105 protein-coding genes and 3 pseudogenes (2 of these 108 cut by a window edge) are annotated in these 113,501 nt (G+C 63.4%); 54 read left to right on the top strand and 54 right to left on the bottom strand.

The window, feature by feature from the left end:
• The 3 genes and pseudogenes from AC6I6U_RS01500 to AC6I6U_RS01490 all read left to right on the top strand — a co-directional run.
• Nucleotides 1-172 carry the final stretch of a DUF3999 domain-containing protein gene (locus tag AC6I6U_RS01500; RefSeq protein ID WP_497880324.1) on the top strand. 1,193 nt of this gene lie to the left of the window's left edge, so 172 of the gene's 1,365 nt are visible here — the last part of the coding sequence; its start codon lies off the left edge, out of view; the stop codon is at nt 170-172.
• A 294-nt stretch (nt 173-466) separates the two neighbouring features.
• Nucleotides 467-1,477, top strand: coding sequence for a class 1 fructose-bisphosphatase (locus AC6I6U_RS01495; RefSeq protein WP_497880323.1), 1,011 nt, complete (start codon nt 467-469; stop codon nt 1,475-1,477).
• 4 nt (nt 1,478-1,481) lie between these two features.
• A pseudogene (locus AC6I6U_RS01490) lies at nt 1,482-2,085 on the top strand (DUF924 family protein).
• Between the two features lie 139 nt (nt 2,086-2,224).
• Here AC6I6U_RS01490 and AC6I6U_RS01485 read toward each other — a convergent pair.
• Nucleotides 2,225-2,989, bottom strand: coding sequence for a methyl-accepting chemotaxis protein (locus AC6I6U_RS01485; protein WP_497882964.1), 765 nt, complete (start codon nt 2,987-2,989; stop codon nt 2,225-2,227).
• 93 nt (nt 2,990-3,082) lie between these two features.
• Nucleotides 3,083-4,117, bottom strand: a pseudogene (locus tag AC6I6U_RS01480) (HAMP domain-containing protein); the annotation flags it as partial.
• 272 nt (nt 4,118-4,389) lie between these two features.
• Between AC6I6U_RS01480 and AC6I6U_RS01475 the strand changes: the two are divergent.
• Both AC6I6U_RS01475 and AC6I6U_RS01470 read left to right on the top strand, forming a co-directional pair.
• Nucleotides 4,390-4,644 (top strand): hypothetical protein, encoded by a 255-nt coding sequence (locus AC6I6U_RS01475; protein WP_017903223.1) that lies wholly within the window; start codon nt 4,390-4,392, stop codon nt 4,642-4,644.
• Nucleotides 4,645-4,674: 30 nt separating this feature from the next.
• Nucleotides 4,675-5,232 carry a lipocalin family protein gene (locus AC6I6U_RS01470; protein ID WP_497880322.1) on the top strand — a complete coding sequence of 186 codons (558 nt, stop codon included), beginning with the start codon at nt 4,675-4,677 and terminating at the stop codon, nt 5,230-5,232.
• 68 nt (nt 5,233-5,300) lie between these two features.
• Here the strand turns inward: AC6I6U_RS01470 and AC6I6U_RS01465 are convergent, their stop codons facing one another.
• Entirely contained in the window at nt 5,301-6,665 is a 1,365-nt protein-coding gene (locus AC6I6U_RS01465) for a formimidoylglutamate deiminase (protein WP_497880321.1), read from the bottom strand.
• Between the two features lie 192 nt (nt 6,666-6,857).
• Between AC6I6U_RS01465 and hutC the strand changes: the two genes are divergently transcribed.
• From hutC to hutG, 12 genes are all read left to right on the top strand, one after another.
• Nucleotides 6,858-7,568: a histidine utilization transcriptional repressor HutC gene (gene hutC, locus AC6I6U_RS01460; protein ID WP_497882963.1), complete on the top strand. Its 711-nt coding sequence runs from the start codon at nt 6,858-6,860 to the stop codon at nt 7,566-7,568.
• Nucleotides 7,565-8,143 carry a HutD/Ves family protein gene (locus AC6I6U_RS01455; RefSeq protein ID WP_497880320.1) on the top strand — a complete coding sequence of 193 codons (579 nt, stop codon included), beginning with the start codon at nt 7,565-7,567 and terminating at the stop codon, nt 8,141-8,143. The genes hutC and AC6I6U_RS01455 overlap by 4 nt, the downstream gene beginning before the upstream one ends.
• Before the next feature lie 446 nt (nt 8,144-8,589).
• Nucleotides 8,590-10,290, top strand: a complete 1,701-nt coding sequence (gene hutU, locus AC6I6U_RS01450) for a urocanate hydratase (RefSeq protein ID WP_497880319.1) — start codon at nt 8,590-8,592, stop codon at nt 10,288-10,290.
• Nucleotides 10,291-10,383: 93 nt separating this feature from the next.
• Nucleotides 10,384-11,856 carry a purine-cytosine permease family protein gene (locus tag AC6I6U_RS01445; RefSeq protein WP_497880318.1) on the top strand — a complete coding sequence of 491 codons (1,473 nt, stop codon included), beginning with the start codon at nt 10,384-10,386 and terminating at the stop codon, nt 11,854-11,856.
• A 102-nt stretch (nt 11,857-11,958) separates the two neighbouring features.
• The gene (locus AC6I6U_RS01440) at nt 11,959-12,927 is read left to right on the top strand and encodes an ABC transporter substrate-binding protein (RefSeq protein ID WP_497880317.1); all 969 of its coding nucleotides are present in this window, start codon (nt 11,959-11,961) and stop codon (nt 12,925-12,927) included.
• Between the two features lie 66 nt (nt 12,928-12,993).
• Nucleotides 12,994-13,845, top strand: a complete 852-nt coding sequence (locus tag AC6I6U_RS01435; RefSeq protein ID WP_497880316.1) for an ABC transporter permease — start codon at nt 12,994-12,996, stop codon at nt 13,843-13,845.
• A complete protein-coding gene (locus AC6I6U_RS01430; protein WP_497880315.1) occupies nt 13,842-14,672 on the top strand; it encodes a quaternary amine ABC transporter ATP-binding protein in 831 nt (276 codons plus the stop codon). Before AC6I6U_RS01435 ends, AC6I6U_RS01430 begins: the two co-directional genes overlap by 4 nt.
• Before the next feature lie 178 nt (nt 14,673-14,850).
• Nucleotides 14,851-16,374: an HAL/PAL/TAL family ammonia-lyase gene (locus AC6I6U_RS01425; protein WP_497880314.1), complete on the top strand. Its 1,524-nt coding sequence runs from the start codon at nt 14,851-14,853 to the stop codon at nt 16,372-16,374.
• Nucleotides 16,375-16,486: 112 nt separating this feature from the next.
• On the top strand, nt 16,487-18,025 hold the full coding sequence (hutH, locus tag AC6I6U_RS01420; protein ID WP_497880313.1) for a histidine ammonia-lyase: 1,539 nt from the start codon (nt 16,487-16,489) through the stop codon (nt 18,023-18,025).
• Between the two features lie 350 nt (nt 18,026-18,375).
• Entirely contained in the window at nt 18,376-19,785 is a 1,410-nt protein-coding gene (locus AC6I6U_RS01415; RefSeq protein WP_497880312.1) for an amino acid permease, read from the top strand.
• A gap of 16 nt (nt 19,786-19,801) precedes the next feature.
• Complete coding sequence (gene hutI, locus AC6I6U_RS01410; protein WP_497880311.1) at nt 19,802-21,007, top strand: imidazolonepropionase; 1,206 nt, start codon at nt 19,802-19,804, stop codon at nt 21,005-21,007.
• Between the two features lie 10 nt (nt 21,008-21,017).
• Nucleotides 21,018-21,821 (top strand): N-formylglutamate deformylase, encoded by an 804-nt coding sequence (gene hutG / locus AC6I6U_RS01405; RefSeq protein WP_497880310.1) that lies wholly within the window; start codon nt 21,018-21,020, stop codon nt 21,819-21,821.
• A gap of 11 nt (nt 21,822-21,832) precedes the next feature.
• Here the strand turns inward: hutG and AC6I6U_RS01400 are convergent, their stop codons facing one another.
• Entirely contained in the window at nt 21,833-22,753 is a 921-nt protein-coding gene (locus tag AC6I6U_RS01400) for a CgnE/CgnB domain-containing protein (RefSeq protein ID WP_497880309.1), read from the bottom strand.
• A 252-nt stretch (nt 22,754-23,005) separates the two neighbouring features.
• Between AC6I6U_RS01400 and pip the strand changes: the two genes are divergently transcribed.
• The 5 genes from pip to AC6I6U_RS01375 all read left to right on the top strand — a co-directional run bounded on the left by pip (nt 23,006) and on the right by AC6I6U_RS01375 (nt 30,051).
• A complete protein-coding gene (gene pip, locus AC6I6U_RS01395) occupies nt 23,006-23,977 on the top strand; it encodes a prolyl aminopeptidase (RefSeq protein WP_497880308.1) in 972 nt (323 codons plus the stop codon).
• Nucleotides 23,974-24,411 (top strand): D-aminoacyl-tRNA deacylase, encoded by a 438-nt coding sequence (gene dtd, locus AC6I6U_RS01390; protein WP_497880307.1) that lies wholly within the window; start codon nt 23,974-23,976, stop codon nt 24,409-24,411. The genes pip and dtd overlap by 4 nt, the downstream gene beginning before the upstream one ends.
• Before the next feature lie 266 nt (nt 24,412-24,677).
• Nucleotides 24,678-26,477: a glucan biosynthesis protein G gene (locus AC6I6U_RS01385; protein WP_497880306.1), complete on the top strand. Its 1,800-nt coding sequence runs from the start codon at nt 24,678-24,680 to the stop codon at nt 26,475-26,477.
• A complete protein-coding gene (gene mdoH, locus AC6I6U_RS01380) occupies nt 26,470-29,040 on the top strand; it encodes a glucans biosynthesis glucosyltransferase MdoH (protein ID WP_497880305.1) in 2,571 nt (856 codons plus the stop codon). Before AC6I6U_RS01385 ends, mdoH begins: the two co-directional genes overlap by 8 nt.
• A gap of 213 nt (nt 29,041-29,253) precedes the next feature.
• Nucleotides 29,254-30,051 (top strand): transporter substrate-binding domain-containing protein, encoded by a 798-nt coding sequence (locus AC6I6U_RS01375; RefSeq protein WP_497880304.1) that lies wholly within the window; start codon nt 29,254-29,256, stop codon nt 30,049-30,051.
• Between the two features lie 6 nt (nt 30,052-30,057).
• Here AC6I6U_RS01375 and AC6I6U_RS01370 read toward each other — a convergent pair whose 3' ends face one another.
• From AC6I6U_RS01370 to ubiE, 12 genes and pseudogenes are all read right to left on the bottom strand, one after another.
• Nucleotides 30,058-31,614 carry a methyl-accepting chemotaxis protein gene (locus tag AC6I6U_RS01370; protein WP_497880303.1) on the bottom strand — a complete coding sequence of 519 codons (1,557 nt, stop codon included), beginning with the start codon at nt 31,612-31,614 and terminating at the stop codon, nt 30,058-30,060.
• 184 nt (nt 31,615-31,798) lie between these two features.
• Complete coding sequence (locus AC6I6U_RS01365; protein WP_497882962.1) at nt 31,799-32,503, bottom strand: methyl-accepting chemotaxis protein; 705 nt, start codon at nt 32,501-32,503, stop codon at nt 31,799-31,801.
• Nucleotides 32,504-32,704: 201 nt separating this feature from the next.
• A pseudogene (locus tag AC6I6U_RS01360) lies at nt 32,705-33,628 on the bottom strand (methyl-accepting chemotaxis protein); the annotation flags it as partial.
• A 257-nt stretch (nt 33,629-33,885) separates the two neighbouring features.
• Nucleotides 33,886-34,593 carry a 16S rRNA (uracil(1498)-N(3))-methyltransferase gene (locus AC6I6U_RS01355; RefSeq protein ID WP_497880302.1) on the bottom strand — a complete coding sequence of 236 codons (708 nt, stop codon included), beginning with the start codon at nt 34,591-34,593 and terminating at the stop codon, nt 33,886-33,888.
• Nucleotides 34,590-35,381 carry a twin-arginine translocase subunit TatC gene (gene tatC, locus AC6I6U_RS01350; RefSeq protein ID WP_497880301.1) on the bottom strand — a complete coding sequence of 264 codons (792 nt, stop codon included), beginning with the start codon at nt 35,379-35,381 and terminating at the stop codon, nt 34,590-34,592. The genes AC6I6U_RS01355 and tatC overlap by 4 nt, the downstream gene beginning before the upstream one ends.
• A complete protein-coding gene (gene tatB, locus AC6I6U_RS01345) occupies nt 35,378-35,860 on the bottom strand; it encodes a Sec-independent protein translocase protein TatB (RefSeq protein WP_497880300.1) in 483 nt (160 codons plus the stop codon). Before tatB ends, tatC begins: the two co-directional genes overlap by 4 nt.
• A 10-nt stretch (nt 35,861-35,870) precedes the next feature.
• A complete protein-coding gene (locus AC6I6U_RS01340; RefSeq protein WP_497880299.1) occupies nt 35,871-36,155 on the bottom strand; it encodes a twin-arginine translocase TatA/TatE family subunit in 285 nt (94 codons plus the stop codon).
• A 25-nt stretch (nt 36,156-36,180) separates the two neighbouring features.
• Complete coding sequence (locus AC6I6U_RS01335) at nt 36,181-36,513, bottom strand: phosphoribosyl-ATP diphosphatase (protein WP_497880298.1); 333 nt, start codon at nt 36,511-36,513, stop codon at nt 36,181-36,183.
• 2 nt (nt 36,514-36,515) lie between these two features.
• Nucleotides 36,516-36,908, bottom strand: a complete 393-nt coding sequence (gene hisI / locus AC6I6U_RS01330; RefSeq protein ID WP_054060519.1) for a phosphoribosyl-AMP cyclohydrolase — start codon at nt 36,906-36,908, stop codon at nt 36,516-36,518.
• 80 nt (nt 36,909-36,988) lie between these two features.
• Complete coding sequence (gene ubiB / locus AC6I6U_RS01325) at nt 36,989-38,593, bottom strand: ubiquinone biosynthesis regulatory protein kinase UbiB (RefSeq protein ID WP_497880297.1); 1,605 nt, start codon at nt 38,591-38,593, stop codon at nt 36,989-36,991.
• Nucleotides 38,590-39,207, bottom strand: a complete 618-nt coding sequence (locus tag AC6I6U_RS01320) for a ubiquinone biosynthesis accessory factor UbiJ (RefSeq protein WP_497880296.1) — start codon at nt 39,205-39,207, stop codon at nt 38,590-38,592. The genes ubiB and AC6I6U_RS01320 overlap by 4 nt, the downstream gene beginning before the upstream one ends.
• Entirely contained in the window at nt 39,207-39,977 is a 771-nt protein-coding gene (gene ubiE, locus AC6I6U_RS01315) for a bifunctional demethylmenaquinone methyltransferase/2-methoxy-6-polyprenyl-1,4-benzoquinol methylase UbiE (protein WP_497880295.1), read from the bottom strand. Before ubiE ends, AC6I6U_RS01320 begins: the two co-directional genes overlap by 1 nt.
• Before the next feature lie 157 nt (nt 39,978-40,134).
• On the opposite strand from ubiE, the gene AC6I6U_RS01310 reads away from it, so the two are divergent.
• From AC6I6U_RS01310 to AC6I6U_RS01300, 3 genes are all read left to right on the top strand, one after another.
• Nucleotides 40,135-40,410 (top strand): polyhydroxyalkanoic acid system family protein, encoded by a 276-nt coding sequence (locus AC6I6U_RS01310; RefSeq protein WP_497880294.1) that lies wholly within the window; start codon nt 40,135-40,137, stop codon nt 40,408-40,410.
• Nucleotides 40,411-40,566: 156 nt separating this feature from the next.
• Nucleotides 40,567-40,989 (top strand): phasin family protein, encoded by a 423-nt coding sequence (locus tag AC6I6U_RS01305; RefSeq protein ID WP_497880293.1) that lies wholly within the window; start codon nt 40,567-40,569, stop codon nt 40,987-40,989.
• A 10-nt stretch (nt 40,990-40,999) separates the two neighbouring features.
• A complete protein-coding gene (locus tag AC6I6U_RS01300) occupies nt 41,000-41,923 on the top strand; it encodes a phasin family protein (RefSeq protein WP_497880292.1) in 924 nt (307 codons plus the stop codon).
• Nucleotides 41,924-42,169: 246 nt separating this feature from the next.
• On the opposite strand, the gene AC6I6U_RS01295 is transcribed toward AC6I6U_RS01300, so the two are convergent.
• From AC6I6U_RS01295 to AC6I6U_RS01250, 10 genes are all read right to left on the bottom strand, one after another.
• Nucleotides 42,170-42,790 carry a TetR/AcrR family transcriptional regulator gene (locus AC6I6U_RS01295; protein WP_497880291.1) on the bottom strand — a complete coding sequence of 207 codons (621 nt, stop codon included), beginning with the start codon at nt 42,788-42,790 and terminating at the stop codon, nt 42,170-42,172.
• 53 nt (nt 42,791-42,843) lie between these two features.
• The gene (phaC, locus tag AC6I6U_RS01290) at nt 42,844-44,526 is read right to left on the bottom strand and encodes a class II poly(R)-hydroxyalkanoic acid synthase (RefSeq protein ID WP_497880290.1); all 1,683 of its coding nucleotides are present in this window, start codon (nt 44,524-44,526) and stop codon (nt 42,844-42,846) included.
• Between the two features lie 129 nt (nt 44,527-44,655).
• The gene (phaZ, locus tag AC6I6U_RS01285; protein WP_497880289.1) at nt 44,656-45,513 is read right to left on the bottom strand and encodes a poly(3-hydroxyalkanoate) depolymerase; all 858 of its coding nucleotides are present in this window, start codon (nt 45,511-45,513) and stop codon (nt 44,656-44,658) included.
• Nucleotides 45,514-45,604: 91 nt separating this feature from the next.
• Complete coding sequence (phaC, locus tag AC6I6U_RS01280; RefSeq protein ID WP_497880288.1) at nt 45,605-47,284, bottom strand: class II poly(R)-hydroxyalkanoic acid synthase; 1,680 nt, start codon at nt 47,282-47,284, stop codon at nt 45,605-45,607.
• A 242-nt stretch (nt 47,285-47,526) separates the two neighbouring features.
• Entirely contained in the window at nt 47,527-47,907 is a 381-nt protein-coding gene (locus AC6I6U_RS01275; protein ID WP_497880287.1) for a gamma-butyrobetaine hydroxylase family protein, read from the bottom strand.
• Nucleotides 47,908-48,046: 139 nt separating this feature from the next.
• Entirely contained in the window at nt 48,047-49,384 is a 1,338-nt protein-coding gene (gene hslU, locus AC6I6U_RS01270; RefSeq protein ID WP_497880286.1) for an ATP-dependent protease ATPase subunit HslU, read from the bottom strand.
• A 54-nt stretch (nt 49,385-49,438) separates the two neighbouring features.
• Nucleotides 49,439-49,969, bottom strand: a complete 531-nt coding sequence (hslV, locus tag AC6I6U_RS01265; RefSeq protein ID WP_017901757.1) for an ATP-dependent protease subunit HslV — start codon at nt 49,967-49,969, stop codon at nt 49,439-49,441.
• 241 nt (nt 49,970-50,210) lie between these two features.
• The gene (locus AC6I6U_RS01260) at nt 50,211-50,921 is read right to left on the bottom strand and encodes an SPOR domain-containing protein (protein ID WP_497880285.1); all 711 of its coding nucleotides are present in this window, start codon (nt 50,919-50,921) and stop codon (nt 50,211-50,213) included.
• A gap of 1 nt (nt 50,922) precedes the next feature.
• Nucleotides 50,923-52,659, bottom strand: coding sequence for an arginine--tRNA ligase (gene argS, locus AC6I6U_RS01255; RefSeq protein ID WP_497880284.1), 1,737 nt, complete (start codon nt 52,657-52,659; stop codon nt 50,923-50,925).
• A 239-nt stretch (nt 52,660-52,898) separates the two neighbouring features.
• Nucleotides 52,899-55,118, bottom strand: a complete 2,220-nt coding sequence (locus tag AC6I6U_RS01250) for a primosomal protein N' (RefSeq protein WP_497880283.1) — start codon at nt 55,116-55,118, stop codon at nt 52,899-52,901.
• A gap of 165 nt (nt 55,119-55,283) precedes the next feature.
• Here AC6I6U_RS01250 and rpmE point away from each other — a divergent pair, with 165 nt between their 5' ends.
• Entirely contained in the window at nt 55,284-55,502 is a 219-nt protein-coding gene (rpmE, locus tag AC6I6U_RS01245; protein WP_075117472.1) for a 50S ribosomal protein L31, read from the top strand.
• Between the two features lie 360 nt (nt 55,503-55,862).
• Nucleotides 55,863-57,131, top strand: a complete 1,269-nt coding sequence (locus AC6I6U_RS01240; RefSeq protein WP_497880282.1) for a malic enzyme-like NAD(P)-binding protein — start codon at nt 55,863-55,865, stop codon at nt 57,129-57,131.
• Nucleotides 57,132-57,388: 257 nt separating this feature from the next.
• Here the strand turns inward: AC6I6U_RS01240 and AC6I6U_RS01235 are convergent, their stop codons facing one another.
• Nucleotides 57,389-59,821 (bottom strand): penicillin-binding protein 1A, encoded by a 2,433-nt coding sequence (locus AC6I6U_RS01235; protein WP_497882961.1) that lies wholly within the window; start codon nt 59,819-59,821, stop codon nt 57,389-57,391.
• 206 nt (nt 59,822-60,027) lie between these two features.
• On the opposite strand from AC6I6U_RS01235, the gene AC6I6U_RS01230 reads away from it, so the two are divergent.
• From AC6I6U_RS01230 to gspM, 23 genes are all read left to right on the top strand, one after another.
• On the top strand, nt 60,028-61,092 hold the full coding sequence (locus AC6I6U_RS01230; protein ID WP_497880281.1) for a pilus assembly protein PilM: 1,065 nt from the start codon (nt 60,028-60,030) through the stop codon (nt 61,090-61,092).
• Nucleotides 61,092-61,658 (top strand): PilN domain-containing protein, encoded by a 567-nt coding sequence (locus AC6I6U_RS01225; RefSeq protein WP_497880280.1) that lies wholly within the window; start codon nt 61,092-61,094, stop codon nt 61,656-61,658. The genes AC6I6U_RS01230 and AC6I6U_RS01225 overlap by 1 nt, the downstream gene beginning before the upstream one ends.
• Complete coding sequence (gene pilO / locus AC6I6U_RS01220; protein ID WP_497880279.1) at nt 61,655-62,278, top strand: type 4a pilus biogenesis protein PilO; 624 nt, start codon at nt 61,655-61,657, stop codon at nt 62,276-62,278. Before AC6I6U_RS01225 ends, pilO begins: the two co-directional genes overlap by 4 nt.
• Complete coding sequence (gene pilP / locus AC6I6U_RS01215) at nt 62,275-62,802, top strand: type 4a pilus biogenesis lipoprotein PilP (RefSeq protein ID WP_497880278.1); 528 nt, start codon at nt 62,275-62,277, stop codon at nt 62,800-62,802. Before pilO ends, pilP begins: the two co-directional genes overlap by 4 nt.
• Nucleotides 62,803-62,813: 11 nt before the next feature.
• On the top strand, nt 62,814-64,889 hold the full coding sequence (locus tag AC6I6U_RS01210; RefSeq protein ID WP_497880277.1) for a type IV pilus secretin PilQ: 2,076 nt from the start codon (nt 62,814-62,816) through the stop codon (nt 64,887-64,889).
• A gap of 4 nt (nt 64,890-64,893) precedes the next feature.
• Nucleotides 64,894-65,412, top strand: coding sequence for a shikimate kinase AroK (aroK, locus tag AC6I6U_RS01205; RefSeq protein WP_026145113.1), 519 nt, complete (start codon nt 64,894-64,896; stop codon nt 65,410-65,412).
• A gap of 149 nt (nt 65,413-65,561) precedes the next feature.
• Nucleotides 65,562-66,662 carry a 3-dehydroquinate synthase gene (gene aroB / locus AC6I6U_RS01200; RefSeq protein ID WP_497880276.1) on the top strand — a complete coding sequence of 367 codons (1,101 nt, stop codon included), beginning with the start codon at nt 65,562-65,564 and terminating at the stop codon, nt 66,660-66,662.
• A 10-nt stretch (nt 66,663-66,672) separates the two neighbouring features.
• The gene (locus AC6I6U_RS01195) at nt 66,673-68,265 is read left to right on the top strand and encodes an AAA family ATPase (RefSeq protein ID WP_497880275.1); all 1,593 of its coding nucleotides are present in this window, start codon (nt 66,673-66,675) and stop codon (nt 68,263-68,265) included.
• A gap of 347 nt (nt 68,266-68,612) precedes the next feature.
• Complete coding sequence (gltB, locus tag AC6I6U_RS01190; protein ID WP_497880274.1) at nt 68,613-73,061, top strand: glutamate synthase large subunit; 4,449 nt, start codon at nt 68,613-68,615, stop codon at nt 73,059-73,061.
• A 31-nt stretch (nt 73,062-73,092) separates the two neighbouring features.
• Complete coding sequence (locus AC6I6U_RS01185; protein ID WP_497880273.1) at nt 73,093-74,511, top strand: FAD-dependent oxidoreductase; 1,419 nt, start codon at nt 73,093-73,095, stop codon at nt 74,509-74,511.
• A 108-nt stretch (nt 74,512-74,619) separates the two neighbouring features.
• Nucleotides 74,620-75,687 carry a uroporphyrinogen decarboxylase gene (hemE, locus tag AC6I6U_RS01180; protein WP_497880272.1) on the top strand — a complete coding sequence of 356 codons (1,068 nt, stop codon included), beginning with the start codon at nt 74,620-74,622 and terminating at the stop codon, nt 75,685-75,687.
• Between the two features lie 531 nt (nt 75,688-76,218).
• A complete protein-coding gene (gbpA, locus tag AC6I6U_RS01175) occupies nt 76,219-77,664 on the top strand; it encodes an N-acetylglucosamine-binding protein GbpA (RefSeq protein WP_497880271.1) in 1,446 nt (481 codons plus the stop codon).
• Between the two features lie 312 nt (nt 77,665-77,976).
• A complete protein-coding gene (locus AC6I6U_RS01170) occupies nt 77,977-78,495 on the top strand; it encodes a type II secretion system protein N (protein WP_497880270.1) in 519 nt (172 codons plus the stop codon).
• Nucleotides 78,492-80,399 carry a type II secretion system secretin GspD gene (gspD, locus tag AC6I6U_RS01165; protein WP_497880269.1) on the top strand — a complete coding sequence of 636 codons (1,908 nt, stop codon included), beginning with the start codon at nt 78,492-78,494 and terminating at the stop codon, nt 80,397-80,399. The genes AC6I6U_RS01170 and gspD overlap by 4 nt, the downstream gene beginning before the upstream one ends.
• A complete protein-coding gene (gene gspE, locus AC6I6U_RS01160) occupies nt 80,396-81,859 on the top strand; it encodes a type II secretion system ATPase GspE (protein ID WP_497880268.1) in 1,464 nt (487 codons plus the stop codon). Before gspD ends, gspE begins: the two co-directional genes overlap by 4 nt.
• 2 nt (nt 81,860-81,861) lie before the next feature.
• The gene (gene gspF, locus AC6I6U_RS01155; protein ID WP_497880267.1) at nt 81,862-83,073 is read left to right on the top strand and encodes a type II secretion system inner membrane protein GspF; all 1,212 of its coding nucleotides are present in this window, start codon (nt 81,862-81,864) and stop codon (nt 83,071-83,073) included.
• 3 nt (nt 83,074-83,076) lie between these two features.
• A complete protein-coding gene (gene gspG / locus AC6I6U_RS01150; protein WP_497880266.1) occupies nt 83,077-83,517 on the top strand; it encodes a type II secretion system major pseudopilin GspG in 441 nt (146 codons plus the stop codon).
• Between the two features lie 3 nt (nt 83,518-83,520).
• The gene (gspH, locus tag AC6I6U_RS01145; RefSeq protein ID WP_497880265.1) at nt 83,521-83,991 is read left to right on the top strand and encodes a type II secretion system minor pseudopilin GspH; all 471 of its coding nucleotides are present in this window, start codon (nt 83,521-83,523) and stop codon (nt 83,989-83,991) included.
• The gene (gspI, locus tag AC6I6U_RS01140; RefSeq protein WP_497880264.1) at nt 83,981-84,361 is read left to right on the top strand and encodes a type II secretion system minor pseudopilin GspI; all 381 of its coding nucleotides are present in this window, start codon (nt 83,981-83,983) and stop codon (nt 84,359-84,361) included. The genes gspH and gspI overlap by 11 nt, the downstream gene beginning before the upstream one ends.
• Complete coding sequence (gene gspJ, locus AC6I6U_RS01135; protein ID WP_497880263.1) at nt 84,354-84,899, top strand: type II secretion system minor pseudopilin GspJ; 546 nt, start codon at nt 84,354-84,356, stop codon at nt 84,897-84,899. Before gspI ends, gspJ begins: the two co-directional genes overlap by 8 nt.
• Nucleotides 84,899-85,756, top strand: coding sequence for a type II secretion system protein GspK (locus AC6I6U_RS01130; RefSeq protein ID WP_497882960.1), 858 nt, complete (start codon nt 84,899-84,901; stop codon nt 85,754-85,756). Before gspJ ends, AC6I6U_RS01130 begins: the two co-directional genes overlap by 1 nt.
• Nucleotides 85,753-86,850, top strand: a complete 1,098-nt coding sequence (gspL, locus tag AC6I6U_RS01125; protein WP_497880262.1) for a type II secretion system protein GspL — start codon at nt 85,753-85,755, stop codon at nt 86,848-86,850. Before AC6I6U_RS01130 ends, gspL begins: the two co-directional genes overlap by 4 nt.
• Nucleotides 86,847-87,314, top strand: coding sequence for a type II secretion system protein GspM (gene gspM / locus AC6I6U_RS01120; protein ID WP_497880261.1), 468 nt, complete (start codon nt 86,847-86,849; stop codon nt 87,312-87,314). The genes gspL and gspM overlap by 4 nt, the downstream gene beginning before the upstream one ends.
• On the opposite strand, the gene AC6I6U_RS01115 is transcribed toward gspM, so the two are convergent.
• The 3 genes from AC6I6U_RS01115 to AC6I6U_RS01105 all read right to left on the bottom strand — a co-directional run bounded on the left by AC6I6U_RS01115 (nt 87,311) and on the right by AC6I6U_RS01105 (nt 90,549).
• Complete coding sequence (locus tag AC6I6U_RS01115) at nt 87,311-87,955, bottom strand: retron system putative HNH endonuclease (RefSeq protein WP_497880260.1); 645 nt, start codon at nt 87,953-87,955, stop codon at nt 87,311-87,313. The two genes, gspM and AC6I6U_RS01115, sit on opposite strands and share 4 nt — an antisense overlap.
• Nucleotides 87,952-89,193 carry an AAA family ATPase gene (locus AC6I6U_RS01110; protein WP_497880259.1) on the bottom strand — a complete coding sequence of 414 codons (1,242 nt, stop codon included), beginning with the start codon at nt 89,191-89,193 and terminating at the stop codon, nt 87,952-87,954. Before AC6I6U_RS01110 ends, AC6I6U_RS01115 begins: the two co-directional genes overlap by 4 nt.
• A gap of 78 nt (nt 89,194-89,271) precedes the next feature.
• The gene (locus AC6I6U_RS01105) at nt 89,272-90,549 is read right to left on the bottom strand and encodes an MFS transporter (RefSeq protein WP_497880258.1); all 1,278 of its coding nucleotides are present in this window, start codon (nt 90,547-90,549) and stop codon (nt 89,272-89,274) included.
• A 118-nt stretch (nt 90,550-90,667) separates the two neighbouring features.
• Here AC6I6U_RS01105 and AC6I6U_RS01100 point away from each other — a divergent pair, with 118 nt between their 5' ends.
• A complete protein-coding gene (locus AC6I6U_RS01100) occupies nt 90,668-91,570 on the top strand; it encodes a LysR family transcriptional regulator (protein WP_497880257.1) in 903 nt (300 codons plus the stop codon).
• 51 nt (nt 91,571-91,621) lie between these two features.
• On the opposite strand, the gene AC6I6U_RS01095 is transcribed toward AC6I6U_RS01100, so the two are convergent.
• From AC6I6U_RS01095 to AC6I6U_RS00990, 22 genes are read right to left on the bottom strand one after another with little or no spacing between them, the layout of a single operon-like run.
• Nucleotides 91,622-92,068 (bottom strand): excinuclease, encoded by a 447-nt coding sequence (locus AC6I6U_RS01095; RefSeq protein WP_497880256.1) that lies wholly within the window; start codon nt 92,066-92,068, stop codon nt 91,622-91,624.
• A 39-nt stretch (nt 92,069-92,107) separates the two neighbouring features.
• Nucleotides 92,108-92,548, bottom strand: coding sequence for a hypothetical protein (locus tag AC6I6U_RS01090; RefSeq protein WP_497880255.1), 441 nt, complete (start codon nt 92,546-92,548; stop codon nt 92,108-92,110).
• Between the two features lie 24 nt (nt 92,549-92,572).
• Nucleotides 92,573-93,799, bottom strand: coding sequence for a beta-ketoacyl-ACP synthase (locus tag AC6I6U_RS01085; protein WP_497880254.1), 1,227 nt, complete (start codon nt 93,797-93,799; stop codon nt 92,573-92,575).
• On the bottom strand, nt 93,799-94,527 hold the full coding sequence (gene fabG, locus AC6I6U_RS01080; RefSeq protein ID WP_497880253.1) for a 3-oxoacyl-ACP reductase FabG: 729 nt from the start codon (nt 94,525-94,527) through the stop codon (nt 93,799-93,801). The genes AC6I6U_RS01085 and fabG overlap by 1 nt, the downstream gene beginning before the upstream one ends.
• Nucleotides 94,520-94,984, bottom strand: coding sequence for a hotdog family protein (locus tag AC6I6U_RS01075; protein WP_497880252.1), 465 nt, complete (start codon nt 94,982-94,984; stop codon nt 94,520-94,522). The genes fabG and AC6I6U_RS01075 overlap by 8 nt, the downstream gene beginning before the upstream one ends.
• The gene (locus AC6I6U_RS01070) at nt 94,981-96,177 is read right to left on the bottom strand and encodes a beta-ketoacyl-[acyl-carrier-protein] synthase family protein (protein ID WP_497880251.1); all 1,197 of its coding nucleotides are present in this window, start codon (nt 96,175-96,177) and stop codon (nt 94,981-94,983) included. Before AC6I6U_RS01070 ends, AC6I6U_RS01075 begins: the two co-directional genes overlap by 4 nt.
• A complete protein-coding gene (locus AC6I6U_RS01065; protein WP_497880250.1) occupies nt 96,174-96,656 on the bottom strand; it encodes a hypothetical protein in 483 nt (160 codons plus the stop codon). Before AC6I6U_RS01065 ends, AC6I6U_RS01070 begins: the two co-directional genes overlap by 4 nt.
• Nucleotides 96,653-97,387 (bottom strand): class I SAM-dependent methyltransferase, encoded by a 735-nt coding sequence (locus tag AC6I6U_RS01060; protein ID WP_497880249.1) that lies wholly within the window; start codon nt 97,385-97,387, stop codon nt 96,653-96,655. The genes AC6I6U_RS01065 and AC6I6U_RS01060 overlap by 4 nt, the downstream gene beginning before the upstream one ends.
• Complete coding sequence (locus AC6I6U_RS01055) at nt 97,384-98,631, bottom strand: NAD(P)/FAD-dependent oxidoreductase (RefSeq protein ID WP_497880248.1); 1,248 nt, start codon at nt 98,629-98,631, stop codon at nt 97,384-97,386. The genes AC6I6U_RS01060 and AC6I6U_RS01055 overlap by 4 nt, the downstream gene beginning before the upstream one ends.
• On the bottom strand, nt 98,622-99,779 hold the full coding sequence (locus AC6I6U_RS01050) for a cation:proton antiporter (protein ID WP_497880247.1): 1,158 nt from the start codon (nt 99,777-99,779) through the stop codon (nt 98,622-98,624). Before AC6I6U_RS01050 ends, AC6I6U_RS01055 begins: the two co-directional genes overlap by 10 nt.
• Nucleotides 99,776-102,115: an MMPL family transporter gene (locus AC6I6U_RS01045; protein WP_497880246.1), complete on the bottom strand. Its 2,340-nt coding sequence runs from the start codon at nt 102,113-102,115 to the stop codon at nt 99,776-99,778. The genes AC6I6U_RS01050 and AC6I6U_RS01045 overlap by 4 nt, the downstream gene beginning before the upstream one ends.
• Nucleotides 102,099-102,803, bottom strand: coding sequence for an outer membrane lipoprotein carrier protein LolA (locus AC6I6U_RS01040; RefSeq protein ID WP_497880245.1), 705 nt, complete (start codon nt 102,801-102,803; stop codon nt 102,099-102,101). The genes AC6I6U_RS01045 and AC6I6U_RS01040 overlap by 17 nt, the downstream gene beginning before the upstream one ends.
• Nucleotides 102,800-103,225, bottom strand: coding sequence for an acyl-CoA thioesterase (locus AC6I6U_RS01035; protein WP_497880244.1), 426 nt, complete (start codon nt 103,223-103,225; stop codon nt 102,800-102,802). The genes AC6I6U_RS01040 and AC6I6U_RS01035 overlap by 4 nt, the downstream gene beginning before the upstream one ends.
• On the bottom strand, nt 103,218-104,762 hold the full coding sequence (locus AC6I6U_RS01030; protein WP_497880243.1) for an HAL/PAL/TAL family ammonia-lyase: 1,545 nt from the start codon (nt 104,760-104,762) through the stop codon (nt 103,218-103,220). The genes AC6I6U_RS01035 and AC6I6U_RS01030 overlap by 8 nt, the downstream gene beginning before the upstream one ends.
• A complete protein-coding gene (locus AC6I6U_RS01025; RefSeq protein WP_497880242.1) occupies nt 104,743-105,678 on the bottom strand; it encodes a lysophospholipid acyltransferase family protein in 936 nt (311 codons plus the stop codon). Before AC6I6U_RS01025 ends, AC6I6U_RS01030 begins: the two co-directional genes overlap by 20 nt.
• Nucleotides 105,675-106,409 carry a glycosyltransferase family 2 protein gene (locus AC6I6U_RS01020; protein ID WP_497880241.1) on the bottom strand — a complete coding sequence of 245 codons (735 nt, stop codon included), beginning with the start codon at nt 106,407-106,409 and terminating at the stop codon, nt 105,675-105,677. The genes AC6I6U_RS01025 and AC6I6U_RS01020 overlap by 4 nt, the downstream gene beginning before the upstream one ends.
• Entirely contained in the window at nt 106,402-108,072 is a 1,671-nt protein-coding gene (locus AC6I6U_RS01015; RefSeq protein ID WP_497880240.1) for an ApeI family dehydratase, read from the bottom strand. The genes AC6I6U_RS01020 and AC6I6U_RS01015 overlap by 8 nt, the downstream gene beginning before the upstream one ends.
• Nucleotides 108,069-108,614, bottom strand: a complete 546-nt coding sequence (locus AC6I6U_RS01010; protein WP_497880239.1) for a COG4648 family protein — start codon at nt 108,612-108,614, stop codon at nt 108,069-108,071. The genes AC6I6U_RS01015 and AC6I6U_RS01010 overlap by 4 nt, the downstream gene beginning before the upstream one ends.
• Complete coding sequence (locus tag AC6I6U_RS01005) at nt 108,611-108,865, bottom strand: acyl carrier protein (protein WP_054060673.1); 255 nt, start codon at nt 108,863-108,865, stop codon at nt 108,611-108,613. The genes AC6I6U_RS01010 and AC6I6U_RS01005 overlap by 4 nt, the downstream gene beginning before the upstream one ends.
• Nucleotides 108,866-108,874: 9 nt before the next feature.
• A complete protein-coding gene (locus tag AC6I6U_RS01000) occupies nt 108,875-109,147 on the bottom strand; it encodes a phosphopantetheine-binding protein (RefSeq protein WP_497880238.1) in 273 nt (90 codons plus the stop codon).
• A complete protein-coding gene (locus tag AC6I6U_RS00995) occupies nt 109,116-109,934 on the bottom strand; it encodes a lysophospholipid acyltransferase family protein (RefSeq protein WP_497880237.1) in 819 nt (272 codons plus the stop codon). Before AC6I6U_RS00995 ends, AC6I6U_RS01000 begins: the two co-directional genes overlap by 32 nt.
• On the bottom strand, nt 109,910-110,629 hold the full coding sequence (locus tag AC6I6U_RS00990) for a beta-ketoacyl synthase chain length factor (protein WP_497880236.1): 720 nt from the start codon (nt 110,627-110,629) through the stop codon (nt 109,910-109,912). Before AC6I6U_RS00990 ends, AC6I6U_RS00995 begins: the two co-directional genes overlap by 25 nt.
• Before the next feature lie 365 nt (nt 110,630-110,994).
• On the opposite strand from AC6I6U_RS00990, the gene AC6I6U_RS00985 reads away from it, so the two are divergent.
• A complete protein-coding gene (locus tag AC6I6U_RS00985; RefSeq protein WP_497880235.1) occupies nt 110,995-111,768 on the top strand; it encodes a ParA family protein in 774 nt (257 codons plus the stop codon).
• On the opposite strand, the gene trxC is transcribed toward AC6I6U_RS00985, so the two are convergent.
• Nucleotides 111,765-112,205: a thioredoxin TrxC gene (gene trxC, locus AC6I6U_RS00980; RefSeq protein WP_497880234.1), complete on the bottom strand. Its 441-nt coding sequence runs from the start codon at nt 112,203-112,205 to the stop codon at nt 111,765-111,767. The genes AC6I6U_RS00985 and trxC overlap by 4 nt on opposite strands.
• A gap of 226 nt (nt 112,206-112,431) precedes the next feature.
• Here trxC and AC6I6U_RS00975 point away from each other — a divergent pair, with 226 nt between their 5' ends.
• A complete protein-coding gene (locus tag AC6I6U_RS00975) occupies nt 112,432-112,722 on the top strand; it encodes a type II toxin-antitoxin system HigB family toxin (RefSeq protein WP_497880233.1) in 291 nt (96 codons plus the stop codon).
• Between the two features lie 3 nt (nt 112,723-112,725).
• On the top strand, nt 112,726-113,127 hold the full coding sequence (locus AC6I6U_RS00970; RefSeq protein ID WP_497880232.1) for a helix-turn-helix domain-containing protein: 402 nt from the start codon (nt 112,726-112,728) through the stop codon (nt 113,125-113,127).
• 39 nt (nt 113,128-113,166) lie between these two features.
• Here the strand turns inward: AC6I6U_RS00970 and selO are convergent, their stop codons facing one another.
• Nucleotides 113,167-113,501 carry the end of a protein adenylyltransferase SelO gene (gene selO, locus AC6I6U_RS00965; RefSeq protein WP_497880231.1) on the bottom strand. It continues 1,129 nt past the right edge of the window, so only the last 335 of its 1,464 coding nucleotides appear in the window; its start codon lies off the right edge, out of view; it ends in the stop codon at nt 113,167-113,169.

The following is a 113,501-nucleotide window of genomic DNA, read 5'->3' as shown; positions in this document are numbered from 1 at the left end:
GCTGGGCAAGGCGACACCGGGTGCCGCGCAGGCGGTTGCGCCGCAAGCCTCGCAGGCCTTGCCTGCGCCGACGACCGACTGGAAGAAGATCGGCTTGTGGGCAGTGCTGTTGCTGGGCGTGGCGGCGTTGGGCGGCATGGCTTTCAGCCTGCTGCGCAAGCCGCAGGCTTGAAGATCGGCTGATGGTGCCGTGGCGGCATTCTGTATGCCTTCCCTGGAAGGCTCTTCGCGGGCAAGCCCGCTCCCACGGTGGAAGGTAATCATCTTGTGGGAGCGGGCTTGCCCGCGAAGGGGCCCGTATGCCTGTCATCAACGCCTGACCGCAGGCGCCCGGTAGCGCTTTTGGACTACGCTGAAGCCGATCGGTGAACTCTCTATGCGTCATCTGTGTCTGAGCATGAGGATTTGCAGCGCGACTCGCGTTAAACTGCGCGGGTTTTTAAGCCCCCTTTCTCCGGAGTCATCCATGTCCCGCGTTACCCTGAGTCGCTATTTGATTGAGCAGACCCGCAGCAACAATACGCCTGCCGATCTGCGTTTCCTGATCGAGGTGGTCGCGCGCGCCTGTAAGGAAATCAGCCATGCCGTCTCCAAGGGCGCGCTGGGTGGCGTCCTCGGCAGCATGGGCACCGAGAACGTGCAGGGCGAAGTGCAGAAGAAACTCGACGTGCTGTCCAACGAGATCCTGCTCGAAGCCAACGAATGGGGCGGCCACCTGGCCGGCATGGCGTCCGAGGAAATGGACAATGCCTACCAGATCCCAGGTAAATACCCGAAAGGCGCCTACCTGCTGGTCTTCGACCCATTGGACGGTTCGTCGAACATCGACATCAACGCCCCGGTCGGTACCATCTTCTCCGTACTGCGTTGCCCGAACGAATACCTGAGCCAGAACGAAGCCCTGAACGAAAAGGCCTTCCTGCAGCCAGGCACCCAGCAGGTCGCTGCCGGCTACGCGATCTACGGCCCGCAGACCATGCTGATCCTGACCCTGGGCGACGGCGTCAAGGGCTTCACCCTGGACCGCGAAATGGGCAGCTTCGTGCTGACCCACGAAGACATCACCATCCCGGCCTCCACCCAGGAGTTCGCGATCAACATGTCCAACCAGCGCCACTGGGAAGCTCCGGTACAGCGTTACGTCGAAGAGTTGCTGGCCGGTGAAACCGGTCCGCTGAAAAAGAACTACAACATGCGTTGGGTTGCCGCGATGGTCGCGGACGTACACCGCATCCTGACCCGTGGTGGCCTGTTCATGTACCCACGTGACAGCCGCGAGCCGTCCAAGCCGGGCAAGCTGCGCCTGATGTACGAAGCCAACCCGATGTCCTTCCTGATCGAGCAGGCGGGCGGCGCTTCCACCGACGGCCACCAGCGTATCCTCGACATCCAGCCGGAAGGCCTGCACCAGCGCGTGGCGGTGTTCCTCGGCTCGAAGGAAGAAGTGGAGCGGGTCACCGGTTACCACCAGGAGTAAACCCATGGCTGCGCCCTGGCAGTCCCTGCTCGAATGGTGGTTCGGTTCAGCCGAACAGCCCGACGAGATCGAGGCTGACAGGCGCAAGCTGTGGTTCGGCAAGCGTGCCAGCCAGGACCGCGAGGCGCATGAGCGCTTCGGGGCCTGGGTCGAGCAGGCCCTGGCTGGCGGATTGGCCGAGTGGACGCAATGTCCGCAAGGTTGGCTGGCCGTGGTGCTGCTGCTCGATCAACTGCCGCGGATGATCTTCCGCGATACCCCCAAGGCCTTTTCCGGTGATGCCCGTGCCCAGGCGCTGGTCGCGCAGGGGATTGCCGCTGATTTCGACCGGCAACTGCCGGCCATGCAGCGTTCCTTTATCTATCTGGTGTTCGAGCATTGCGAGAATCTGGCGGTGCAGAACGAGGCTGTGTCGCGGTTTGCGGCGTTGCTGCGGGAGCAACCGGAAGGGCAGCGGAAGGTATTTGCCAGCCAGCTGGATTATGCCGAGCGGCATCAGAAGATCATTGCCCGGTTCGGGCGGTTTCCCCATCGCAACGCTGTCCTGGGGCGGGAGTCCACTGCTGAAGAAGTGGCATTTTCTGCGCGAGCCGGGCTCACGCTTCTAGACTTTCTATGTTGCTGAGGATGTTTTCGCGGGCAAGCCCTGCTCCTACAGTTCAGCGTCGTACCTTGCTTCTTCTGTACGACGCACACCTGTAGGAGCAGGGCTTGCCCGCGAAGGCGTCAGCGCAGGCCCCGTGAAAGTCAGATCCGGAAACTGCCCACCAGATGCTTCAGGCGAGTCGCCTGCTGTTCCAGGTCGGCACAGGCGCGCAGGGTCGCCTGCAGGTTCTCCACGCCTTCCTGGTTGAGGGTGTTGATCTCGGTGATGTCAACGTTGATCGACTCCACCACCGCGGTCTGCTCCTCGGTCGCGGTCGCCACCGACTGGTTCATGCCGTCGATCTCGCCGATCCGCTGGGTCACGCTGCCTAGCCGTTCGCCGGCCTGGTTGGCGATGCCGACGCTGCTTTCGCTCTGGCGCTGGCTGTCGGTCATGATGGTCACCGCCGCACGGGCGCCAACCTGCAGTTCCTCGATCATCTTCTGCACCTGCTGCGCCGAATCCTGGGTGCGGTGGGCGAGGTTGCGCACTTCGTCGGCGACCACGGCAAACCCGCGCCCGGCCTCACCGGCCCGCGCTGCCTCAATGGCGGCGTTGAGCGCCAGCAGGTTGGTCTGCTGGGAAATGCTGGTGATCACTTCGAGGATCTGGCCGATGTTCACCGTGTTGCTGTTCAGGGTCTCGATGTTTCTGCAGGAGTCGCTGATCTGCGCCGACAGTTGCTGCATCGCGACGATGGTCTTGTCGACCACCTGCTGGCCATCTTCGGCAAGGTTGCGTGCATCGCTCGAATGCTGCGAGGCGAGGGCGGCGTTCTGGGCGATTTCCTGGGCTGCGGCGCCGAGCTGGTTGATCGCTGCGGCGACGCTGCTGGTGCGGCTGGCCTGCTGGTCGGAGTTGAACATCGACGAGTTGGAGGCGCTGACCACCCGCAGGGCAACTTCGTTGACCTGGCCGGTGGCCGAGGCCACTTCGCGGATCGAGGTGTGGATACGTTCGACGAACCGGTTGAACGACATGCCCAGAGTGCCGAACTCGTCGTGGCCGTGGATGGTCAGGCGCTTGGTCAGGTCGCCTTCGCCTTCGGCGATGTCGTGCATGGCGCGGCCCATCAGGTGCAGCGGCTGCATCAGCACGCGGATCAGCATGCCCAGCAGGGCGATGATGATCACCACGGCGATCACCATGGCGACGATTGCCGAAGTGCGGAACTCGCTGAGCATCGAGAAGGCGGTGTCCTGATCCAGCACCAGGGCCACGTACCAGTCGGCCGAAGGTACGCCGTTGACGTGGGTGAAGGAGATGAACTGGTCCTTGCCGCCCACCGTCACTTCCTTCAGGCCGGGGCTGATCTTCGGCGTGTCGCCCGGATAGGCCTCGGCGAGGTTCTTGAGGATCAGCTTGCTGTCCGGGTGAATCAGGATCTTGCCGTCGGCGCTGACGATGAAGGCATGGCCGTGGCCGCCGAAGTTCAGCGAGTTGATGATGGCGCTGACGCTGCCCAGGTCGATGTCCGCGCCGGTCACGCCGATGAACTTGCCGTCGTGCTGTACGGGGGTGGCGATGGTGATCACCAGCTTCCCCGTCGAGGCGGCGATGTAGGGTTCGGTGACGACGGTCTGCTGGGCGCCGTTGGCGGCCTTGTACCAGCCGCGGGCGCGCGGATCGTAGTCGGCGGGGCGGTTGCCGGCCGGCACCGAGAACATCACGCCTTCCTGGCTGCCGAAGTAGCTCAGTTGGAAGTTGCTGGTGTAGGCGGGTAGGCCCACCGCACGCTTGAGGCTGTCGGCGGAGCTGCCGTCCACGGCGATCTGCTGCGACAGCGACTGCAGCAGCTGGATGCGGCTTTCCAGCCAGGTCTGGATGTTGCTGGTAGTCAGGCTGCCCAGTTCCTGCATCGATGCCTGGGTGCTGCTGTACAGCGCCTGGCGCTGGCGATAATCGTTGAACAGGATGAAGCAGGCGAACGCCACGGCGACCACGAGGGCCGCAGCCAGGAGAATCTTATGGCTGAATTTGAAGTTTCTGGTCATGAAATGGCTGTCTGCAGAGGGCGGGTCAACGAAAGCGACAATTTGCCACGTTTGATAGCAACACGCCTCTATATCTCGACATAGTCTTGTTAAAGATTAGTTTCTTGACGGTAAAGCCGACGAAATACCCGTTCCGCTCCTAGAAAGTGCTGATCTGCAAAGGAAAGCCCTGTAAGAAAAGGTCGTAGGCTCGGGAACCAGATGGCGGTTTTCTCTTCTAAGCTTGCGGTAGGCCCCGTGTCGACCTCATTCGTTCCCAGGAGTTTCTTCCCATGTCGCTGCGCTCTCTCGCTCTGTTGTCGTTCTGCGTGCTGTTGGCCGCGTGCAGCAAGGTCAACCAGGCAAACTACTCGAAGCTGTCCACGGGCATGCCCAAGGCCGAAGTCGAGGCGTTGCTCGGTTCGCCTTCCGATTGCTCGGGCGCGCTGGGCATGTCCAGTTGTACCTGGGGCGACAAGAACAGCTTTATCAGCGTGCAGTACGCCGGTGACAAAGTCCTGATGTTTTCCGGGCAAGGCCTGAAGTAAACCGGGGAGCAGTCCCTCGGGAGAAGAAGAATGTTGCGTTTAGTGGTTACTCTTTTGGCCGGTTTGTTGCTGGCCGGTTGCGCTACGTCAGGCGACGATCTGGCGCCCAAGACCGCAGGTCACGTCGACCTCAAGCGTTACCAGGGCACCTGGTACGAAATGGCGCGGATGCCAATGTATTTCCAGCGCAACTGTGCGCAGTCCGAAGCCCGTTACAGCCTGATGCCCGATGGCAAGATGGCAGTGTTCAACCGCTGCCTGACCGAGGACTGGAAGTGGGAAGAAGCCAAGGGCACCGCGACGCCGCAGGTCGCGGGGCAGACCGATAAGCTCTGGGTGCGCTTCGACAACTGGTTCACCGCGTTGTTGCCGGGCGTGGCCAAGGGTAACTACTGGATACTCTACGTCAGCGATGACTACCACAACGCGATTGTCGGCGACCCGAGCCGGCGCTACCTGTGGCTGTTGTCGCGCAGTGCCAAGATGAGTGCCGACACCCGCGAGGACCTGCTGAGCAGGGCGCGGCAGCAGGGGTATGACACCACTCGACTGATCTGGCGTACACCGGATTCGAAGATGCCCCACTGATCTGACGGGTTGGTGCAATTCATTGCAGGAGCCGGCATGCCGGCTCCCACGGAACAGCGCGCCTGGCGTCAGTTCAGCAATTCGCGCAATACCTGGGCAAATGCCCGCGCGCTTTCTTCCTCTCCCGCATGCCGGCCACCGCGCACCACCCATTGGCCATTGACCATCACATCGCGCACCTGGCGATCACCACCAGCGAACAGCCAGCGGTTGAGAATGCCGTCGCCCTCGGCGGTCGCCAGGTACGGATCATTGCCGTCGAGTACCAGCCAGTCGGCACGCTTGCCCACTTCCAGGCCACCGATCGCCTGTCCGAGCGCCTGTGTACCGCCGTCCAGGGCCGCGTCGAACAGGGTGCGCCCGACCATCGGTTGATCGGCCCGATAAAGGCGGTTACGCCGCTGGTCGCGCAGGCGCTGGCCATATTCCAGCCAGCGCAGTTCCTCGACCACACTCAGCGACACATGGCTGTCGGAGCCGATACCCAGGCGTCCGCCCTGGGCGAGAAAGTCCACCGCCGGGAAAATCCCGTCGCCGAGGTTGGCCTCGGTGGTCAGGCACAGCCCGGCGATCGCTCGGCTGCGGGCGATGCGGCTGACTTCCTCGGTGTCGGCATGGGTGGCATGCACCAGGCACCAGCGCTGGTCCACTTCGATATTGTCGTAAAGCCACTGCAACGGACGTTTGCCGCTCCAGCCCAGGCAGTCGTCGACTTCCTTCTGCTGTTCTGCGATATGGATGTGCACCGGGCAGTGCCGGTCGCTGGCGGCCAGTACTTCGCTGATCTGCCGGGGAGTCACCGCCCGTAGCGAATGGAAGCACAAACCCAGGGCCTGACTTGGCTGGCTGGCCAGCAACGGCTGCAGGCGCGCCTGCAGCTTCAGGTAGTTTTCGGTGCTGTTGATGAAGCGCCGCTGGCCGTCGTTGGGGGCCTGGCCGCCAAACCCGGAGTGGCTGTAGAGCACCGGCAGCAGGGTCAGGCCAATGCCGGCGTCCGTGGCGGCCTGGCTGATGCGCAGGGCCAGTTCGGCCGGGTCTGCGTAGGCCTGGCCGGTGGTGTCGTGGTGCACATAGTGGAATTCGGCCACCGAGGTGTAGCCGGCCTTGAGCATCTCGATGTAGAGCTGGCGGGCGATGATGCCCAGCTGTTCCGGGCTGATCTTGCCCACCAGCCGGTACATCAGGTCGCGCCAGGTCCAGAAGCTGTCGTTCGGGTTGCCGGCCACTTCCGCCAGCCCGGCCATCGCTCGTTGGAAGGCGTGGGAGTGCAGGTTCGGCATGCCTGGCAACAGTGGGCCGCCCAGCCGTTCGGCAGCCTGCGCAGCGGCATTGGCCTCGACCCGGGTCAGTACGCCTTGGGCGTCGACTTCGAGCAGTACGTTTTTGGCCCATCCACTAGGCAGTAGCGCGCGTTCGGCAAAGAAGGCGGACATGGTTCAAAACCTCATCGTGTCTTATTTGTATATACATATACAGACGTTTGCGCGCCCGGTAAACTCCGGCAAGCTGGTATCCTGTCGTGCGGATGCTGTGCCATCTGCGTGACAAGACGCCAGTCACCCCTAGAACCGAACAAAGGATTTCCCGTGCCGACTCCGCCTGCCAACAACCCGCTGGCTGCCCAAATGGGCGAAAGTCCGGCGCCGTTATATGCCCGCGTCAAACAGATGATCACCCAGCAGATCGACAGCGGAAACTGGCCGCCGCACTATCGCGTGCCGTCCGAGAGCGAGTTGGTGGAGCAACTGGGCTACAGCCGCATGACCATCAACCGTGCCCTGCGGGAAATGACTGCCGAAGGGCTGCTGGTGCGCATGCAGGGTGTCGGTACCTTCGTCGCCGAGCCAAAGACCCAGTCGGCGCTGTTCGAGGTGCATAACATTGCCGACGAGATCGCCTCGCGCGGTCATCGCCACACCTGCAAGATCATCACCCTCGGCGAGGAAACCGCTGGTTCCGAGCGTGCCGTGGCCCTGGACATGCGCGAGGGGCAGAAGGTCTTCCATTCGCTGATCGTGCATTTCGAGAACGATGTCCCGGTGCAGATCGAGGATCGTTTCGTCAATGCACAGGTGGCGCCGGATTACCTCAAACAGGACTTCACCCTGCAGACGCCCTACGCCTACCTGTCCCAGGTTGCGCCGCTCACCGAGGGCGAGCATGTGGTCGAGGCCATTCTCGCCGACGCCACCGAATGCCAGTTGCTGCAGATCGAGCCGGGCGAGCCGTGCCTGATGATCCGTCGGCGGACCTGGTCCGGTCGCCAGCCGGTGACGGCCGCCCGGTTGATCCACCCCGGTTCCCGTCATCGCCTGGAAGGACGCTTTACCAAATGAGTGCACTGAAAGTCTTGCGCGCCGCGGACTACCCGCGCATGCCGTGGAAAAACGGCGGTGGCAGCACCGAAGAGATCACCCGCGACGAAGGCGAGGGCCTGGACGGTTTCGGCTGGCGCCTGTCGATTGCCGACATCGGCGAATCGGGCGGTTTTTCCAGTTTTGCCGGCTACGAGCGGATCATTACCGTGCTGCAGGGCGCGGGCATGACCCTGCAGGTCGATGGTCAGCGCACCCGTGCGTTGCTGCCGCTGGACCCATTCGCCTTCAACGGCGCGAGCCAGGTCGGTTGCACGCTGCTCGACGGGCCGATCCGTGACTTCAACCTGATCTACGCCCCGGACCGCTACAGCGCCCGCCTGCAATGGCTGGATGCTGCGCAGCCGAAGCGGTTCTTCACTTCGGCGGCGGTGCTGCTGATCTTCAGTGTCAGCGACCAGTTGCATGTCGGCCTGGCCGACAATGGTTACGAAGTGCTCGGCCGGCATGACTGCCTGCGGCTGGAAGGTAACGTCGGGCTGCAGGAAGTGGCGGTGACCGGCCGTTGCTGTGTGATTGAGCTGATTCCTGCCTGATTCTGCTGTATCCAACCCCATTCTCAAGAGCTTCCTTGTCCCTGTTGGAGCCGGATCGCCGGCTTCCATAGGGTTGTGTTCGTTCGCTCCTTTTAGTGTGCATCCCAATGCGCACCATTTTGTTACCGAACGCCCCAGCCTGGCGCAAAACCCTCTCTCGGTAACAGCCTCCTACGGACAGCAGCGCTTCGTCCTACAAATTCGATTTCCGCTCCAAGCCCTGTCCCACGGCCCTTGCCGACTATTCTGAGAAATTCTTCAGTGCACGTTTCTCAAGTTGGCCGCTTGATTGCATATGCTTGTATGTACAAGTAAATATGTGTGCGTATGAGTAGCCAGGGAGCCGTTACGCACCCACTCATTTTTCCGCTTGTGATGGGGTATCCGCCGCAAGCTCGCTTGCCCACTGCCTGGGTGGGTTCGGACGATCGCAGAGGAGTTTTTTCGTGACTGAGAATAGCCAGAAACCTACCGCCACCTTCACCAAGCGCCGTGACGTCGAAATCCGTGCCGCCCGTGGCAACAAGCTGACCGCCAAGAGCTGGCTGACCGAAGCACCACTGCGGATGCTGATGAACAACCTCGACCCACAAGTGGCCGAGAACCCCAAGGAGCTGGTGGTCTACGGTGGTATCGGTCGCGCCGCGCGCAACTGGGAATGCTACGACAAGATCGTCGAGAGCCTGACCAACCTGAATGACGACGAGACCCTGCTGGTGCAATCCGGCAAGCCGGTCGGCGTGTTCAAGACCCACAGCAACGCCCCGCGCGTGCTGATCGCCAACTCCAACCTGGTGCCGCACTGGGCCACCTGGGAACACTTCAACGAACTGGATGCCAAGGGCCTGGCCATGTACGGCCAGATGACCGCCGGCAGTTGGATCTACATCGGCAGCCAGGGCATCGTCCAGGGCACCTATGAAACCTTTGTCGAAGCCGGTCGCCAGCATTACGACAACAATCTCAAGGGCCGCTGGGTCCTGACCGCCGGCCTGGGCGGCATGGGCGGTGCCCAGCCACTGGCCGCGACCCTGGCCGGTGCCTGCTCGCTGAACATCGAGTGCCAGCAGACCAGCATCGACTTCCGCCTCAACACCCGCTACGTCGACGAGCAGGCCAAGGACCTCGATGACGCCCTGGCCCGTATCGCCAAGTACACCGCCGAAGGCAAGGCGATCTCCATCGCCCTGTGCGGCAACGCCGCCGAGATACTTCCGGAACTGGTCCGTCGCGGTGTGCGGCCGGACATGGTCACCGACCAGACCAGCGCCCACGACCCGCTCAACGGCTACCTGCCGGCCGGCTGGACCTGGGAAGAGTACCGCGCCCGCGCCCTGACCGAGCCGGCAGCCGTGGTCAAGGCCGCCAAGCAATCGATGGCGGTGCACGTCAAGGCGATGCTGGCGTTCCAGAAACAGGGCATCCCGACCTTCGACTACGGCAACAACATCCGCCAGATGGCCCAGGAAGAGGGCGTCGAGAACGCCTTCGACTTCCCCGGTTTCGTCCCGGCCTACATCCGTCCGCTGTTTTGTCGTGGTATTGGGCCATTCCGCTGGGCCGCGCTGTCGGGTGATCCGCAGGACATCTACAAGACCGACGCCAAGGTCAAGGAACTGATTCCGGACGACGCCCACCTGCACAACTGGCTGGACATGGCCCGCGAGCGCATCAGCTTCCAGGGCCTGCCGGCGCGTATCTGCTGGGTCGGCCTGGGCCTGCGCGCCAAGCTCGGCCTGGCGTTCAACGAAATGGTGCGTAGCGGCGAGCTGTCGGCGCCGATCGTGATCGGCCGCGACCACCTGGACTCCGGCTCGGTTGCCAGCCCCAACCGTGAAACCGAGTCGATGCAGGACGGTTCCGATGCCGTCTCCGACTGGCCGCTGCTCAACGCCCTGCTCAACACCGCCAGCGGCGCGACCTGGGTGTCCCTGCACCACGGCGGCGGCGTCGGCATGGGCTTCTCGCAGCACTCGGGCATGGTCATCGTCTGCGACGGCACCGACGAAGCGGCTGAGCGTATTGCCCGGGTACTGCACAACGACCCGGCGACCGGTGTCATGCGTCACGCCGATGCCGGCTACCAGATCGCGATCGACTGCGCGAAGGAACAGGGCCTGAACCTGCCGATGATCACCGGCAAATAAGGCTCCGCGAGGAGAAAAACCTTGTGGGAGCCAAGTTCCGCAAGGTTTCTGAAGGCCAAACACCGAAAACAATCCACAGAGGTTGAACAATAAATGGCTGTTTCAAATGATCGTGCGAACCCCAAGCCGTTGATCGAAAGGCGTTCGATCGACTACATCCCGGAGGCGGAAAGACACGGTCGTCTACTCAGTCAGTTCACCCTGTGGTTGGGTGCCAACCTGCAGATCACCGCGATCGTCACCGGCGCGCTCGCCGTGGTGCTGGGCGGCGATGTCTACTGGTCGCTGGTCGGCCTGCTGCTCGGGCAACTGCTCGGCGGCGGGGTGATGGCGCTGCATGCCGCGCAGGGGCCGCAACTGGGCCTGCCGCAGATGATTTCCAGCCGCGTGCAGTTCGGTGTCTACGGCGCGGTGATCCCGCTGGTGCTGGTGTGCCTGATGTATATCGGCTTCTCGGCCAGCGGTTCGCTGTTGGCCGGGCAGGCGGTGGCGCAACTGCTGCACGTCGAGGATTGGGTCGGCATCGTGCTGTTCGCTGCGTCGATCCTGGTCTTCACCATCTTCGGCTACCGGGTGATCCACGGCATCGGCCGGGTTGCCAGCGTGCTGGGGGTGATCGCCTTCATCTATCTGTTCTACAAGCTGCTGGCCGGCAACGACGTTTCCGCCTTGCTGGACAACAAGCATTTCTCCCTGGCGAGCTTCCTGCTGGCGGTGTCGCTGTCGGCGTCCTGGCAGATCGCCTTCGGCCCCTATGTGGCGGACTACTCGCGTTACCTGCCGCGCAGCACCTCGGCGTCGAAAACCTTCTGGGCCGTGGGCCTCGGTTCGGTGATCGGCTCCCAGGCGTCGATGGTCTTCGGGGTATTCGCGGCGGCCCTGGCCGGTTCGCAGTTCGCCCACCACGAGGTGTCGTTCATCGTCAGCCTCGGTGGCACCGGGGTAATCGCGGCGGCGCTGTATTTCGCCGTGGCCTTCGGCAAGGTCACCGTGACCACGCTCAATGCCTACGGCAGCTTCATGTCGATCGCCACCATCATCAGCGGCTTTCGTGGCAACCGCCATATCGGCAGCGGCGTGCGCCTGCTGTACATCTTCATCATGGTCAGCCTCGCGGCGGCCCTGGCGCTGCTGGGCAAGGATTCGTTCCTCAAGGAATTCTCCGCGTTCATCCTGTTCCTGCTGGCGTTCTTCACGCCGTGGAGCGCGATCAACCTGGTCGATTTCTACTGCATCACCAAGGAACGCTATGACATTCCCGCGCTGTCCGATCCCAATGGTCGCTACGGCCGCTGGAACATCCTGGGCATCAGCATCTATGTGTTCGGCGTGCTGATCCAGATGCCGTTCATCTCCACGCATTTCTACACCGGCCCACTGGTGGCGAGCCTGGGCGATACCGATATCTCCTGGATCATCGGCCTGGTGGTTCCGGCAGCGCTGTACTACTTCGCTGCGAAGAAGTGGCACGGTGCGGTTCCTGATCATTTGATCCTGCCGCCAGAGCAGGGCGAGGTCGCAGTACCCAAGGCCAGTGGCCGGGTCCAGCCGTCGTCGGTGGCCTGAATACCGAGCCTGAGCAACACGTGGACAGGGCCCCTCGCGGGCCAACCGGGCCGGATGCCTCTTGACTGCCGTTAACCCATTCATGATTAGGAGCGTCACATAATGAAAATGAAAAAGACCCTGCTGACCACGGCGTTGTCCCTCGGCCTGTTGACCGCTGCCGGCGCAAGCCAGGCTGCCGGCTGGTGCGAGTCCGGCAAGCCGGTGAAGTTCGCGGGCCTCAATTGGGAAAGCGGCATGTTGCTGACCGACGTCCTGCAGTTCGTCCTGGAAAAGGGCTACGACTGCAAGACCGACAGCCTGCCGGGCAACTCCATCACCATGGAGAACGCCCTGAGCACCAACGATATCCAGGTCTTTGCCGAGGAATGGGTCGGCCGCAGCGAGGTCTGGAACAAGGCCGAGAAGGCCGGCAAGGTCGTCGGCGTCGGTGCGCCGGTGGTCGGCGCCATCGAGGGCTGGTACGTGCCGCGCTATGTGGTCGAGGGTGACGCCAAGCGCAAGCTCGAAGCCAAGGCGCCGAACCTGAAGAACATCGCCGACCTGGCGCAGTACGCCACCGTGTTCAAGGACCCGGAAGAACCCGCCAAGGGCCGTTTCTACAACTGCCCGGCCGGCTGGACCTGCGAGCTGGACAACAGCGAGATGCTCAAGAGCTACGGCCTGGAAAACTCCTACACCAACTTCCGGCCTGGTACCGGGCCGGCTCTGGATGCCGCAGTGCTGTCGAGCTACAAGCGTGGCGAGCCGATCCTGTTCTACTACTGGTCGCCGACGCCGCTGATGGGCCAGGTCGACCTGATCAAGCTGGACGAAAAGCCGGGTGTCGACAAGAGTGTGAGCATCAAGGTCGGTCTGTCCAAGACCTTCCACGACGAAGCACCTGAGCTGGTCGCCGTGCTGGAGAAGGCCAACTTGCCGATCGACCTGCTGAACCAGAACCTGGGGCGCATGACCAAGGAGCGGATCGAATCGCCGAAGTTGGCGAAAATCTTCCTCAAGGAACACCCTGAGGTCTGGCAGGCTTGGGTCAGCGCTGACGCTGCCAAGAAAATCAACGCGGCTCTGTAGGTCGATTCCTCCCGGTTAACCGAGAGGCTGGCCGGGACGCTACATCCACTTGATCGAGAGTTTCCAATGTTTCCCGAGAATTTCACGTTTTCCATCGCCGACTGGGTCAACGGTTGGGTCGATTCGCTGGTGACCAACTACGGCGATGTGTTCCGCCACATCTCCGACACCCTGCTGTGGGCCATCGTCAACCTGGAAGGCCTGCTGCGCATGATGCCGTGGTGGCTGATGCTGGCCATTGTCGGCGGTATCGCCTGGCACGCCACCCGCAAGGTAGTGACGACCGTGGTGATCGTCGGCCTGCTGTTCCTGGTGGGCGCGGTCGGCCTGTGGGACAAGCTGATGCAGACCCTGGCGTTGATGCTGGTGGCGACGCTGATCTCGGTGCTGATCGGGATTCCGCTGGGCATCCTGTCGGCGCGCAGCAACCGCCTGCGCTCGGTGCTGATGCCACTCTTGGACATCATGCAGACCATGCCCAGCTTCGTGTACCTGATTCCGGTGCTGATGCTGTTCGGCCTGGGCAAGGTTCCGGCGATCTTCGCCACGGTGATCTACGCCGCGCCGCCGCTGATCCGTCTGACCGACCTGGGCATCCGCCAGGTGGATGGCGAGGTGATGGAGGCGATCAACGCCTTTGGTGCCAACCGCTGGCAGCAATTGTTCGGCGTGCAACTGCCGCTGGCCCTGCCGAGCATCATGGCCGGGATCAACCAGACCACCATGATGGCCCTGTCGATGGTGGTGATCGCCTCGATGATCGGTGCCCGTGGCCTGGGCGAAGACGTGCTGGTGGGCATCCAGACCCTGAACGTCGGGCGTGGCCTCGAAGCGGGGCTGGCCATCGTGATTCTCGCCGTGGTCATCGACCGCATTACCCAGGCCTACGGTCGTCCGCGCCATGAGGTGAGCAAATGACTGATTCCATCGTCAGCAAGATCGAAGTCAAGAACGTCTTCAAGATCTTCGGTTCGCGCTCCAACGACGCGCTGAACCTGATCCGCCAGGGCAAGACCAAGGACCAGGTGCTGGCCGAAACCGGCTGCGTGGTCGGGGTCAACGACCTGTCCCTGAGCATCGGCACCGGCGAGATCTTCGTGATCATGGGGCTTTCGGGTTCCGGCAAGTCGACCCTGGTGCGCCATTTCAACCGCCTGATCGATCCCACCAGCGGCGCGATCCTGGTCGATGGCGTGGACATCCTGCAGCACGACATGGATGCCCTGCGCGAATTTCGCCGGCACAAGATCAGCATGGTGTTCCAGAGTTTCGGCCTGCTGCCCCACAAGACCGTGCAGGACAACGTCGCCTATGGCCTCAAGGTGCGTGGCGAGAGCAAGCAGTTGTGCGCAGAGCGCGCGCAGCACTGGATCAACACCGTGGGCCTCAAGGGCTACGAGAAGAAGTACCCGCACCAGCTGTCGGGCGGCATGCGCCAGCGCGTCGGCCTGGCCCGGGCCCTGGCGGCGGATACCGACATCATCCTGATGGACGAGGCCTTCAGTGCCCTCGACCCGCTGATCCGCGCCGAGATGCAGGACCAACTGCTTGAGCTGCAGAAGACCCTGCACAAGACCATCGTGTTCATTACCCACGACCTCGACGAGGCGGTGCGCATCGGCAACCGGATCGCGATTCTCAAGGATGGCCGGCTGATCCAGGTCGGTACGCCCCGGGAAATCCTGCATTCGCCGGCGGATGAGTACGTGGACCGGTTCGTCCAGCGGCGGGCTGCGACCGTATGAGGCGAGCCTTGTGGCTGGCTTTTGGCGAGGGGGCTTGCCCCCGCTGGGCTGCGTCGCAGCCCCAGAGCCTGTCGCCCGGCTGAAATACGTCTGGCGGTTTTGCGACCGCTTCGCGCTCGAACGGGGGCAAGCCCCCTCGCCACCAGCGTTAACCAACAGGATTTGTGTGAGGCTTCAGATGTCCCAGGCTGAAAAAATCGTTATCGCCGATGCGCCGTTGCGCTGGCAGGATGTGGTCGCCGTCGCCCGTCACGGTGCGCAGCTGGAGCTGGCGCCGCAAGCCTGGGCGCGGATCGACAACGCCCAGGCGATCGTCCAGCGCATCGTCGTCAACGGCGAGCGCGCCTATGGCATCAATACCGGCCTGGGCGCACTGTCCAATGTCTCGCTGTCCGGCGAGCAACTGAGCCAACTGTCACGCAATACCCTGCTCAGCCACGCCTGTGGTGTCGGTGCACCACTGGCCGACGAACAGACCCGGGCAATCATCTGCGCCGCCGTCATCAACTACAGCCAGGGCAAGTCCGGCCTGCATCGCCAGGTGGTAGAGGCCCTGCTGGCGCTGCTCAACCGTGGCATCACTCCGCAAGTGCCGTCCCAAGGCTCGGTCGGCTACCTGACCCACATGGCCCATGTCGGCGTGGCCCTGCTCGGCGTCGGCCAGGTCAGCTATCGTGGTCGGATCGTGCCGGCCCGGCAGGCCCTCACCGAAGAAGGGCTGCAGCCGGTGCAACTGGGCGCCAAGGACGGCCTGTGCCTGGTCAATGGCACGCCGTGCATGACCGGCCTGAGCTGCCTGGCCCTGGCCGATGCGACTCGCCTGGTGCAATGGGCCGATGTGACCGCCGCCATGAGTTTCGAGGCCCAGCGCGGCCAGATTGCCGCGTTCGACGCCGAGATCATCGCGCTCAAGCCGCATCCGGGCATGCAGCAGGTCGGCAGCAACCTGCGCGGCCTGCTCGAAAGCAGTGAAGTGATCGCCGCGAGCAAGGGCATCCGTACCCAGGACGCCCTGAGCATCCGCTCGATCCCGCAGGTGCACGGCGCGGCCCGTGACCAGTTGGCCCATGTCACCCGGCAGGTCGAGATCGAACTCAACGGCTGCACCGACAACCCGCTGTTGCTGGGCACACCGGACAACTTCCGGGTGATGTCCCAGGCCAATCCCCACGGCCAGTCGGTCGCGCTGGCGGCGGACCTGCTGGCGATCGCCATGGCGGAAATCGGCTCGATCGCCGAACGGCGCCTCGACCGCCTGATCAATCCGCACGTCAGCGGTCTGCCGGCATTCCTGGTCAGCCAGCCGGGCGTCAACTCGGGAATGATGATCGTGCAGTACGTCGCCGCGTCCCTTTGTGCACAGAACCGCCAGTTGGCGCAGCCGGCGGTACTCGACAACTACGTGACCTCGGGGCTGCAGGAAGACCACCTGAGCCTGGGTACTAATGCCGCGCTGAAGCTGCACCAGGTATTGGAGAACTGCACCCAGGTCCTCGCCATCGAGTACCTGCTGGCGGCCCAGGCCTTCGAATTCCTCAAGGAGCAGCGCTTCGGCGCCGGTACCGACGTCGCCTGGAAGCTGCTGCGCGAGCACGTGCCGGCCTATGACCAGGATCGCTGGCTGGCACCGGATATCGCCACCACGGCGGCGTTGCTGCGTGACGCGGGGCTGCTGTCCGAACGATTGCCGAACCTGAACTGATTCAAACAAAGATAGCCAGCGTGCCAAGGCGCCATCCGCTCAAAAAGTGGACGGCGACGGATAACGGAAGCTTCCGGAGCGACTGGCAGTTGATAACACTCTCAAAAGGAGCATGAATGTGACTGCGTTGAACCTTATTCCCGGCCAACTGACCCTGGCGCAACTGCGTGCCGTGTACCAGCAGCCGGTGCAACTGAGCCTGGATTCCAGCGCTTCGGCACAGATCGACGCCAGCGTTGCCTGTGTCGAGCAGATCCTTGCCGAGAACCGCACGGCCTACGGCATCAATACCGGCTTCGGCCTGCTGGCCTCGACCCGCATCGCCAGTGCCGACCTGGAAAACCTCCAGCGCTCGCTGGTGCTGTCCCACGCCGCCGGTGTCGGTGAGCCGATCAGCGATGACCTGGTGCGCCTGATCATGGTGCTCAAGGTCAACAGCCTGAGCCGTGGTTTCTCCGGCATTCGTCGGCAGGTGATCGATGCGCTGATCGCCTTGATCAATGCCGAGGTCTATCCGCACATTCCGCTCAAGGGCTCGGTCGGTGCGTCCGGCGACCTGGCGCCGCTGGCGCACATGTCGCTGGTGCTGCTCGGCGAAGGCAAGGCCCGCTACAAGGGCCAGTGGCTGGATGCCCCGGCTGCGCTGAAACAGGCTGGCCTGGCGCCGCTGACCCTGGCGGCGAAGGAAGGGCTGGCGCTGCTCAACGGCACCCAGGTGTCCACCGCGTACGCCCTGCGTGGCCTGTTCGAAGGCGAGGACCTGTTCGCCGGTGCGCTGGTTGCCGGTGGCCTGACCGTCGAGGCGGTGCTGGGTTCGCGTTCGCCGTTCGATGCGCGTATCCACGAAGCCCGCGGCCAGCGTGGCCAGATCGACGCGGCGGCGAGCTATCGCCATCTGCTCGGTGAGCGCAGTGAAGTGTCCGAGTCCCACCAGAACTGCGATAAGGTCCAGGACCCGTATTCCCTGCGCTGCCAGCCGCAGGTCATGGGCGCCTGCCTGACCCAGTTCCGCCAGGCGGCCGAGGTGCTGGTGGTCGAGGCCAACGCCGTATCCGACAACCCGCTGGTGTTCGCCGATCAGGGCGACGTGATCTCCGGTGGCAACTTCCACGCCGAGCCGGTGGCGATGGCCGCCGACAACATGGCCCTGGCGATTGCCGAGATCGGTTCGCTGAGCGAGCGGCGTATCTCGCTGATGATGGACAAGCACATGTCGCAACTGCCGCCGTTCCTGGTGGCCAATGGCGGCGTCAACTCCGGCTTCATGATCGCCCAGGTGACGGCGGCGGCGCTGGCCAGCGACAACAAGGCCCTGGCCCATCCGCACAGTGTCGACAGCCTGCCGACCTCGGCGAACCAGGAAGACCACGTGTCGATGGCCCCAGCTGCCGGCAAGCGCCTGTGGGAAATGGCCGAGAACACCCGCGGGATTCTCGCGGTCGAGTGGTTGGCTGCCTGCCAGGGCCTGGACCTGCGCAACGGCCTGAAAACCTCGCCAAGCCTGGAAACCGCCCGCGCGACCCTGCGGGAGAAAGTTGCCTACTACGACAAGGACCGTTTCTTCGCCCCGGACATCGAGGCTGCCACCGAGCTGCTGGCGTCGCGCTGCCTGACTGCGCTGGTGCCGACGAAGTTGCTGCCGAGTCTGTAAGCGTTACACAGGAACAGACTGATGGATCGGGTGGAGGGACTTGTTGTGGCGAGCGGGCTTGCCCGCGCTCGGCTGCATGGCAGCCGCAAAACCGGATGACTCGACGTCTCTGATATACCGAGTCGCCTGGTTTCAGGGCCGCTTCGCGCCCCAGCGCGGGCGAGCCCGCTCGCCACAGGAGAACCTGCCGGCAATGCCCCGGTGGATAGCCACCGGGCAGATGCTTTTTGCCTGTGCGGGTCGGGTTGGGTACTCTGCGACCCCTTTTTGCGGCCGGGTGGCCGCAAGACCTTCGCCCCCAAGTCTGATTCTTGTCGATCTGTACCGATAAGAATAATTAAGGACGAGTAATGCAACAGCCAGTCAAAGGTTTGAAACGCGGGCTTTCCGCCCGACACATTCGCTTCATGGCCCTGGGTTCCGCCATCGGCACGGGCCTGTTCTACGGCTCCGCCTCGGCCATCCAGATGGCCGGCCCGGCCGTGCTGCTGGCCTACCTGATCGGTGGTGCCGCGGTGTTCATGGTGATGCGCGCCCTCGGCGAGATGGCGGTGCACAATCCGGTGTCCGGCTCCTTCGGCCAGTACGCCAGCACCTACGTCGGCCCGATGTCGGGCTTTATCCTCGGTTGGACCTACGCCTTCGAGATGGTCATCGTCGGCCTGGCCGATGTCACCGCCTTCGGTATCTACATGGGCTTCTGGTTCCCCGAGGTCGATCGCTGGATCTGGGTCCTGGGCATCGTGTTCTTCATCGGCGCGCTGAACCTGTGCGCGGTGAAGGTATTCGGTGAAATGGAGTTCTGGCTGTCGCTGCTCAAGGTTGGCGCGATCATCGCGATGATCCTCGGCGGCTTCGGCATCATGTTCTTCGGCATCAGCACCGCCACGCCATCGGCCGAGGTCGGTGTCGGCAACCTCTGGAACCATGGCGGTTTCATGCCCAATGGCGTGGCTGGAGTCATCGCGTCCTTCGCGGTGGTGATGTTTGCCTTTGGCGGCATCGAGATCATCGGCGTCACCGCCGGTGAGGCCCGCGACCCGCAGCGGGTCATTCCCAAGGCGATCAATGCGGTGCCGGTGCGGATCCTGCTGTTCTACGTGCTGACCCTGTTCGTGCTGATGTCCATCTATCCATGGCCGCAGATCGGCAGCCAGGGCAGCCCGTTCGTGCAGATCTTCCAGAACCTGGGGATCGGTTCGGCGGCGACCATTCTCAATATCGTGGTGATTTCGGCCGCCGTGTCGGCGATCAACAGCGATATCTTCGGTGCCGGCCGCATGATGTACGGCCTGGCCCAGCAAGGGCAGGCGCCCAAGGCCTTTGCCACGCTGTCGCGCGCCGGCGTGCCGTGGATGACCGTGGTGGTGATGGGCGCGGCGCTGCTCGGTGGCGTGCTGCTGAACTACCTGATCCCGGAAAACGTGTTCCTGCTGATCGCCTCGATCGCCACTTTCGCCACGGTCTGGGTGTGGATCATGATTTTGATCACCCAGGTTGCCATGCGCCGCTCGATGAGTCGCGAAGAGGCCGCCCAGCTGAAATTCCCCGTGCCGTTCTGGCCCTATGCGCCGATCGCCGCCATCACCTTCATGGTCTTCATCTTCGGCGTGCTGGGCTGGTTCCCGGACAGCCGGCCGGCGCTGATCGTCGGTGCGGTGTGGATCGGCCTGCTGGTGCTGGCGTACCTGATCTGGGTCAAGCCGGCGGCGGCCCAGGCGGCGCGGGTCGCGCAAGATCCTTCCCTGTCTCATCGATAGCCCACGGAGGCCCCGGATGAAAACGCTCTGGCAGAACTGTCACGTCGCAAGCATGGCCCAAGGCAGCTACTCGATCATCGAGGATGCCGCCATCGTGACCGTGGCATCGAAGATCGACTGGATCGGCCCTCGCGCCGAACTGCCGGCAGCGGATTATCCACAGGTCAACGATTTGGACGGGGCCTGGGTGACGCCGGGGCTGGTCGACTGCCACACCCACACGGTGTTCGGCGGTAATCGCAGCGGCGAGTTCGAACAGCGCCTGCAGGGCGTCAGCTATGCCGAGATCGCCGCCGCCGGCGGCGGTATCGCCAGCACCGTGCGAGCGACCCGCGCGGCCAGCGAGGAACAACTGTTCGCCAGCGCCCGCCAGCGGCTGAGCTGCCTGCTGCGCGATGGCGTGACCAGCGTCGAGATCAAGTCCGGCTACGGCCTTGACCTGGAAAACGAGCGCAAGATGCTCAAGGTGGCACGCCGTCTTGGCGAGGAACTGCCGGTCAGCGTGCGTACCACTTGTCTGGCCGCCCATGCGTTGCCACCGGAGTACAAGGACCGTTCCGACGACTACATCGAGCACATCTGCAACGACATGCTCCCGGCCCTGGCGGCCGAGGGGCTGGTGGATGCGGTCGATGCGTTCTGCGAATACCTGGCGTTTTCCCCGGCCCAGGTCGAGCGGGTGTTCAAGGTCGCCAAGCGCCTGGGCCTGCCGGTGAAACTGCATGCCGAGCAACTGTCCTCGTTGCACGGTTCGAGCCTGGCGGCGCGTTACCAGGCGCTGTCGGCCGATCACCTGGAGTTCATGACCGAGGAAGATGCCATCGCCATGGCGGCGGCAGGGACGGTGGCGGTGTTGTTGCCTGGTGCCTTCTACTTCCTGCGCGAAACCCAGCTGCCGCCGATGGATGCCCTGCGCAAGCACGGTGTGAAGATCGCCATCGCCACGGACCTCAACCCCGGTACCTCGCCGGGGCTGTCGTTGCGGCTGATGCTGAACATGGCCTGCACGCTGTTCCGCATGACGCCGGAAGAGGCCCTGGCCGGGGTCACCCTGCACGCCGCCACGGCGCTGGGCATGGGGGATTCCCATGGTTCCCTGGAGGTCGGCAAGGTCGCCGACTTCGTCGCCTGGCAGATCGACCGGCCGGCGGACCTGGCCTACTGGCTGGGCGGCGACCTGGGCAAACGCGTGGTGCGCCACGGTATCGAAGTACTGATCTAGGAGAGTGGTTGTGGATAATGTCCTGAACTTCAAGAAAGGCCGCGTGCCGCTGCTGATCAGCATGCCCCACGCAGGGTTAAGGCTGACGCCGGCGGTTCGCGACGGGCTGATCCCCGAAGCCCGCAGCCTGCCGGATACCGACTGGCATATTCCCAAGCTCTATGACTTCGCCGAGGAGCTGGGCGCCAGCACCCTGGCTGCCGAGTACTCGCGCTTTGTCATCGATCTCAACCGTCCGTCCGATGACAAGCCACTGTATGTCGGTGCCACCACCGGCCTCTACCCCGCGACGCTGTTCGATGGCGTGCCGCTGTTCCTGGAAGGCCGTGAACCATCTTCCGACGAGCGGGCGGGTTATCTGGAGCAGGTCTGGACGCCGTATCACCGGACCCTGCAGGAGGAACTGGCGCGGCTCAAGGCCGAGTTCGGCTATGCGTTGCTGTTCGACGCCCACTCGATTCGCTCGGTGATCCCGCACCTGTTCGACGGCAAGCTGCCGGACTTCAACCTCGGCACCTTCAACGGCGCCAGCTGTGACGCACAACTGGCTTCGCGGCTGGAGTCCATCTGCGCCGGGTACCCGGCCTACAGCCATGTGCTGAACGGGCGCTTCAAGGGCGGGCACATCACCCGTCACTACGGCAACCCAGCCGAACATATCCATGCCGTGCAACTGGAACTGGGCCAGTGCACCTACATGGACGAGTTCGAACCGTTCAACTACCGCAGCGATCTGGCCGAGCCGACACGGGTGGTGCTCAAGGCGCTGCTGCAGGGCCTGCTGGCCTGGGGGCGTGAGCGCTACGGCCGCTGAGGTGGCGCGGGTCAGCCGGGGATTACTTCGATTCCGGGGCCGAGGAAGTCGATGTGATAACCGTTGAGCCCATCGCCCAGGGCCACATGCACGCCCCGGATGCCTTCGTTCATCGGTGAATTGCGGATGTAGCTGATGTTCGGCCCGATGGCGTCATTCACCCCGATGGCGAACTCGCTCAGGTACAGGCCGCGATTTCCGGCAGCCTGTCCGAGCAGGGGGAGGTATTCCTCCCCCGCGACCCGGAATGAGCGCACCAGGTTGTGCTCGACCCGCAGCGAGGCATGGTGGTGGGCGACCTGCTCGGCCAGTTGGCGCATGCCGCTCGCCACGCCCTCCGGCAACGGTCGCGCCCGGCTGCCTCGCGAAAGCAGCAGGCCGCTGATGTGCAGCACGCCGCTGACCTGGAAGATATCCGGGCAGTCGGGCTTCATGTGGGCGTAGTGCACTTCGAACAGTTCGGTGACGGACAGCACGAAGCTGTCGCCGAGTTCATCACGGGTCAGGGCATAGGGCGTGCAGTTGCCGTTCAGCCAGACCTCGGCGCGACTGCTGGCACTCGTCAGGTGCAGGCGGCGCAGGCCGCTGAGCAGTGCCAGGTAATAATGCTGACGCTTGAAACAGTCGGAAAAGTCGCAGCGCAGTAGCAGCATCAGGCTGTAGAGCGCATTCTCAAGGCCGGTGTCGAATGCATGCAGCGGGCACAGCAGGGTCTGCTTCTGCCGGGTATGCGCCGCGCGCTGGTAGAGCTGCCGGGCGCCCTGTTGGCTGAAGGAAAATGCCAGGCTCTGCTCGGGCAATCTATCCAGGCTGCCGAGGAGACTGGCTTCCAGCCCCAGTTCACGCAGGGCCCGGATGAACATTTCGTTGTCGGCGACAATCACGGCTTTTTCCGGGTGGCGTAGCAGGTCGGGCAAGCGGTACGGGTTCATTGGGGACTCCCTGTGTGGTATGGCCGTTGGCAGCCATGGGCAGCGGCTCCTGCCGCTCGGTTTTACGCTTCTTATTGAACCGGTCATTGCACGGCCTTGAACACTGACCGAACGGCTAGTTGCCAGCGGGACGGTTCCGGCAACCGTACTTTTGACAAGGACATGCCGTTTGCGTGATTCGGGTTTATGATGCCGGACGGCAGAATCAAAGATGTCCCCACAGGGATGACCCCGACCCTTACGGAGCGCGTGATGCAGACTTTGTACCCGCAGATCAAACCCTACGCCCGGCACGATCTGGCCGTGGATGAGCCGCATGTGCTGTACGTCGATGAAAGCGGTTCGCCCGAGGGCTTGCCGGTGATTTTCATCCATGGCGGCCCGGGCGCCGGCTGTGACGCCCAGAGTCGCTGCTACTTCGACCCCAACCTGTACCGGATCGTGACCTTCGACCAGCGTGGCTGCGGGCGCTCGACTCCCCATGCCAGCCTGGAGAACAACACCACCTGGGATCTGGTGGCGGACCTGGAGCGGATTCGTGAACACCTGGGTATCGACAAATGGGTGCTGTTCGGTGGCTCCTGGGGCTCGACCCTGGCGCTGGCCTATGCGCAGACCCATCCCGAGCGGGTTCATGGATTGATCCTGCGCGGGATCTTCCTGGCCCGTCCGCAGGACGTCGACTGGCTCTACCAGAGCGGCGCCAGCCGCCTGTTCCCGGACTACTGGCAGGATTACGTGGCGCCGGTCCCGCCGGAAGAACGCGACGACCTGCTTGGCGCCTTCCACAAGCGCCTGACCGGCAACGACCAGATCGCCCAGATGCACGCGGCGAAGGCCTGGTCGCTGTGGGAAGGGCGCACCGCAACCCTGCGGCCCAACCCGCTGGTGGTCGATCGTTTCTCCGAGCCCCAGCGGGCCCTGTCCATCGCCCGGATCGAGTGTCACTACTTCACCAACAAATCGTTCCTGGAGCCCGACCAACTGATCCGCGACATGGACCGGATCGCCCATCTGCCCGGGGTGATCGTGCACGGCCGCTATGACGCCATCTGCCCGCTGGACAACGCCTGGGCGCTGCACCAGGCCTGGCCGAACAGCGAATTGCAGGTGATTCGCGATGCGGGCCACGCCGCCTCCGAGCCGGGCATCACCGATGCACTGGTACGTGCTGCGGACCAGATGGCGCGCAATCTGCTCGACCTGCCTCCCGAAGAAGCATGAGGGGCCTGTTGCAGCGCGTCAGCGGCGCGCGGGTCGAGGTCGAGGGGGCGGTGGTCGGTGCCATCGACCAGGGTTTGCTGGTGCTGCTGGCCGTCGAGCCTGGGGATACCCAGGCCAGCGCCGACAAACTTCTGCATAAGCTGCTTAACTATCGGGTGTTCAGCGATCCCCAGGGCAAGATGAACCTTTCCCTGGCGGACACCGGCGGCGGCTTGCTGCTGGTGTCGCAGTTCACCCTGGCCGCCGATACCCGCAGCGGGCTACGCCCGAGCTTCTCCACGGCAGCGCCACCGGCGCTTGCCGAAGAGCTTTTCGGGTATGTAGTGGCACAGGCGCAACGGTTGCATGGTCAGGTGGCGACGGGACGTTTCGGGGCGGACATGAAGGTTCATCTGGTCAATGATGGCCCGGTAACCTTCCTGTTACAGACCTGAAAGTGAAAAAAACCACGTATCGGGCTGAAAACAGGGCGTTTTGTCGATAAATACTTTGTTTCGCCTGATGCGTTGTAACGCCGCCTACTAGATAATCGCGCGCTACGGGGATCAGCGTTCGTTGGTCCATTTTGAATAAGGTAGAGACTTGTCCGACACCGTTTGGGGAATCATTTCGTCCCAGGGGAGTCGGAACAATGCTCGCCAACCTGGCGCATTGATAGCTAGCCGTTGGTTTTTTGATCTGTTTTCGGCGAGGGTTGCTCGTGATTGTTAGTCCCTGTAATGCACCAAAATTGACTGCCAGAGGGTTGAGAAAAGCACTGGTGACGGGCTCCGCACTGCTTTGCCTGCTCAGTGCCGGCCAAATCTTTGCATTCAATCTGGACGATGTGGCGGCCAAGGCGAAGACCCTGGCCGGGCAGAAGTACGAAGCTCCGCGCAGTAATCTGCCGAACGAATTTCGTGAGATGAAGTTCGCGGACTACCAGAAAATCCGCTTCCTGACCGACAAAGCCGAATGGGCCGACCAGAAGACCCCATTCAAGCTGTCGTTCTATCACCAGGGCATGCATTTCGACACGCCGGTGAAAATCAACGAAATCACCGGTACCGACGTCTCGGAGATCAAGTACGACCCGAGCCGCTTCGATTTCGGTGACCTGAAATTCGATCCGAAAACCACCGAGCAGTTGGGTTATGCCGGCTTCCGCGTGCTTTATCCGATCAACAAGGCCGACAAGCAGGACGAGATCATGACCATGCTCGGCGCGAGTTATTTCCGCGTCGTCGGCAAGGGCCAGGCCTACGGCCTGTCCGCCCGTGGCATGGCGATCGATACCGCCTTGCCGTCTGGCGAGGAATTCCCGCGGTTCACCGAGTTCTGGATCCAGCAGCCCAAGCCGACCGACAAGCACCTGGTGATCTTCGCCCTGCTTGACTCGCCACGGGCCACTGGCGCCTATCGCCTGACCCTGCGTCCGGGTGCCGACACCATCGTCGACGTCAAGGCGCAGATGTTCCTGCGTGACAAGGTCGGCAAGCTGGGCGTGGCCCCGCTGACCAGCATGTTCCTGTTCGGCGCCAACCAGCCGTCGAAAGTCCTCAACTACCGTCGCGAACTGCACGACTCCGCTGGCCTGTCGATCCACGCCGGCAACGGCGAGTGGCTGTGGCGTCCGCTGAACAATCCGAAACACCTGGCGGTGAGCAACTTCTCCGTGGAGAACCCGCGTGGTTTCGGCCTGCTGCAGCGCGGTCGCGACTTCAGCCACTACGAAGACCTCGACGATCGCTACGACAAGCGCCCAAGCGCCTGGATCGAACCGAAGGGCGACTGGGGCAAGGGTACCGTCGACCTGGTGGAAATCCCCACCGCCGACGAAACCAACGACAATATCGTGGCTTTCTGGAACCCGGAAAAGCTCGCCCAGCCGGGTGAGGCGATGAACTTCGCCTATCGCCTGCACTGGACAATGGACGAAGCAGCCCTGCACTCGCCGGACAGCGCCTGGGTCAAGCAGACCCTGAAGTCCACCGGTGACGTCAAGCAGTCGAACCTGATCCGTCAACCGGACGGCAGCGTGGCCTATCTGGTGGACTTCGAGGGCCCGGCCCTCAAGGCTCTGCCGGCAGATGCACCGGTACGCAGCCAGGTCAGCGTCGGCGACAACGCCGAAGTGGTCGAGAACAGCCTGCGCTACAATCCGGAAACCGAGGGCTGGCGCCTGACCCTGCGCCTGAAGATCAAGGATCCGGGCAAGTCGACCGAAATGCGCGCCGCGCTGGTCAAGGACATTGTCGCCGCCGAACCGGCCAAGGCTTCGTCCCAGGTGGTCAAGGCCGACAAGGTCGCCGCCAGGAGCCAGCAGAAGCACGAGAAGGACGCCGCCAAGGCTTCGGAAAAAGATGCCGCCAAGGCCCCGGAGAAAGACAAGGCCAAGGACAAGCAAGAGCACGACGCCACGGCGCCGGCTGCCGAGGCTGCCCCAACCACCCCGGAACCGGCCAAGACCGAACAAGTCCTGACCGAGACCTGGAGCTATCAGTTGCCTGCCGATGAGTAATTCTATCGCCCAGCCAGAGGCTCTCTCCGAGTATCTGGCGCACCTGCCGCTAAGTAACGAGCAGCGCGCCGAATTGGCGATCTGCACGTCGTTCGACGAGTTGCATGAGCGCCTCAGTGACAAACCGCACGTCGACTCCGCCGAGGCTGCGCAAGCCTCGGTGGAGCGCCGCCTGACCCTCGACAGCGCTGCCGAACTGGAAGACGCCGCGATGCTTTCGGTCGATGCCAGCGGCCGGGTGTGCCTCAAGGCCACCCCGCCGATCCGGCGGACCCGGGTCGTCCCCGAGCCATGGCGGACCAATATCCTGGTGCGCGGCTGGCGACGCCTGACCGGGCGCAGCAACCCGCCGGCACCGAAGGATGACAAGCGCGAGCTGCCTCATGCCCGCTGGCGCACTGTAGGCTCGATCCGACGCTACATCCTGCTGACTCTGATGCTCGGCCAGACCATCGTCGCCGGCTGGTATATGAAAGGCATCATGCCTTACCAGGGCTGGTCGTTCGTCGACCTCAACGAGGTCCTGCATCAGCCGATCCTCCAGACTGCCAAGCAGGTCCTGCCGTATGCCTTGCAGACCAGCATCCTGGTGATGTTCGGTATCCTGTTCTGCTGGGTTTCGGCCGGGTTCTGGACAGCCCTGATGGGCTTCCTCGAACTGCTCACCGGGCATGACAAATACCGTATCTCCGGCGCCAGCGCCGGCAGCGAGCCGATTCCGGCGGATGCGCGTACCGCTATCGTCATGCCGATCTGCAACGAGGATGTGCCACGGGTGTTCGCCGGCCTGCGGGCGACCTTCGAGTCGGTCGCGGCCACCGGTGACCTGGATCGTTTCGACTTCTTCGTTCTCAGCGACAGTAACGACACCGATATCTGCGTGGCCGAGCAGCAGGCCTGGCTGGACGTCTGCCGCGAAGCCTCTGGCTTCGGCAAGATCTTCTACCGCCGCCGTCGCCGTCGTGTGAAGCGCAAGAGCGGCAACCTCGACGACTTCTGCCGTCGCTGGGGTGGTGACTACAAGTACATGGTGGTGCTCGACGCCGACAGCGTCATGAGTGGCGAATGCCTGACCAGCCTGGTTCGCCTGATGGAGGCCACGCCGGACGCCGGGATCATCCAGACCGCGCCACGGGCATCGGGCATGGATACCCTCTATGCGCGCATGCAGCAGTTCGCCACCCGCGTCTATGGTCCGCTATTCACCGCCGGCCTGCACTTCTGGCAGTTGGGCGAGTCGCACTACTGGGGCCACAACGCTATCATCCGGATGAAGCCGTTCATCGAGCATTGCGCCCTGGCGCCGTTGCCTGGCAAGGGCGCGTTCGCCGGTGCGATCCTCTCCCACGACTTCGTCGAAGCGGCACTGATGCGTCGTGCCGGCTGGGGTGTTTGGATCGCCTACGACCTGCCGGGCAGCTATGAGGAGTTGCCGCCGAACCTGCTGGACGAGCTCAAGCGCGACCGCCGCTGGTGTCACGGTAACCTGATGAACTTCCGCCTGTTCCTCGTGAAGGGTATGCACCCGGTGCACCGCGCCGTGTTCCTTACTGGCGTGATGTCCTACCTGTCGGCGCCGCTGTGGTTCTTCTTCCTGGTGCTGTCGACGGCGCTGCTGGCGGTCAACACGCTGATGGAACCGCAGTACTTCATGGAGCCGCGCCAGCTCTATCCGCTATGGCCGCAATGGCATCCGGACAAGGCGGTGGCACTGTTCTCCACCACGATCGTGCTGCTGTTCCTGCCCAAGCTGCTCAGCATCATCCTGATCTGGGCCAAGGGCGCGAAAGAGTTCGGTGGCAAGTTCAAGGTGACCGTGTCGATGCTGCTGGAGATGCTGTTCTCCATGCTGCTGGCGCCGGTGCGGATGATTTTCCATACCCGTTTCGTCCTGGCTGCGTTTCTCGGCTGGGCCGCGACCTGGAACTCGCCGCAGCGTGACGATGACTCCACGCCCTGGAGCGAAGCGGTTCGCCGTCATGGTCCGCAGACCCTGCTGGGCGCTCTCTGGGCCCTGCTGGTGATCTGGCTGAACCCGAGCTTCTTGTGGTGGCTGGTGCCGATCGTCGGCTCGCTGATGCTGTCGATCCCGGTGTCGGTGATCTCCAGCCGGGTCAACCTGGGCCTGCGTTCGAAGGACGAGCAGTTGTTCCTCATTCCCGAGGAATACAACCCGCCCCAGGCGCTGCTGGCGACCGACGAGTACACCCACGAGAACCGCTGGCATGCGCTGAACGACGGTTTCATCCGCGCGGTGGTCGATCCACGCCAGAACGCCCTGGCCTGCGCCCTGGCAACCTCCCGCCACGGTCAGGCAGAGCCGATCGAGTGGCTGCGGGTCGAACGCGTGCGCCATGCGCTGAAAGTCGGCCCGGCGGCGCTGGACAACCATTCCCGCCTGCAACTGCTCAGCGACCCGGTCGCCCTTGGGCGCCTGCATGCGCAGGTCTGGAGTGAAGCTCATGCTGAATGGCTGGATGCCTGGCGTGCTTCGGTCAAGGCCGATCCACACGCCCCGTTGCTGCCGCTGCAACCTGCTGCCGTGCTAGGCCAGCCCGCCTGATTCGATCCCCCCTGGAGTCTGCTCCAGGGGGATTCGACCCTCCCTGTAAGACCTTTCTCCTTCTCTCGTATCCGTTGTCATTTGGTAACAAAAGACCCCTCGGCGTAATGGCCGGGTGCGTTAGGATCGCGCCCCGAAATTGTGCCGGCCGGCTGTGGCCGCTCGGTTTGTCGGGTCGGCTCGACCCACCGGGAAATGGATCGAGGAGTTTTCATGATGAAAAGGTACCTGGCGTTACTGCTGGGGGTGGCTGTATCCCTGCAGGCCTGTGGACTCCAGGCAGGTGCCATCGATGATGCGGTCAGGCGTGGCAGCCTCAAGGTGGGCACCAACCCGACCTATATGCCGTTCCAGATGACCGACAGACAGGGGCGGGTGGTGGGCTTTGAAATCGACCTGCTGCATGAGATGACCAAGGCCCTCGGTGTCCGGCTGGAGTTACTGCCCAGCGCCTACCCGCAGCTGATCCCCGATTTGCTGGCGGGCAAGACCGACCTGATCGCCAGCGGCATGACCCTCACTCCGGAACGCAATCTGCGCCTGAATTTCAGCGATCCCTTCATCGTGGTCGGACAGACGATGCTGATCCCCCAGGCGTTGGCGGGCAAGGTTCAGGGTTTCGAAGACCTGAACGATGCCGCCTATCGTATCCGGGTCAAGGCTGGCACCACTGGCGAGATCGTTGTGAAGAAACTGATCGGCAACGCCCAACTGGTCAGTTATGCCACCGAGGAGGAGGGCGTGCGCGATGTGCTGGACGGCAAGGCCGACGCCTTTATCCACGACGCGCCCTACAACCTCGTCGCGGCCAACAGGCTGGGCGCGGGCAAGCTGGTGTGCCTGGACCAGCCCTTCACCTACGAGCGCCTGGCGTTCGGCCTGAAGAAGGGCGATCACGACAGCCTGAACTGGATCAACCACTTCCTCAACCAGATCGCCGAAGACGGCACCTACGATCGGATTCACGACAAGTGGTTCAAGGAAACCGCCTGGTTGGCTGAAATCGACTGAGTGGCCCTAGACGCGGAAACGGTCGACCAGCACTCTCAGTCGCGAGCCCAGGCGTGCCAGTTCGGCGCTGGCGGTCGCGGTCCTTTCGCTGGTTGCCGCGGTCTGTTCGGAGATATCGCGCACCTGTAGGAGGCTGTGGCTGACCTGCTCGGCCACCACGCTCTGCTCTTCGCCGGCCGCGGCAATCTGCTCGTTCATCGCCTGTATGCGCGAGACGCTGCGGCTGATGCCTTCCAGCGTGCTGCCGCAGTGCTGGCTCGCCTCGACGCTGCTGCGGGTCAGGTTGCGACTCTTGTCCAGGCGTTGCGCGACGCGTTCGGTGTCGTGCTGCAGGGCGGCGACCAGTTCCTCGATTTCCTCGGTCGAGTCTTGGGTTCGCTGGGCCAGGCAGCGCACTTCATCGGCGACCACCGCGAAACCGCGCCCGGCTTCTCCGGCACGTGCGGCCTCGATCGTGGCGTTGAGAGCCAGCAGGTTGGTCTGCAACGACACCGACTTGATCACGTCGAGCACGCCGCCGATCTTGTCGCTCTCCTGCTGGAGAGACGCCATCGCCTCGGTACATTGTTGCATTTCCTGCTCCAGTTGCTCGATCCGGGCGATGGCCTCGGCGACCGCGCGGTCACCTTCACGGGCCTGTCGTTCGGCCTGGCTGGTGGCCAGGGCGGCGGCCTCGGCATGCTGGGCGACTTCCCGGACGCTGCTGCTCATCTGCTTCATGGCTGTGGCGACCAGGTCGATCTCGTCACGCTGGTTGCCGATGCGAAGGTGGGTCTGGCCGGCGTTGTCGGAGAACTCCCGGGCGGCCTCGGCTACCCGTATCGTATCCTGGATGATCCCGCCGACCAGTTCGCGCAGGCCCAGGCTCATGCGCTGCAGGGCCTGCTGCAGTTGCCCCAGCTCATCCCTGCGCTCGACCCGGATGTCACGACTCAGGTCGCCCGCGGCAATATGCCCGGCGACCTTGAGGCCGCGCCTGAGTGGAACCAGTATCTGTACGCTGATGATCCAGGCGGCGAACATGCCGATCACCAGCGCCAGGCTGGCAATGCCGATGAGCATCCGCCTCGACCGGTTGGTGTCGTGGTCACGCTGTTGCGCATGGGTCTGGCTGAGGGCGTCGAGGTCATTGAGCAGGGCTTGGCCAAAATTCTCCAGGCGTTCGTCGAGGTGATCGGCCAAGCCCGGATCGGCGTCGGCAAGGGCGCTGCGCAAGGCGCTGAAGGTGTTGCGCTGTTCCTCCAGCCGTTGCTGCTGGAGCGGCTCTTCAATACCCCTGTGCAAGGCCGTCAAGTGCCGTTCGAGTTCGGCCAGTTGGCGTTCGGGGTCGACGGGGCTTTTGTCGAGCGCCTCCCGGTTCGTGCGCGGGGCCCGGACGTTGCGGGTGATCTGACCCAGCCTGGCCATGAGCGACAGTTGCTCGGCGTGATCGATACTGCGTTGCAGGGCGTACCAGCCGGTCGCGGCGATGACCAGGGTCAGTTGCAGGACCAGGCCGAAGCCCAGGACCAGTTTGAAGCGGATGCTGCGATTGATTAAAGCGTGGGACAGCCATCGGAACATGGTGGATCTCCTGCCGGGCGAATGAGTGAAGATGCCCCTGTGCTTGTCATGCAGGGGGCATTGCTTCTCATCGGCGTTTGAGCGGGAGACGCGACCTGAACCGAATGTAGGGAATTTCCGTGATCTGTGAGCGATTGGGACTGGCCCACGTCGCCGGCGGCGACGCGGCCACTCCTTTCAGGGTCTACAGCCGGAAATGGCTGACCAGCACTTGCAGATGGTTGCCCAGGCGCGCCAGCTCGGTACTGGACGCGGCGGTTTCCTCGCTGGCCGAGGCGGTCTGTTCGGAAACATCGCGCACGTTCAGCACGCTGCGATTGATCTCCTCGGTCACGGCGCTCTGTTGTTCCGCGGCAGCGGCGATCTGCTGGTTCATGGTCTGGATCGCCGACACGGTGCGGGTGATGTTTTCCAGCGAGCCGCCAGCGCGGCGGGTCAGCTCGACGCTGCTGTCGGTCAGGCTGCGGCTGTTGTCCATGATGGCCGCCACCTGCTGGGTGCCACCTTGCAGGCCGACGATCAGCTCCTCGATTTCCTCGGTGGACTTCTGGGTCCGCTGGGCCAGGCTGCGGACTTCGTCGGCGACTACCGCGAAACCACGTCCGGCTTCGCCGGCGCGGGCCGCTTCGATGGCGGCGTTGAGGGCCAGCAGGTTGGTTTGCTGGGCCACCGACTTGATCACGTCGAGTACGCTGCCGATTTTGTCACTCTCGGCCTTGAGATGGCCCATGGCTTCGGTCGAATGGCCGACTTCAGCGGCCAGGCGTTCGATCTGGGCAATGGCCTCGCCGACCACCTTGTCGCCCTCGCGGGCCTGCTGGTCGGCGACAACGGCAGCCTCCGAGGCTTCTTCGGCGTTGCGCGCCACTTCCTGCACGGTGGCGGTCATCTGATGCATGGCCGTGGCCACCTGGTCGGTCTCGGCCTTCTGGCTGTTGACCCCGGCGCTGGTCTGCTCGGTCACGGCCGACAGTTGCTCGGCGGCGCTGGCAATTTGGGTGACGCCATCGCTGATGCCGCCAATCAGCTTGCGCAGGCTGAGAGTCATGCTCTGCATGGCCCGTTGCAGCTGGCCCAGTTCGTCGCGACGGTCGACTTGTAGATCCTGGCTGAGGTCGCCGGAGGCGACGCGCTCGACCACCTTGAGGGTCTGTTGCAGGGGCGTGACGATCTGCCGGGTGATGGCCCAGGCGGCGATGATGCCGAACAGCAGCGCCAGGGCGGCGGAAATGCCCAGCAGGCTTTTCGCCTGGGCGGCGTCGCTGTCGCGGCGGGCGGTCTGCAGGTCGGTCAGCTTGTTGCTCAACTCCAGCAGTTGGTTGCCCTGGTCCTGCATGTTCTTGAGCGCCTGGGCGCTGGCAATCTGCGAGTCGCGGAAGGCACTGACGGCGGCGCGGTAGGCCTTGAGGGAGTCACTGGCCTGCTGCAGGTTGGCCAGGTGCTGCTCGGGCAGTTTGGCCGGCAGGCTCTCGAGGTTCTTCAGGGCATTGTCGATGGCGTCCAGGGCTGGCTGTTCGGCGTCGCTGCGGCCGCTGTAGGTGTAGCCACGGACCTGGAAGCGGGCCTGCTGGATCAATTTGCTCAGTTCTATCACGCTGTTGAACTGGATCACGCTGTCGCCTTGCAGCATCGATTTCTCGACCTCGGCGACCCTGGCAACGGCATTGTCGGCGCTGGCCCCGAGTTTGCTGCGGGCGGCCTCGCGGTTCTGCGTGGCCTGGTTCATGTCGGCGAACGCGCGCTTGTACTGCGCGATGGAGGCCAGTTGCTGGTCGATCAATTCGATGCTCTCTGCGGTCTGCAGTTGCTGGCGGGCGCTCTTCAGGCCGTTCTCCAGCTTGTCCAGCAGGCCGTTGACGGTGGTCGGGCCCTGTTCGCCCTTGCGCATCTCATAGTCCAGGCGCGCGATGCGCAGGTCCTTGGTCAGCATGTTGAGGGAGGAGATGTAGCCCAGCTTGTCGCCACGGTTGATCACCGAGCCCAGGCCGCTCCAGCCGGTGAAGGTGATGAGCATGGTCAGGAGTAGTACCAGGCCGAAGCCAATACCGAGTTTCAGATTGATGCTCACATTGCCCAGGCTCTGGGTTAGCCAACGGTACATGGACGGACTCCTGACGGCACTCGCCCGCCTGATCGCGGGCTTATTTCCAATAATTCCGTTGTATCGGCGGCGCGCAGCGATTCTGTAGCGGTGGCAGGGCTGGAGAGTGCCGAATAGAGCCGGCGCACGCTATTGCCCCGCGTGAGTGGCTCGCGCGGGGGCGCCAGGGGTCAGAACAGGCGGGCGAGCAGAGCGGTGACGGCGGTTTCGACCCGCAGGATGCGTTCGCCGAGCTGAACCGGTTGCAGGCCGGCCTTGGCCAACAGGTCGATTTCGTAGGGAATCCAGCCGCCTTCGGGGCCGATGGCGAGGGTTACCGGTTCGTCCACTGCTCGCGGGCAGGGCGGGTAGTTGCCGGGATGGCCGATCAGACCCAGGGTGCCTGCGCTGATGGCGGGCAGGCGATCCTCGACGAACGGCTTGAAGCGCTTCTCGATGATGACCTCCGGCAGCACGGTGTCGCGGGTCTGTTCCAGGCCCAGGACCAGTTGCTCGCGGATCGCCTCGGGTTCGAGGAACGGCGTCTGCCAGAAGCTCTTCTCCACCCGGTAGCTGTTGACCAGCACCAGTCTGGGCACGCCCATGGTGGCGATGGTCTGGAACACCCGGCGAAGCATCTTCGGGCGAGGCAGGGCGAGTACCAGGGTCAGCGGCAGCTTGGCCGGCGCTGGCTGGTCGAGACTGACCTGCAACTGCGCCTCACCGGCTTCCAGGTGCAGGACCCGGGCAGTGCCCATCAGCCCGCCGATACGCCCGACCCTCAGGCTGTCGCCCACCGCGACCCTGTGGACTTCCTGCATGTGGGTCAGGCGTCGGTCACGCAGGACCACGCGGTCGGCCGCGATGAAGTCGGCCTCCTCCAGCAGCAGCAGGTTCACGCGAGTGGCGCTGGCGGCTGTGGGTCGTTGTCGGCGGGTGTTTCTTCCGGATGGTCACCCCGCTTGCTGACCAGGCCACCGAACAGCACGCCGATCTCGAACAGCAGCCACATCGGTACCGCCAGCAAGGTCTGCGAGAACACGTCCGGTGGCGTCAGGATCATGCCGACCACGAAGCAGCCGATGATCACGTACGGGCGGATCTTCTTCAGGTACTTGACGTCGACCACGCCGATCCATACCAGCAACACCACGGCTACCGGGATCTCGAATGCCACGCCGAAGGCGAAGAACAGGGTCATGACGAAGTCGAGGTAACTGGTGATGTCGGTCATCATCTCGACGCCTGCCGGAGTGGCGGCGGCAAAGAACTTGAAGATCAGCGGGAACACCAGGTAATAGGCGAACGCCATGCCGGTGTAGAACAGCAGGATGCTCGACACCAGCAGCGGCACGGCGACGCGCTTTTCATGCTTGTACAGGCCGGGTGCGATGAAACCCCAGATCTGGTGCAGGATCACCGGAATCGCCAGGAACAGCGAGACCATCATGGTCAGCTTGAGCGGCGTGAGGAACGGCGAGGACACGTCGGTGGCGATCATCGTCGCGCCGGTCGGCAGGTACTGGCGCAACGGCGTGGAGACGAAGGTGTAGATCTGCTGGGTGAAGGCGAACAACCCGGCAAAGATCAGGAAGATCGCCGCGACACAACGCAGCAGGCGGGTGCGCAGCTCGGTAAGGTGCGAGACCAGCGGCATGTGCTGGTCGTTTTCCGGAAAATCGCTCATGGGGCTCGCGGCGGCAGAGTAGGGTCTTGAGAAGCTGGCGCACTGGGCGTCGGCGCGGTGGTCGCGGTCTCGGTCGGCACATGCGGGGCCGGCTCGACGGCACCGAGTACCGGCACGGCATCGCCTGGGGCAACGGTGACCGGTGGCAGGTCGCTTGGCAGTGGTGTCTCACTGACCGGCTGGGTGACGGAATCGGCGACTGGCTGAGGCTGTGCCTGGGGTGCAGGTTCCTGGACCGGCGAGAGAATCTTGCGAGCCTCCTGCTCCAGGGACATGATGTGCTCGTTGTGCAGTTGCCGACGGATCTCGTCGGCACCGATTTCCCGTTCCACTTCCTGCTTGATCGCGTTGAAGCTGCGTTTCAGCCGTCCGACCCACAGGCCAGCCGTCCGCGCGGCGCCCGGCAGGCGCTCGGGGCCGAGGACCAGCAGCGCCACCAGGCCGACGAGCAGCAGTTCACTGAAGCTGATACCGAACATTATTCAGTGCTCACGAATGGCTGCGGGGCTCTTTGTTAGCGAGATCGTCGACTTTCTGCGCCTGTACATCGATGGTGTGTGGCGCGCTCTGCTGTGCGCCCGGCTGCGGCTGGGCAGGTTGCACGGTTGGCGGAACCACCGGCTCGGCCGGCTTCTCGTCGTCGTTCATGGCCTTGCGAAAGCCCTTGATCGATTCACCGACGTCGGTGCCGAGGTTCTTCAATTTCTTGGTACCAAACACCAGCACGACGACAACCAGAATGACGATCCAGTGTTTCCAGTCAAAAATGCCCATGGTGTTTCTCCTCTCTAAAAGTTGTTCAGGCGGACGGACGCGAGGCTTTCTCGGCGTGTCCGGAAAGTCCGAAGCGGCGGTCCAGTTCATCCAGCACGGCCTGGGGGTGCTGGCCCAACTGGGCGAGCATGACCAGGCTGTGGAACCACAGGTCGGCGGTTTCGTAGATCACGTCGCTGCAATCGCCACTGACGGCGGCGTCCTTGGCGGCGATGATGGTCTCGACGGATTCTTCGCCGACCTTTTCCAGAATCTTGTTCAGGCCCTTGTGGTAAAGGCTGGCGACATAGGAACTGTCGGGAGCGGCGCCTTTGCGCTCTTCCAGTACCTGGGCCAGCCGGGTCAGGGTGTCGGTCATGTTCAGTGTCCTGCTGCGTAGATGCTGTGCGGGTCCTTGAGGACCGGGTCTACCGTCTTCCAGCCGTCGTTCTCGTAGACACGGTAGAAGCAGCTTTGGCGGCCGGTATGGCAGGCGATGTCGCCGACCTGTTCGACCATCAGGATGATGACGTCGGCGTCGCAGTCCAGGCGCATTTCATGCAAGTGCTGCACGTGGCCGGATTCCTCGCCCTTGCGCCACAGCTTGCCACGCGAACGTGACCAGTAGATGGCGCGGTTCTCGCGGGCGGTCAGTTGCAGTGCTTCGCGGTTCATCCAGGCCATCATCAGCACGCGCCCGGTCTTGTGATCCTGGGCAATGGCCGGCACCAGGCCGTCACTGTCCCACTTGATCTCGTCCAGCCAGTCTTTCATTTTCGACTCCGACAACCGGGCGCAACCTGCGTGGTTGGGCCTCGGCGAATGAACAGTTTGCCAGCCGCGAGCCTTGCTGGCTATCGGCGCACGACCAGATACAAACCAATGGCCACCATGATTGCCGCCGGCCAGTGGCCCAGCTCGTGCAAGGGCCCGCCGGCGGCGAGGAATGCACCGCCGCCCAGGTGCAGCGAACCGAGCAGGCGCAGCAGCCAGTCGTCCTTGCGCTTTTTGTAGGGCGGCTCGGGATCGGCGGCGTGGGGCTGCGACAGGCGTTCGAGCAGGTCGCGGGTCATGTTGGCCAGGTGCGGCAGTTGCTCGACCTGGCTCTGCAGGTTGCCCAGCAGGGTTTTCGGGCTGACGCGGTCGCGCATCCAGCGTTCGAGGAACGGCTGCGCGGTGCTCCACAGGTCCAGCTCGGGGTACAGCTGGCGGCCCAGGCCCTCGATGTTGAGCAGGGTCTTCTGCAACAGCACCAGTTGCGGCTGGACTTCCATGTTGAAGCGGCGTGCGGTCTGGAACAGGCGCATCAGCACCTGGCCGAAGGAGATGTCCTTCAGCGGCTTTTCGAAGATCGGCTCGCAGACGGTACGGATCGCCGCCTCGAACTCGTTGAGCCGGGTATCCGCCGGAACCCAGCCCGAATCGATGTGCAACTGGGCGACGCGGCGGTAGTCGCGCTTGAAGAAGGCGAACAGGTTGCGCGCCAGGTAGTCCTGGTCCTGCGGGGTCAGGCTGCCGACGATGCCGCAGTCGATGGCGATGTACTTCGGGCTCCAGGGATTGACGGTGCTGACGAAGATGTTGCCGGGGTGCATGTCGGCGTGGAAGAAACTGTCGCGGAACACCTGGGTGAAAAAGATCTCCACGCCGCGCTCGGCGAGCATCTTCATGTCGGTGCGCTGGTCGGCGAGGGTGGCCAGGTCAGTGACCTGGATGCCGTAGATGCGCTCCATCACCAGTACTTTCGGCCGGCACCAGTCCCAGTAGACCTGGGGCACGTACATCATGTCCGAGCCTTCGAAGTTGCGCCGCAGCTGGCTGGCGTTGGCCGCCTCGCGCAGCAGGTCGAGCTCGTCGTAGATGGTCTTCTCGTAGTCGCTGACCACGTCCACCGGGTGCAACAGGCGCGCATCGGCGGACAACCGTTCGGCAGTGCGGGCGAGGATGAACAGCCAGGCGAGGTCCTGGGCGATCACCGGCTTGAGGCCAGGGCGGATGACTTTCACCACCACTTCCTCGCCGCTCTTGAGCTGCGCGGCGTGGACCTGCGCCACCGAGGCCGACGCCAGCGGCTCGATGTCGAAGCGGCTGAAGACTTCGCTGATCTTGCGGCCCAGCTGCGACTCGATGAGGTTCACGGCTTTCTGCGGGTCGAACGGCGGTACGCGGTCCTGCAGCAGCATCAGCTCGTCGGCGATGTCCTCGGGCAGCAGGTCACGGCGGGTCGAGAGAATCTGCCCGAACTTGATGAAGATCGGACCGAGGTCCTGCAGTGCCAGGCGCAATCGCGCGCCACGGCTCAGCTCCAGCTGCTTGCGCGGGAACCAGCGCCATGGCAGGACGAAGCGCAGTGCCAGAAGGAACCAGGGCAGGGGCAGGTCGAACAGCAGGTCATCGAGACGGTAGCGGATCACGACGCGCTGGATGCGCAACAGACGGCGGACGGCGAGCAGCTTCATGCGTTATCGCTGGAATTGAGGGATCGGGAGAGGCGCTCGAAACGCGCCTCGAGTCGTTCTAGATCGAGCTTGAGCCGGTCGAGCTCGGCGAAGCGGGCTTCGGCCTCGTGCTTGCCGACCAGGGCCCGGGATTCTTCGCTGAGGTATTCAGCCAGGTTCTGGTTGAGGCTGGCAAAACCCTGGCGGTACCAGTTGGCGCGGCTGCGCAGGTGACCGCTGACCAGTTGCGTGGCGACCGGACCGAGCCAGCGCGACAGCTCGTATTCCCAGTCCAGCTCCAGGTCCTGCAGCACGGCGGCCAGGTCCAGCAGGACCGCGCTGTCGCCTTCCAGGTGCACGTCCGGGCCATGCAGGACGGCGCTCTTGTCCTTGCTCAGGGCCAGGTTCAACAGGCTGGAGGTGGGCGCGCGGAGGATGCAGTCGGCTTCGGCGGCCCAATGGGCGGCCAGCAGCAGGCCTTCGTCGCTGGGCAGGATGAACAGCTTCAAGGCCGGACTGTCGACCTCGATGACCTTGCCCGTCAGGTGGCCGAGGCGACCCAGGGCGGTGCTGTCCAGGCGCAGGACACGGTTGAGGCCGTGTTCGACGCCGGCGAGAAGGCCGCTGAGCAGCATCAGGGCTTGATGCCGCGGTGCAGGGCGACGATACCCGAGGTCATGTTGTGGTAGGTCACGCGGTCGAAACCGGCGTCCACCATCATCGACTTGAGGGTTTCCTGGTTCGGGTGCATGCGGATCGATTCGGCCAGGTAGCGATAGCTTTCCGAGTCGTTGGTGATCAGCTTGCCGGCCAGTGGCATGAAGGCGAACGAGTAGGCGTCGTAGACCTTGGACATGAATGCGTTGGTCGGCTTGGAGAACTCCAGCACCAGCAGGCGGCCGCCGGGCTTGAGTACTCGCAGCATGGAGCGCAGGGCGTCTTCCTTGTGGGTGACGTTGCGCAGGCCGAAGGCGATGGTCACGCAGTCGAAGTGGTTGTCCGGGAACGGCAGCTTCTCGGCGTCCGCCTGGACGAACTCGATGTTGCCGGCCACGCCGCGGTCCAGCAGGCGATCACGACCGACCTTGAGCATGGAGGCGTTGATGTCGGCGAGTACCACCTGGCCGGTCGGGCCTACCAGGTGCGAGAACTTCGCCGCCAGGTCACCGGTGCCGCCAGCGATGTCGAGGACCCGGTTACCGGTGCGCACGCCCGACAGTTCGATGGTGAAACGCTTCCACAGGCGGTGCATGCCACCGGAAAGGACGTCGTTCATCAGGTCGTACTTGGCGGCCACCGAGTGAAAGACCTCGGCGACTTTGCCGGCCTTTTCGCTTTCCGGCACATTCTTGTAGCCGAAGTGGGTGGTGGGTTCGGCATCGCTGCCTTTGCGCTGATCAGTCATATCGCTGTCACCAGAAGAGAATGCGGGCCATTCTAATCCCGGTAGCCGGCTTTGTCTTGGCAAAGGCGGAATGTAAGTATAGTGGGCGACCGGGGCGGATTGACGCAGCGCGGTTCAAGGCCGGCCCGGCCTACATTCATGGAACAGGAGTCAAACGATGGCCCGGATTAGTGTCGAGCGCGCCCATCACCTTGGTCTGGCAGGCGCGCGTGAAAAAGCCGAGACGCTGGTGCAGAAACTGGCCGTCCAGTATGGCCTGACGCCGCGCTGGTCGGGCGATACCGTGAGCCTCAAGCGTTCCGGGGTCACGGGCGAGGTGACGATCGCCGAGGACCGGATCAGGGTGGATGTCGAGCTGGGCATGCTGATGTCGGCCATGAGCGGCACCATCAAGGGCGAGATCGAGAAGGCGCTGGACAAGGCACTGGCCTGAACCTGTGGGAGCCGGCTCCCTCAGGTGGGGCCGGCTCCCAAAAGTGAATCCTGCCCTCGTCAGTTAGGGTGCCCATTCTAATTTTTGTCATTACTTTGTGCTCAAGTCCCCGTTCTCTCGGGCAGTTCCTCCAACCGTTCACGCGTGAGGTGCACCATGGCCAAAGTCAGTCTGAAGAAAAAATCCGACGTTCAGCCCACCGCCCTGGCTGAAGTGAAAGTCTATGCCCGCAAGATCTGGTTGGCGGGCCTGGGTGCCTATGCCAAGGTCGGAAAGGAAGGCAGCGAGTACTTCCAGGAACTCGTCAAGGCCGGCCAAGCAGTTGAAAAGGATGGAAAAAAGGCTGTCGATTCGAAGCTTGAAGCCGCCAACAGCCAGATCGATAACGTGAAGAACGATGTCAACGGCCTCAAGGGCCGGGTCGAGGTTCAACTGGACAAGGTCGAGAAAGCGTTCGACAGTCGTGTCGCCAGTGCCTTGAATCGCATCGGGATTCCGTCTAAACATGACGTTGAGGCACTCTCTGCTAAGCTCGATGAGTTGACGGCATTGCTCGAACGTGTCGCGCGTAAACATTAAGGAGAACGGGATGGCTGGCAAAAAGAATACTGAGAAAGAAGGCAGCTCGTGGATCGGGAAGGTTGAAGAATATTCCCGCAAGATCTGGCTTGCCGGTTTAGGCGTGTACTCGAAAATCGACAGTGACGGCAGCAAGCTTTTCGAGAGCCTGGTGAAGGACGGCGAAAAGGCCGAGAAACTGACCAAGAGCGCCGTGGGCAAGACTGTCGAGGCGGCGAAGGACTCCGCCGGTTCTGCCAAGTCGCGCATCAGTGGCGTCAAGGAGCGCGCCCTGGGCAAGTGGGATGAGCTGGAGGAGGCTTTCGACAAGCGCCTGAACAGTGCCATTTCGCGCCTGGGTGTACCTAGCCGCAATGAAGTGAAGGCACTCAACAGCAAGGTCGATACCCTGACCCGGCAGATCGAGCAGCTCACCGGCCAGAAAGTCGCCCCCGTGGCAGCGAAGACCGCAGCCGCCAAGCCAGCGGCGAAGACTGCAGCCAAGCCATTGGCCAAGGCTGCAGCCAAACCCGCCGCCAAGCCGGCAGCGAAAACCGCGGCGGCCAAACCTGCTGCGAAAGCTGCGGCCAAGCCGGCTGCAAAACCGGCTGCCAAGCCTGTGGCCAAGACGGCGGCCGCCAAGCCCGCAGCCAAACCTGTAGCGGCGAAGCCGGCGGCCAAGCCTGCTGCGAAGCCAGCCGCTGCAAAACCGGTGGCCAAGCCTGCTGCGAAGCCAGCCGCTGCAAAACCGGCGGCCAAACCCGCCGCGAAGCCTGCGGCCGCGAAGAAACCGGCTGCGGCGAAACCAGCAGCCAAGCCGGCTGTCGCCAAGCCTGCAGTACCTGCCGCGGCGAAGCCAGCGGCTGCACCGACTACCACCAACTCGGTGTCCCCGGCTGCTCCAGCCGCTCCGGCTGCGGCCCCGGCTCCGTCGGCGCCGTCCTCCCAGTCCTGAGTGGCGCTTCGCGCAATGAAAACGCCCGGCCTGTGAAGGTCGGGCGTTTTTGTTTGGGTTGGCTGTCGTCAGGTTCGGCCTCTTCGCGGGCAAGCCCTGCTCCTACAGATACGAGTCGTACGCTTATTTGTGTACGACTCGTATCTGTAGGAGCAGGGCTTGCCCGCGAAGACGTCGGGACAGGCGCCATTCTGTTTGCGGATGAATCCTGCCCCCACGGCATCCTGCGTCCACAGCGCCGCTTGCCTACTCGGGTTCTTCGAGATAACGCAGCGCCATCCGCTCCGTCGCCAGCCGCGCTGGTGGCAGCAGGTGCGGGGCCACCAGCATCATGATCTGGTACACCACCAGCCGCACTTCGCCCTCGCGCCCGAGGATCCGCTGATAGTCCAGTGAGAACAGCAGGGTCAGGGTGATCTGTTCCACCAACTGCCCCAACGCCTGGGTCTCGCTGACGATAAACCCCTGGGCCTTCAACCGCGCCAGCAGCGAGGCGAGGGTGCGCTTGAGTGCGTTGAGCAGGTGGCGGATGCCCCTGGCGAGCTTGGGCAGGCGGCTGGCCAGGTTGGACAGGTCCTGGAACAGGAAGCGGTATTGGGACAGGCGCTCGACGATCAGGTGCAGGAAGAACCAGTAGTCCTCGGGCGCCAGCTCGACGTCCGCCGGCGGGTCCAGCAACGGCGTCAACTCCGCCTGGAAGCGCTCGAACAGCCCGAGCACCAGGGGTTCCTTGCCATGGAAGTGGTAGTAGAGATTACCGGGGCTGATCCCCATCTCGTTGGCGATTTCCATGGTCGAGACATTGGGCTCGCCTTTCTGGTTGAACAGTTGCAGCGTGCATTCAAGAATTCGGTCGCGGGTTTTCATCCAGTCTTCTTAGGTCTGGCTCACGGCTGCCGGGCAGCCGCGTCCGGTGGTAGTCATCGCACCCTTACGTAGGTGCCGGGCGCGGCTTCCATGGTGGGGTACTTGGCGTCGCCGAGGGTCAGCCGGGTTTCCTTCAAGGTGCCGGAACGGGCCTGGACCCATTCCAGCCACTGTGGCCACCAGCTGCCCTGGACCTGTTGGCCATCGTGGTACCAGGCGCGTGGGTCACTGCTCAGCTTGAGGTTTTCGAGGTAGTTGGCCTTGGGGTTGCCCGGCGGGTTGAGAATGCTCTGGATGTGCCCGCTGTTGGACAGCACGAAGCGGCGGTCGCCACCCAGCAGCAGGGTCGAGCGATAGACCGCGTCCCATGGTGTGATGTGGTCGTTGATGCCGGCGACACTGAAGCTGTCGACCGTGACCTTCTGCAGGTCGATGGGCACGCCACAGACTTCCAGGCCGCCGGGATGGCTGAGCGGGTTGTGCTTGAAGAAGTCCAGCAGGTCGCCATGCAGTGCAGCCGGCAGGCGGGTGTGGTCATTGTTCCAGTAGAGGATGTCGAAGGCCGGCGGCTCCTTGCCCAGCAGGTAGTTGTTGATCCAGTAGTTCCAGATCAGGTCGTTGGGCCGCATCCAGGCGAAGACCTTGGCCATGTCCCGGCCGTCCAGCACGCCTTGCTGGTACGAACGGCGCTTGGCCGCCTCGAGGGTCTGCTCGTCGACGAACAGGGTCGCCGGGCTATCCATCCGGCTGTCGAGCAGGCTGACCATGTAGGTGGCGCTGGCGACCCGACGCAACTGGCGCTTGCTCAGCAGGTAACCCTGCAGGGCGGCAATGGTCAGGCCGCCGGCGCAAGCGCCGACCAGGTTGGCCTCGCGGCTGCCGGTGATGCTGCGGCAGACATCCATGGCCTGCTCCACGGCCTCGACATAGGTCGACAGCCCCCACTCGCGGTGGCGTACGTCGGGGTTGCGCCAACTGATGATGAACACCTGCAGGCTGTTTTTCAGAGCGTACTGCACGAAACTGTTGGTCGGGCTGAGATCGAAGATGTAGAACTTGTTGATCTGCGGCGGCACGATCAGCAGCGGCTTGGCGTACTGCTTTTCGCTCATCGGTCGGTACTGGATCAGCTCCAGCAGGTCATTGCGAAACACCACCGAGCCTTGGGTGGTGGCCACGGTCTTGCCGACTTCGAAGGCATGCTTGGTGATCTGGCTGGGCAGGCCGTTGTTGTGCAGCATGTCGTTCACCAGGTGACTGACACCACGCACGATACTGTTGCCGCCAGAGTTGAACAGTTCCTTGACTGCCAGCGGATTGAGCAGGGTGTTGGAGGGTGATACGGCATCGTTGAACAGGCTGAAGATGAAGTGCGCGCGGGCGCGTTCGTCATCGGTCATCCGGCTGTCGTCGATCCAGTGCCGGACCTGGGTCTGCCATGCCAGGTAGGCTTGCAGGCCGCGCCGGTAGAACGGGTTGAGGCTCCAGGCCGGGTCGCTGAAGCGCGAATCACGCGGGCACGGCTGGTGCGGTGTTTCACCGAGCAGCACCTTGCCCAACTGGTTTCCCAGGGCCAGTGCGTGACGTGCCGTATGCAACGGATTACGCAGGCCGTGGGTGGCGACGTTGCGCAGGGTGGAGAACAGGTCCTGGCCGCGCAGGCCGGTAATCGCACTCCGTGCGTTGATGGGCGTCGCGGTCGCGGGGAGCGACCCCGTCGCTGGTTTGTCTGGCATGAATCAACACTCCTTCGTCATCAAGCTGATCAACCGATACATCGCGCCAGATCAAGGCTGTCCAGTGCCTCGTCCCTGTCGTGCCCTGCCGATATCCTGCCGGTGGGCACGCTGCGAATGGGTGCCGCTTCAGGTGCTCTTGAACGGCGCCGGTTGCGGGTGCATGACGGCCCGCTGACGCTCTTCGTCGAGGAACTTCATGATGATGGGCGCCACGGCTTCGGCCCGGGTGATCAGGAACAAATGGCCGTCATCGATTATGTGTAGCTGGGCATTGGGAATACGCCAGGCCAGCAGGCGCATATTGATCAGCGGAATCAGTGGATCATCGTCGCCGGCCAACACCAGGGTCGGCTGGCGGATCTTGTGCAGCCAGTGGACGCTGGTCCAGCCCAGGCCGGCGAACAGTTGCCAGTAGTAGCCCAGCTTGCCCGCCGAACGCACCTTGGCGGCATGTTCGGCCGCCAGGTGCGGGTCGCGCCGGAACGCGCCGCCGTAAATGGTGGGAGCGATACGGATGACGTGCGAGGGCTGGATGTAGCGGCGCGGGCTGGCCATGTTCCACAGTACCTTGGGCTTGCCCGGGACCATGATCGCGCCAGCGGCGGTGGCCGCCAGGATCAGCTTCTTGCAGCGTTCCGGATAATCGTGGGCGAACTGCTGGGCCAGTGCCCCGCCCCAGGACACTCCGACGGCGTTGACCTGGCCATAGTCCAGGTAGTCGAGCATTCGCGCACTGAGCTTGGCCAGGCCGGGGAAGCGGTAGGGACGGTTTGGCGTGGACGAGCCGCCAACGCCGGGGACGTCGAAGGCGATGACCTCCAGGTCCGGGTCCAGCGCCTGGACGAACGGAAACACCAGCTCCAGGTTGGCACCGATGCCGTTGAAAATCAGCAGCGGCGTCAGGTGTGGCTTGCCGGGGCGAACCGCGGTACGGATGGTCTGGCCGTCCAGCTCGATGGTTCTGAAAATGAACGGTTGCGGCATACTGCGAGCCCTGTGGTTGAGTCGGTTTCTTGCATCGACACTTTCGCTCGTGGGAGCCGGAAAACGGGCTCCCCCATGAAGGATAGTGCGTCTAGCGCTCGTGCACGTAGGTGCCCGGTGCCGCCTCTGCCGGTGGGTACGCCTTGCTGCCCAGGTTGGCCGGTGATTTCTTCAGCTTGCCCGAGCGTGCCGCCAGCCAGGCCTGCCAGTGCAGCCACCAGGAATCGGTATGCTTGGTGGAGTTCTCCTGCCAGTCCTCGGCCTTGGCCGGCATTTCCTCGTTGGTCATGTAGCGTGACTTGGGGTTGCCCGGCGGGTTGAGGATGCTCTGGATATGGCCGCTGCTCGACAGCACGAACTCGACCTTGCCACCGAACAACTGCGCCGAGCGGTAGCAGGACTTCCACGGCGTGATGTGGTCGTTGGTGCCGGCCAGGGCGAAGATGTCGGCGTCGACCTTCTTCAGGTCGATCGGCGTGCCGCACACTTCCAGGGCGTCGGCACGGACCAGTGGGTTGTTCTTGAACATCTCGATCAGGTCGCCGTGGAACGAGGCCGGCAGGCGGGTGGTGTCGTTGTTCCAGAACAGGATGTCGAACACCGGCGGCTCGTTGCCCAGCAGGTAGTTGTTGACCCAGTAGTTCCAGATCAGGTCGTTGGGCCGCATCCAGGCGAAGACCTTGGCCATGTCGCTGCCTTCCAGCACGCCCTGCTGGTAGGAGTGGCGCTTGGCGGCTTCGAGGGTCTGCTCGTCGACGAACAGCGCGACCTGGGTGTCCAGTGCGGTGTCGAGCACGCTGACCAGCAGGGTCAGGGAACTGACCTTCTTCTCGCCCAGGGCCGCGTAGTGGCCGAGCAGGGCGGTGCAGGTGATGCCGCCGGAGCAGGCACCGAGCATGTTGAGGTCCTTGCTGCCGGTGATCGCACAGACCACGTCGACGGCTTCCTTGAGCGCCTCGATGTAGGTCGACAGGCCCCATTCGCGCTGGGCCTTGGTCGGGTTGCGCCAGCTGATGATGAAGGTCTGCTGGTGGCTGCGCAGGCAGAAGCGCGCCAGGCTCTTGTCCGGGCTGAGGTCGAAGACGTAGAACTTGTTGATCTGTGGCGGTACCACCAGCAGCGGGCGCTCGTGCACCTGTTCGGTGGTCGGCCCGTACTGGATCAGTTCCAGCACGTCGTTGCGAAACACCACCGCGCCTTCGCTGGTGCCGAGGTTCTTGCCGACCTCGAAGGCGCTCATGTTGACCTGGCTGGGCATGCCACCGTTGTGCACCAGGTCCTTGGCCAGGTTCGACAGGCCGTCGAGCAGGCTCTTGCCGCCGGTCTCGAAGAAACGCTTGATGGCCGCCGGGTTGGCCGCGCTGTTGGTCGGGGCCATGGCTTCGGTCAGCAGGTTGATGACGAAGTGTCCGCGACTGATGTCCTGAGCCGGAAGCGAGCTGTCGTCGATCCAGTCATGGAGTTCCTTGCGCCAGGCCAGGTAGGTTTGCAGGTAACGCTTGTACAGTGGGTTCTGGCTCCAGGCCGGGTCGGAGAAACGACGGTCGTCGTTGTCCGGCTGCAGCTCGGACTTGCCGAACAGCACATTCTTCAGCTCGACACCGAAATGGGCGACGTGCCTGGCGCTGTGAATGGGTTGCCGGATGGTCTGGGCCAGTACCATTCGGGCAGAAGTCAGAAGATCCTTTCTACGCAAGCCGACGACGGGGTTCAGGCCCAGGGTGTTCTCCGAAGCCTGACGCTTGAGGTCATCGCTGTTCTTGTCACTCATCTACGACGCTCCATTGTCCTGAGACGAGTACCGGGTAAACACTGTGCGACCAGGCACAACGAATGCCAAGTACTGCTGCTCGGGTGACCGGTTGATTGCGCATCGTTAAATGCACGTGACTTGCCAAGTCCATTGGTTACCCGAGTTTTATTTTTTTCGCAAGCGCGCCGAACGTCAGCCGTTGCTTCCGGGTATTGGATCAGAACAGATTAGAAAATACGCCCCAAATGGCAAGCCGCCTGCTAGAGCATCAGCCTGACGATCGACTCGGAGGGGTCACGGGATTTTCCAGCTGCCTTGAGGTCGGCAAGATACTCGGCCCACAAGTCATCCTGACGACAGGCGAGTTGGTAGAGGTAGTCCCAGGTGAACAGGCCGCTGTCGTGGCCGTCGTCGAAGGTCAGTTTCAGTGCGTACTGGCCTGCGGGTTCGAGCTTGCTCAGGCCAACGTTGAGCTTGCCGAACTGCAGGATCGGCTTGCCGTGGCCCTGGACCTCGGCGGAGGGCGAGTGCACCCGCAGGAACTCGGCGGGCAGATGGTATTCCTCGTCCGGACCGTACTTGAGGGTCAGGGTTTTCGAGGCCTTGTGCAGGTTGATGGCGGTGGGGATGCGGGTTGTCATGACGAGCGTGGACCTGTCGATGTGAAAGCCGCTCTTGTAGGAGCAGGCGGGCGGCGATCCGACTTGCCCGCGAATGGGACCTCAAGGCCGCCAAAGGCTTCGCGGGCAAGCCCGCTCCCACCGAAGGGAGCGGTGTTCCCTACAGGATATACCGCGACAGGTCTTCATTCTGCGCCAATTCGCCAAGGTGGCTGTTGACGTAGTCCGCGTCGATGCGCAGCGGCTCGGCGCCCTGGGCTCCGGCCATGTCGCCGGCGCTGAACGAGACTTCCTCGAGCAACCGCTCCAGCAGCGTGTGCAGGCGACGGGCACCGATGTTCTCGGTCTTCTCGTTGACCTGCCAGGCGATCTCCGCCAGGCGCTTGATGCCCTCCGGCTGGAACTCGATGTTCAGGCCTTCGGTCTTCAACAGTTCACGGTACTGCTCGGTCAGCGACGCGTGTGGCTCGCTGAGGATGCGCTCGAAGTCTTCCGGGCTCAGTGCCTTGAGTTCGACACGGATCGGCAGGCGGCCCTGCAACTCGGGCACCAGGTCGCTCGGCTTGCTCAGGTGGAACGCGCCGGAGGCGATGAACAGGATGTGGTCGGTCTTGACCATGCCCAGCTTGGTGTTGACGGTGCAGCCTTCGATCAGCGGCAGCAGGTCGCGCTGCACGCCTTCACGAGAGACATCGGCGCCACCGACATTGCCGCGCTTGGCGACCTTGTCGATCTCGTCGATGAACACGATGCCGTGCTGCTCGACCGCTTCGAGGGCCTTGGCCTTGAGTTCCTCGTCGTTGACCAGGCGCCCGGCTTCCTCGTCGCGCACCAGCTTGAGCGCTTCCTTGACCTTGAGCTTGCGGCTCTTGCGCTTGCCCTTGCCCATGTTGGCGAACAGGCTCTGCAACTGGTTGGTCATCTCTTCCATGCCCGGTGGCGCGGAGATATCGACGCCGGCGTTCTCGGCGACTTCGATTTCGATCTCCTTGTCATCCAGCTGGCCTTCACGCAGGCGCTTGCGGAACAGCTGGCGGGTGTTGGTGTCCTGGCTTGGCTGGGCCTCTTCGTTGAAGCCGGAGCGGGCCGGTGGCAGCAGCGCGTCGAGGATACGTTCCTCGGCGGCGTCCTCGGCACGGTGACGGACCTTGACCATTTCCTGCTCGCGCAGCAGCTTGATCGCGGCGTCCGCCAGGTCGCGGATGATCGATTCGACGTCACGGCCGACATAGCCGACTTCGGTGAACTTGGTCGCTTCGACCTTGATGAACGGGGCATTGGCCAGCTTGGCCAGGCGCCGGGCGATTTCGGTTTTGCCGACGCCGGTCGGGCCGATCATCAGGATGTTCTTGGGCGTTACTTCGACGCGCAGCTCTTCAGGCAGCTGCATCCGGCGCCAGCGGTTGCGCAGGGCAATGGCTACAGCGCGCTTGGCATCGTCCTGGCCGATGATGTGGCGATTGAGTTCGTGGACGATCTCGCGGGGAGTCATGGACATGATATGTGGGGCCTCGAGCGGTAGGGGTCAGTATCGATACAGGTCTGGCACTCCTTATTCCGCGAGGTCCTGCTCCTCAATAGTGAAGTGGTGATTGGTGAATACGCAAATGTCGCCGGCGATGCCCAGGGCGGTCTCGACGATTTCGCGGGCCGACAGGTCGGTCTTCTTCAGCAGGGCGCTGGCCGCGGCCTGGGCGTAGTTGCCACCGGAGCCCATGGCGATCAGGCCATGCTCCGGTTCGACCACGTCGCCGTTGCCGGTGATGATCAGCGAGGCGTCCTTGTTGGCGACTGCCAGCATGGCTTCCAGGCGGCTCAGGGAGCGATCGGTACGCCATTCCTTGGCCAGCTCGACGGCGGCACGGACCAGATGGCCCTGGTGTTTTTCCAGCTGGCCTTCGAAACGTTCGAAGAGGGTGAAGGCGTCGGCGGTGGCACCGGCGAAACCGGCGAGGACCTGACCGTGATAGAGGCGGCGAACTTTCTTGGCGTTGCCCTTCATGACGGTATTGCCGAGGGAAACCTGGCCGTCGCCACCCATGACGACTTTGCCGTGGCGGCGAACTGAAACGATGGTGGTCAAGGGAGTGTCTCCACGCAGCGGGGCGAAAATGCCTGATGGAAACTCATATGGGGGTGGTGCAGGGATTTTCAACCGTGGGTAAGGCTGGGGGACGAGTGGTGTAGGAGGGGTGTGCGGTTTCTGTGGGATCAGGCTTGCTGGCGATAGCGCTGTGCCAGGTGGCGAAGCTGTTGGGCTTTGGATGCCCATCGCCAGCCTGCCGGCTCCCTCGTGGGGGAAGCCGGAAGGCTTTTGGGCGAGGTCAGCGGCTCTGGCGTTGTTGTAACAACAGGTTGCTGAAACCGCTGCCAGCCAGTTGTTTCTGCGCCGTGGTCAGCTGCTCGCGGTTGCTGAACGGACCGACCAGTACTCGGTACCAGGTTTCGTCCTTCACTGTGCCGGACTCCACCGATACCGCCTGGCCGAGCAGGATGATCTGCGCCCGGACCTTGTCCGCATCGGCTTCCTTGCGGAACGAGCCGGCCTGCAGGAAGAACTTGGTCACCGCTGCCGGCTCTGCCTTGGCCACCGGTGGCGGCGGTGGCGGGGTGATCCCGGCCAGCGCCGCCTGGGCCCGGGCAGTGTCGATTTTCGCCGCTTCAGCCGGAGTCACCGGCGTTTGCGGGGTCGGCACGGGCTGTGGCGTCGGCAGGGTTTTCTCCGGCACGGCTTCCGGCGGCACGATGACCTCCGACTCCGGCAGCAGGGTATAGAAGTCGTATTTTGGCTTCACCGGCTGGGTCGGGCTTGGCGGGGTCTTGTTGGCTTCGGCAACCTTGGTGGCTTTCTGCTGTTCCTGTCGGACCCGCTTGACGTCATCGCCCTTGCCCGGTTCCAGTTTCATCAGGAACACGATAAAGGCGCCGACGCCGAGTCCGATGGCCAACCACAACCAGCCCGGGATCGGCTTCTTCTCGGGGGCCTGGTAGCGGCTGGCGCCGCGCTTGGGTGCGGGTTTTTTCTTCGCGGCCAACTTACATGCGCTCCAGGGTTTCCAGGCCCAGCAGTTCCAGGCCTTGCTTGAGGGTACGACCGCTCAGTGCCGCCAGGCGCAGACGGCTCTGCATGCGGGCCGGGGTGTCGGCGCTGAGGATCGGGCAGTTCTCGTAGAAGCTGGAGAACAGGCCGGCGACATCGTACAGGTAGGTGCAGAGGATGTGCGGCGTACCCTTTTCGGCAACGCTGTTCAGCACTTCGGAGAACTGCGCCAGTTTTGCTGCCAGCTCCTGCTCGTGGGCGGCTTCGAGCACGATCTGCCCATCGACTTCGCTGAAGTCCTTGCCCAGTTTGCGGAACACACCGGATACCCGGGTGTAGGCGTACAGCAGGTAAGGTGCGGTGTTGCCTTCGAAATTGAGCATCAGGTCGAAGTTGAAGCTGTAGTCGCTGGTGCGGTGCTTGGACAGGTCGGCGTACTTCACTGCGCCGATGCCCACCACCCGGGCGATTTCACGCAGCTCGGCTTCGGCCAGCTCCGGGTTCTTTTCCTTGACCAGGTTGTAGGCGCGTTCCTGGGCCTCGGTCAGCAGGTCGATCAGCTTGACCGTGCCGCCGTCGCGGGTCTTGAACGGACGGCCGTCGGCGCCGTTCATGGTGCCGAAGCCCATGTGTTCCATTTCCATCGGATGGGTCACGAAGCCGGCCTTGCGTGCCACCGCGAACACCTGCTGGAAGTGCAGGGCCTGGCGCTGGTCGACGAAGTACAGTGCACGGTCGGCCTTGAGCTGGCGGCTGCGGTAGCGCACGGCTGCCAGGTCGGTGGTGGCGTAGAGGTAGCCGCCGTCGGCCTTGACGATGATCACCGGCAGCGGCTCGCCTTCGGCGTTCTTGAACTCGTCGAGGAACACGCACTGGGCGCCGTTGCTCTCCACCAGCATGCCGGCGGCCTTGAGATCGTTGACCACGTTGATCAGGTCGTCGTTGTAGGCGCTTTCACCCATGACGTCGGCCATGGTCAGCTTGACGTTGAGCAACTCGTAGATCTTCTGGCAATGGGACAGCGAGATGTCCTTGAACCGCGTCCACAGCGCCAGGCACTCGGCGTCGCCGGCCTGCAGCTTGACCACCAGGCCGCGGGCGCGGTCGGCGAACTCGGGCGACTCGTCGAAGCGCTGCTTGGCGGCGCGGTAGAAGTTCTCCAGGTCCGACAGCTCGTCGCTGGTGATCGGGTTTTCCTGCAGGTAGGCCATCAGCATGCCGAACTGGGTGCCCCAGTCGCCAACGTGGTTCTGGCGGATCACCGTGTCGCCGAGGAACTCCAGGACCCGCGCGACGCCGTCACCGATGATGGTCGAGCGCAGGTGGCCGACGTGCATTTCCTTGGCCAGGTTCGGCGCCGACAGGTCGACCACGGTGCGCTGGGCTGCGCCGGCCTTGCGCACGCCGATGCTGGCGTCGGCCAGGGCAGCGTCCAGGCGCGAGGCCAGGGCCTGGGTGTTCTGGAAGAAATTGATGAAGCCTGGGCCGGCGATTTCTGCCTTGCTGACGTTTTCGTCGACCGGCAGCGCGGCGATCAGTTTTTCCGCCAGGTCGCGTGGCTTCAGGCCGGCGGGCTTGGCCAGCATCATGGCGATGTTGCTGGCGAAGTCGCCGTGGGTCTTGTCGCGGGTATTCTCGACCTGGATCGCCGGCGTCAGGCCTTCAGGCAACACACCTTCGTTGACGAGTTGGGTGAGGGCTTGCTGGATCAGCTGGCGAATGGTGTCTTTCATGGTCTTCTCTTTCGACCGCGAGCGCGGCGGCGCCCAAGGCGCAGGTGGAAAAACTGGGCATTATCCGTTGCCGGGGCGAGCTTGCCAACAGGTTGCGGACTTGTGGTGTGCGTAGGGGGCCCTTCGCGGGCAAGTCGGATCGCCGCCCGCCTGCTCCTACAAGTTCGGCGTTGTGCACAGTATCCGTGTTTGGCTCCGACCTGCAGGAGCGTGGCTTGCCCGCGAAAAGGCACTCCGGCTCAATACAGATCCACCGGATCGACATCCAGCGACCACCTGACCTGTCGCCCGCCCGGCATCTGTTCCAATACCAGCAACCAGTGGCTCAACAGGCGATGCAGCGGCGCCCGTGCATTGGCCTGCAGCAGCAGCTGCGCGCGGAAACGCCCGGCGCGGCGCTCCATCGGTGCCGGCACCGGCCCCAGCAGCTCGATGCCGCCCAACTCCATTTCACCCAGCAGGCGCTCGGCCTCGCTGCAGGCTTCGTCGAGAAAGCCCTCGGCCTGCCCCGGCTTGTGGGCTTCGGCGCGCAGCAGGGCCAGGTGTGCGAACGGCGGCAGGCCGGCGGCGCGACGCTCGCTCAGGGCCTGCTCGGCAAAGGCGAAATAGCCCTGCTCGGTCAATTGCACCAGCAGCGGGTGGTCCGCCAGGTGGGTCTGGATGATCACCTTGCCTGGCTCTTCTGCCCGCCCAGCCCGGCCCGCCACCTGGACGATCAGTTGGGCCATGCGCTCGCTGGCCCGGAAGTCGCCGGAGAACAGGCCGCCGTCGGCGTCAAGGATCGAGACCAGGGTCACCCGTGGGAAGTGATGGCCCTTGGCGAGCATTTGCGTGCCGACGAGGATGCACGGCTGGCCTTTCTGGATGGTAGCGAACAGCTGGTTCATCGCGTCCTTGCGTGATGTGCTGTCGCGGTCGACCCGCAGCACCGGGTAGTCGGGGAACAGGATCGCCAGGCGTTCCTCGGCGCGCTCGGTACCGGCGCCGACCGGCCGCAGGTCGACCTTGCCGCACTGTGGGCAATTGCGTGGCACCCGCTCGACGTTGCCACAATGGTGGCAGCGCAGTTCGCCATGGCGCTGGTGCACGGTCATGCGCGCATCGCAGCGCGAGCATTCGGACATCCAGCCGCAGTCGTGGCACAGCAGTGTTGGCGCAAACCCCCGGCGATTGAGAAACACCAGCACCTGCTGGCCGGCAGCGAGCGTCTGGCCGATGGCTTGTTGCATCGGCCCGGAGATGCCGCTGTCCAGTGGCCGGCTTTTCACATCCAGGCGCAGGAAGCGTGGCTCCTTGGCGCCGCCGGCCCGGTGGGTCAGGCGCAGCAGGCCGTAGCGACCGATATGGGCGTTGTGCAGGCTTTCCAGGGAGGGGGTGGCGGAGCCCAGCACGATCGGGATGTTTTCCTGGCGGGCGCGTACCAGGGCCAGGTCGCGGGCGTGATAGCGCAGGCCTTCCTGCTGTTTATAGGAACCGTCGTGCTCTTCATCGATGATGATCAGGCCGGGGGTTTTCATTGGCGTGAACAGTGCCGAGCGGGTACCGATGATGATGTCGGCCTCGCCGTCCCGTGCCGCCAGCCAGGCATCCAGGCGTTCGCGGTCGTTGACGGCCGAGTGCAGCAAGGCGATCCGGGCGTTGAAGCGTTGCTCGAAACGCGCCAGTGTCTGCGGGCCGAGATTGATCTCCGGGATCAGTACCAGGGCCTGTTTGCCCGCCTCGAGGGTCTCGCGGATCAGTTGCAGATAGACTTCGGTCTTGCCGCTGCCGGTGACGCCGGCCAGCAGGAAGGCATGGAAGCTGTCGAAACCGGCGCGGATTGCGCTGCAGGCCGCGCGTTGTTCGTCGTTGAGCGGCAGCTCCGGCTGCGCCAGCCAGTGTTCGTGACGCTCGACAGGGGCATGGCGGCGAATTTCCACCTGCACCAGGTTCTTGGCCAGCAGCAGGTCGAGGCTGTCCTTGCTCAACTGCAGTTTGCCCAGTAATTGATGAGCCACGCCGTGGGGATGCTGAGCCAGGGTGGCCAGGGCCTCGCGCTGGCGTGGGGCCCTGGCGATACGCGTGTCGTCGAGGCGCGCCCCCGGTACGATCGACCAGAAACGCTCCTGGCGGGCCTCTGCCGGCTCGCCCTGGCGCAGCAGGACCGGCAAGGCCCAGCTCAGGGTGTCGCCGAGGCTGTGCTGGTAATACTGGGCGGTCCACAGGCACAGTTTGAACAGCGCCGGTGGCAGCGGAGGCGTGGCATCGAGCAGGGCCAGCGCGGGCTTGAGCTTTTCCGCCGGGACTTCGCTGTGTTCGGCGATTTCCACCAGGATGCCGATCATTTCCCGCCGTCCGAACGGCACCCGCAACCGCATGCCGGGGTGCAGCGCAGTGCGCGGCACGCCCTTGGGCGCCCGGTAGTCGAACAGGCGGCGCAAGGGCGAAGGCAGGGCGAGGCGCAGGATGGCTTCGGACACGCGGTTATCTCGGACAGTGGCGATGAATAGGGGCGCGAGCCTAGCAGACGACTGGTGCAGGGGACAGCTTGCTTCATTGCGCAAGGGTGGTATTATCTCCGGCTAAATTACGTGCGGTGTTCAACAATAGTGTTGGGCGGCGGCACGCTAGCCGAGGAAGTCATCATGAAAGCAGACATTCATCCAGAATACCCAGCAATTGCCGTTACCTGCAGCTGCGGCAACAAGTTCGAAACCCGTTCGACTTTCGCCAAGCCTCTGGCAATCGACGTGTGCAACGAGTGCCACCCGTTCTACACCGGTAAGCAGAAGACCCTGGACACCGGCGGCCGCGTTCAGAAGTTCGCCGATCGTTTCGGTGCATTCGGTGCGAAGAAGGCCTAAGGCTTTTTTCCTGGGCGGCCTGAAGGGCTGTCCCATGCTGAATAAGAAGGCGCTCCTTGTGAGCGCCTTTTTTGTGGGCGCGATTTACCGGCTGCAGGTGGGGTGTGATGGCGAGCACGCTTGAGGCTCTTGGCTCATCCTCTCTAGCCATCCGGGTGCGCTGAAAAGAATCTGTCGAGAAAAATTGTAGACATTTTCATTGTTGATTGTGAACAGTTTTAGCCTTGTATTTCGCGGCTCTTGGGCCAAAGTCGTAGGTTGCGACCCTTGACACCGGTGACTGGTCAGTCTTGTGAGGATTTTGCGACACGCGTATCCTCGGCGGTCCGTCTGTCCCACAGTAAAAAGCGGAATGCCCATATGTCAGATTTGAAAACTGCCGCTCTCGAATATCATGCCAATCCTCGTCCGGGGAAGCTGAGCGTCGAGCTCACCAAAGCCACTGCCACCGCCCGCGACCTGTCGCTGGCCTACAGCCCTGGTGTCGCCGAGCCTGTACGTGAAATCGGTCGCGATCCCGAGCTGGCCTACAAGTACACTGGCAAGGGCAACCTGGTTGCGGTCATTTCTGACGGCACCGCGATCCTCGGCCTGGGTAACCTCGGCCCGCTGGCCTCCAAGCCGGTCATGGAAGGCAAGGGCGTGCTGTTCAAGCGTTTCGCCGGTATCGACGTGTTCGACATCGAAGTCGACTCGGAAAGCCCGCAAGCCTTCATCGACACCGTCAAGCGTATCTCCATCACCTTCGGTGGGATCAACCTGGAAGATATCAAGGCACCTGAGTGCTTCGAGATCGAGCGCGCGCTGATCGAACAGTGCGACATCCCGGTATTCCACGATGACCAGCACGGCACCGCGATCGTCACCGCGGCCGGCATGATCAACGCCCTGGAAATCGCCGGCAAGACCCTGCCGGAAGCCAAGATTGTCTGCCTGGGTGCCGGCGCTGCGGCAATCTCCTGCATGAAGCTGCTGGTCAGCATGGGCGCCAAGATCGAGAACATCTTCATGATCGACCGCAGTGGCGTCATCCACTCCGGCCGTGACGACCTGAACCAGTACAAGGCAGTCTTCGCCCACGCAACCGACAAGCGCACCCTGGCTGAAGCCCTGGAAGGCGCTGACGTGTTCGTCGGCCTGTCCGGTCCGAACCTGCTGAGCGCTGAAGGCCTGAAGTCGATGGCGGCCAACCCGATCGTGTTCGCCTGCTCGAACCCTGATCCGGAAATCGCCCCGGCGCTGGCCCACGCCACCCGTAGCGACGTGATCATGGCGACCGGCCGTTCGGACTTCCCGAACCAGGTCAACAACGTTCTGGGCTTCCCGTTCATCTTCCGTGGCGCCCTGGACGTTCGCGCCAAGCGCATCAATGAAGAGATGAAGATCGCCGCTGCCAACGCCCTGAAGGACCTGGCCAAGCTGCCAGTGCCGAAGGAAGTGTGCGAGGCCTATGGTGTTGACTCGCTGGAATTCGGCCGTGAGTACATCATTCCGAAGCCATTGGATGCCCGTCTGATCACCGTGATCTCCGATGCTGTGGCCAAGGCCGCGATCGAGACCGGTGTGGCGACCCTGCCGTATCCGAAGAACTACCCGCTGAAAAGCGTGGATGACGTGTTCAACGGCTAAGCCGCTGTAGCGTCAAATGAAAAGCCCCGGCTCGGATGAGTCGGGGCTTTTTTGTGGTCGGTAACATGGCCGTGGTGGCAGGGCGGCCCAGTGTGGCGAGCGGGCTTGCCCGCGCTGGGTGCAAGGCACCCCAAAACCTGCTGGCCGCGCCGTTTCAGTCTATGCGCGCTGCCTGGGTTGCGGCTGCGTTGCAGCCGAGCGCGGGCAAGCCCGCTCGCCACAAAAAAACTGCTCTTATCCCAATAGTTCGGCTTTCATCAGAACAGATCGATCGGCGCCGACTCGTCTGCTGGCAGCGGGCTGCCAGGAGCGCTGCCGCCATTGCCCAGTTCGTTGACCGACGGTGGCGTATCTTCGCTCTTGAACAGCTCGAAATAGGCGTTCGGTGTGCCTGGCACTGCTGCGCGGCCGCTGACCGGGTCGACCCGCAGACTGAGGATGCCTTCCGGCTCGGCCTGGGTGTGTGGCGGCTTGTCCTTGAGTGCGGCACCCATGTAGTCCATCCAGATCGGCAGCGACACTGTGCCGCCGAACTCGCGCCGACCAAGACTTTCAGGCTGGTCGAAGCCGGTCCAGACGGTGGTCACGTAGTCGGCGTTGTAGCCGCTGAACCAGGCATCCTTGGATTCGTTGGTGGTACCGGTCTTGCCGGCCAGGTCGCTGCGGCCCAATGCCAGGGCGCGACGGCCAGTGCCGAGCTTGATCACGTCCTCGAGCATGCTGTTGAGGATATAGGTAGTGCGCCCGTCGACGATGCGCTCGGCGATGGCCGGTGCCTGGGTGGTCGGGCTCGGGCTTTCGCTGTTGCTGTTGACGGTGAAGGTCGAATGGCTCGGGGCAGCGATGCCGCTGCTCGCCGCAGTGCCGGTTGGCACGCTCGGCGGGTTGGCGACGAACAGGGTCTCGCCATTGCGGCTTTCGATCTTGTCGATCAGGTACGGCGTGATCTTGTAGCCGCCGTTGGCAAAGGTACTCCAGCCGGTGGCGATCTCCATCGGCGTCAGTGTTGCGGTACCCAGGGCCAGGGACAGGTTGCGCGGCAGGTCCTGCTTGTTGAAACCGAACCGGGCGATGTAGTCGATGGTCTTGTCGACGCCCAGGCTTTGCAGCAGGCGGATCGACACCAGGTTGCGTGACTTGTACAACGCTTCACGCAGGCGGATCGGGCCGAGGAAGGTGTTGGTGTCGTTCTTCGGGCGCCAGACCTTGTCCAGGTATTCGTCGACGAACACGATCGGTGCATCATTGACCAGGCTGGCCGGGGTATAGCCGTTGTCCAGGGCCGCGCTGTAGATGAACGGCTTGAAGCTGGAGCCTGGCTGGCGCTTGGCCTGCATGGCGCGGTTGTAGTTACTCTGTTCGAAGGCGAAGCCGCCGACCAGAGCCCGGATTGCGCCGTTCTGTGGGTCGAGCGAGACCAGTGCGCTCTGGGCGGACGGGATCTGGCTGAACTTGAGGCTGTTGTCTTCCTGGCGCTGGACGCGAATCAGATCGCCGACCTGGGCGACATCCGCCGGCTGCTTGGGCGCGGCGCCGATGCTGTTGGTGTTCAGGTAGGGGCGAGCCCACTTCATGCTGTCCCAGGCCACGGTTTCGTTGCCATTGCGGGTCAGTACCTGCAGGGCGCCCTTGTCCACCTGGGTGACGATCGCCGGCTCAAGGCCGCTGATGGTGCGCTGCTTGCTCAGTTCGAGGTTCCAGGCCTCGCGGGTCTTGCCTGGCAGGCGTGACTCGGGGCCGCGATAGCCATGGCGCTGGTCATAGGTGATCAGGCCTTCCTGGACGGCATGGTTGGCCAGTTCCTGCAGGTTGCTCGGCACCGTGGTGGTAACGCGGAAACCTTCGGTATAGGCGTCGCTGCCGTAGCGGCCGACCATTTCGGCACGGGCCATTTCGGCGATGTACGGCGCGTTCACTTCCGGCGTCGGCACGTGGTAGCTGGCGTTCATCGGCTCGGCGAGGGCAGCCTGGTAGGCGGTTTCGTCGATCTTGCCCAGCTTGTACATGCGGCCGAGGATCCAGTCACGACGCTCCTTGGCGCGGACCGGGTTGGCCAGCGGGTTGAAGCGCGATGGCGCCTTCGGCAGGCCGGCAATCGTGGCCATCTGGGCCAGGCTGATATCGCGAATCGACTTGCCGTAATAAACCTGTGACGCGGCCTCGATACCGTAGGCGCGGTTGCCCAGGTAGATCTTGTTCACGTACAGCTCGAGGATTTCGTCCTTGGTCAGCTGGCGCTCGATCTGCAGGGCCAGGAGAATTTCGTTGGTCTTGCGCGAGAAGCTACGCTCACTCGACAGGAAGAAGTTCTTCGCCACCTGCATGGTGATGGTGCTGCCGCCGGACTGGATGTGTCCGCTCTTGACCAGTTGGGTTGCGGCACGCATCAGGCTGCTGGGGTCGACGCCATAGTGGTTGGCGAAATTGTCGTCTTCGGCGCTCAGCAGGGCGTTGATGAAGTTGGGCGGAATGTCGGCGAAACGGATGGGGGAGCGGCGCATCTCGCCAAATTCTGCTATCAGTTTTCCGTCACTGGTATAGACGCGCAGCGGAATCTGCAACTGGATGCTTCGCAGGGCCTCCACGGACGGCAGGCCCGGACTAAGATAGAGAAATGCGCCGCTCAGGACGAGCAACAGCCCGCAGAATACGGCGATGAAAGACCACCCGAAAAACTTCAGCAGACGAATCAAGGCTTGTGGATTTCCAGATAAAAGAATGAGTTAGGCGTCAGGCTAGATTTACGGCAAGCGCTGGTTCGACGACTCGGAGAAAAACGTGGGGCATTATAAGCATTTTTGGCCTTGAGCGTCATTTGCGCTTATGTCAAGACTGCTATTAAATGCCCTTCATCATAAAGGGTCCGTAAGTCGCGGATAGTAATAGGGAATCGGTAGTGCTTGGACTCTTCGGCAAAAAAGCGCATTCGCTCCTGGGGATAGACATCAGTTCCACCTCGGTAAAGCTCCTCGAATTGAGCCGCTCAGGCAATCGATATCGGGTCGAGTCCTACGCCGTGGAACCGTTGCCGCCCAATGCCGTGGTCGAGAAGAACATTGCCGAGCTCGAAGGCGTTGGCCAGGCCCTTACCAGGGTGCTGCTCAAGGCCCGTACCAGTGCCCGCGAAGCTGCGGTGGCGGTGGCCGGCTCCGCGGTCATCACCAAGACCATCGAAATGGATGCCGGGCTCTCCGACGACGACATGGAGAGCCAGCTCAAGATCGAAGCCGACCAGTACATTCCCTACCCGCTGGAGGAAGTCGCCATCGACTTCGAGGTCCAGGGCTATTCGGCTCGCAATCCCGAGAGGGTCGAGGTGCTGTTGGCCGCCTGTCGGAAAGAAAACGTCGAAGTGCGCGAGGCCGCCCTTGGCCTGGCCGGGCTCGATGCCCGGGTGGTCGATGTCGAGGCCTATGCACTGGAGCGTTCCTTCGGCCTGCTGGCGGCGCAGTTGGCCATCGACCATGACCGGCTGACGGTTGCGGTGGTCGACATCGGCGCGACCATGACCACCCTGAGTGTCCTGCACAACGGGCGAATCATCTATACCCGCGAGCAGTTGTTCGGTGGACGCCAGCTCACCGAGGAAATCCAGCGGCGCTATGGCCTGTCCAACGAAGAGGCGGGGTTGGCGAAGAAGCAGGGCGGTTTGCCTGACGACTACGTGGTCGAGGTCCTGCAGCCATTCAAGGATGCCCTGGTCCAGCAGGTTTCCCGTTCCCTGCAGTTCTTCTTCGCCTCCGGCCAGTACAACGATGTCGACTACATCCTGCTGGCCGGCGGTACCGCGTCCATTGCCGGGCTCGACCACCTGATCCAGCAGCGCCTGGGCACGCCGACCATGGTCGCCAACCCGTTCGCCGACATGGCCTTGAGCAGCAAGGTCAACGCCGGGGCCCTGGCCAGCGATGCGCCAGCCCTGATGATCGCCTGTGGCCTGGCGTTGAGGAGTTTTGACTGATGGCGCGGATCAACCTTCTGCCCTGGCGCGAGCAACTACGCGAAGAGCGACGCAAGCGCTTTCTGACGGCCCTGGTCGGTGTGCTGGTGATTTCGGTCGGTATCGTCCTGGTTGCCGACCAGTACATCAGCAGCTCCATCGACCACCAGGTGGCGCGCAATGCCTATGTGAACAAGGAAATTGCCCAACTCGACTCGCGGATCAAGCAGATCAGTGAGTTGAAAGCACGTCGCCAGCAATTGATCGAGCGGATGAAAATCATCCAGGACCTGCAGGGCAACCGGCCGATCAGTGGACGGATCTTCGATCAACTGGCGCGAACGTTGCCCGATGGCGTGTACTTCACGGACGTGAGCATGACCGGCAAGACCATCGCGATCACCGGTGCGGCAGAGTCCAACAACCGTGTTTCGGATCTGATGCGTAACCTCGAAGCCTCCGAGTGGCTCGAGGCGCCGAGCCTCACCGAAGTCAAGGCGACCACCAGTGGCGCGGTCGACCAGGCCAACGTGTTCCAGTTGAGCGTGCGCCAGACTCAGCCTCCGGTTCCGGGAGCGGCCAAATGAATCTGTCCGAACGCCTGGAAAACCTGCGCAAGATCGACCTTGCCGATCTCGACATGCAGAACATCGGTTCCTGGCCGGCAGCGGTCAAGGGCGCTTGCGGGATCATCGTTGCCCTGCTGGTGCTGGCGCTGGGCTACAACTTCTACATCAAGGACCTGACCGACCAGCTCGACCAGCAACGCGCCACCGAAGTCACCTTGAAGGAGCAGTTCGCGACCAAGGCACACCTGGCGGCGAACCTGGAGGCCTACACCCAGCAAATGCTCGACATGGAGGCTTCCTTCGGTGCGTTGCTCAAGCAGTTGCCCAGTGATACCGAGGTGCCGGGGCTGTTGGAAGACATCACGCGTACCGGGCTCGGCAGCGGGCTGGAGTTCGAGGAGATCAAGCTGTTGCCGGAAGTGGCGCAGCAGTTCTATATCGAGTTGCCGATCCAGATCACCGTGACGGGTGCCTATCACGATCTCGCCACCTTCGTCAGCGGCGTGGCCAGTCTGCCGCGCATCGTCACCCTGCACGACTTCGAGATCAAGCCCGTGACTGCCGGCAGCGGCAACAAGCTACGCATGAGCATTCTCGCCAAGACCTACCGCTACAATGACAAGGGGCTGCAGAAATGATCGGCCTGCGTGGGTTGTGCCTGGGGCTCCTGGGGCTGCTACTGGCGGGGTGCGGGGGTGGCAACGACTTTGCCGACCTGGATGCCTACATGCGCGAGGTGCGTGCGCGGCCGGCCGGCAATATCGAGCCGACGCCGAAGTTCCAGTCCTACGAGGCGTTTACCTACAGCGCCTCGTCGTTGCGCAGCCCGTTCCAGCCGCCGATCAAGATCGACCTGGTGAATCGCCAGAAGGGCTCGCGCGAGGTCAAGCCGGACCCGAACCGGACCAAGCAATTCCTCGAAGGCTTCAATATCGAACAGTTCGAGATGGTTGGCACCCTTTCCAATGCCAGCGGCACCTACGCCTTGTTGCGTGGGGCGGGTGGCGTTCACCGATTGAAAGTAGGGGATTACCTGGGGCGTAACGAGGGCCATATCGTGGCCATCAGCGATTCCCAGGTCGAGGTGATCGAGATCGTACCGGACGGCGAAGGTGGCTGGCTGGAACGACCGCGCACTATCCCCTTGAAAGAGCACTCATAGTGGAACTCGATATGAACAGGATCCTTTCCGCCTTCGGCATTTCGCTATGGATGGCGCTGATATCGCCGATGGTGTTCGCTGCCAATCTCAAGACGCTCGATGTGGCGGCATTGCCAGGGGATCGTGTCGAGATCAAGCTGGCTTTCGACAGCCCGCCGTCGGCCCCCCATGGCTATACCACCGAGCAGCCGGCGCGGATTGCCCTGGATCTGACCGGGGTGGCCAGCCAGCTGACCACCAAGACTCGCGACCTGGGTGTTGGCAATGCGCGCAGCGTGACGGTGGTGGAAGCCAAGGATCGTACCCGGCTGATCATCAACCTGACCAAGCTGGCGCCCTACAGTACCCGGATCGACGGTAACAACCTGTTCGTGGTGGTCGGCCAGGGCCCTGCGTCCGCAGTGTCGAACCAGGCCGCCAGCGCTCGTCCGACAGCCGCTGCGCCGCAGCCGGCGCGAGCGGCGCCGAAACCCTACGTGCCGGTGGGCAAGGCCATTCGCAATGTTGACTTCCAGCGCGGCGAGCAGGGCGAAGGCAATGTGGTGATCGAGCTCTCCGATCCTTCCATCAGTCCGGATGTGCAGGAAAAGGGCGGCAAGATCAACGTCGACTTCCCCCGTACCCAACTGCCCGAGTCCCTGCGTGTGCGCCTTGACGTCAAGGATTTCGCCACGCCGGTCCAGTACGTCAACGCCACGGCGTCCGCCGACCGCGCGAGCATTTCCATCGAGCCGGGTGGTGCCTTCGATTATTCGACCTACCAGACCGACAACAAGCTGACCATCAGCGTCCGTCCGCTGACCGTCGATGACCTGCAGCGGCGCAACGCCGAGCGATTTGTCTACAGTGGCGAAAAGCTCTCGCTGAACTTCCAGGACATTGACGTTCGCTCGGTACTGCAGCTGATTGCCGATTTCACCAACCTCAACCTGGTGGCCAGCGATACGGTGCAGGGCGGCATCACCCTGCGCCTGCAGAATGTGCCATGGGACCAGGCACTGGACCTGGTGCTCAAGACCAAGGGCCTGGACAAGCGCAAGATCGGCAACGTGCTGCTGGTAGCGCCAGCGGACGAGATCGCCGCGCGGGAACGCCAGGAGCTGGAGTCGCAGAAGCAGATCGCCGAACTGGCGCCATTGCGTCGTGAACTGCTGCAGGTCAACTATGCCAAGGCTGCGGACATCGCCAAGCTGTTCCAGTCGGTGACCAGCGCCGAGAGCAAGGGTGACGAGCGCGGCTCGATCACCGTGGACGAGCGCACCAACAACATCATCGCCTACCAGACCCAGGAACGTCTCGATGAGCTGCGGCGCATCGTTGCGCAGTTGGATATCCCGGTGCGCCAGGTGATGATCGAGGCACGGATCGTCGAGGCCAACGTCGGCTACGACAAGCAACTGGGCGCCCGCTGGGGCGGCAGCATCTCCGGTGGCAACTGGAAGACCAACGGTGGCTCGCCGACGCTGACCCGGCTGACTGGTCAGAGCGCCAGCACACCGTTCGTCGACCTGGGCGCCACCACGGCGACCTCTGGCATCGGCATCGGCTTCGTCACCGACAACACCATTCTTGACCTGGAATTGAGCGCGATGGAGAAGACCGGCAACGGTGAGGTCGTCTCGCAGCCCAAGGTGGTCACTTCCGACAAGGAAACTGCGAAGATCCTCAAGGGCACGGAAATTCCTTACCAGGAGTCCAGCTCCAGCGGTGCCACCTCGGTGTCCTTCAAGGAAGCGTCGCTGTCGCTGGAGGTGACGCCGCAGATCACGCCGGACAACCGGATCATCATGGAGGTGAAGGTCACCAAGGACGAGCCGGACTACCAGAACGTGCTCAACAACGTGCCACCGATCAAGAAGAACGAAGTCAACGCCAAGGTGCTGGTCAACGACGGTGAAACCGTGGTGATTGGTGGGGTGTTCTCCAATACTCAGAGCAAAACCGAAGAGAAGGTGCCATTTCTCGGCGATGTGCCGTATGTTGGGCGCCTTTTCCGTCGGGACATCGTTTCGGAAGCAAAATCCGAGCTGCTGGTATTCCTGACTCCGCGTATCATGAATAACCAGGCGATTGCTGTGAGTCGTTGATTCTGTGCGAAATTTGATTCTTGTTGGGCCTATGGGGGCTGGAAAGAGCACCATAGGTCGCTTGCTGGCCAAAGAGCTGCGCCTGCCGTTCAAAGACTCCGATAAGGAAATTGAATTGCGCACCGGCGCGAATATCCCGTGGATCTTCGACAAGGAAGGCGAACCGGGTTTCCGTGATCGCGAGCAGGCCATGATTGCCGAGCTGTGTGCCAGCGACGGCGTGGTCCTGGCCACGGGCGGTGGTGCGGTGATGCGCGATGAAAATCGCCAGGCGCTGCATGCCGGCGGGCGGGTGGTCTATCTGCATGCGTCGGTGGAGCAGCAGGTTGGCCGTACCGCGCGCGATCGCAATCGACCACTATTGCGTACCGCCGACCCGGCCAAGACCTTGCGCGACCTGTTGGCGATCCGTGATCCGCTTTATCGGGAAATCGCCGATCTGGTGGTGGAAACCGATGAGCGGCCGCCACGCATGGTCGTGCTGGACATCCTCGAGCGCTTGCAACAGCTACCTCCCCGTTAAAGCGGGCGAGGAAATGCGCTATTCTCGACGCCCGTCATGCCCGCCTGCGGTCATGGCTCAAGGCCATCGGGCCGCGCCGGCAACGGACGCCGCCGACAATCGTTAATCCTGGGACTGGACGCCCGCGTCCATCTTCACTGTGGGGACACATGCAGACACTTAAGGTCGATCTTGGCGAGCGCAGCTACCCGATCCACATTGGCGAAGGGTTGCTGGACAAACCCGAGCTACTGACGCCGCACATTGCCGGTCGGCAGGTCGCCGTCGTCTCCAATGAAACCGTCGCGCCGCTCTATCTTGAGCGCCTGAGTCGCAGCCTGGGCGCCTATTCGGTGATCTCGGTGGTGCTGCCCGATGGCGAGGCCTTCAAGAACTGGGAAACCCTGCAATTGATTTTCGACGGCCTGCTGCAGGCTCGTCACGACCGCCGGACCACGGTGATCGCCCTGGGTGGCGGGGTCATCGGGGACATGGCCGGATTTGCCGCGGCCTGCTACCAGCGTGGGGTGGACTTTATCCAGGTTCCGACTACCTTGTTGTCGCAGGTCGATTCTTCGGTGGGTGGCAAGACCGGTATCAACCATCCCCTGGGCAAGAACATGGTGGGGGCGTTCTATCAGCCCAACGTGGTGCTGATCGATACCGCGACCCTCAAGACGCTGCCGGCCCGTGAGTTGTCGGCGGGTCTGGCCGAGGTCATCAAGTACGGCCTCATCTGCGACGAGCCATTCCTGACCTGGCTGGAGGAGCATGTCGATGCCCTGCGTAGCCTCGACCAGGCGGCCCTGACCGTGGCCATCGAACGTTCCTGCGCGGCCAAGGCGGCCGTGGTCGGGGCCGATGAGCGTGAGTCCGGTGTGCGCGCCACGCTCAATCTCGGGCATACCTTTGGCCACGCCATCGAAACCCACATGGGCTATGGTGTCTGGCTGCATGGTGAGGCCGTGGCGGCCGGTACGGTCATGGCGCTGGAAATGTCCGCGCGCCTGGGCTGGATCAGCGCGGACGAGCGTGATCGCGGTATTCGCCTGTTTCAGCGGGCGGGCCTGCCGGTCATCCCTCCAGAGGAGATGACCGAGACCGATTTTCTCCAACACATGGCAGTTGACAAGAAAGTGATCGACGGTCGGATGCGCCTGGTGCTGTTGCGCCGCATGGGCGAAGCCGTAGTGACCGACGATTATCCGAAAGAGGTTCTACAGGCCACGCTGGGGGCGGACTACCGCGCCTTGGCTCAGCTTAAAGGTTGATTAGATTCCGATGACTAGTTTGCATGCCGACGAGGCTTTCCTCGGCCATTATCAGTTGAGTCACGATCCTTTCGCTCCACGGGTGCCTGGCTTCAAGTTTTTCCCCGCCCAGCGCAAGCCAGTGCTGGGGCAGTTGCATCACCTGGCCCGCTACAGCCAGTTGCTGCTGGTGGTGACGGGCCCGCTGGGCAGCGGCAAGACTCTGCTGCGCCAGGCGCTGGTGGCCAGCACCAACAAGCAGTCGGTGCAGAGCGTGGTGGTTTCCGCACGCGGTGCCGGCGATGCCGCCGGTGTGCTGTACCAGATCGCCCAGGCCCTGAACGTGGCCGAGGCCGACGTGTCCTCGATCCTGGCGCAGGTAGTGCAACTGGCGCTGACCGGTCAGGAAGTCTATCTGCTGGTGGATGATGCCGAGCAACTGGACGATTCGGCGATCGAGGCCCTGCTGGCCCTGGCCGCTGGCGCTCCGGAAGGTCGGCCACACGTGTTCCTGTTCGGCGAGTCGTCGCTGATTGCCGCCCTGGAGCCGCACAGCGCGGAGGAAGAGCGCTTCCATGTGATCGAACTGCAGCCCTATACGGAAGAGGAAACCCGTGAATATCTGGCCCAGCGCCTGGAAGGTGCAGGGCAGGGTGTAGAACTTTTTACCGCTGAGCAGATCACTGAGATTCACGAAAGCGCCGAAGGCTGGCCTGGCAATATCAACCAGGTGGCCCGCGACGCGATGATCGAAGCCATGATTGCCAGCCGCTCCGCGGTCAAGCGACCAAGTATGGGGTTCAAGATGTCCAAGAAATACGTGTTGGCGTTGTCCGGCGTGGTAGTGGTCGCGATCGCTGCGGCCTGGATGAGTTCTGGTCGCAGCAAGGCGCCGACGACTGCCGGCGCACCAAACGAGCAGGCCCAGCTGCCACTGGGGCAGGCGCCGAAGCCAGGTAGTGGCCCGGCGGTCGAGTTCGCCGGCAATTCGCAGCCGATGCCGCTGCCATTGGTCGGCCAGTCGCAGCCAGTGATGCGCGGCCCGCTGGCCGAGGCTGCCGGTGGCATGCCGGAAGGCGACGATGGTGGCGCTCCGGCGGTTGACGGGGGTGTGGCTCAGCCGCCAACCGTGACCACCACCGCTCCGCCCTTGGGGGTTCCGGCTGGCCCGACGCCCGCTCGTCCGACGCCAGCACCGACCCAGGTAGCCACGGCCAAGCCGGCAACTCCGGTTGCCAAGCCTGCGCAGACACCAGTACCGGTGCCAGCCGCCAAGCCGGTGGCCAAGGTCGAGAAACCGGTCGAGAAGCCTGCTGCTGCAGCCAAGCCGGCCGCTGGCAGTAGCTGGTACGCAGGCCAGGCTCCGGGCCACTACGTGGTGCAGATCCTCGGCACCAGCTCCGAGGCCACTGCCCAGAACTTCGTCAAGGAGCAGGGCGGCGAGTACCGTTATTTCAAGAAAGTGCTCAACGGCAAGCCGCTTTATGTGATCACTTATGGTAGTTTCGCCAGCCGCGATGCCGCGGTAAGCGCTATCAAGGCCTTGCCAGCGAAGGTTCAGGCTGGTAAACCTTGGCCTCGCACTGTCGCCAGCGTCCAACAGGACCTCGCCACAACTCGCTGATGATTCGGCAGCCTTACCCAGGCTGCCCTTCCAGCACCTCAAAATTTCCACCTCGGCGCGCAGCCCGCAAAGCTGCGTGCCTTGTGGTGTCTGCGTCACTGTAGGTTTGAGTCGTAACGGTCAAAATCCAAAAAACTTTGACTAACACGAAATATCGCTTTAAAACTTTCATAAATGCGACACGAATTTTCGACATTTCGTCGCTAAATTTGTGGGCGTCTGTGTCGGTGTGTACAATGACCTCCCTTTTGCCCCTACAAAGCCGGCGTACGTTCGGCGTGGATGGTAAGCGGTTGAATTGAAAAGAAATTTGCCTCGCTAAGAGGCAGCCTGGTGAGAAAGTGTCTATGAAAGCAGGTCTGTACCAACCAGATGAATTCAAGGATAACTGCGGTTTCGGCCTGATTGCCCACATGCAAGGCGAGCCCAGTCATCACCTGTTGCAGACGGCCATCGAGGCCCTGACCTGCATGACCCACCGCGGTGGGATCAACGCCGACGGCAAGACCGGTGACGGTTGCGGCCTTCTGATCCAGAAGCCCGACCAGTTCCTGCGTGCTGTCGCCAAAGCGCAATTCGGTAACGATCTGCCCAAGCAATATGCGGTAGGCATGGTGTTCTTCAACCAGGACCCGGTCAAAGCCGAAGCTGCGCGCGAAAACATGAATCGCGAAATCCTCGCGGCCGGCCTGCAACTGGTGGGCTGGCGCAAGGTGCCGATCGATACCAGCGTCCTCGGCCGCCTGGCCCTGGAGCGCCTGCCACAGATCGAGCAGGTATTCATCGGCGGTGAAGGCCTCAGTGACCAGGCGTTCGCCATCAAGCTGTTCAGTGCCCGTCGTCGTTCGTCGGTGGCCAACGCTGCCGATACCGATCACTACATCTGCAGCTTTTCGCACAAGACCATCATCTATAAAGGCCTGATGATGCCGGCGGACCTCACCGCCTTCTATCCGGACCTCAACGACCCGACGCTCAAGACCGCGATCTGCGTGTTTCACCAGCGTTTCTCGACCAACACCCTGCCGAAATGGCCGCTGGCGCAACCGTTCCGCTTCCTGGCGCACAACGGCGAGATCAACACCATCACCGGCAACCGCAACTGGGCCCTGGCCCGTCGCACCAAGTTCGCCAACGACCTGATCCCCGATCTCGACGAGCTGGGTCCGCTGGTCAACCGTGTCGGTTCCGACTCCTCGAGCATGGACAACATGCTGGAACTGATGGTCACCGGCGGTATCGACCTGTTCCGCGGCGTGCGCATGCTGATTCCGCCTGCGTGGCAGAACGTCGAGACCATGGACGCCGACCTGCGCGCGTTCTACGAATTCAACTCCATGCACATGGAGCCCTGGGACGGTCCGGCTGGCGTCGTGATGACCGAAGGTCGCCACGCGGTCTGCCTGCTCGACCGTAACGGCCTGCGCCCGGCGCGCTGGGTCACCACCAAGAACGGCTACATCACCCTGGCGTCGGAAATCGGCGTGTGGAACTACCAGCCGGAAGACGTCATCGCCAAGGGCCGTGTTGGTCCAGGGCAGATCTTTGCCGTCGACACCGAGACCGGGCAGATCCTCGACACCGACTCGATCGACAACCGCCTGAAGTCGCGCCACCCGTACAAGCAGTGGCTGCGCAAGCACGCCCTGCGTATCCAGGCGACCATGGAAGACAACGACCATGGTTCGGCGTTCTACAACGTCGAGCAGCTCAAGCAGTACATGAAGATGTACCAGGTCACCTTCGAAGAGCGTGACCAGGTGCTGCGCCCCCTGGGTGAGCAGGGCTACGAAGCGGTCGGCTCGATGGGCGACGACACGCCGATGGCCGTGCTGTCCCAGCGCGTGCGCACGCCGTACGACTACTTCCGCCAGCAGTTCGCCCAGGTGACCAACCCACCGATCGACCCGCTGCGCGAAGCGATCGTGATGTCGCTGGAAATCTGCCTGGGTGCCGAGCGCAACATCTTCGAAGAGTCGCCGGAACATGCCTCGCGCGTGATCCTCAGCTCGCCGGTGATCTCGCCGGCCAAGTGGCGCTCGCTGATGAACCTGGAGCGTCCGGGTTTCGAACGCCAGATCATCGACCTGAACTACGACGAAAGCGTCGGCCTCGAAGCGGCCGTGCGCAACATCGCCGACCAGGCCGAGGAAGCCGTGCGCGCCGGTCGCACCCAGATCGTCCTCAGCGACCGCCATATCGCGCCGGGCAAGCTGCCGGTACACGCGTCGCTGGCGACTGGTGCGGTGCATCACCGCCTGACCGAGAAAGGCCTGCGCTGCGACAGCAACATCCTGGTTGAAACCGCGACCGCCCGTGACCCGCATCACTTTGCGGTGCTGATCGGTTTCGGTGCCTCGGCGGTCTATCCGTTCCTGGCCTATGAAGTGCTGGGCGATCTGATCCGTACCGGCGAAGTACTGGGCGACCTGTACGAAGTCTTCAAGAACTACCGCAAGGGCATCACCAAGGGCCTGCTCAAGATCCTCTCGAAGATGGGGATCTCGACCATCGCTTCGTACCGTGGTGCGCAGCTGTTCGAGGCCATTGGCCTCTCCGAGGAAGTGGTCAACCTGAGCTTCCGCGGCGTGCCGAGCCGCATCAAGGGCGCGCGTTTCGTCGACCTCGAAGCCGAGCAGAAACTGCTGGCGACCGAAGCCTGGAGCGCGCGCAAGCCGATCCAGCAGGGTGGCCTGCTGAAGTTCGTCTACGGCGGCGAGTACCATGCCTACAACCCGGACGTGGTCAACACCCTGCAGGCTGCCGTGCAGCAGGGCGACTACGCCAAGTTCAAGGAATACACCGCGCTGGTGGACAACCGTCCGGTGTCGATGATCCGCGACCTGCTCAAGGTCAAGACCCTCGACCAGCCGCTGAGCATCGACGAGATCGAACCGCTGGAGGCGATCCTCAAGCGCTTCGACTCGGCGGGTATCTCCCTCGGCGCCCTGTCGCCGGAGGCCCACGAAGCCCTGGCCGAGGCGATGAACCGCCTGGGCGCACGCTCCAACTCCGGTGAGGGTGGCGAAGATCCATCGCGCTACGGCACCATCAAGAGTTCGAAAATCAAGCAGGTCGCGACCGGTCGTTTCGGTGTGACCCCGGAATACCTGGTCAACGCTGAGGTACTGCAGATCAAGGTGGCTCAGGGCGCCAAGCCCGGTGAGGGCGGCCAGTTGCCAGGCGGCAAGGTCAACGGCCTGATTGCCAAGCTGCGTTATGCGGTACCGGGCGTGACCCTGATCTCGCCACCGCCGCACCACGACATCTATTCGATCGAAGACCTGTCGCAGTTGATCTTCGATCTCAAGCAGGTCAACCCGCAGGCGCTGGTTTCGGTGAAGCTGGTGGCGGAAGCCGGTGTCGGCACCATCGCCGCCGGCGTGGCGAAAGCCTATGCCGACCTGATCACCATCTCCGGCTATGACGGCGGTACCGGTGCATCGCCCTTGACCTCGATCAAGTACGCCGGTGCGCCGTGGGAACTCGGCCTGGCCGAGACCCACCAGACCCTGCGCGGCAACGACTTGCGCGGCAAGGTCCGGGTCCAGACCGACGGCGGCCTGAAAACCGGCCTCGACGTGATCAAGGCAGCCATCCTCGGCGCCGAGAGCTTCGGCTTCGGTACCGCACCGATGATCGCCCTGGGTTGTAAGTACCTGCGTATCTGCCACCTGAACAACTGCGCCACCGGCGTGGCGACCCAGAACGACAAGCTGCGCAAGGACCACTACATCGGTACCGTCGACATGGTGGTGAACTTCTTCACCTACGTCGCCGAGGAAACCCGCGAGTGGCTGGCGAAGCTGGGCGTGCGCAGCCTTGAGGAACTGATCGGCCGTACCGACCTGCTGGACGTCATCCAGGGTGATACCGCCAAGCAGCATCATCTGGACCTGACCCCGCTGCTGGGCAGCGATCATGTCCCTGCGGACAAGCCGCAGTTCTGCGGGGTCGACCGCAACCCGCCATTCGACCAGGGCCTGCTGGCCGAGAAGATGGTCGAGATGGCCCTGCCGGCGATCAAGGGCCTGAGCGGTGCCGAGTTCGACCTGGATATCTGCAACTGCGACCGTTCCATCGGCGCGCGGATCTCCGGCGAAATCGCCCGTGCCCATGGCAACCAGGGCATGGCCAAGGCACCGATCACCTTCCGCTTCAAGGGCACGGCCGGGCAGAGCTTCGGCGTGTGGAACGCCGGTGGCCTGAACCTGTACCTCGAAGGCGATGCCAACGACTACGTGGGCAAGGGCATGACCGGCGGCAAGCTGGTGATCGTTCCGCCCAAGGGCAGCGTCTACAAGAGCCAGGACAGCGCCATTGTCGGCAACACCTGCCTGTACGGTGCCACCGGCGGCAAGCTGTTCGCCGCCGGTACCGCAGGCGAGCGTTTCGCGGTGCGCAACTCCGGCGCCCACGCCATTGTGGAAGGCACCGGCGATCACTGCTGCGAGTACATGACCGGTGGTTTCGTCTGCGTACTGGGCAAGACCGGCTACAACTTCGGCTCGGGCATGACCGGCGGTTTCGCCTACGTGCTGGACCAGGACAACACCTTCGTCGACAAGGTGAACCACGAGTTGGTGGAAATCCAGCGGATCAGCGGTGAAGCGATGGAAGCCTATCGCAGCCACCTGCAGAACGTGCTGGACGAGTACGTCAAGGAGACCGACAGCGAATGGGGTCGCAACCTTGCCGAAAACCTGGACGACTACCTGCGGCGCTTCTGGCTGGTCAAGCCGAAGGCAGCCAGCCTGAAGTCGCTGTTGTCCAGCACCCGTGCCAACCCGCAGTGATGCGCCTGAAGAGTTTGATGAGGTTTTTGTAATGGCTGAACGTCTGAGTAACGACTTCCAGTTCATCGATGTCGGGCGCAAGGATCCGAAGAAGAAACTGTTGCGTCAACGCAAGAAAGAGTTCGTGGAAATCTACGAACCCTTCAAACCCCAGCAGTCGGCCGACCAGGCCCACCGCTGCCTGGGTTGCGGTAACCCGTACTGCGAATGGAAATGCCCGGTCCACAACTTCATCCCGAATTGGCTGAAGCTGGTGGCCGAAGGCAATATCCTCGCCGCGGCGGAGCTGTCCCACCAGACCAACACCCTGCCGGAAGTCTGCGGCCGGGTCTGCCCGCAGGACCGTCTGTGCGAGGGGGCGTGCACCCTCAACGACGGTTTCGGCGCGGTGACCATCGGTTCGGTGGAGAAGTACATCACCGACACCGCCTTCGCCATGGGCTGGCGTCCGGACATGTCCAAGGTCAAGCCGACCGGCAAGCGCGTCGCGATCATCGGCGCAGGCCCGGCGGGCCTGGGCTGTGCCGACGTGCTGGTGCGCGGCGGAGTGACCCCGGTGGTGTTCGACAAGAACCCGGAAATCGGCGGCCTGCTGACCTTCGGTATCCCCGAGTTCAAGCTGGAAAAGACCGTGCTGAGCAATCGTCGCGAAGTCTTCAGCGGCATGGGCATCGAGTTCCGCCTCAACACCGAGGTGGGCAAGGACGTGACCATGGAAGAGCTGCTCGCCGAATACGATGCGGTCTTCATGGGCATGGGCACCTACACCTACATGAAGGGCGGCTTTGCCGGCGAGGACCTGCCGGGCGTGCATGACGCCCTGGATTTCCTGATCGCCAACGTCAACCGCAACCTGGGCTTCGAAAAGTCGCCGGAAGATTTCGTCGACATGAAGGGCAAGAAGGTCGTGGTACTTGGCGGTGGCGACACCGCAATGGACTGCAACCGCACCTCGATTCGCCAGGGCGCAAAGGCCGTGACCTGTGCCTATCGTCGTGACGAGGCGAACATGCCCGGTTCGCGCAAAGAGGTGAAGAACGCCAAGGAAGAGGGCGTGAAGTTCCTCTACAACCGCCAGCCGATCGCGATCGTCGGTGAAGAAAAGGTCGAAGGCGTGAAGGTGGTCGAGACCCGTCTCGGCGAGCCGGATGCCCGTGGCCGTCGCAGCCCCGAGCCGATCCCGGGCTCCGAAGAGATCATCCCGGCCGACGCCGTGGTCATCGCCTTCGGTTTCCGTCCGAGCCCGGCGCCATGGTTCGAGCAGTTCGGTATCCAGACCGACAGCCAGGGCCGTGTCGTGGCTCCGGAGAAGGGTCAGTTCAAGCACCAGACCAGCAACCCGAAGATCTTCGCCGGTGGCGACATGGTGCGCGGTTCCGACCTAGTGGTGACGGCGATTTTCGAGGGACGCAACGCCGCCGAAGGCATCCTGGACTACCTGGGCGTCTGACCTTCTGACCCGCGACAAATTGACCCGATAGACAAAAGGCACGGCACTCGCCGTGCCTTTTTCGTTGCGCTCTGAGAAAATGCCCGCACTTTTTTTCCGGATGCCGACATGACTGCCCTGAAGAACGACCGTTTCCTGCGTGCCCTGCTCAAGCAACCCGTAGACGTCACTCCCGTGTGGATGATGCGTCAGGCTGGTCGCTACCTGCCGGAGTACCGCGCCAGTCGCGCCAAGGCCGGCGATTTCATGAGCCTGTGCATGAATCCGTCATTCGCCTGTGAAGTCACCCTGCAACCCCTGGATCGCTACCCGGGCCTGGATGCCGCGATCCTGTTCTCCGATATCCTGACCATCCCCGATGCGATGGGCCAGGGCCTGTATTTCGAGACCGGCGAAGGTCCGCGCTTCAAGAAAGTCATCAACAACCTGGCCGACATCGAGGCGCTGCCGATCCCCGATCCGCAGAAAGACCTGGGCTATGTGATGGACGCGGTCAGCACCATCCGCCGTGAACTCAATGGCCGCGTGCCGTTGATCGGCTTCTCCGGCAGCCCCTGGACCCTGGCTACCTACATGGTCGAAGGCGGTTCGTCGAAAGATTTCCGCAAGACCAAGGCCATGCTCTACGACAATCCGCAGGCCCTTCACCTGTTGCTGGACAAGCTGGCGCAGTCGGTCACCAGCTACCTAAACGGGCAGATCCGGGCCGGCGCCCAGGCGGTGCAGATCTTCGACACCTGGGGCGGCGCGCTGTCGGCGGCGGCCTACCAGGAGTTCTCCCTGGCCTACATGCGCAAAATCGTCAGCGGCCTGATCCGCGAGCACGAAGGGCGCAAGGTGCCGGTCATCCTGTTCACCAAGAACGGCGGCCTGTGGCTGGAAAGCATTGCCGAGGCCGGTGCCGATGCGCTGGGCCTGGACTGGACCTGTGACCTGGGTGAAGCCCGTCGCCGGGTCGGCAACAAGGTTGCGTTGCAGGGCAATATGGACCCGACCGTGCTGTACGCCAAGCCCGAGGCCATTCGTGCCGAAGTGGCGCGGATCCTCGCCAGCTACGGCGAAGGTTCGGGCCATGTGTTCAACCTGGGCCATGGCATCACCCCGGAGGTCGACCCGGAGCATGCGGGGGCCTTCATCAATGCCGTGCACGAGTTTTCCGCGCAATACCACCGCTGAGGTTTGGCAGGTGACCACGGCCCCGGCGGGGCCGTGGATCTTTCCTTGAGGGCGCCGATTTTTCCTCGCCCTATCAGAAAATCCCGACGTGTTGTTGCATGGGCTGTCAGTCCCGTCCAGAGGCTGCCGGTCTGACGCGCTCATCCATTGCCTTGTGTAATACCCCGCTCCGTTTTTACTATCCGTCTGGATGTATTTCTGAAGTTTCCTTCAAGATTTTTTGCGAACTCCCTCTTCAAAGGTAAAACATCCCGGACAAAGCTTTTATTGCTGATGATTCCCTCTTTCTGCTCGGAACTATCCTACAGCTAAAAAACTGAATGTTCGTAAAATGCAAATCCGAATTCTTACTTCTGAAGCGCTGCTGGTGAAGTGCTGGTAGTGGGTGCTCGGATTTATCTTGCTATTTAAATGGATATCAACTGATGGGGCTTTCTCAGGGAGAGGTGTGTCCATGTCAGAGATGTTTTGATTATTCGATTTACATGGATGCAAGTATTTCAATAATTGATGCCGGGATTGGAAACTATGATGAAAAAACGTTCGGGTTCGATCGTCGCGGGCGTATCTGCGCTGGCCATGATGACTGCCCTGGTTGCTTCACGACAGGCTGCGGCCCATGGTTATCTGAGTAGCCCACCGTCGCGGGCCTATGCCTGCCAGCTGGGCTTGAGCAAGGACTGTGGTGGGGCGCAGTACGAGCCGCAAAGCGTGGGCGAAACCTTCAAGGGCTTTCCCGCGGGTAGTGGTGGCGGCCCCCAGCAGGGGCCCACCGATGGCAGGATCGCCAGCGGCGGTTCGGCCAATTTCTCCGCGATGGATGCCCAGAGCGCAACGCGCTGGCACCTGACCGAAATCAAGGATCGCGATATCGAATTCACTTGGCACTACACTGCGGCCCACCCAGCGACCAAGCATGAGTACTTCATTACCCGCTCCGGCTGGAACCCCAACCAGCCGCTGACCCGCGCCTCTTTCGACAACACGCCGTTCTGTGCGGTCGATGGGCAGAACCAGTTGCCGGTCTCCGGCACCAAGCATGCCTGCACGATTCCATCGGACAAGACCGGTCAACATGTCATCCTCGCGGTCTGGACCGTCGGCGATACCGCGGCGGCCTTCTACAACGTCGCGGACGTGAACATCCTCGCCGAAGCCGCCACGCCGGACGGCTGGCATACGGTTGGCAGCATCACCCCGTCGGCCACGGCCCTGCTGGTGGGTGACAAGGTCAAGGCACGAGCCTTTGGTGCCGAGGGCGAGATGCTCGAGCGTACGGTGGAGATCTCCATCGATACGGCGCAGGAGGGTCGGCCGGAGAACTGGTCGTTCAAGTTGGCCGAGCAGATCAACCGGACCCAGGAGCAGGTGCGCGCTGGCGTTCGTGACGAAGAAGGCCGTATCAACCCGATCAAGGGCGCGAACAAGGTGTTCGCCAGGGCCGAAAGTGGCGTCAAGCGCTACGAGTTGCAAATGGAACTGCAGGAAGATGCCGCCGCTGAGCTGCGTATCTCGACGATGGGCAATGACCTCGCGTTGGACAAGGGGCGTCTCGCCTTGCCGGTGCCGATCCTCGGCAACCGGCCGATGAACGTCGAAGTCACGGTGTTCGATGCCGCCAACAAGGCCGTGGGTTCCACCTCGCAACCGGTCGAGGCCGGTTCCGCCAGGTTGAGCGTGGACCTGCGCAGTGCGCCCGGCACCCATCAGGTCAAGCTGGTGGGCGTGACCGCCGACGGTCGTACCACCCGCCAGGACCTGGTGTCCATCGAGCTGGCGGGTGAGGGGGGCGGCCAGGAATATGACCATGTCTATCCGCAGGGAATTGCCGACTACCAGCCGGGGACCAGGGTTCTCCAGGGTGACGATGTCTATGAGTGCAAGCCGTTTCCGGAGGGCGCCTGGTGCAAGATCAACAGTCATCACTATGCGCCGGGGCATGGGTCTAACTGGCAGGATGCCTGGATAATCAGGTAATACCAACTAACGGGGCTTGGGGCGATGACTGGATACATTGCTTCGGGTCCTGGCTGATATTTCGATATGTTAAATACTTTCTTATATGGAAAGTTTAGTTGCCGTGCGCGATGTTTTTTATTTTTCGGACTGTCTTTTATTTTAATTGGCTGGTGTTTGTATGTTGCGCTGTTCAAGGTTTTTCTTGTCCATGAAAAGTGCCTCGGATTACTCAATGAGTTTGCCGAAGCGTTATTCATTGCCTTTGCCGTTGTGCGAACGTTCCTCGGTACATGAACCATGGGACCGTTCGAGGCTCGGGTATCCGTACGGGTGAAACGTTCCGTGGGGATCGGATTGTATGCACTGTCGTGCGCACTGCCACTGGCCTATACGGCCTGGTTGGCCTGGAGCGAGTGGGTATTTCGTCGGGACCTGCCGGCGATGCCCGTTGCCATCGTGCTGACCGCTGCACCTGCGCTGGCACCGCTCAACCATGGGGCGGTAGCCACGGTACTCGGCCTGCAGCCCCGTGATGCCCTGGCACGCAGCAGTGAGTTATTGCAGTTGCGCGCCAGCTTTGTCGCCAGTTCGGGCGGCTCCCGGGCATTGCTGGCAGGGGCTGCGGGCCAGCGGGTCTATCGGGTGGGCGACAGCTTGCCCGGTGGCAGTGTATTGCGTCGGGTCGAAGCCGGGCGCGTGGTGCTCTGGCGCAACGGTCGCGAGGAATTGCTGGCGCTTGAGCCGCCGTCCCGACCGTCATTGTCGGCGTCGGGTCGTGCAGTCCCTGCCAGCGTGCCTTCCTCTTCCTATTTGCGGCCAGTGGCGCCAGACGCCAGGGTGAATCCATGAAGCTGTCCGCGATGCTCATCGCCTGGCGCCCGCTCGCCTGCGGCCTGTTGTTGTCGATGTCGCCGCTGGTTGCGTGGGCCGAGGCGCCGCGTTGGCAGTTGGCGATGAACGATGCCGAGCTGCGTGATGTGGTCCGGGAGATGTCGTCGATACTCGACACCACGGTGGTGCTCGATCCTCGCGTCCAGGGACGTATCACGGTGCTCTCGGAGCAGGAGCTGGACCGTGAAGGGGTGCGGCGGCTGTTCTACTCGGTGCTCGACGCCCACAACTTCACGGTGATCGACGAGGGCGATCGCATCCTCATCACGCCCGCGACGGATGCCCGTACCCGCGCCAGCGATGCCGATGACAGCAGTGCCCGTATCGGCCAGTTCGTCACCCAGGTGGTGGCGCTGAACAACAGCGTGGCCGGCGACCTCGCTTCCCTGGTGCGCCCGCTCGTATCGGCCAATGGCTACGTCGGGCCTTCGGCCTCGGCCAATGCCCTGGTGGTCACGGACAGTGCTGGCAATGTCCGGCGTATCGCCCGGATCATCCGCGAGCTGGACGCCGGCTACCGGAACGGTCATGACGTGCTGCCGCTGAAGCACGGCCTGGCCGCCGAGCTGGCCCGGGTGCTGGAACAGTCCCTGGGCAAGCAGGGCGCCGAGTCGGGGAGCCAGGTGATCGCCGACACGCGCAGCAACCGCCTGTTGCTGATCGGGCCCCAGGCGGTGCGCAAGCGCCTCGGAGAACTGGCGCGCTCACTGGATACACCGGCCCCGGCGGGCGCGGACAATGCACGAGTGATCCGCCTGCGCTACAGCGATGCCAAGCAACTGGCCGAGGTACTCGATGCCATGGGCCAGGGCGCGGCACAGGAGGTCGCGGGCTCTGCCAGCCGCGACAGCAACAAGGCCAAGGCGGTGGTCAAGGCCGATGAGAACCAGAACGCCCTGGTGCTGATCGCCGAGCCGAGCCAGTTGCGCACCCTGGAAGGTATCGTGCGCCAGCTCGACCAGCCGCGTTCGCAGGTGCTGATCCATGCGGCGATCGTCGAGATCTCCGGTGATATCCAGGACGCTCTCGGCGTGCAGTGGGGCAGCCAGTCCGGCGCGCTGCAGGGGGGGATCACCTTTGCCGATGCCCGTATCACCCTGCCTGTCTTCAGCAAGCCCGAGACCAGGTTGCCCGATGGCGCCGTACTGCGCGTGGGCAACGACCGGTTCGGCCTGCTGGTGTCCGCGCTGGCGCGCAATGTGCGCAACAACGTGCTGTCGACGCCCAGCCTGCTGACCCTGGACAACCAGGAAGCGGAAATCCTGGTAGGGCAGAACGTGCCTTTCAAGAGCGGTTCCTACCAGACCTCCAGCAACGGCAACGACAATCCCTACACCACGGTCAGCCGGGAAGACATCGGCATCAAGCTGAAGATCCGTCCGCACATCAACGAAGGTTCGACCCTGCGCCTGCGGGTCGAGCAGGAAAACTCCGAACTGGCCTCCAGCACCCTGGTGACCGATGACTTCATCACCAACAAGCGCGCGCTCAAGAGCACCATCCTGGTCGATGACGGCGAAATCATCGTCATCGGCGGCCTGATCAAGGACAACATCCGCAGCCAGGAAAGCGGCGTGCCCCTGCTGCGCAATATTCCCTACCTGGGGGCGCTGTTCCGCTGGAACAGCGAGACGCGCGAGAAGACCAACCTGATGGTGTTCCTGCGGCCGACTATCGTGCGCGGTCGCGAGGATCTGGTCGAGGCCAGCACGGCAGGCTACAACCGGCTACGCGAGCTCAGCCAGCCGTCGGCTCGCCAGGGCAATTCGCTGTTGCTGCCAAGCGATCCGCAGCGCCTGCTCGATGGTCACGATGATGATGCCGACGTGGTCGATCTGCGCCGGCAGCAGGCCACTCCGTGAAGCGCCAACTGCCGTTCGGTTTCGCTCGGCGCTTTGGCGTGCTGCTGGAGTGGCAGGGCGATGAGGCCAGGCTGCTGGTCCGCGCGGACACGCCGCTGACTGCACTCGCCGAAGCCAGGCGTCATCTCGGTCGCGACTGGCCCCTGTGTCCGCTCGATGTGGCCGACTTCGCCGCTCGCCTGGCGACCTGCTACAGCGATGGCCAGAGCGCCGCCGAGCAGGTCGCCCAGGGATTGGATGACGAACTCGATTTGATGAGCCTGGCCGACCGCCTGCCGCCCACCGCCGACCTGCTGGAGCAGGAGGGCGATGCGCCGATTATTCGCTTGATCAACGCGCTGCTCAGCGAAGCGGTACGGGAAAAGGCCTCGGACGTGCATCTGGAGACCTTCGAACACAGCGTCTCGGTGCGCCTGCGGGTGGACGGCCAGTTGCGTGAAGTGCTGCAGCCACGGCGAGAACTGGCGACGCTGCTGGTCTCGCGGATCAAGGTCATGGCACGGCTCGACATCGCCGAGAAACGCCTGCCCCAGGATGGTCGGATGGCCTTGCGGCTGGCCGGGCATGAGGTGGACGTGCGGGTCTCGACCCTGCCGTCGGCCCATGGCGAGCGAGTGGTGCTGCGGTTGCTCGACAAGCAGGCCGGGCGCCTGGAGCTGGAGCGGCTGGGCATGCCGGCCGGGACGCTGGAGCGCTTTTGGCGGATTCTCGGCAAGCCCCATGGCATCCTCCTGGTCACCGGGCCGACCGGCTCGGGCAAGACCACCAGCCTCTACGCGGCCCTCAACCATCTCAACGACCGCACACGCAACATCCTCACGGTCGAGGACCCGATCGAGTATCACCTGCCCGGTATCGGCCAGACGCCGGTCAATCCCAAGGTCGAGATGACCTTTGCCCGAGGCCTGCGGGCGATCCTGCGCCAGGACCCGGATGTGGTGATGGTCGGCGAGATCCGTGACCGGGAAACCGCGGCCATCGCCGTGCAGGCCTCGCTCACCGGACACCTGGTGCTCTCGACCTTGCACACCAACAGCGCGGCGGGGGCGGTCACGCGCCTGCTGGACATGGGCGTCGACGGCTACCTGCTCGCGTCCTCGCTGGTCGGCGTGCTGGCCCAGCGCCTGGTCCGCACCCTGTGCGTCGAGTGCAAGGCTCCGCTGGTCGTCGACGCCGCAGCCCGTCAGCGACTCGGGCTGGCGCCGCAGGCCACGGCGAATCTGTTCCGGGCCGTCGGCTGTCCGCGCTGCCAGCAGGGCTATCGCGGTCGCACCGGTATCTACGAGTTGATCGACATCAGCCCGGCGCTCGCGCAACTGATCCATGACGGGGTTGGCGAACCGGAGTTGGCCCGCCAGGCCCGCAGTGCGTGGCCCAGTCTGTTTCAGGACGGGCAGCGGCTGGTGCTGGAGGGACGCACCAGCCTCGATGAACTGCTGCGTGTCACCCAGGAGGACTGAAGATGCCGACCTTCGACTATCACGCCGAGGACGCCCTGGGCCGTCGCTGCCGCGGTCAGCAGCAGGCCGAAAGTGCTCGCCATGCCCGGCAATTGTTGCGTGAGCGTGGGTTGTTGCCGACTGCGCTGAAGGTGGTCGGGGAGCGTCCCGGTCTGTTCGCCTGGCGTCGTTCTGGCGGCGGGCTGGGCGCGGGGACACTGGCGATGCTGACACTGCAACTGTCGACCCTGGTCCAGGCCGGGTTGCCGCTGGAAGAAGCCCTGCGGGCACTGGTGGCGCAGCACCACGGACGGCGGACCGCCAGCCTGCTGGCGGCAGTCCGCGATCGGGTCCTGGAGGGCTACGCGTTGTCCTCGGCATTGGCGGGTTTTCCGCGAGCCTTTCCCGAGCTGTTTTGCGCCAGCATCGCCGCCGGCGAGCGTTCCGGCCACCTGGGCCAGGTACTGGAACAACTGGCGCATTACACCGAGGCTCGCCAGCAGGCTCGACAGAAAATCCAGCTGGCGCTGGTATACCCGCTGGTCCTGTTGCTGGCGTCGTTGGGGATCGTCGGTTTCCTGCTGGGCTACGTGGTGCCGGACGTGGTGAGGATCTTCATCGACAGCGGCCAGGAACTGCCGCTGCTGACCTGCGGGCTGATCGGCCTCAGTGACGGCCTGCGCGAATACGGCGGCTGGCTGGCATTCACATTGGCGGGTTTGGGCCTGCTGCTGCGCGAGGGTTGGCGGCGTCCGGCAATGCGCCTGCGTTGGCACGTCTGCCTGTTGCGTACGCCGCTGCTGGGCGGGGTGCTCAGGGCCATCGAGGCGGCACGGTTTGCCAGCACCCTGGCGATTCTCGGCAAGAGTGCCGTGCCCCTGGTGGATGCCCTGGAGATCTGCGCGACGGTGATCGGCAACCTGGCGATCCGCGCCCGCATGCTCGAGGTGGCGCGTGCGGTCCGTGAGGGCGGCAGCCTGAGCCGGGCCCTGGAGCAGAGCGGCGACATACCGCCGCTGATGTTGCACATGATCGCCAGCGGCGAGCGTGCGGGGGAGCTGGACAGCATGCTCGCGCGCGCCGCCGAGCAGCAGGAAAAAAACCTCGCGGCCCGCATCGCGCTGGTCGTCAGTCTGTTCGAGCCGGCCATGCTGGTGGCGATGGGCGGCATCGTGCTGCTGATCGTCATGGCGATTCTGTTGCCGATCCTCGGCCTCAACCAAACGGTGAATTGATCCATGAACACATCCGCAACTTTTCGGCAGAGCGGCTTCACCCTGATCGAGATCATGGTCGTGGTAGTGATCATCGGGGTCCTTGGCGCGCTTGTGGTGCCTCAGTTCATGGGGCGTACCGACCAGGCCAAGGTCACGGCGGTACGCACCGACCTCCAGGCCATCGGCACGGCCCTGGAAATGTACCGCCTCGACAATTTCCATTATCCCTCGACGCAGCAGGGGCTCGAAGCCCTGGTGAGCCAACCGCTGGGTTCGCCACCCGCGAAGAACTGGAACCCCCAGGGCTACTTGAAGCGCCTGCCGGTCGATCCCTGGGGTACGCCTTACCAGTATCTCCATCCGGGCATCCGGACCAAGGGTTATGACCTGTATTCCTTCGGTGCCGATGGCCTGTCCGGCGGCGAGGAACTGGCCGCCGATATCGGCAATTGGGAGCCCTGACCGATGTGCGGACGTTCGCTTGGCTTCACCCTGCTGGAACTGCTGGTGGCGATGGTAATTATCGGTTTGCTGGCCGGGCTGATCGGTCTCTCCATGCAACCGAGCCAGGCGCGCCAAGCCCGCCAGGAAGCCAGAGGGCTGGTGCAGTTGCTGCAGCACTTGCGCGAACAGGCGGTGCTCGATGGCCAGGAGTTCGGCCTGCGTATCGATGCGGAGGGCTACCAGGTGGTGGTCTTCGAGCGTCCCGACTGGCGCGCAGCCGGAGCCTCCTATCGCTTGCCCGATGGCCTGTACTTTCGCCTGGAACTCGAAGGACGGCCGCTGAAACTGGGCAACCGGCCGAACCAGCCGCAATTGCTGGTGCTGAGCAGCGATGAAATGAGCGCCTTCACCCTGCATTACGAAACCGCGCAGCGGCGTTGGCTGAGTGTTTCGGGAGACGGTCTTGGCGACCCGGCCATCGATGAAAGCTGAAGGCGGCTTCACCTTGCTGGAGGTCATGGTGGCCCTGGCGGTATTCGCCCTGCTGGCTGCAGCGGTGTTGTCGGCGAGCGACCATGTCCTGCGCCAGGGCGGCAGCCTGCAGCAACGGCTGTTCGCGGCCTGGCTGGCGGATAACCAGTTGAACGAGTTGCGTCTGCAAGCCGCGCCTGCTCCAGGCCGGCAGGAGCTGCAGCGGCAGTTCGACCAACGCACCTGGCGCCTGAGCCAGAATCTGTCACCTGCCGCCGACGGGCGCCTGCTGGAGGTGGAACTGCAGGTTCGCCTCGGTGACGACCCGCAGGTGCTGCATCACCTTACCGGCTGGCTACCGGTTGCCCAGGGCGGGCCGGGCAATGACTAGGCAGGACGGTTTCACCCTGCTGGAGCTGGTGATCGCCCTGGCGCTTTTCAGTCTGCTGAGCCTGGGCTGCTGGCGGCTCTACGACGGCCTGCTGCGGGTACAGGAGCAGGTCCGCAGCCATGAGCTGGCCTTGCGCAACCTGCAACGGGCGGTGGCCGTGATCGAGCGGGACATCATGCAAGTGGCCGTGTCGACAGAGCGCCCGACGCTACTGCTGCGCCAGGGTGAGATGAGCCTGCATCGGGGCAACTGGCGCAATCCACTGGACCAACCGCGCAGCGAGCGTCTGGAGGTCAGCTATCGCCTGGAGGAGCGCAGCCTGTTGCGCTACAGCCGTAGCCCGGAATTGGCAACTCTCCAGCGGCAGGTGCTGCTGGGTGACGTGCACGCGTTGCGCTGGCGCTTTTATGATCAGCGCGCTGGCTGGCGCGATGTGTTGTCGGCGGGTGCCGGTTTGCCGCAGGCGGTCGAGCTGAGCCTGTCCGTCGGGCGTTTCGAGGGGATTCGCCGGGTCATCCTGTTGCCGGAGGGTCGATGATGGTCTTCCGGCAACGAGGTGTGGCGCTGGTCACCGTCTTGCTGGTCATGGCGCTGGCGCTGCTGCTGACCGGTAGTCTGCTGCGCAGTCACCGGCTGACCTTGCAGGGCAGCGCCCAGCACATCCACCAGGTGCAATTGCGCCAATGGGCGATCGCTGCGGAAGGTTGGGCCGGGCAGTTGCTGCAAAGAACGGGGCCGACGCACGGGCAGACCACCAACCTGGCCCAGGATTGGGCACGGCGGCCGCTGCCGTTGAGGTTGCCGGGCGTCGAGTTGCAGCTGGACATCGAGGACCTTGCCGCACGTTTCAACCTGACGCCCTTGCTGATTCCGGGCAAGGCCGATGAGGTCATCCAGGGCCGCTGGAGGCGCCTGCTGGAACGGCTGGAAATCGCCGCCATCGACCTTGCGCCGTTGCGTGGCACCGAGGTCCGCGACCTGAGCCAGTTGCGCCTGCTGCCGGGTATGGACGAGTCGAGCCTGCGACGCCTGCAGCCCTGGGTCGTCCTGTTGCCGGCCGAAGCCCGGCTGAACATCAACACCACCCGTGCGCTGCTGTTGTCGACCCTCGATGGCCTCAGTGACAGCGATGCGCGAATGCTGGTCGAGCAACGTCCGGTCGAGGGGTACCCGGACGCGGGTGCCTTCGCCCTGGCTGCCGGCCTGCAGGGCCGTGGTGTTTCCGCTCATGGGCTGGGCGCCGACAGCCGCTGGTTCCGGGTAACCACCGAGGTGGCTGCCGGACCTGTCCGCCTGCGTCTGGTCAGCGACCTTGAGCGCGACCCGAAAACCCATCGCCTGCGTGTAGTGCAGCGCCGTTTCCTGGCTCCGGCCCAGAGTGAGTCGCCCCTATGACCCCGTGGCTTTACCTTTACCCGGCCGGCCTCGATGCGTCGGACGAGCATTGGCCGGTCGCCTGCTGGCAAGGCGATGAAGAGATGGCCGAAATGACCCTGGCCGAGGCTGCCAGCCAACTGGCCGGACAGCCTGTGCACGTGATGTTGCCGATGGAGGCATGCAGTTGGTTGCGCAGTGACCCATGGCCGGGGCGTAGACGCCCGAGCATCCAGGCGCTGGCTTACTCCGTGGAGGAACAATTGGCCGATGACCTGGATGACCTGCATCTGGTGGCGGGCGATCCCGATCCGAGCCGGCGTTATCCGTTGCTGGTGGTCGACAAGGCTGGTTTCGCCCGCCTCCTTGGGCTGCTGCGTGAGCTGGGCGTACGGCCTGCCAGTGTGCGGGTCGATGCCGACCTGCTGCCTCGCGATCTGGCTTATGGCGTCTGGTGGGGCGGGCGATGGCTGTTGGGGGGAGCCCTTGAGGCGCGCTTGGCTGGCCCTGACGCGCTGTTGCAGAGTGTGCTTGCGCAATTGCCGGATGAGCTTTGCCGGCTCGACCAACAGCAATTGCCCCAGGTGCGCAGGTTGCTGATGGCGGGGCAAGGTACCGACCTGCTCCAGGGCGCGTTTCGCCAAGCCACCGGGCGGATGCCCGGGTGGCCGTTGCTGGCTGCGTTGCTGGCGGTGTTCGTGCTGTCCTGGGGCTTCAGTCTGGCTCGCAGCCAATACCTCGAAGAACGGGCCGCGCAGTTGTACGAGCAGAGTGTCCGGCATTTCCAGGCGCTCTATCCGGAGCAGACCCGGATTGTCGATTTGTCCGCCCAGCTCAAGGCCGTCGCTGCCGATGATGGACCAGAGTCCCGGCAGATGGCGCGGCTGGTTCGCCTGGTCGAGCAGGTGATCGGTGGCAGCGGTGTCGAGGTCCAGCGTATCGACTACCAGGCCGGGGTTGGTTGGACGCTGGCGCTGACGTCCAGTGATTTCAGCGAGCTTGCGCAGTTGCGCGAGCGCGGCCGGCAGAACGACCTGCCGGTGCGGCTCGGCACGGCGAGCAAGGAGCGCAATCGCGTGCGCGCCACGTTGACCCTGGAGGAGCAGGGCGGATGATCAGGCGCCGGATGGTCGTTGCACCACTGTTGAGCGAGCGCTGGCGAAATCTTGCCCGGCGAGAGCGCCAGTGGCTGGTCGGGTTGGGATTGTTCCTGCTGGCGGTACTGTTGTTCAAAGGGCTTTGGCAGCCGGTGCAGCAACGTCAGGAGCAGGCTCAACGCCTGCACCAGCAGCGTTGGGCCCAGGCCAGCGAAGTACGCAAGGCCCGACCGGTGGCTGAGCGCAGTGCCGCGGTGCAACCCTTGTCGACCCGCCTGGAGGAAAGCGCCCGGACAGCCGGTTTGGAGTTGCAGCAACTGGACCAGGACGGGCAGGCGCTACGGCTGACGATTTCGGGCGAAGCCCTGGCCCTGCTCGGCTGGCTGGAGCGGATCGAGCAGGGCGGGGCGCAGTTGCAGAGCCTGGGCCTGGAGAAGCGCGACGCGTTGTTGCAGGCCCGGGTGGTGTGGCTGGCAGACTAGACGGCAAGCAGTTGTTCGGCGTACCGCGCGATGACGTGGCTGAACGGGAATTGGCGGGCGTCCTCGACCGAGCGGAAGTGAGCAATGGTTTTGCGCAGATCTTCTTCGGACGCTTCGATCAGGAAGTCGTTATCGAAGAAACCTAGCAGTTGCTCTTCGCGCCGGTTGTTGAGGTAAGCGATATCCAGAGCCAATTCCTCGATCATTTTGCGTGCGGCCGAATCGTTGTGGGTGGTTACCTCAATTTCTCCATTGAGCAAATAGCGAAAATGCTGTTCGCAGTCCTCGTCGAGAGGGGACACATGAAGTGCCTCATCGAACCAGTTGCCCTTGCGATGGCCGCAGTGCAGCGGGTTGCCTGGTTTGGTTTCTCGCAGGCAGGAGGCGTGCAGGTTGTCGTAGTCGAGTGCCAGGTGTTCGAAGCGTTCCTGTGGGCGGAAGTGTTCGATGTGACTGTCATTCAGGTCTATTCCGCGACCGCAATAGCAACAGGCATAGTGTTGTTCTTGCAGCAGACTGTTGTGCAGGTCGCGCTTCTGCGGATTCTGGAGGGTATCGTAGGTGGGTTGCCAATCCGGGTTTGTGTCGGCTTTCCAAGCGGTGAATGATGCAGGCTCAGTTCCCTTGATCACTTGCTTCATTTGCCCAGCACCTCCTTGCGCTTGAGCAGGGCTTCAACCCTGGCGAATTCGGGAAGGTCCGGCGCCTCTGCTTTCAGGCTGGAAAGACGCGCCTTGGCTTCCTCCAAGTTGTTGCTTTCCAGGGCCGAGAATAGCTCGCTCAACAGGCTCTCCACTTTGGGCTCCCGCTGCGGGGCGCCCATCACTTCTTCGAGCACACGGCTGGAATCAAGGCCGTAGGAGGCTCTCGGATGGGAGCTGTCGCCATTGTCTAGCACGATGATTTCTTCCGGGCGCAGGCTGCCGATGATCTGTGGCGAGTGGCTGGCGGCGATGAACTGGACCTTGGGGAAAGCCGACTTCAGGGCATGGACGATGGTGCGTTGCCAGGCCGGGTGAAGATGGATATCCAACTCGTCGATGATGACCACACCCGAGGTGTTTCTCAGCACATCCTTACCCATGTGCGGGTTGAGGATGCACATGCGACGGGCGATGTCTGCGATCAGGGCGATCAGGCCGCGCTGACCGTCGCTGAGGTCGTTGAAAGGGATGGTTTTTCCTTCGTCAACATCAACCAACAGCTGCTGCAGTCTTAGGTCATAACGCAAGTTTCCGGCTTGGGGGAGTGCTACTCGAATGGCGTCGTTTATTATCGAGAGCTCGTCATCGAGAGATTTAACTGCCGTTTTTGCGTCAAGAAGGTATTGCAGGCGCAGTAGAGTTCTACCGATTAGCCAACCCTCGAAATCTTTTAGATCTACGACCGCATCCGCCCAGTTCAGATAGCCGGTCAGACGGAAAACTCTGTACTGCGCTGCAAACTCTGCAGTAACTCCGACCCCCTTCCAACGACGATTTGCACGATAGTAGGCAAGTACAGGAGCATCATTCGCAGCAAGCACTGTTAGGTTACTTGAGCTGGGTAAGCTGGTGTCATTCAAGCCGTTGATCTGGACATGCCATTCGGACAACCCGAAAGCTTCACCCTCGGCGGTGATTTTTGTTGGGAAGCAATGTTCGGAAGTGATACGGCCATTCACGTTCTTGATCACGAAACGAATGTCTTGCTCAGGGACTGATTGGCCAAGGCTGGAAAACTCTTCTCCAAGACCTGCGAAGCACCTGGCCACCGCATTCAGCAACGAAGTCTTCCCACTCCCATTGACCCCCACCACCAGGTTGAACCCTGGCTGGAAATCAAAATGAGCATCTTCGTAGCAACGAAAATTCTGAATATGCAGATGGTCCAGGCGCATGCCGGCTTCCCTTACCAAAACGATCGGATGCGCTCAGTGTACCTTGGTACACCGCAACCGCCAGCAGTGCAGTTGTAGCTAGGCTTTTACGTTGCTCGCCAGCACCGGCAAGCGTGCCAGCTTCAGTGCCACCAGCAAGGCCACCAGCAGCAGACTGCCGATGAACATCCCGATGCCGTTCCAGCCCGCGTAGTGCCAGGCCACTCCGCCCAGGGTACCGGCGACGCTGGAGCCGGCGTAGTAGCAGAACAGGTACAGCGACGAAGCCTGGCCCTTGGCTTTCAGGGCGCGGCGGCCGATCCAGCTGCTGGCCACCGAGTGCGCGCCGAAGAAGCCGAAGGTGAACAGCAGCACCCCACCGATCACCACCGGCAGCGGCGTGACCAACGTCAGGGCGATGCCCAGCAGCATGGTCAGGATCATCGACCAGAGCACTTTGCGCCGGCCCAGCTTGTCGGCCAGGGCGCCGATCTGCGCCGAGCTGTAGATGCCCGACAGGTAGACGATCGACAGCAGGCCGACGAACGCCTGGCTCAGGCTGTAGGGCTCGGCCAGCAAGCGATAGCCGATGTAGTTGAACAGGGTCACGAAGGCACCCATCAGCAGGAATGCCTCGAGGAACAGCAGGGGTAGGCCGGCATCACGGAAATGGATGGTGAAGCCGTTGATCAGGTTGCGGGTATTGAGTTTGCTGGGGCGGAAGTTGCGCGATTCCGGCAGGATCTTCCAGAACACCGTCGCGGCGATCAGCGCCAGGCCGCCAATGACCAGCAAGGCGGTGTGCCAACTGACGAAGTCGATCAGCACGCCGATGATCAGTCGCCCGCTCATCCCGCCGATGGCGTTGCCACCGATGTAAAGGCCCATGGCCAGGCCGATGTGCTGGGGATGGATCTCTTCACTCAGGTAGGTCATGCCGACGGCCGCCAGGCCGCTCAGCGACAGGCCCACCAGCGCCCGCATGACCAGCACGCCCTGCCAGGTGGGCATGAAGGCGCCGAGGATGGTGAACAGTGCGGCGCTGAACAGCGCCACTACCATCACCTGCTTGCGCCCGAGGCTGTCCGAAATCGGTCCGGTGATCAGCAGTCCAATCGCTAGCATCGCGGTGGCCACCGACAGGATCAGGCTGCTCTGGGCGGCATTGATCCCGTACTCCTTCGAGAGCATCGGCATCATCGGTTGTACGCAGTACAGCAGGGCGAAGGTCGCGAAGCCGCCGGAGAACAGCGCCAGCACGGTGCGCATGAACGCTGGGGTGCCTTTTTCGATGTAGGTGTCGCTGGGGCGAGGGGTCGTATCGTTCGATACGTCGGAGGGAATTTCGTGAGCGAGGGGAGCAACAGCAGTTTTCACGGTGGACCTCGGAAGGTGCATTCGGTCAGGCAATGGAAAAATCATATAGCTGGCTAAATATTCTTTCCAATATATTGTTCGACATGTTTGATATGTTTTACGACTCAATGAGGTGTCCATGGAATTGCGTCATCTGCGCTACTTCATCGCCGTGGCCGAGGAACTTCACTTCGGCCGCGCCGCAGAGCTGTTGGGCATTTCCCAGCCGCCGTTGAGCCAGCAGATCCAGGCGCTGGAGCAGGAGCTGGGAGCGCGTCTGTTCGAGCGTACCAATCGTCGGGTCGAGCTCAGCGAGGCCGGTCGGTTGTTCCTGGAGGAGGCCCGGCTGGTGCTGGCGCAGGTCGACAAGGCGGCGGATGTGGCTCGAAGGGCCCAGTTGGGCGAATTGGGCGAATTGAAGATCGGTTTCACCTCGTCGGCGCCGTTCAACTCGACGATTCCCCAAGTGATTTTCTCGTTTCGCCAGTCCTATCCGGCGGTGCACCTGAACCTGCAGGAAATGAGCAGCAAGATGGTGGCTGATGCGCTGATGGACGGATCGATCGAGGTCGGCCTGATGCGTCCGCTGCAGTTGCCTGATGCCCTGCACGTCGTTGAACTGATGCGTGAGCCGTTGGTGGCGGTGCTAAGCTCCGAGCACCCGCTGGCCAGCAGCAGCGAGGCGGGGTTGCACCTGTCGGAGCTGGCGCTGGAACCATTCGTGTTCTTTCCGCGCAGCTACGGCAGCGGCCTGTATGCGCAGTTGATGAGCCTGGCGCGGCAAGCGGGCTTCAGTCCGCATTTCGCCCAGGAGGCGGGCGAGGCGATGACTATCATCGGGCTGGTGGCGGCGGGGCTTGGGGTCTCGGTGATGCCGGCGTCCTATCAGCGCATCCGCATTGATGGCGTGGTCTATCGGCGCCTGCTCGATCCGGACGCAATCTCGTCGGTGTGGCTGGTACAGCGCAAGGACCAGAAGTCACCGATGGCCAAGGCGTTTGTCGATTTGCTGACGCAGCGGGCGGTGTCACAACAAGTCTGAAAGTCGGGCAAGCCCGCTCGCCACAGTGGAGGGGCTCACCTCTGGAGAGGGTTACTGCACCTTCGACAGATCGCCCTTCAGCGCCACGCCACCGATGAATGCGCCGGCATGGCATTCGTAGGTGGTCGGGCTCTTGGTTTCGTTACGCTTGTAGTAGCTGACGATGTTGGTCACCGCGTTTGCCCCGACCTTTTTCGCCGCTTCGTCCAGGGTGATCAGCGCCGACTGCAGGGCCCAGGCGCAGGCTTCCTCGTCGCTCTTGTTGAAGGCGTTGGTCTTCTTGTTGGTGACCGCGCCCGGACTGACCACGGTGATCTTGCCCTTTGGCGTGTTGCCCGCCAGGTAGAACTTGACGTTGCCGTCGATCTTGCCGGTGCTGACCGCTTCGGCCACCACCTTGTCGAACGGCAGGTTCAGCGTGGTGTCGCGAGCCTGGCTCAGGCCTGGCAGGCTGCACAGGGTCAAGGTGGCAGCAGCGGCCCAGGTTTTCATCTTCATGGTCAACTCCTTGTTTTTCGATGCACGGAAGAAACGTTGTTATTGGCTGATTGGCTGCGGCTGGCCAACACCGATGGCACGAGCAGTGCTTTCGGCATCGTGGTCGCGCAGCTCACGCAGGATGCCCTTGTCCAGCAGGCGCACCCAGCGGATGTAGTTCTTGTGGATCTTGCCATCCTTGTAGTCCATGCCGCTGCTGTCGCGGTAGGCGATGTTGTAGCCGCTGGCGCTGTAGTTGATATCGACCTCGACGTGGAATTTCTCCCGCACGGTGATCTCGGCCTGGACCTGTGACGGGTTGACCCGCTGCACGCTCCACTTGCGCTTGACCAGGGTCGTGAGGATCGCCTGCTTCATCTGCTCCTGGCTGGTCTGGATTTCGGGCGTGACAGTGCGGGTCGGGGTGATGATTTTCTTGCTGGTGCAACCGGCGGTCGTCAGTAGGGCCAGGGCGATCAGTACAACGCGAAACAGGGACATTCCATTTCTCCAGTGGGGTAAGAATCAGGACCAGCGACGGAACACCAGCGAGGTGTTCACGCCACCGAAGGCAAAGTTGTTGTTCATCACATACTCGTTGCTCATCTGCCGGAACTCGCTGCGCAGGTAGTCCAGCTCCGCGCATTGCGGGTCGACCTGGTCGAGGTTGAGGGTATGTACGTAGCTGTCGCGGTTCATCATTTCGATGCTGAACCAGGACTCCAGCGCGCCACAGGCGCCGAGGGTATGGCCGAGGAAACTCTTCTGCGAACTGATGGGCATGCGGCTGCCGAACAGGCTTTGAGTCGCCAGGGTCTCGGCGATGTCGCCCTGTTCGGTGGCGGTGCCGTGGCCGTTCACGTAGCCGATGGCGTCGGGAGGGAGCCCGGCGTCTTCCAGCGCCAGTTCCATGGCCCGGCGCATGGTGACCTGCTCCGGACGGGTCGCGTGCTGGCCGTCGGCGTTGCTGCCGAAGCCGACGATTTCCGCATGGATATGCGCGCCGCGGGCCAGGGCATGTTCCAACTCCTCGAGCACCAGCATGCCGCCGCCCTCGCCGATCACCAGGCCATCGCGGCCGCTGTCGTAGGGACGGGGGCTGGTGTGCGGGGCATCGTTCTTCAGGCTGGTGGCGTAGAGTGCGTCAAATACCATGGCCTCGGTCGCGCACAGCTCTTCCGCGCCGCCGGCGAGCATCATCGGCAGGCGGCCGAACTTGATCGCCTCGTAGGCATAGCCGATGCCCTGGCTGCCGCTGGTGCAGGCGCTGGAGGTAGGGATAAGGCGTCCGGTGAGGCCGAAGAAGATGCTGATGTTGGCCGCCGTGGTGTGGGGCATCATGCGCACGTAGGAGTTGGCGTTCAGCCCCTCGGCCACCGAGTTGATCAGCATCATGCCGAAGGCCTTGATCTCGTCGGTGCTGCCGGTGGACGAGCCGCAGGCCACGCCCATGCGTCCGTCGCGGATGATTTCGTTGCCGAGCAGGCCGGCATCGGCCAAGGCCATTTCGGCGGCGCCGACGGCGAAGCGCGAGACCCGGCCCATGCTGCGCAACTGTTTGCGGGTCCAGTGGGACGGCACCGCATAGTCATCCACCGGGCCGGCCAGGCGGGTGTTCAACTCGGTGAAGCGGTTCCATTCGTCCATGCGCCGGATGCCGCTGCGGCTGGCGCGGAAGTTGGCCTCGATGCTGGCCCAGTCGCTGCCCAGCGAGGTGATGCCGGCCATGCCGGTGACGACGACGCGCTTCATCAGCACAGGCCTCCGTTGACGGCCAGGACCTGGCGGGTGATGTAGGCCGCTTCGGCGGACATCAGGAAGTTCACCGCGCCGGCGACCTCTTCCGGGGTGCCCATGCGCTGCGCGGGAATCATTTTCAGCAGTTCTTCCACCGGGACGTTCTCGTCGAGCATGGCGGTGTCGATCAGCCCTGGCGCGACGCAGTTGACGGTGATCTTGCGCTTGCCCAGCTCGATCGCCAGGGCCTTGGCCGCGCCGATCAGGCCGGCCTTCGAGGCGCTGTAGTTGACCTGGCCCCGGTTGCCGATCAGGCCGGACACCGAAGTGATGCAGACCACTCGCCCCGGTGCGCGGCGGCGGATCATTGGCATCATCAGCGGGTGCAGGACGTTGTAGAAACCGTCGAGGTTGGTGCGCAGTACCTGGTCCCAGTCGTCATCCGAGAGGGCCGGGAAGGCGCCGTCGCGGGTCAGGCCGGCGTTGAGCACCACGCCGTAGTAGGCGCCATGGGCCTCGACGTCGGCTTCGAGAATGGCCCGGCAGGTTTCCCGCTCGGACACGTCGAACTGTAGGACTCGGGCGTTGCGACCCAGTGCCAGGATTTCGGCTTGTACCGCGTCGGCCTCGGCGCGACCGCTGCGGCAGTGCAACACCAGGTCATAACCGGCCTGGGCCAGGCGCAGGGCGATCGCACGGCCGATGCCACGGCTGGAGCCGGTAACCAGAATGGATTCAGTCATGGCTGGATTCCTGTGATTCGTTGAGATAGGCGGCGGCCTGGGGCGGACGGAACACGTTCAGGCGCGCCGAGGCCTGGATGGCCGGACCGCTCAGGTGGCATTCGAAGACGCCCATGCCGTTGTCATCCTCCAGGGAGCGCTGGGCGTGGATGGTCAGCTCGCTGCCCTGCGGAAAATGTTCGACGTTGCATTCGAACTTGCGGGTACCGAGCAGGAACCCCAGTTCAACCGGCCGGCCCTCGCTGCGGGCGCGGCAACCGGCATAGGCGGCCACGCTCTGCGCCATCAGCTCGATACCGACCCAGGCCGGCAGGCTGCCGTCCTCGCGGTTGAACAGGCCGCCGGGGCGCACGGTGAGACGGGTCTGGATCTGTTCTTCATCGAAGGCCAGGACCTGATCGATCAGGATCATGTCCCCGGCGTGGGGCAGCAATTCGGCGAGCGGCCAATCGATCATGGGGCGTCTCCGATAATCAGGCTGACATTGTTACCGCCGAAGGCAAACGAGTTGCTCATCAGGCGACGTGGGGTCGCGGGGTCTAGCCGGTCGTCCGGGCTGGCCCAGTGCAGTGGCGGCAACGCCGGGTCGGGCTGGCTGTCCCAGAGGTGCGGCGGCAGGGCGCCATGCGGATTCTCGGCGCTCAGGCTCAACCAGCAGAAGGCCGCTTCCAGCGCCCCTGCGGCGCCAAGGGTGTGGCCGGTCATGGGCTTGGTCGAGGAACAGGGCAGGCTGCTCGGGAAAAGACCGGCGACGGCCAGGCTTTCCATGGCGTCGTTGTGCTGGGTTGCGGTGCCGTGCAGGTTCAGGTAGGCGATCTGCCCGGGCTGCAGGCCAGCCTGGCGCAGGGCCTTGGCCATGGCCTGGGTGGCGCCCTTGCCGGCCGGTTCCGGAGCGGAGATATGGTAGGCGTCGCAGCTGGCGCCGGAGCCGAGCAGGGCGATTGGCTGTGCATCGCTGGCCTGGCGAGTCATCAGGAACAGCACGGCGGCCTCACCGATGTTGATGCCGTTGCGGTTCACCGAGAACGGGTTGCAGCGTTGCTCCGACACGGCTTCCAGCGAGCTGAAACCGTTCAGGGTCAGCTTGCACAGACTATCGACCCCGCCGCACAGCACTGCATCGCACAAGCCCAGGTCGAGCAGGCGCTGGGCGCTCATCAGGGCGCGGGCGCTGGAGGTGCAGGCGGTGGAAATCACATAGGCCGGCCCCTCCAACTGCAGCCAGTCGGCGAGGAAGCTGGCCGGGGCGCCGAGTTCTTGTTGCCGGTAGTCGTAGTCGGCGGGGAACTGCTGGTCGCGCAGGTAGCTGGCGATGCCGCGGCTGGCTTCGTCGATGCCCGAGGTGCTGGTACCCAGGACGATACCGATGCGCTCGCGGCCATGGGTGTCGATGGCTTGCTGGATCGAATCGCGGATCTGCAGGGTCGCCTCCATCAGCAACTGGTTGTTGCGGCTGTGCTGGTCGCTCAGTTCGTGGGGCAACGCGACCAGATCGCCGCGCACGGCCGCGACCGGCAGCGCGCGCTCGGGGACCCAGCCGGTCTCGGTGCGAATGCCCGAACAGTCACCGGCGAACAGGTTACGTGCAACTTCCTGCTTGTCGCGACCCAGGGCGCAGATCAGGCCGAGGGCGTTCAGGTAGGCGGTCATGGTGCGCTCTCGTTCAACGGGCTGATGCTGTAGTGCAGACCTTGTGGCAGGTCGAGACGGAAAAACAGCGGCTGGCGATAAATGACCCGCCACTGCTCGCCTAGTTGCCGCTGCCCGGCTTGCTGTCGGGCGGTGGGGTAGTTGGTTGTCAGCTCGGCCTGCGGCGTCAGCGCGAACAGCAGGGCGGCGAACAGTTCGCGGGCCTGCGGGTTGGGCGGCAGGAGGCCGTCGGCGTGCCAGTCACCGTCCTGCAAAAGTTGACGGGCCAGCGGGATGCCGAGGGGGTCCATCAGCGACCAGCGCAGGCCGCCGGCTTCGCGTTGGATCACCAGCAGCCAATCCTGGCGCATGCCGTCCTGCTGGCGCTCGACCAGCAGTTGCATCGGCAGGGCCAGGGTCGGCGTATGCGTGGGCAGCGGCAGGCGGCTGGCGCAGGCGCCCAGCAGCAGGAAGCAGCCCAGCAACAGTACACGTATCATTCGCTATGACCTGCCAGGGGTTTGCGGGCAACCACGTTGACCAGGGTTTCCTCACGCTGGCCGACTGGCGGCGGGCTTTTCAGGCGCAGGCGTTCGAGCAGGCCGAAGTCCTTGGACCGGCTCCACCACAGGTAGGGGTACGAGACGTTCTTCTCTTCGAACTCGAAGCCCTGGTCGCGGATCATGTCCAGGTACTGTCCGGCGCTTTTCTGCACATGCATTGGGTGGCGGAACAGCCAGCGGATCACCCATGTGTCGATGTAGGCCTCGGTGGACTCGGCGAACAGCAGGTAGCCACCGGGCTTGAGTACCCGATAGAACTCGGCCAGGGCCCGGTCCTGCTGGACCAGATGATGGAAGGTCTGGTGGCAGAACAGGATATCGACGCTCTCGGATTCGACGTCCAGGGTCGCGCAGTCGCTGCCGATCAGTTCGATGTCGAGATTGCGCCGCCGTGCTTCTGCGGCGGACAGCTCCAGGCTGTGCGGGTCAGCATCGAGGCCGATCAGCCGTTGCGGCGTGAACACCTGCTGCAGGTATTGGAAGGACTTGCCCTGGCCGCAGCCGGCGTCGAGCAGTACCGGGTTTTTTGGCAGCTCTTCGCTGAACAGGCGGCGCAGGTCGTTGATCGCCACGCGCAACACGTGGTGCTGCCAGGTGTGGCTGCGCAGGAACCAGAAGCCGAAGCGGGTTTCCTCGACGTAGGTGTCGCTCAGGTATTGATTGCTCATGCCGGGGTACTCGCACAGATTTCCGAGAGCATACGCAGGCGGCGCTTGGGCTCACTGACAAAGGGATTGCGCTCGTCCCAGGCATAGCCGGCGAGGATCGAGCTGATCATCGCGCGGATGTCGTCCGAACTGCCGGGATGGTAGATCACATCCTGGAAGGTCCCGGCGTACCAGCCTTCGACATAGCAGCGGAAGGTGTCGACTCCACGCTTCAGCGGTTCGGCGAACTCGCTCTGCCAATCGACGCTCTCGCCCCGCAACTGCCGATGCAACAGGCCTGCGGCCATGCTGGCCGAGCGCATGGCGATGGTCACGCCGGAGGAAAATACCGGGTCGAGGAACTCCGCCGCGTTGCCCAGCAGTGCATAGCCCGGGCCGTGCAGGCTCTTGACGTTGGCCGAGTAGCCGCCGATGGCTCGTGCCGGAGTATCCCACACGGCGTTTTCCAGCACGCGTTGCAAGCTCGGGGTTTCGGCGACGAAGCCTTTCAGGCAGGCGTCCAGGTCTTCGCCGCGACCGGCGAAATGGCTGGCGTCAGCGACTACGCCGAGGGAGCAGCGGCCGTTGCTGAACGGGATAGTCCAGAACCAGATGTCGCGCTTTTCCGGGTGGGTGGTGATGAGGATTTTCTCCCGCTCGAAAGCGGGATGGTCGATGCGGTCTTCGATGTGGGTGAACACTGCCTGGCGCACCGGGAAGCCCGAGGGCGCCTCCAGGTCCAGCAGGCGCGGCAGCACGCGGCCGTAGCCGCTGGCATCGAGGACGAAGCGGGCTTCGAGCCGGTACTCGCTGCCGTCTTCGCGCCGGACCTGCAACTGTGGTTGCGGACGCTCGAAATCGGCGCCGACGATTTCCTCGCCGTAACGGATTTCCACGCCCTGCAGGGCGGCCTGGTCCGCCAGCAGCTTGTCGAAATCGGCACGCTGCACCTGGAAGGTGGTCGGCTTGCCATTGCTGAAGGTCTGGCCGAAGTCGAAGGCACTGTAGCGATCGCCCCAGGCGAAGGCTGCGCCATTCTTCAGCTGAAAGCCGGCAGCGTTGACGGCGTCGAGCATCCCGGCTTCCTCGACGAAGTCCAGGCAGTGGGACAGCAGGCTCTCGCCGATGGAGAAACGCGGGAAGTGCTGGCGCTCGATGATCAGCACGTCATGGCCATTGCGCTTGAGCAGGGCGGCGGCGATTGCACCGGACGGGCCGGCGCCGATCACCACCACTTCACGGCGTTCCATTTCAGTCATTGGCACACGGGCTCCTTGCCGGTCTCGGCGCTATTCAAGGGGATACGGTTCATGCCCGCCAATGCCGGCAGCAGGGTGGCGAGCAGGCCCATCAGCATCAGCGCGAAATACAGCGCCGGACTGATCAGCTGTTGTTGCAGGAGCAGGTTGAGGAAGACGATTTCACTCAAGCCGCGAATGTTGAGCAGCAGGCTTTCCTTCCAGCGGCTGGCGCCGGGGAACGAGCTTCCGGCCCAGCCCAGGCCCAGCCAGTTGCCGAGCAGCTTGCTGGCGACCGGGACCACCAGCAGCGCGACGAATTGCACCAGGCTCAGGTTGCTCAGGGCGCTGTGCACGTTGATCTGCACGATACCGAAGGTGAGGATCAGCGGAATCGCCACGCCGATCTGCAGACGGTTCATCCACTCGGGCTTGAGTGGTGGCACCAGCGGTACCTTGAGCCAGGCCATGCAGAACAGGTATCCGATGCCGAAGATCAGGGCGTTGAGCTTGTAGTGTTCGACCACCACCAGCAGGCCGAAGAAGCCCAGGCTGTAGACCAGCGGTTGGCGTATCCGGCAGGCATGCAGGGCCAGCGGCACCAGCGTCCCCGCCAGAGGCAGCAGCAGGCTGCCCAGGTGCAGGCTGCCCTGGGCCAGGCCGAAGAGGGTCCAGCAGGCCAGGTCGATGAGGATTGCGGTCTGTACCAGGCGCCGGGTGGCGGCGAGTGGATAGCCGATGTGCTTGAGATAGAGGTACAGCACGGGGATCGCGGTGATGGCGAACACCAGGCCGATTGCCAGGGCGTTCAGCCAGTGCTGTTCCGGCAGCACCCAGGCGGCGCAGGCCAGCCCGCAGGCAAACGGTATGCAGAAGCTCGGCAGGGCGATCTTCAGGCTCTCGCGGTCCATCTTCAGTTCGATCACGTCGCTGAGGATACTGCCCAGCACCAGTGCAAAGGCGAACCCGTAGAGGGTCTTCAGCCACTCGGGGGCGATCAGCGCGGCGCCGCTCAACTGCCAGTGCGGCTCGACCCAGAACAGCATCAGCAGCGGCAGGCCGAAGGTCGCCAGCAGCAGCTGGCTGACGATCGGCACCAGGCCGAACTGCTTGCCGATACGGGTGGCCAGCGCGAAGGCGGCCAGTGCCATGCCCCAGAACAGCAGGATCATCATGGTGCGAATTCCTTTTTCACCCGTTCATGGGATTGCCGCCCGGCCCACGGCGCAAGCAGGAAGCTGAAAGCCAATCCCAGGCTGACCGACAGGCCGAAGTTGCTCACCGCCGGCGTGCTGGAAATCGCCAGCAGGCCGAACGACAGCCAGGTGGTCAGCGCCGCCAGCAGGGTGCCGAGCAGACTGACTGCCGCACCGCCGATCTGTTCGCGCATCAGGATCGCGTAGTCGACGCTGATGGCCGTGACCAGCAGCAGGCCGAACAGGCTGAACAGGGTCAGTGGCTGCCCCAGCCAGCCGAGGCTGGCCAGGCTGCACAGCGCGGCCAGCAACGGCAGGGAGACGATGCGTAAGGCACCACCGAGACCGAATGGCAGGATCAGCAACAGCACGATCAGCACGCAGGAGGCGAGTTTCAGTTCCGCCGCGCTGATCTGCGTGGCGGCGAACACCTTGTTCAGGTCACCGAGACGATCCACCAGTTGCACGCCTGGCAGGTCCATTGCCTGGACGCGCAGCAACTCGGCGTTGTTCAGGCCCTGCAGGCTGACCATGCCCGCCACGCCGTCGGCGTAGGGGCCGAGCCAGAGCACACGCCAGGGTTCGCCGAGGGGGCCGGCCAGGGCACTGTCGATATCCTCGATCGGCAGGGCCTGGAGTTCGGCCAGTTCCTTCTGCAAGGCCGCCAGTGGTACGCCGAGGTCGAGCAATGGCTGCCAATGCCGTGGCAGTTGCTGGAGCGAGTCACGCAGGCGCTGTTGCTCGCTGGGCAGGCTGACCAACTGGTTCAGCGACAGGTAGCCCTGCAGCTTGTCCAGGCTCACCAGTTGTCCGAGGCGCTTGGCCAGGGCCGTCTGGCGTTCCAGGAGCTGTTGCTGGTCGGCGGCGCGAACCAGGAAGAACTGGCTGGTCGGCTGGTAGCCGGTGATCCGTGCAATCGCCTGGGCCTCGGCCTGCAATTGCGGCGGCGCGCCGACCCACTGGCGGATATCGTTTTTCGTGCCCAGGTGCCAGAGGCCTCCGGCGCAGAACAGCATCAGCAGGCCCAGCAATACCGGGCTGCCGAGTTTCAGCAGCAGCCGTTCGCGCAGTGCCAGCAAGGCCTCGCTGACCTTGAGCGGCCATTCGGCCGGGCGTAGCTCGGCGCCCTTGAGCAACGCCGGCAGCAGGCATACCGCTGTCAGGTAGGCGCCGAGCAGGCCGGCAGCGGAGAACACCGCGATCTGGGTCAGGGCCGGGAACGGTGTCCAGGCCAGCGCCAGGTAGCCGATGCAACTGGTGGCCAGGCTCAGGCTGAGGCCGGAGAGGGTCAGGCGCAGGGCGGGCCAGCTTTGCCAGGGCTTGAGGCTCCAGCTCTTGGACAGGTAGTGCAGGGGATAATCCACCGCGACGCCGATCAGGCTGGAGCCGAGCACCAGCGTCATCACGTGCATGTGGCCGAAGAATGCCACGCAGGCCACGGCGCCGAACAGCATGCCCACCAGCACTGGAACGAAGGCCAGCAACACCCGCCAGCGCCGGAACGCCAGCAGCAACAGCAGGAGAATACCCAGGGTGGCGCCGCCGCCGACCCAGGTAATTTCCCGGGTCGCCTGCTGCTGGCCGCTGGCGGCGTACAGCAGGCCGCTGGCGGCCAGCAGTTGCACGTCGGCCTGGCTGGCCTGCTCGCGGCTCTGCTTGAGCAGTTCGGCCACTTGCAGCGGCAGTTTCATGTCGAAGGCGTTGCCGGTGGTGCGGGCCCGCAGCAGCACCCAGCTCTTGCCATCGGCGTCGGCCACCAGGGCGCCGCTGCCGATGTCCAGTTGCACCGCACCTCGTTGGGGCTGGCTGTTCTGGATACGTCCGGTGAGGCCGAGCCAGTCGTCCTGGCTCGGCACCAGGCTGAAGCCGGCGAAGGGGTCGAACAGCGTTTGTACTCGCTGCTGGATGAACGCCGCCGGGTCATCGATCAGTTGCCGGCGGTCCTTCGCCGAGAGCATCGCCAGGCGGCCCTGCAACAGTTGCTCGCGCAGTGCGGGCAGGTCGGCCTGCAGGTCCCACTGGACCTTCTCGAACAACCCGCTGGCCTGCCAGCGCTCGCCCAACTGGCGAGCCATGGCGATGGCCTGCTGGCGATCGGCCTGGCCGACCAGCACCAGGATTTCCCGATTCAGCGGCTCCTGCATGCGTTGTTCTGCCTTGAGGTCCAGCGCATCGGGCGAGGTGCCCGGCACCAGTTCCATCAGGTTCGCCGACAACGGCGCGCCGTGTCGCCACTGCCAGCCGGCGAGTGCGAGCACTGCCAGCAGCAGGATCAGGAACAGGCGCGGCAGCAGGCGTTCACTCGGCAAAGTCATGCTGCTCCGCTTCGCTCAGGGGTTGGCTCGCCGTGCTGTCCTGCATGCGCAGGACGGTGCTGTCGCCTTGGGTCTCGAGCAGTTCGATGCGTTGCACCAGGGCGCCGCCGTCGATGTTGATGCGGGTGAAGATCTGCTTGAGCAGCACCGAGCGTGGCGTCAGGGTCAGCTTCCAGTCGTTGGCCTCGCCTTGCAGTTGCAGCTCGAAGTCCCGTTGCAGGCCGCTGCTGTCACCTTGCAGTACGGCGATGAACAGGCGGTTCTGCTCGGCCCCGGCACTCTTGTTCGGGACCATCTGCCAGCCGCTGGCGTCACGCCGGGCGATACCCTTGGCGGTGATGCGGTAGTCCTGTTGCAGCGGAGTCTTGAGCAGCCATAGCAGGCCGTGGTCCTTGGCGAGAACGAAGGTACCCCTGCTGGTCAGCGGTTGCGGCAGGGCGCGCAGGTGTTTTTCCTGGACGAAGCTGCCGTGGATCACCGTGGGCTTGGCCAACTGCTCGCTCAACTGTTGCAAGTCGAAGGCCGCTGCCTTCCCGGAAAGGCCCAGGCACAACACCAGCAGCAGACCACGCAGGCCCCCTGTAGGCGCCGGCTTGCTGGCGATGAGGCCCTTGAGCCTTGCAGCGATCTTGCGGACGCTATCGCCAGCAAGCCGGCTCCCACAGAGGCCGTGTTTCAGGATATTCATGCGAGCACCTTTTCGACCGCGTCGACGAAGACTCTTGGCGAAGCCAGCTGCATCTCGCGGCTTTCGATGTGCACCGCGACCTGCACCGTGCTGGCACGGGTCAGGCGTTCACCGCTGGCAAGATCGGTGATCAGGTAGTTCACCTTCAGGCGGTTTTCCCATTCCACCAGGTCGGCCCGCACGTTGATCTTCTGGCCGAACACCGCTCCACGCACATAGCGCAGTTGCAGGTCGATCACCGGCCAGGCATAGCCGGACTCGCGCATCTGCACGTAGTCGTGGCCGATATGGTCCAGCAGCGCGCAGCGCGCCACTTCCAGGTATTTCACGTAGTGGCCGTGCCAGACCACGTGCATGGTATCGACGTCGAAGAACGGCACGAGGATCTCCGTATCGACGTGCAGTACGCCACGGCTACGCATGCAGCCTCCAGTGTTGTTCGCCGATGCGTTGCAGGCACCGGCGCAGTTCGGTTTCCAGGGCGCGATCCTCGATCAGCGGCGGGAAGTCCCGGGCCAGTTCTTCCTGCATGGCCGCCAGTGCCGGAGGCAACGGGCGGGCATCGGCTTCCCGGCTGCGCAGCCAGACGCCCTGGTTGGCGGCCAGCAAGGTGGCGGCGGCGACCTGCTCGGTCAGTTCCAGCACGCGGATGGCGTCGCGGGCGGCGATGGTGCCCATGCTGACCTTATCCTGGTTGTGGCATTCGGTTGAACGGGAAAACACGCTCGCCGGCATGGTGTTTTTCAGGGCCTCGGCGGTCCAGGCGCTGGCACCGATCTGCACGGCCTTGAAGCCGTGGTTGAGCATGGCGCGTTCGCTGCTGGAGCCGGACAGGTTGCTCGGCAGGCCGTGGTTGTAGCGCACGTCCACCAGCAGGGCGAGCTGGCGGTCCAGCAGGTCGGCGACGTTGGCCACGAGGTTCTTCAGGCTGTCCATGGCGAAGGCGATATGCCCGCCGTAGAAGTGCCCGCCGTGCAGTACACGCTCCTGCTCGGCGTCGATGATCGGGTTGTCGTTGGCGCTGTTCAGTTCGGTCTCGATGAAACCGCGCAGCCAGCCCAGGCTGTCGGCCAGCACCCCGAGTACGTGGGGGGCGCAGCGCAGCGAGTAGCGATCCTGCAGGCGGTGCAGTGGTGCGGTCGGCGCGTCGATGGCCAGGTCCTGGCGCAGCCAGGCCGCCACCTGCATCTGCCCCGGATGCGGCTTGGCGGCGAACAGGCGCTCGTCGAAGTGTTCGGGATTGCCTTGCAGTGCGACGACATTCAGCGCAGTGATACGGGTCGCCAGGCGCAGCAGGTAGTCGGCGCGGGCGAACGCCAGGCAGGCCAGGCCGGTCATCACCGCCGTACCGTTCATCAGCGCCAGGGCCTCCTTGGGCCGCAGGACCAGTGGGTCCCAACCCAGCTCGCGGTGCACGTCGCTGGCCTGGCGGCGCTCGCCACGGAACAGCACTTCGCGTTCACCCGACAAGGTCGCGGCCACATAGGAGAGCGGCGTCAGGTCGCCGCTGGCGCCCACCGAGCCCTCTTCGGGAATCAGCGGCAGGATGTCCAGGTCGAGAAACGCCTGCAAGCGTTCCAGCAGTTCCACGCGCACCCCGGAAACCCCGTGGCACAGCGACTGTAGGCGCGCAGCGAGCACGGCACGGGTGGCCTGTGGGTCGAGCAGTTTGCCCAGGCCGCAGCCGTGGAAGGTGTAGAGATGACGCGGCAGCGCCTCGACGTGCTGCAGCGGCACGGCGACCACGCAGGAGTCGCCGTAGCCGGTGGTGACGCCGTAGATCACGCCTTCCTTGTCCAGCAGCGAGTCAAGGAACTGCGCGCCCTTGGCAATGCGCTGGCGATAGGCCGGGTCGTTTTGCAACTGCGTCGGCACCTGACGGTTGGCCAGGGCCAGCACGTCTTCGATGCGCAGCGGGAGTTCGCCGAAGGTTACCGGCTCAAGCGGATGCGTCGTCATCGTTCTTCCAGAAAGGGTAGAAATTGAACCATTGTTGGGGGGCTTGCAGGCAGTACTGGCCCAGGCGCTCGGCATAGCGGCCGGTCCATTGGGCGATGATCTGCTCGCGGTCGCCGCGTTTCCATTGCACGGCTTCGGCGAAGGGTTCGAGGGTGACGTGGTAGCGACCCTGGAGCTTCAGGCAGAACAGCAGGTTGACCGGGCATTTCAGCAACCCGGCCAGCAGCCAGGGCCCCTGGGGGAATGCCGCTTCGTGGCCGAGGAAGTTCACCCGCACGTTGCGTCCGCCATGCAGCGGGACGCGGTCGCCGGCAATCGCCAGCCACTCGCCGCGGTCCAGGCGCTGGCTCAGTTGCAGCATGATCGCCGGGTCCAGCTCGCTGACCTGGATCAGCCTCAGGTTGGTCGCTCCGGCTTCTCCCAGCAGGCGGTTGAAACGTTCGGCGTGCTTGGTGTGCACCAGCACGTTCATGGTGACCTTTTCACCCAGTTCGGCCAGGGCGCGGCAGACTTCCAGGTTGCCCAGGTGGGCACCGACCAGCATCTGTCCACGTTCGCCACGCAACTGGTCGCGCAGTAGGGCCGGGTCGATGATCTTGATCTGCTCGATGCCCAGCTTGCCATTCCAGACGTCGAGCTTGTCCAGCAGCGCATCGGCGAAGGCCATGAACTGACGGAAGACTTTCATCCGCGTCGGGAGCAGGGCGTTCTGGCCGCTCCACTCTGCGAGGCGCTGCTGGTATTGCCAGGCGCTTTGCCGGGCACTGCGGCCGAACAGGAAGAAATACAGGACGATGCCATGCAGCACCGGGCTGAGCAGTCGCCGACCGAGTACCCGCACGCCAAAGGCAGTGAGTTTCATCAGCCAGAAGCTGCCGCGCTCCTGGTGGTCAGCCCAGTGCTTCGTTTCGCTCATGCCCACCACCGTCGCCAGAGGATGCTCGGCAAGCGCAGCAACATGCCGAAGAACAGCCGTGTGTGCATGCCGGAAATCAGCGCATTGTCATGGAACAGGCGGAAGTGCGACAGGCCGTCCTGCGGGTAGTGGACCCGGGTCGGCAGCCAGCGCATGGGCTGGTTGCGCCAGGCCAGGCGTACGAGGATTTCCGGGTCGAAATCCATGCGCTTGCCGATCCGTGCGCTGTCGATCAACGCCAGCACCGGCGGCAGCGGGTAGACCCGAAAGCCGCACATGGAATCGGGAATCTGTAGCGACAGGCTGTTGATCCACACCCACACGTGGGTCAGGTAGCGGGCATAGAGGCGGCCCTTGGGCACGCTCTCGTCGTACTGCGGGTAACCGCAGATCAGTGCTTCGGGATGGCTGCGGGAGGCGTCGAGGAAGATCGCGACATCCTGCAGGTCGTGTTGGCCATCGGCGTCCACCTGCAGGGCATGGCTGAAACCACGCCGCGAAGCCTCGCGCAGGCCGGCCATGACCGCGCCGCCCTTGCCCTGGTTGACCGGCAGCTTGATCAGGAAGGTGTTCTCACCCTCGGCCAATTGTTCCAGTACTGCGGCGCAGGCCGGGCTGCTGGCATCATCCACCAGCACGCAGGGCAGGCCGGCTGCCAGCAGTGCCTCGACCACCGTCGGGACGGCGGTTTCGTGGTTGTACACCGGTATCACCGCACACGGCTTATGCATGCGCGGCCTCCAGCACGATGCGCCCGCTGGAGCAGGCCGCATCGCCATTGCGGAAGGCGAAGTAGAGCTTGCCGCGTTCCTGGTCGAAGCGCAGGCTCAGCTCGATCCGGTCGCCCGGGCGTACCAGTTGCTGGAACTTCAGCACTTCCATGCCGGCGAATTTCGCTGGCAGCTCAAGCCGTTCGCGACTCAGTTCCAGGGCCCAGTCCACCTGGACCACGCCGGGCAGTACCGGCGTAACCGGGAAGTGCCCGCTGAAGTAGGCCAGGTCCGGCGGAACGGCCAGTTGCAGCAGCCATTCGCCGTCGGTTTCGCTTTGCCCGAGCACTTCCGGCGATTTGGGCCGTGGCGCCTGCAACAGGGCCTGGACCTCGGCCTGCGGCAGCTTGCCTTGGGCGTTGAGCGGCATCTGCCGCAGCAACCGCCAGCGCCGTGGCAGCGCCAGGGCTTCGCAGTGCTTGAGCAGATGCTGGCGCAGGGCTTCGGTCAAGGCACGTCGGCCCTGGTTGCGCAGGGTGTGCAGGCCCTGGGCGGAGAGCACCAGCAAGGCGCCGAGATAGGCGCGGTTTTCCTGCACCACCCCCAGTCGCGCCTCGGCGACCCAGGGATGCTCCAGCAGCGCCTGTTCGAGCATTGGCAGGGAGATGCGTTTTTCTTCCAGCTTGACGATGCGGTCGAGCCGGCCGAGCAGTTCGAAGCGGCCATCGGCCTCGAAGCGCGCCGCGTCGGCGGTCTGCTCGATGTGGCCAGCCGGCAGGTAGGACGAGGCGACCTGCAAGGCACCGTCGGCATCCTGGGTCAGCTGTACATCGGCGAAGGGACGCCACAGTCGGTCGCCCTGGCGCCAGGCGATACCGCCCGTCTCCGAGCTGCCGAGGATCTCCGTTGGCCATTGCCCCAGGCGTTGCTGAAGGCTGCTGGCGGCTTCTTCCGGCAGCGCGCCGCCCGAGGAAAATACCCGGCGGACGGCGCTGAGTGCCGGCCAGTCGAGGTTGTCGCCCATGCGCTTGAGCAGCGCCGGGCTCGCCACCCAGGCGAACTGCGGGTGTTCGCGGCTGCTGCGCTGCAGGTCCTCGGGGAACGCCAGTTGCCGGCGCACGAAGGTGCGTCCGGCACACAGGGGCCAGAGTACGCGGAACAGCAGGCCGTAGATGTGCTGGGCCGCGACGCTGCCGATGATGCACGCCTGGCCAAGGTCGGCGCCCCACAGTTGCTCCAGGGCGAGCACTTCGTTGGCCAGTTGGCGCAGGCTTTTTTCGATGAGCTTGGGTTCGCCGCTGGAACCGGATGTGCACAAGCTCAGGCGGCACTGGTCGAGATCCAGCGCGGCCGGCTCCAGTGGCTCGGCCTGCAGGTAGGCTAGGTCGCTGCTGTCGGTCAGCCACAGGTCGACCTGTGCCGCCCAGCGTTGGCGGGTCTGGTCCTGCAGGTCAGGCAACAGCAGCACCGCCACGCCGGCCCGCCAGGCAGCGAGCAGGGCGATCGCCAGGTCCCCGGCGTCTTCGAGGTGCAGCGCCAGGCGTTGCACGTTCCGCTCGCGCAGGCTGGCGGCCAGGCCCAGGGCGCGCTGGCACAGTTGGGAATGGTCCAGCGGCGGATCGATTGTCACGGCACGCCCGGCGTGCATCTTGAGCAACAACTGCTCAAGGTTTATCCAATTCATGCGCGGCCTCTTACGCGTTGTCGTATCAGCCATTCAATGGCAAACAGCAGGCCCATCAAGCCATAGGCGATCAGGCCGTTGTACAACATCCACCAGCTCAGCGGTGCCCAGAGGGTGAGGGCGGCGGCGAGCAAGCCGTTGCAGAGAAAGAACAGGCTCCAGGCCTGGGTCACCCGGCGCGTGTAGCGGATCGCCACTTCCGGCAGTTCCGGCTCGCTCAGTCGCGCCAGGCGCTCGGCCACCGGTGGGCCGAACTTCAGGCTCAGGCTGAACAGGCCGAGCATGAAGCCGCTGATCAGCACCGGATACCAGCGCAACAGTGCCGGGCTGTTGAACAGCCCGAGCAGGCCGCAGAAGGCGATGGCGCACACGGCCATCCACAGGCTGCCGGGCTTGCGTTCGCCGGTCAGGGCACGGGCCAGCCACAGGCCGCCGAGCAACAGTCCGAACTGCCAGGGGGCGAAATGCTCCATGCCGAAATACACCGCAAAGGGGTACAGCAGGCCCGCCAGCAGCAGACCCAGGCCGATCAGTCGGCTCATGCGGCCGGCTGGACCAGCCGGAACACGGCCTCGACCACATCATTGACGGTACGGACTGCCTTGAATTCCTCGGCGGCGATCTTCTTGCCGGTCTGGCGCTTGATGTGGTCGATCAGGTCCACGGCATCGATGCTGTCGATTTCCAGGTCCTGGTACAGGTTGCTGTCCAGGGTCACGCGCTCGGGTTCGAGTTCGAACAGCTCGACGAGGGCATCGCGCAGGGTATTGAAGATGTCTTCACGGGTTTGCATGGTGGTGTCTCACGCTGCCTGTTTAGCCGTGACGAAAGCCGCAAGGCTGGCCACGCTGGAGAAATGGTCACGGGTGTCCTTGGCGTCGGCATCGATCTTGATGCCATAGCGTTTCTGGATCGCCAGGCCGAGTTCGAGGGCGTCCACCGAGTCCAGGCCCAGGCCTTCGCCGAAGAGCGTTTGGTCGTTGCCAATGTCCTGGGCACTGATGTCTTCGAGGCCGAGGGCGTCGATGATCAGTTCCTTGATCTCAAGGTGCAGGGCGCTTGTTGGATCGCTCATCTGTGGCGAGCTCCTTAATGAAGTAATGATGCAGAAAGTCGTTGAGCTTGCGCGACGCCTGGGGCGCGGGGCCCTGGCTGGCGAAGGTCTGTGGGTCTATATCGGCCCCGACACGAAAACTGAAGTGCACCCGGCGGTGGGGAATGCGGTACCAGGGTTCGGCCTTGGTCAGGGTGGTCGGGCTGACCTCGATCACCACGGGGGTGATGATTCTCGCACCGCGCAGGGCGATTGCGGCGGCGCCGCGATGAAAGGCCGGTGCCGTGCCGGGCGAGGTACGGGTACCCTCGGGAAAGATGATCAGGGTCTGGCCACCTTGCAAGGCACCGACGGCGGTATCGAGCATGTCCATGCTGCCATCGTTGCTGATGTATTCGGTAGAGCGCACCGGTCCGCGGGTGAACGGGTTCTGCCAGAGGCTCTGCTTGACCACGCAGTTGGCGTTGCGCACCAGGCCGATCAGGAACACCACGTCGATCAGCGAGGGGTGGTTGGCAATGATCATCTGGCCGGGGCGGCCGAGTTTGTCCGCGCCTTCGACGTTGTAGGTCAGTACGCCGCTGCGGGCCATGAAGCGAATGAACAGCCAGAACAGTCGGCTGACTGTCCGGCGCGCGCGCTCGCGCTGGCGTTGCGCATCGCCGGGCAGGCAACCGAGCAGGGGGAAGATCACCAGGCGCAGGCACAGGCCGCCGAGGCCGAACAGGGCAAAGCTGATGGCGGTGGCCAGCAGGCGCCAGTAATAGGCGTCGCGCGGCTTGGTCATGCTCGGCGTTGCCAATTCCATGCCCGGGTCTTCCATGTGTGTTGGCAGGTGGCTTGCGGCCCGAGCAGGGTTCGTACCAGGTTCAGGGCATGGGGCCACTCGGTGCGGCTACCCTGGTCCGCGCAACGGCCGAGGGACAGTTGCCAGTCGTCGCCGGGTGTCAGCAGCAGGCCGACGGCATAGGGGAACGGTACGTCATCGATCCAGCGACTGTAGGCCGCCGGTGGCTGTTCTTCGGTGATTACCAACAGCACTGCCGGCGCACCCTCGGCCAAGAGTGCGGCGGCTTCGAGCATGCCGTGTTCGAGGCCGTCGCCATTGGCGGCCAGGGCTGTCATTTCGCTGGTTTCGCCGCGCATGATCGACCACAGGCCGATAATGGCGTTATGCACCGAGAGGCTGAACTGGGTGGGCGACAGGGGCTGGTCGGCGGCCAGGTCGCTGAGAATCTCCAGCGTGCGTGGGGTTTCGCCATGGCGGGAAATGAACACCAGGGGCAGTGCCTCGCGGCCCTCGGCCAGGGGCCAGCCGACGCTGAACGCCATGCGCGCCAGACGGCTGAGGCGGCGGCGCTGCATGGCCGGCAGGAACGACACATCGGGAGCCGCATCGCTCTCTGCCGGAACCGCGGGCTGGCGGCTCCAGGCCTGCCAGTCGGACACGCTTTCGAGGCTCGGGGCCCAGGCGCGCCATTGAGCGATATTGAAGTTGATCACTGAGTGTTTTTCCCGCCCCTGCGGGCTTCCTTGAAACGCTGCGGCTGGATCCTGGAAGCGATACCAACCTTGGCGTGGCGCTGTGGCCGAGTGGCGCGCATTATCCCGGTGTGGCGGACTTGTAGCAAACAATTGGCTACATTTTGCACGATAAAATTTACAGATGAACGACCAGATATCTGTCACATAGCCATTATTCGTGTTTTTGGGGATACATCTGTCGGCTGTTTCCTCCGTTTGAATGGAATCTTCCTGGGCTTGCCGAGTTATCGGGTATTGCGCGGTAGTTCTTGTCTGTTCGAGGTGGCGAAGCGGCGACGAAGCCCTCTACACTGGCTCATTCATTGATACACGGAGGTCTTGTCATGCGGCGTGTGGTGTTCAATCAGAAAGGTGGGGTCGGCAAGTCGAGCATTGCCTGCAACCTGGCGGCGGTCAGCGCCAGTGAAGGCTATCGGACCCTGTTGGTGGACCTCGATGCCCAGGCCAACTCCACACAGTACCTGACCGGCCTGACCGGCGAAGACATTCCCATGGGCATTGCCGACTTCTTCAAGCAGACCCTGTCGTCCGGGCCGTTCTCGAAGAAGAACCAGGTGGACATCTACGAGACGCCTTTCGACAACCTGCACGTGATCACCGCCACCGCCGAGCTGGCCGACCTGCAGCCCAAACTCGAGGCCAAGCACAAGATCAACAAGCTGCGCAAACTCCTCGAGGAACTGGCCGAAGATTACGACCGGATCTACCTCGATACGCCGCCTGCGTTGAATTTTTATGCGGTTTCAGCGTTGATCGCAGCCGATCGTGTACTGATTCCCTTCGACTGCGACAGTTTCTCGCGCCAGGCGCTGTACGGCCTGCTGCAGGAAATCGAAGAACTGAAGGAAGATCACAACGAGGATCTGCAGGTAGAAGGGATCGTCGTCAACCAGTTCCAGGCCCGCGCCAGCCTGCCGCAGCAGATGCTCGACGGCCTGATCTCTGACGGTTTGCCAGTGTTGCCGGTGTACCTGGCCAGTTCGGTGAAGATGCGCGAGTCCCATGAGGCCAGCAAACCGCTGATCCACTTCGACCCGCGCCACAAGCTGACCCAGCAGTTCGTCGAACTGCACAGCCTGCTGGAAGAGAATGCCTAGACGGCAATGCCCTGGCTACGTAGCCAGGCCAGCAATTGCGGCAGCGGAAATGCTCCGCTCTGCCGCGCGACTTCCCGGCCGTTCCTGAACAGGATCAGGCTGGGAATCGAGCGAATCCCCAGTTGTGCCGACAGTTGCTGGTTGGCCTCGCTGTCGAGCTTGGCCAGGCGGCATTTGCCGGCCAGTTGTGCCGCTGCCTGTTCGAACACCGGCGCAAAGGACTTGCACGGCCCGCACCAATCCGCCCAGACATCCACCAGCAGCGGCAGGTCGCCCTTGATCTGGCTGGCGTAGTCGCCCTGGTTCAATTCGAACGGTTTGCTTAACACTACTTCGCCCTTGCAGCGCCCGCATTTCGGCTGGTCGCCGAGACGTTCGGCGGGCAGGCGGTTGAGGCCGTTGCAGTGTGGGCAGGGGATCAGCAGTGGTTCAGTCATGGAAGGGTCCGGAAAAGTGGCCGATGGCTGTCTATCTGGAGTCGTGTACGGGATTTATCAAGGCCTCGCGGGACCCTGTCGCATGCGCTCATATTTTGGCCGGTCGACGCTTACCCAGAGAATCTAGTCTGGAAGAGTGAGCCGTCAGTCGGATTTCGTGTATAGCAAGTTGCGATATTTTGACGGTGAGTCTAACCTTCATAGCAATATGCGATAGGGAGATTGCATGCGTGTGATTACGGTAACGCGAATTTGGGAGGCCAAGGAAAAATGGCCACGTTCAGCCAAGGCTCTGGATGATTGGTATCGGGGTATCAAGAGTTCCAGTCTTCATGATTTTGCTGCCATGAAGGCAAGGTTTCCGGCGGTGGACAAGGTGGGTCCTTTTCATGTCTTCGACATAGGGGGCAACAAGTTGCGACTCATAGCCCTTGTTCGCTACGCAACACAAAAGCTGTACATCAGGCATGTGCTGGATCATCGCACCTACGACAGGGGCGACTGGAGAGAGGGTTGAAAAATGAGCGTGTTGATCGAGCAAGCGGCGGAGCACTGGGAGTTCCTGGCGCCGTTGCTACGCAAGCCAAAGGTCGAGGCGGACTATGAGGTGATGGTCCAGGCGCTGGATGAATTGCTGGATCTGGTGGGTGAGGACGAGTCGCACCCACTCAACAGCCTGATGGATATCATCAGTGACTGGATCGAGGCCTATGAGCGTGAACATCGGCCAGAGTCGGCCCCCGACGGCATCGATATTCTGCGATACATGATGAAGGAGCGTGGGCTTACCCAGAGCCAGCTTCCTGGTGTAGGCCCGCAATCGGTGGTTTCGGAAATTCTCAGCGGCAAGCGCCAGCTTAACCTGAGGCAGCTCCGTTGGCTGGCTGAGTACTTCGACGTGCCAATCGAGACCTTTCTCTGACCAAGCCTGAGATTGTCATCGATCCCGAGGTTTGAGCCTTCAGGACGAACAACTGATTTCCAGGTGCTTGCCCCACTCTGGCGGCCGCTCGGCGTAGGCCTCCATCCCTGGCTGTTCCTCGAACGGTCGGCTCAGCACCGCATGTAACTGCCGCACTTCGCTGTAATCGCCCTTTTCCGCTGCCTCGATGGCTCGCTGTGCCAGATAGTTGCGCAGGATATACAGCGGATTGACCGCATGCATGCGTGCCTTGCGCCGTGCTTCATCCTGGTCCGGCTCGCGGGCGACGCGGGCCAGGTAGCTTTCGGCCCAGGCGTCGAAGCCGTTGAGGTCGATGAAGTCGTCGCGCAGGCGTGCTACTGCCAGGTGGGCCG

This window comes from Pseudomonas sp. UTLPPB19802, assembly GCF_059730225.1.
The sequence above is the reverse complement of the archived record's forward strand: the minus strand, read 5'-3'. Positions and strand labels throughout refer to the sequence as shown.

Bases quoted from the DNA above. Each gene is read 5' to 3' on its own strand.
- AC6I6U_RS01275 (WP_497880287.1), bottom strand. From the start codon at position 47,907: ATGACAACCCGCATCCCCACCGCCATCAACCTGCACAAGGCCTCGAAA.
- AC6I6U_RS01305 (WP_497880293.1), top strand. From the start codon at position 40,567: ATGGCCAAAGTCAGTCTGAAGAAAAAATCCGACGTTCAGCCCACCGCC.
- AC6I6U_RS01320 (WP_497880296.1), bottom strand. From the start codon at position 39,207: ATGCTGCTCAGCGGCCTTCTCGCCGGCGTCGAACACGGCCTCAACCGT.
- hslU (WP_497880286.1), bottom strand. From the start codon at position 49,384: ATGTCCATGACTCCCCGCGAGATCGTCCACGAACTCAATCGCCACATC.
- AC6I6U_RS01295 (WP_497880291.1), bottom strand. From the start codon at position 42,790: ATGAAAACCCGCGACCGAATTCTTGAATGCACGCTGCAACTGTTCAAC.
- AC6I6U_RS01045 (WP_497880246.1), bottom strand. From the start codon at position 102,115: ATGACTTTGCCGAGTGAACGCCTGCTGCCGCGCCTGTTCCTGATCCTG.
- fabG (WP_497880253.1), bottom strand. From the start codon at position 94,527: ATGACTGAATCCATTCTGGTTACCGGCTCCAGCCGTGGCATCGGCCGT.
- AC6I6U_RS01015 (WP_497880240.1), bottom strand. From the start codon at position 108,072: ATGAATTGGATAAACCTTGAGCAGTTGTTGCTCAAGATGCACGCCGGG.
- AC6I6U_RS01415 (WP_497880312.1), top strand. From the start codon at position 18,376: ATGCAACAGCCAGTCAAAGGTTTGAAACGCGGGCTTTCCGCCCGACAC.
- mdoH (WP_497880305.1), top strand. From the start codon at position 26,470: ATGAGTAATTCTATCGCCCAGCCAGAGGCTCTCTCCGAGTATCTGGCG.
- gspJ (WP_497880263.1), top strand. From the start codon at position 84,354: ATGACTAGGCAGGACGGTTTCACCCTGCTGGAGCTGGTGATCGCCCTG.
- AC6I6U_RS01225 (WP_497880280.1), top strand. From the start codon at position 61,092: ATGGCGCGGATCAACCTTCTGCCCTGGCGCGAGCAACTACGCGAAGAG.
- AC6I6U_RS01115 (WP_497880260.1), bottom strand. From the start codon at position 87,955: ATGAAGCAAGTGATCAAGGGAACTGAGCCTGCATCATTCACCGCTTGG.
- AC6I6U_RS01025 (WP_497880242.1), bottom strand. From the start codon at position 105,678: ATGAGCGAAACGAAGCACTGGGCTGACCACCAGGAGCGCGGCAGCTTC.
- AC6I6U_RS01035 (WP_497880244.1), bottom strand. From the start codon at position 103,225: ATGCGTAGCCGTGGCGTACTGCACGTCGATACGGAGATCCTCGTGCCG.
- AC6I6U_RS01090 (WP_497880255.1), bottom strand. From the start codon at position 92,548: ATGTCCCTGTTTCGCGTTGTACTGATCGCCCTGGCCCTACTGACGACC.
- AC6I6U_RS01005 (WP_054060673.1), bottom strand. From the start codon at position 108,865: ATGCAAACCCGTGAAGACATCTTCAATACCCTGCGCGATGCCCTCGTC.
- pilO (WP_497880279.1), top strand. From the start codon at position 61,655: ATGAATCTGTCCGAACGCCTGGAAAACCTGCGCAAGATCGACCTTGCC.
- ubiE (WP_497880295.1), bottom strand. From the start codon at position 39,977: ATGACTGATCAGCGCAAAGGCAGCGATGCCGAACCCACCACCCACTTC.
- AC6I6U_RS01495 (WP_497880323.1), top strand. From the start codon at position 467: ATGTCCCGCGTTACCCTGAGTCGCTATTTGATTGAGCAGACCCGCAGC.
- gspD (WP_497880269.1), top strand. From the start codon at position 78,492: ATGAAGCTGTCCGCGATGCTCATCGCCTGGCGCCCGCTCGCCTGCGGC.
- AC6I6U_RS01435 (WP_497880316.1), top strand. From the start codon at position 12,994: ATGTTTCCCGAGAATTTCACGTTTTCCATCGCCGACTGGGTCAACGGT.
- AC6I6U_RS01065 (WP_497880250.1), bottom strand. From the start codon at position 96,656: ATGATACGTGTACTGTTGCTGGGCTGCTTCCTGCTGCTGGGCGCCTGC.
- AC6I6U_RS01455 (WP_497880320.1), top strand. From the start codon at position 7,565: ATGAGTGCACTGAAAGTCTTGCGCGCCGCGGACTACCCGCGCATGCCG.
- AC6I6U_RS01340 (WP_497880299.1), bottom strand. From the start codon at position 36,155: ATGGGCATTTTTGACTGGAAACACTGGATCGTCATTCTGGTTGTCGTC.
- hutC (WP_497882963.1), top strand. From the start codon at position 6,858: ATGGGCGAAAGTCCGGCGCCGTTATATGCCCGCGTCAAACAGATGATC.
- AC6I6U_RS00985 (WP_497880235.1), top strand. From the start codon at position 110,995: ATGCGGCGTGTGGTGTTCAATCAGAAAGGTGGGGTCGGCAAGTCGAGC.
- AC6I6U_RS01040 (WP_497880245.1), bottom strand. From the start codon at position 102,803: ATGAATATCCTGAAACACGGCCTCTGTGGGAGCCGGCTTGCTGGCGAT.
- AC6I6U_RS01440 (WP_497880317.1), top strand. From the start codon at position 11,959: ATGAAAATGAAAAAGACCCTGCTGACCACGGCGTTGTCCCTCGGCCTG.
- rpmE (WP_075117472.1), top strand. From the start codon at position 55,284: ATGAAAGCAGACATTCATCCAGAATACCCAGCAATTGCCGTTACCTGC.
- phaC (WP_497880290.1), bottom strand. From the start codon at position 44,526: ATGCCAGACAAACCAGCGACGGGGTCGCTCCCCGCGACCGCGACGCCC.
- AC6I6U_RS01050 (WP_497880247.1), bottom strand. From the start codon at position 99,779: ATGATGATCCTGCTGTTCTGGGGCATGGCACTGGCCGCCTTCGCGCTG.
- AC6I6U_RS01335 (WP_497880298.1), bottom strand. From the start codon at position 36,513: ATGACCGACACCCTGACCCGGCTGGCCCAGGTACTGGAAGAGCGCAAA.
- hutI (WP_497880311.1), top strand. From the start codon at position 19,802: ATGAAAACGCTCTGGCAGAACTGTCACGTCGCAAGCATGGCCCAAGGC.
- AC6I6U_RS01075 (WP_497880252.1), bottom strand. From the start codon at position 94,984: ATGATCGATTGGCCGCTCGCCGAATTGCTGCCCCACGCCGGGGACATG.
- ubiB (WP_497880297.1), bottom strand. From the start codon at position 38,593: ATGAAGCTGCTCGCCGTCCGCCGTCTGTTGCGCATCCAGCGCGTCGTG.
- AC6I6U_RS01485 (WP_497882964.1), bottom strand. From the start codon at position 2,989: ATGTTCAACTCCGACCAGCAGGCCAGCCGCACCAGCAGCGTCGCCGCA.
- AC6I6U_RS01110 (WP_497880259.1), bottom strand. From the start codon at position 89,193: ATGCGCCTGGACCATCTGCATATTCAGAATTTTCGTTGCTACGAAGAT.
- AC6I6U_RS01365 (WP_497882962.1), bottom strand. From the start codon at position 32,503: ATGACCGCCACCGTGCAGGAAGTGGCGCGCAACGCCGAAGAAGCCTCG.
- AC6I6U_RS01430 (WP_497880315.1), top strand. From the start codon at position 13,842: ATGACTGATTCCATCGTCAGCAAGATCGAAGTCAAGAACGTCTTCAAG.
- AC6I6U_RS01210 (WP_497880277.1), top strand. From the start codon at position 62,814: ATGAACAGGATCCTTTCCGCCTTCGGCATTTCGCTATGGATGGCGCTG.
- hemE (WP_497880272.1), top strand. From the start codon at position 74,620: ATGACTGCCCTGAAGAACGACCGTTTCCTGCGTGCCCTGCTCAAGCAA.
- AC6I6U_RS01100 (WP_497880257.1), top strand. From the start codon at position 90,668: ATGGAATTGCGTCATCTGCGCTACTTCATCGCCGTGGCCGAGGAACTT.
- AC6I6U_RS01185 (WP_497880273.1), top strand. From the start codon at position 73,093: ATGGCTGAACGTCTGAGTAACGACTTCCAGTTCATCGATGTCGGGCGC.
- AC6I6U_RS01095 (WP_497880256.1), bottom strand. From the start codon at position 92,068: ATGAAGATGAAAACCTGGGCCGCTGCTGCCACCTTGACCCTGTGCAGC.
- AC6I6U_RS00970 (WP_497880232.1), top strand. From the start codon at position 112,726: ATGAGCGTGTTGATCGAGCAAGCGGCGGAGCACTGGGAGTTCCTGGCG.
- gspH (WP_497880265.1), top strand. From the start codon at position 83,521: ATGTGCGGACGTTCGCTTGGCTTCACCCTGCTGGAACTGCTGGTGGCG.
- AC6I6U_RS01370 (WP_497880303.1), bottom strand. From the start codon at position 31,614: ATGTTCCGATGGCTGTCCCACGCTTTAATCAATCGCAGCATCCGCTTC.
- AC6I6U_RS01070 (WP_497880251.1), bottom strand. From the start codon at position 96,177: ATGACCGCCTACCTGAACGCCCTCGGCCTGATCTGCGCCCTGGGTCGC.
- AC6I6U_RS01000 (WP_497880238.1), bottom strand. From the start codon at position 109,147: ATGAGCGATCCAACAAGCGCCCTGCACCTTGAGATCAAGGAACTGATC.
- hisI (WP_054060519.1), bottom strand. From the start codon at position 36,908: ATGAAAGACTGGCTGGACGAGATCAAGTGGGACAGTGACGGCCTGGTG.
- AC6I6U_RS01465 (WP_497880321.1), bottom strand. From the start codon at position 6,665: ATGTCCGCCTTCTTTGCCGAACGCGCGCTACTGCCTAGTGGATGGGCC.
- phaZ (WP_497880289.1), bottom strand. From the start codon at position 45,513: ATGCCGCAACCGTTCATTTTCAGAACCATCGAGCTGGACGGCCAGACC.
- AC6I6U_RS00995 (WP_497880237.1), bottom strand. From the start codon at position 109,934: ATGGAATTGGCAACGCCGAGCATGACCAAGCCGCGCGACGCCTATTAC.
- hutH (WP_497880313.1), top strand. From the start codon at position 16,487: ATGAATGTGACTGCGTTGAACCTTATTCCCGGCCAACTGACCCTGGCG.
- AC6I6U_RS01375 (WP_497880304.1), top strand. From the start codon at position 29,254: ATGATGAAAAGGTACCTGGCGTTACTGCTGGGGGTGGCTGTATCCCTG.
- gltB (WP_497880274.1), top strand. From the start codon at position 68,613: ATGAAAGCAGGTCTGTACCAACCAGATGAATTCAAGGATAACTGCGGT.
- AC6I6U_RS01195 (WP_497880275.1), top strand. From the start codon at position 66,673: ATGACTAGTTTGCATGCCGACGAGGCTTTCCTCGGCCATTATCAGTTG.
- AC6I6U_RS01445 (WP_497880318.1), top strand. From the start codon at position 10,384: ATGGCTGTTTCAAATGATCGTGCGAACCCCAAGCCGTTGATCGAAAGG.
- pilP (WP_497880278.1), top strand. From the start codon at position 62,275: ATGATCGGCCTGCGTGGGTTGTGCCTGGGGCTCCTGGGGCTGCTACTG.
- AC6I6U_RS01020 (WP_497880241.1), bottom strand. From the start codon at position 106,409: ATGCATAAGCCGTGTGCGGTGATACCGGTGTACAACCACGAAACCGCC.
- AC6I6U_RS01130 (WP_497882960.1), top strand. From the start codon at position 84,899: ATGGTCTTCCGGCAACGAGGTGTGGCGCTGGTCACCGTCTTGCTGGTC.
- argS (WP_497880284.1), bottom strand. From the start codon at position 52,659: ATGAAAGACACCATTCGCCAGCTGATCCAGCAAGCCCTCACCCAACTC.
- AC6I6U_RS01030 (WP_497880243.1), bottom strand. From the start codon at position 104,762: ATGACGACGCATCCGCTTGAGCCGGTAACCTTCGGCGAACTCCCGCTG.
- pip (WP_497880308.1), top strand. From the start codon at position 23,006: ATGCAGACTTTGTACCCGCAGATCAAACCCTACGCCCGGCACGATCTG.
- gspI (WP_497880264.1), top strand. From the start codon at position 83,981: ATGAAAGCTGAAGGCGGCTTCACCTTGCTGGAGGTCATGGTGGCCCTG.
- AC6I6U_RS01085 (WP_497880254.1), bottom strand. From the start codon at position 93,799: ATGAAGCGCGTCGTCGTCACCGGCATGGCCGGCATCACCTCGCTGGGC.
- aroB (WP_497880276.1), top strand. From the start codon at position 65,562: ATGCAGACACTTAAGGTCGATCTTGGCGAGCGCAGCTACCCGATCCAC.
- gspG (WP_497880266.1), top strand. From the start codon at position 83,077: ATGAACACATCCGCAACTTTTCGGCAGAGCGGCTTCACCCTGATCGAG.
- AC6I6U_RS01470 (WP_497880322.1), top strand. From the start codon at position 4,675: ATGTTGCGTTTAGTGGTTACTCTTTTGGCCGGTTTGTTGCTGGCCGGT.
- AC6I6U_RS01010 (WP_497880239.1), bottom strand. From the start codon at position 108,614: ATGAGCCGACTGATCGGCCTGGGTCTGCTGCTGGCGGGCCTGCTGTAC.
- AC6I6U_RS01310 (WP_497880294.1), top strand. From the start codon at position 40,135: ATGGCCCGGATTAGTGTCGAGCGCGCCCATCACCTTGGTCTGGCAGGC.
- tatB (WP_497880300.1), bottom strand. From the start codon at position 35,860: ATGTTCGGTATCAGCTTCAGTGAACTGCTGCTCGTCGGCCTGGTGGCG.
- tatC (WP_497880301.1), bottom strand. From the start codon at position 35,381: ATGAGCGATTTTCCGGAAAACGACCAGCACATGCCGCTGGTCTCGCAC.
- AC6I6U_RS01400 (WP_497880309.1), bottom strand. From the start codon at position 22,753: ATGAACCCGTACCGCTTGCCCGACCTGCTACGCCACCCGGAAAAAGCC.
- AC6I6U_RS01300 (WP_497880292.1), top strand. From the start codon at position 41,000: ATGGCTGGCAAAAAGAATACTGAGAAAGAAGGCAGCTCGTGGATCGGG.
- gspM (WP_497880261.1), top strand. From the start codon at position 86,847: ATGATCAGGCGCCGGATGGTCGTTGCACCACTGTTGAGCGAGCGCTGG.
- dtd (WP_497880307.1), top strand. From the start codon at position 23,974: ATGAGGGGCCTGTTGCAGCGCGTCAGCGGCGCGCGGGTCGAGGTCGAG.
- AC6I6U_RS00975 (WP_497880233.1), top strand. From the start codon at position 112,432: ATGCGTGTGATTACGGTAACGCGAATTTGGGAGGCCAAGGAAAAATGG.
- gbpA (WP_497880271.1), top strand. From the start codon at position 76,219: ATGAAAAAACGTTCGGGTTCGATCGTCGCGGGCGTATCTGCGCTGGCC.
- AC6I6U_RS01240 (WP_497880282.1), top strand. From the start codon at position 55,863: ATGTCAGATTTGAAAACTGCCGCTCTCGAATATCATGCCAATCCTCGT.
- AC6I6U_RS01425 (WP_497880314.1), top strand. From the start codon at position 14,851: ATGTCCCAGGCTGAAAAAATCGTTATCGCCGATGCGCCGTTGCGCTGG.
- gspL (WP_497880262.1), top strand. From the start codon at position 85,753: ATGACCCCGTGGCTTTACCTTTACCCGGCCGGCCTCGATGCGTCGGAC.
- phaC (WP_497880288.1), bottom strand. From the start codon at position 47,284: ATGAGTGACAAGAACAGCGATGACCTCAAGCGTCAGGCTTCGGAGAAC.
- AC6I6U_RS01475 (WP_017903223.1), top strand. From the start codon at position 4,390: ATGTCGCTGCGCTCTCTCGCTCTGTTGTCGTTCTGCGTGCTGTTGGCC.
- trxC (WP_497880234.1), bottom strand. From the start codon at position 112,205: ATGACTGAACCACTGCTGATCCCCTGCCCACACTGCAACGGCCTCAAC.
- gspF (WP_497880267.1), top strand. From the start codon at position 81,862: ATGCCGACCTTCGACTATCACGCCGAGGACGCCCTGGGCCGTCGCTGC.
- AC6I6U_RS01060 (WP_497880249.1), bottom strand. From the start codon at position 97,387: ATGAGCAATCAATACCTGAGCGACACCTACGTCGAGGAAACCCGCTTC.